The organism is Promicromonospora sp. NPDC050880, from assembly GCF_044456525.1.
In the GTDB taxonomy this organism is placed as follows: domain Bacteria; phylum Actinomycetota; class Actinomycetes; order Actinomycetales; family Cellulomonadaceae; genus Promicromonospora.
This window is the reverse complement of the sequence record NZ_JBITFV010000004.1, coordinates 57,672-171,223: the sequence shown is the minus strand read 5'-3', so window position 1 is coordinate 171,223 and position 113,552 is coordinate 57,672. Positions and strand designations below refer to the sequence as shown.

Annotated in this window: 102 protein-coding genes (2 of these 102 cut by a window edge); 68 read left to right on the top strand and 34 right to left on the bottom strand. The window is 73.5% G+C overall.

Features of this window, described 5'->3' with window-relative positions:
* Window positions 1–337: the 3' portion of a diaminopimelate epimerase gene (gene dapF / locus ACIBBF_RS09865; protein ID WP_397412901.1), read on the top strand. 629 nt of this gene lie to the left of the window's left edge; the window shows 337 of its 966 coding nt (coding positions 630–966); its start codon lies beyond the left edge, outside the window; the stop codon is at window positions 335–337.
* Window positions 338–341: 4 nt separating this feature from the next.
* Here dapF and ACIBBF_RS09860 read toward each other — a convergent pair whose 3' ends face one another.
* Complete coding sequence (locus tag ACIBBF_RS09860; protein ID WP_397412900.1) at window positions 342–941, bottom strand: class I SAM-dependent methyltransferase; 600 nt, start codon at window positions 939–941, stop codon at window positions 342–344.
* Window positions 942–1,151: 210 nt separating this feature from the next.
* On the opposite strand from ACIBBF_RS09860, the gene hflX reads away from it, so the two are divergent.
* The 8 genes from hflX to ACIBBF_RS09820 all read left to right on the top strand — a co-directional run bounded on the left by hflX (window position 1,152) and on the right by ACIBBF_RS09820 (window position 12,017).
* Window positions 1,152–2,693, top strand: a complete 1,542-nt coding sequence (gene hflX, locus ACIBBF_RS09855; protein ID WP_397412899.1) for a GTPase HflX — start codon at window positions 1,152–1,154, stop codon at window positions 2,691–2,693.
* Between the two features lie 140 nt (window positions 2,694–2,833).
* Window positions 2,834–3,865, top strand: coding sequence for a LacI family DNA-binding transcriptional regulator (locus ACIBBF_RS09850; protein ID WP_397412898.1), 1,032 nt, complete (start codon window positions 2,834–2,836; stop codon window positions 3,863–3,865).
* Between the two features lie 53 nt (window positions 3,866–3,918).
* Window positions 3,919–5,571, top strand: a complete 1,653-nt coding sequence (locus ACIBBF_RS09845) for a glycoside hydrolase family 13 protein (RefSeq protein WP_397412897.1) — start codon at window positions 3,919–3,921, stop codon at window positions 5,569–5,571.
* A gap of 71 nt (window positions 5,572–5,642) precedes the next feature.
* A complete protein-coding gene (locus tag ACIBBF_RS09840; RefSeq protein ID WP_397412896.1) occupies window positions 5,643–7,013 on the top strand; it encodes an ABC transporter substrate-binding protein in 1,371 nt (456 codons plus the stop codon).
* A gap of 16 nt (window positions 7,014–7,029) precedes the next feature.
* Window positions 7,030–8,001 (top strand): carbohydrate ABC transporter permease, encoded by a 972-nt coding sequence (locus tag ACIBBF_RS09835; protein WP_397412895.1) that lies wholly within the window; start codon window positions 7,030–7,032, stop codon window positions 7,999–8,001.
* Window position 8,002: 1 nt separating this feature from the next.
* Window positions 8,003–8,890 carry a carbohydrate ABC transporter permease gene (locus ACIBBF_RS09830; protein WP_397412894.1) on the top strand — a complete coding sequence of 296 codons (888 nt, stop codon included), beginning with the start codon at window positions 8,003–8,005 and terminating at the stop codon, window positions 8,888–8,890.
* A 22-nt stretch (window positions 8,891–8,912) separates the two neighbouring features.
* Entirely contained in the window at window positions 8,913–11,018 is a 2,106-nt protein-coding gene (locus ACIBBF_RS09825; RefSeq protein ID WP_397412893.1) for an ATP-dependent DNA helicase, read from the top strand.
* A gap of 9 nt (window positions 11,019–11,027) precedes the next feature.
* On the top strand, window positions 11,028–12,017 hold the full coding sequence (locus ACIBBF_RS09820) for an L-lactate dehydrogenase (RefSeq protein WP_397412892.1): 990 nt from the start codon (window positions 11,028–11,030) through the stop codon (window positions 12,015–12,017).
* 117 nt (window positions 12,018–12,134) lie between these two features.
* Here ACIBBF_RS09820 and lexA read toward each other — a convergent pair whose 3' ends face one another.
* Window positions 12,135–12,908: a transcriptional repressor LexA gene (gene lexA, locus ACIBBF_RS09815; protein ID WP_397412891.1), complete on the bottom strand. Its 774-nt coding sequence runs from the start codon at window positions 12,906–12,908 to the stop codon at window positions 12,135–12,137.
* A 251-nt stretch (window positions 12,909–13,159) separates the two neighbouring features.
* Between lexA and ACIBBF_RS09810 the strand changes: the two genes are divergently transcribed.
* The 3 genes from ACIBBF_RS09810 (at window position 13,160) to ACIBBF_RS09800 (ending at window position 14,519) form a co-directional block, all read left to right on the top strand.
* Entirely contained in the window at window positions 13,160–13,600 is a 441-nt protein-coding gene (locus ACIBBF_RS09810) for a LysM peptidoglycan-binding domain-containing protein (RefSeq protein WP_397412890.1), read from the top strand.
* A gap of 119 nt (window positions 13,601–13,719) precedes the next feature.
* A complete protein-coding gene (gene nrdR / locus ACIBBF_RS09805) occupies window positions 13,720–14,190 on the top strand; it encodes a transcriptional regulator NrdR (protein ID WP_397412889.1) in 471 nt (156 codons plus the stop codon).
* A gap of 116 nt (window positions 14,191–14,306) precedes the next feature.
* Window positions 14,307–14,519 carry a DUF5302 domain-containing protein gene (locus tag ACIBBF_RS09800; RefSeq protein WP_397412888.1) on the top strand — a complete coding sequence of 71 codons (213 nt, stop codon included), beginning with the start codon at window positions 14,307–14,309 and terminating at the stop codon, window positions 14,517–14,519.
* Window positions 14,520–14,615: 96 nt separating this feature from the next.
* Here the strand turns inward: ACIBBF_RS09800 and ACIBBF_RS09795 are convergent, their stop codons facing one another.
* Window positions 14,616–15,398, bottom strand: coding sequence for a hypothetical protein (locus tag ACIBBF_RS09795; RefSeq protein WP_397412887.1), 783 nt, complete (start codon window positions 15,396–15,398; stop codon window positions 14,616–14,618).
* A gap of 201 nt (window positions 15,399–15,599) precedes the next feature.
* Here ACIBBF_RS09795 and ACIBBF_RS09790 point away from each other — a divergent pair, with 201 nt between their 5' ends.
* Both ACIBBF_RS09790 and ACIBBF_RS09785 read left to right on the top strand, forming a co-directional pair.
* Entirely contained in the window at window positions 15,600–15,728 is a 129-nt protein-coding gene (locus ACIBBF_RS09790; protein ID WP_397412886.1) for a hypothetical protein, read from the top strand.
* Window positions 15,729–15,736: 8 nt separating this feature from the next.
* Window positions 15,737–16,069: an L-rhamnose mutarotase gene (locus ACIBBF_RS09785; protein WP_397412885.1), complete on the top strand. Its 333-nt coding sequence runs from the start codon at window positions 15,737–15,739 to the stop codon at window positions 16,067–16,069.
* A 118-nt stretch (window positions 16,070–16,187) separates the two neighbouring features.
* On the opposite strand, the gene ACIBBF_RS09780 is transcribed toward ACIBBF_RS09785, so the two are convergent.
* Together ACIBBF_RS09780 and ACIBBF_RS09775 are read right to left on the bottom strand one after the other, a co-directional pair.
* The gene (locus ACIBBF_RS09780) at window positions 16,188–16,847 is read right to left on the bottom strand and encodes a response regulator (protein WP_397412884.1); all 660 of its coding nucleotides are present in this window, start codon (window positions 16,845–16,847) and stop codon (window positions 16,188–16,190) included.
* Window positions 16,844–18,055, bottom strand: coding sequence for a sensor histidine kinase (locus ACIBBF_RS09775; RefSeq protein ID WP_397412883.1), 1,212 nt, complete (start codon window positions 18,053–18,055; stop codon window positions 16,844–16,846). The genes ACIBBF_RS09780 and ACIBBF_RS09775 overlap by 4 nt, the downstream gene beginning before the upstream one ends.
* Window positions 18,056–18,201: 146 nt before the next feature.
* On the opposite strand from ACIBBF_RS09775, the gene ACIBBF_RS09770 reads away from it, so the two are divergent.
* The 4 genes from ACIBBF_RS09770 to ACIBBF_RS09755 all read left to right on the top strand — a co-directional run bounded on the left by ACIBBF_RS09770 (window position 18,202) and on the right by ACIBBF_RS09755 (window position 21,841).
* Complete coding sequence (locus ACIBBF_RS09770) at window positions 18,202–19,644, top strand: hypothetical protein (RefSeq protein WP_397412882.1); 1,443 nt, start codon at window positions 18,202–18,204, stop codon at window positions 19,642–19,644.
* The gene (locus ACIBBF_RS09765; protein WP_397412881.1) at window positions 19,641–20,030 is read left to right on the top strand and encodes a FixH family protein; all 390 of its coding nucleotides are present in this window, start codon (window positions 19,641–19,643) and stop codon (window positions 20,028–20,030) included. Before ACIBBF_RS09770 ends, ACIBBF_RS09765 begins: the two co-directional genes overlap by 4 nt.
* A gap of 103 nt (window positions 20,031–20,133) precedes the next feature.
* Window positions 20,134–21,279, top strand: coding sequence for a hypothetical protein (locus ACIBBF_RS09760; RefSeq protein ID WP_397412880.1), 1,146 nt, complete (start codon window positions 20,134–20,136; stop codon window positions 21,277–21,279).
* A complete protein-coding gene (locus ACIBBF_RS09755; RefSeq protein ID WP_397412879.1) occupies window positions 21,272–21,841 on the top strand; it encodes a hypothetical protein in 570 nt (189 codons plus the stop codon). Before ACIBBF_RS09760 ends, ACIBBF_RS09755 begins: the two co-directional genes overlap by 8 nt.
* Before the next feature lie 81 nt (window positions 21,842–21,922).
* On the opposite strand, the gene ACIBBF_RS09750 is transcribed toward ACIBBF_RS09755, so the two are convergent.
* Window positions 21,923–22,489 carry a TetR/AcrR family transcriptional regulator gene (locus tag ACIBBF_RS09750; RefSeq protein ID WP_397412878.1) on the bottom strand — a complete coding sequence of 189 codons (567 nt, stop codon included), beginning with the start codon at window positions 22,487–22,489 and terminating at the stop codon, window positions 21,923–21,925.
* A 98-nt stretch (window positions 22,490–22,587) separates the two neighbouring features.
* On the opposite strand from ACIBBF_RS09750, the gene ACIBBF_RS09745 reads away from it, so the two are divergent.
* From ACIBBF_RS09745 to ACIBBF_RS09715, 7 genes are all read left to right on the top strand, one after another.
* A complete protein-coding gene (locus tag ACIBBF_RS09745) occupies window positions 22,588–23,532 on the top strand; it encodes an NmrA family NAD(P)-binding protein (RefSeq protein WP_397412877.1) in 945 nt (314 codons plus the stop codon).
* Between the two features lie 224 nt (window positions 23,533–23,756).
* Complete coding sequence (locus ACIBBF_RS09740) at window positions 23,757–25,625, top strand: carboxylesterase/lipase family protein (protein WP_397412876.1); 1,869 nt, start codon at window positions 23,757–23,759, stop codon at window positions 25,623–25,625.
* Window positions 25,626–25,727: 102 nt separating this feature from the next.
* Window positions 25,728–26,120 carry a hypothetical protein gene (locus ACIBBF_RS09735; RefSeq protein ID WP_397412875.1) on the top strand — a complete coding sequence of 131 codons (393 nt, stop codon included), beginning with the start codon at window positions 25,728–25,730 and terminating at the stop codon, window positions 26,118–26,120.
* A 154-nt stretch (window positions 26,121–26,274) separates the two neighbouring features.
* Window positions 26,275–27,201: a DUF6772 family protein gene (locus tag ACIBBF_RS09730; protein ID WP_397412874.1), complete on the top strand. Its 927-nt coding sequence runs from the start codon at window positions 26,275–26,277 to the stop codon at window positions 27,199–27,201.
* A complete protein-coding gene (locus tag ACIBBF_RS09725) occupies window positions 27,198–27,530 on the top strand; it encodes a hypothetical protein (RefSeq protein WP_397412873.1) in 333 nt (110 codons plus the stop codon). The genes ACIBBF_RS09730 and ACIBBF_RS09725 overlap by 4 nt, the downstream gene beginning before the upstream one ends.
* Window positions 27,531–27,540: 10 nt before the next feature.
* A complete protein-coding gene (locus tag ACIBBF_RS09720; protein WP_397412872.1) occupies window positions 27,541–28,842 on the top strand; it encodes an MFS transporter in 1,302 nt (433 codons plus the stop codon).
* Between the two features lie 69 nt (window positions 28,843–28,911).
* Complete coding sequence (locus ACIBBF_RS09715; RefSeq protein ID WP_397412871.1) at window positions 28,912–29,976, top strand: LacI family DNA-binding transcriptional regulator; 1,065 nt, start codon at window positions 28,912–28,914, stop codon at window positions 29,974–29,976.
* Window positions 29,977–30,001: 25 nt separating this feature from the next.
* Here the strand turns inward: ACIBBF_RS09715 and ACIBBF_RS09710 are convergent, their stop codons facing one another.
* The 7 genes from ACIBBF_RS09710 to ACIBBF_RS09680 all read right to left on the bottom strand — a co-directional run bounded on the left by ACIBBF_RS09710 (window position 30,002) and on the right by ACIBBF_RS09680 (window position 36,911).
* Window positions 30,002–31,720, bottom strand: coding sequence for a SulP family inorganic anion transporter (locus ACIBBF_RS09710; protein ID WP_397412870.1), 1,719 nt, complete (start codon window positions 31,718–31,720; stop codon window positions 30,002–30,004).
* A complete protein-coding gene (locus ACIBBF_RS09705) occupies window positions 31,717–32,202 on the bottom strand; it encodes an ArsR/SmtB family transcription factor (RefSeq protein WP_397412869.1) in 486 nt (161 codons plus the stop codon). Before ACIBBF_RS09705 ends, ACIBBF_RS09710 begins: the two co-directional genes overlap by 4 nt.
* A 77-nt stretch (window positions 32,203–32,279) precedes the next feature.
* Complete coding sequence (locus tag ACIBBF_RS09700; protein WP_397412868.1) at window positions 32,280–32,621, bottom strand: hypothetical protein; 342 nt, start codon at window positions 32,619–32,621, stop codon at window positions 32,280–32,282.
* Window positions 32,622–32,668: 47 nt separating this feature from the next.
* Complete coding sequence (locus ACIBBF_RS09695; protein ID WP_397412867.1) at window positions 32,669–33,532, bottom strand: carbohydrate ABC transporter permease; 864 nt, start codon at window positions 33,530–33,532, stop codon at window positions 32,669–32,671.
* Window positions 33,532–34,512, bottom strand: coding sequence for a carbohydrate ABC transporter permease (locus ACIBBF_RS09690; protein ID WP_397412866.1), 981 nt, complete (start codon window positions 34,510–34,512; stop codon window positions 33,532–33,534). Before ACIBBF_RS09690 ends, ACIBBF_RS09695 begins: the two co-directional genes overlap by 1 nt.
* A gap of 3 nt (window positions 34,513–34,515) precedes the next feature.
* Window positions 34,516–35,862: an ABC transporter substrate-binding protein gene (locus tag ACIBBF_RS09685; RefSeq protein WP_397412865.1), complete on the bottom strand. Its 1,347-nt coding sequence runs from the start codon at window positions 35,860–35,862 to the stop codon at window positions 34,516–34,518.
* A 53-nt stretch (window positions 35,863–35,915) separates the two neighbouring features.
* On the bottom strand, window positions 35,916–36,911 hold the full coding sequence (locus ACIBBF_RS09680; RefSeq protein ID WP_397412864.1) for a LacI family DNA-binding transcriptional regulator: 996 nt from the start codon (window positions 36,909–36,911) through the stop codon (window positions 35,916–35,918).
* Window positions 36,912–37,118: 207 nt separating this feature from the next.
* Between ACIBBF_RS09680 and ACIBBF_RS09675 the strand changes: the two genes are divergently transcribed.
* Window positions 37,119–38,099, top strand: a complete 981-nt coding sequence (locus ACIBBF_RS09675; protein WP_397412863.1) for an ADP-ribosylglycohydrolase family protein — start codon at window positions 37,119–37,121, stop codon at window positions 38,097–38,099.
* Window positions 38,096–39,103 (top strand): ADP-ribosylglycohydrolase family protein, encoded by a 1,008-nt coding sequence (locus ACIBBF_RS09670; RefSeq protein ID WP_397412862.1) that lies wholly within the window; start codon window positions 38,096–38,098, stop codon window positions 39,101–39,103. The genes ACIBBF_RS09675 and ACIBBF_RS09670 overlap by 4 nt, the downstream gene beginning before the upstream one ends.
* A 48-nt stretch (window positions 39,104–39,151) precedes the next feature.
* On the opposite strand, the gene ACIBBF_RS09665 is transcribed toward ACIBBF_RS09670, so the two are convergent.
* The 4 genes from ACIBBF_RS09665 to ACIBBF_RS09650 form a co-directional block, all read right to left on the bottom strand.
* Window positions 39,152–40,033, bottom strand: a complete 882-nt coding sequence (locus tag ACIBBF_RS09665; protein WP_397412861.1) for a universal stress protein — start codon at window positions 40,031–40,033, stop codon at window positions 39,152–39,154.
* 151 nt (window positions 40,034–40,184) lie between these two features.
* Entirely contained in the window at window positions 40,185–40,838 is a 654-nt protein-coding gene (locus ACIBBF_RS09660; RefSeq protein ID WP_397412860.1) for a response regulator, read from the bottom strand.
* 65 nt (window positions 40,839–40,903) lie between these two features.
* The gene (locus ACIBBF_RS09655) at window positions 40,904–41,467 is read right to left on the bottom strand and encodes a hypothetical protein (protein ID WP_397412859.1); all 564 of its coding nucleotides are present in this window, start codon (window positions 41,465–41,467) and stop codon (window positions 40,904–40,906) included.
* A 174-nt stretch (window positions 41,468–41,641) separates the two neighbouring features.
* Window positions 41,642–42,124 carry an Lrp/AsnC family transcriptional regulator gene (locus ACIBBF_RS09650; RefSeq protein ID WP_397412858.1) on the bottom strand — a complete coding sequence of 161 codons (483 nt, stop codon included), beginning with the start codon at window positions 42,122–42,124 and terminating at the stop codon, window positions 41,642–41,644.
* A gap of 116 nt (window positions 42,125–42,240) precedes the next feature.
* On the opposite strand from ACIBBF_RS09650, the gene pdhA reads away from it, so the two are divergent.
* From pdhA to ACIBBF_RS09630, 4 genes are all read left to right on the top strand, one after another.
* Complete coding sequence (pdhA, locus tag ACIBBF_RS09645; protein ID WP_397412857.1) at window positions 42,241–43,356, top strand: pyruvate dehydrogenase (acetyl-transferring) E1 component subunit alpha; 1,116 nt, start codon at window positions 42,241–42,243, stop codon at window positions 43,354–43,356.
* Window positions 43,353–44,351: an alpha-ketoacid dehydrogenase subunit beta gene (locus ACIBBF_RS09640; protein ID WP_397412856.1), complete on the top strand. Its 999-nt coding sequence runs from the start codon at window positions 43,353–43,355 to the stop codon at window positions 44,349–44,351. The genes pdhA and ACIBBF_RS09640 overlap by 4 nt, the downstream gene beginning before the upstream one ends.
* Window positions 44,348–45,775, top strand: coding sequence for a dihydrolipoamide acetyltransferase family protein (locus ACIBBF_RS09635; protein ID WP_397412855.1), 1,428 nt, complete (start codon window positions 44,348–44,350; stop codon window positions 45,773–45,775). The genes ACIBBF_RS09640 and ACIBBF_RS09635 overlap by 4 nt, the downstream gene beginning before the upstream one ends.
* A gap of 163 nt (window positions 45,776–45,938) precedes the next feature.
* Window positions 45,939–47,558: a DUF222 domain-containing protein gene (locus ACIBBF_RS09630; protein WP_397412854.1), complete on the top strand. Its 1,620-nt coding sequence runs from the start codon at window positions 45,939–45,941 to the stop codon at window positions 47,556–47,558.
* A 22-nt stretch (window positions 47,559–47,580) separates the two neighbouring features.
* Here ACIBBF_RS09630 and ACIBBF_RS09625 read toward each other — a convergent pair whose 3' ends face one another.
* Both ACIBBF_RS09625 and paaZ read right to left on the bottom strand, forming a co-directional pair.
* A complete protein-coding gene (locus ACIBBF_RS09625; RefSeq protein WP_397412853.1) occupies window positions 47,581–48,297 on the bottom strand; it encodes a TetR/AcrR family transcriptional regulator in 717 nt (238 codons plus the stop codon).
* A 103-nt stretch (window positions 48,298–48,400) separates the two neighbouring features.
* Complete coding sequence (gene paaZ, locus ACIBBF_RS09620) at window positions 48,401–50,461, bottom strand: phenylacetic acid degradation bifunctional protein PaaZ (RefSeq protein WP_397412852.1); 2,061 nt, start codon at window positions 50,459–50,461, stop codon at window positions 48,401–48,403.
* 140 nt (window positions 50,462–50,601) lie between these two features.
* On the opposite strand from paaZ, the gene paaA reads away from it, so the two are divergent.
* From paaA to ACIBBF_RS09580, 8 genes are all read left to right on the top strand, one after another.
* Window positions 50,602–51,609 carry a 1,2-phenylacetyl-CoA epoxidase subunit PaaA gene (paaA, locus tag ACIBBF_RS09615; protein WP_397412851.1) on the top strand — a complete coding sequence of 336 codons (1,008 nt, stop codon included), beginning with the start codon at window positions 50,602–50,604 and terminating at the stop codon, window positions 51,607–51,609.
* The gene (gene paaB / locus ACIBBF_RS09610) at window positions 51,606–51,902 is read left to right on the top strand and encodes a 1,2-phenylacetyl-CoA epoxidase subunit PaaB (RefSeq protein WP_397412850.1); all 297 of its coding nucleotides are present in this window, start codon (window positions 51,606–51,608) and stop codon (window positions 51,900–51,902) included. Before paaA ends, paaB begins: the two co-directional genes overlap by 4 nt.
* 8 nt (window positions 51,903–51,910) lie before the next feature.
* Window positions 51,911–52,846, top strand: coding sequence for a 1,2-phenylacetyl-CoA epoxidase subunit PaaC (gene paaC, locus ACIBBF_RS09605; RefSeq protein WP_397412849.1), 936 nt, complete (start codon window positions 51,911–51,913; stop codon window positions 52,844–52,846).
* A gap of 68 nt (window positions 52,847–52,914) precedes the next feature.
* Complete coding sequence (gene paaD, locus ACIBBF_RS09600; protein WP_397413055.1) at window positions 52,915–53,445, top strand: 1,2-phenylacetyl-CoA epoxidase subunit PaaD; 531 nt, start codon at window positions 52,915–52,917, stop codon at window positions 53,443–53,445.
* A gap of 1 nt (window position 53,446) precedes the next feature.
* Window positions 53,447–54,532 (top strand): 1,2-phenylacetyl-CoA epoxidase subunit PaaE, encoded by a 1,086-nt coding sequence (gene paaE, locus ACIBBF_RS09595; protein ID WP_397412848.1) that lies wholly within the window; start codon window positions 53,447–53,449, stop codon window positions 54,530–54,532.
* Window positions 54,529–55,272 carry an enoyl-CoA hydratase/isomerase family protein gene (locus ACIBBF_RS09590; RefSeq protein ID WP_397412847.1) on the top strand — a complete coding sequence of 248 codons (744 nt, stop codon included), beginning with the start codon at window positions 54,529–54,531 and terminating at the stop codon, window positions 55,270–55,272. Before paaE ends, ACIBBF_RS09590 begins: the two co-directional genes overlap by 4 nt.
* Window positions 55,269–56,138: a 3-hydroxyacyl-CoA dehydrogenase family protein gene (locus tag ACIBBF_RS09585; RefSeq protein WP_397412846.1), complete on the top strand. Its 870-nt coding sequence runs from the start codon at window positions 55,269–55,271 to the stop codon at window positions 56,136–56,138. Before ACIBBF_RS09590 ends, ACIBBF_RS09585 begins: the two co-directional genes overlap by 4 nt.
* 29 nt (window positions 56,139–56,167) lie before the next feature.
* Window positions 56,168–56,959, top strand: a complete 792-nt coding sequence (locus tag ACIBBF_RS09580; protein ID WP_397412845.1) for an enoyl-CoA hydratase/isomerase family protein — start codon at window positions 56,168–56,170, stop codon at window positions 56,957–56,959.
* Window positions 56,960–57,340: 381 nt separating this feature from the next.
* On the opposite strand, the gene ACIBBF_RS09575 is transcribed toward ACIBBF_RS09580, so the two are convergent.
* Window positions 57,341–58,375 carry an acetylxylan esterase gene (locus tag ACIBBF_RS09575; protein WP_397412844.1) on the bottom strand — a complete coding sequence of 345 codons (1,035 nt, stop codon included), beginning with the start codon at window positions 58,373–58,375 and terminating at the stop codon, window positions 57,341–57,343.
* A gap of 81 nt (window positions 58,376–58,456) precedes the next feature.
* On the opposite strand from ACIBBF_RS09575, the gene ACIBBF_RS09570 reads away from it, so the two are divergent.
* Window positions 58,457–59,248, top strand: a complete 792-nt coding sequence (locus tag ACIBBF_RS09570) for a DeoR/GlpR family DNA-binding transcription regulator (protein ID WP_397412843.1) — start codon at window positions 58,457–58,459, stop codon at window positions 59,246–59,248.
* 49 nt (window positions 59,249–59,297) lie between these two features.
* Here the strand turns inward: ACIBBF_RS09570 and ACIBBF_RS09565 are convergent, their stop codons facing one another.
* From ACIBBF_RS09565 to ACIBBF_RS09535, 7 genes are all read right to left on the bottom strand, one after another.
* Window positions 59,298–60,152, bottom strand: coding sequence for a LacI family DNA-binding transcriptional regulator (locus ACIBBF_RS09565; RefSeq protein WP_397412842.1), 855 nt, complete (start codon window positions 60,150–60,152; stop codon window positions 59,298–59,300).
* Window positions 60,153–60,241: 89 nt separating this feature from the next.
* Window positions 60,242–62,524, bottom strand: a complete 2,283-nt coding sequence (locus tag ACIBBF_RS09560) for an FAD-dependent oxidoreductase (RefSeq protein WP_397412841.1) — start codon at window positions 62,522–62,524, stop codon at window positions 60,242–60,244.
* A 92-nt stretch (window positions 62,525–62,616) separates the two neighbouring features.
* Window positions 62,617–64,476 (bottom strand): BNR-4 repeat-containing protein, encoded by a 1,860-nt coding sequence (locus tag ACIBBF_RS09555; protein ID WP_397412840.1) that lies wholly within the window; start codon window positions 64,474–64,476, stop codon window positions 62,617–62,619.
* Window positions 64,477–64,532: 56 nt separating this feature from the next.
* Window positions 64,533–65,849 (bottom strand): extracellular solute-binding protein, encoded by a 1,317-nt coding sequence (locus ACIBBF_RS09550; RefSeq protein ID WP_397412839.1) that lies wholly within the window; start codon window positions 65,847–65,849, stop codon window positions 64,533–64,535.
* A 77-nt stretch (window positions 65,850–65,926) separates the two neighbouring features.
* On the bottom strand, window positions 65,927–66,853 hold the full coding sequence (locus ACIBBF_RS09545) for a carbohydrate ABC transporter permease (RefSeq protein ID WP_397412838.1): 927 nt from the start codon (window positions 66,851–66,853) through the stop codon (window positions 65,927–65,929).
* The gene (locus ACIBBF_RS09540; protein WP_397412837.1) at window positions 66,850–67,776 is read right to left on the bottom strand and encodes a carbohydrate ABC transporter permease; all 927 of its coding nucleotides are present in this window, start codon (window positions 67,774–67,776) and stop codon (window positions 66,850–66,852) included. Before ACIBBF_RS09540 ends, ACIBBF_RS09545 begins: the two co-directional genes overlap by 4 nt.
* 215 nt (window positions 67,777–67,991) lie before the next feature.
* A complete protein-coding gene (locus ACIBBF_RS09535) occupies window positions 67,992–69,308 on the bottom strand; it encodes a cytochrome P450 (RefSeq protein WP_397412836.1) in 1,317 nt (438 codons plus the stop codon).
* Between the two features lie 170 nt (window positions 69,309–69,478).
* On the opposite strand from ACIBBF_RS09535, the gene ACIBBF_RS09530 reads away from it, so the two are divergent.
* Window positions 69,479–70,678, top strand: coding sequence for a sulfotransferase family protein (locus ACIBBF_RS09530; protein ID WP_397412835.1), 1,200 nt, complete (start codon window positions 69,479–69,481; stop codon window positions 70,676–70,678).
* Window positions 70,679–70,765: 87 nt separating this feature from the next.
* Here ACIBBF_RS09530 and serA read toward each other — a convergent pair whose 3' ends face one another.
* The gene (serA, locus tag ACIBBF_RS09525; protein ID WP_397412834.1) at window positions 70,766–72,004 is read right to left on the bottom strand and encodes a phosphoglycerate dehydrogenase; all 1,239 of its coding nucleotides are present in this window, start codon (window positions 72,002–72,004) and stop codon (window positions 70,766–70,768) included.
* 109 nt (window positions 72,005–72,113) lie between these two features.
* The gene (locus ACIBBF_RS09520) at window positions 72,114–74,396 is read right to left on the bottom strand and encodes a HelD family protein (protein ID WP_397412833.1); all 2,283 of its coding nucleotides are present in this window, start codon (window positions 74,394–74,396) and stop codon (window positions 72,114–72,116) included.
* Window positions 74,397–74,518: 122 nt separating this feature from the next.
* On the opposite strand from ACIBBF_RS09520, the gene ACIBBF_RS09515 reads away from it, so the two are divergent.
* From ACIBBF_RS09515 to ACIBBF_RS09495, 5 genes are all read left to right on the top strand, one after another.
* Entirely contained in the window at window positions 74,519–75,901 is a 1,383-nt protein-coding gene (locus ACIBBF_RS09515) for a PP2C family protein-serine/threonine phosphatase (RefSeq protein ID WP_397412832.1), read from the top strand.
* Window positions 75,898–77,547: an ATP-binding protein gene (locus ACIBBF_RS09510; RefSeq protein WP_397412831.1), complete on the top strand. Its 1,650-nt coding sequence runs from the start codon at window positions 75,898–75,900 to the stop codon at window positions 77,545–77,547. The genes ACIBBF_RS09515 and ACIBBF_RS09510 overlap by 4 nt, the downstream gene beginning before the upstream one ends.
* A 96-nt stretch (window positions 77,548–77,643) precedes the next feature.
* Window positions 77,644–78,063: a response regulator gene (locus ACIBBF_RS09505; RefSeq protein ID WP_397413054.1), complete on the top strand. Its 420-nt coding sequence runs from the start codon at window positions 77,644–77,646 to the stop codon at window positions 78,061–78,063.
* A gap of 135 nt (window positions 78,064–78,198) precedes the next feature.
* Window positions 78,199–79,128, top strand: coding sequence for a proteasome assembly chaperone family protein (locus ACIBBF_RS09500; protein ID WP_397412830.1), 930 nt, complete (start codon window positions 78,199–78,201; stop codon window positions 79,126–79,128).
* 356 nt (window positions 79,129–79,484) lie between these two features.
* The gene (locus tag ACIBBF_RS09495; RefSeq protein WP_020016705.1) at window positions 79,485–79,688 is read left to right on the top strand and encodes a cold-shock protein; all 204 of its coding nucleotides are present in this window, start codon (window positions 79,485–79,487) and stop codon (window positions 79,686–79,688) included.
* Window positions 79,689–79,825: 137 nt separating this feature from the next.
* On the opposite strand, the gene ACIBBF_RS09490 is transcribed toward ACIBBF_RS09495, so the two are convergent.
* Window positions 79,826–80,752 carry a spermidine synthase gene (locus ACIBBF_RS09490; protein WP_397412829.1) on the bottom strand — a complete coding sequence of 309 codons (927 nt, stop codon included), beginning with the start codon at window positions 80,750–80,752 and terminating at the stop codon, window positions 79,826–79,828.
* A gap of 100 nt (window positions 80,753–80,852) precedes the next feature.
* Here ACIBBF_RS09490 and ACIBBF_RS09485 point away from each other — a divergent pair, with 100 nt between their 5' ends.
* From ACIBBF_RS09485 to ACIBBF_RS09475, 3 genes are all read left to right on the top strand, one after another.
* Window positions 80,853–81,320: an SAV_6107 family HEPN domain-containing protein gene (locus tag ACIBBF_RS09485; protein WP_397412828.1), complete on the top strand. Its 468-nt coding sequence runs from the start codon at window positions 80,853–80,855 to the stop codon at window positions 81,318–81,320.
* Window positions 81,321–81,449: 129 nt separating this feature from the next.
* Window positions 81,450–82,691, top strand: a complete 1,242-nt coding sequence (dinB, locus tag ACIBBF_RS09480) for a DNA polymerase IV (protein ID WP_397412827.1) — start codon at window positions 81,450–81,452, stop codon at window positions 82,689–82,691.
* 106 nt (window positions 82,692–82,797) lie between these two features.
* Entirely contained in the window at window positions 82,798–83,226 is a 429-nt protein-coding gene (locus tag ACIBBF_RS09475) for a DUF3040 domain-containing protein (protein ID WP_397412826.1), read from the top strand.
* Between the two features lie 219 nt (window positions 83,227–83,445).
* Here ACIBBF_RS09475 and ACIBBF_RS09470 read toward each other — a convergent pair whose 3' ends face one another.
* From ACIBBF_RS09470 to ACIBBF_RS09460, 3 genes are read right to left on the bottom strand one after another with little or no spacing between them, the layout of a single operon-like run.
* Complete coding sequence (locus ACIBBF_RS09470; RefSeq protein WP_397412824.1) at window positions 83,446–85,737, bottom strand: transglutaminaseTgpA domain-containing protein; 2,292 nt, start codon at window positions 85,735–85,737, stop codon at window positions 83,446–83,448.
* Window positions 85,734–87,059: a DUF58 domain-containing protein gene (locus ACIBBF_RS09465; protein ID WP_397412822.1), complete on the bottom strand. Its 1,326-nt coding sequence runs from the start codon at window positions 87,057–87,059 to the stop codon at window positions 85,734–85,736. The genes ACIBBF_RS09470 and ACIBBF_RS09465 overlap by 4 nt, the downstream gene beginning before the upstream one ends.
* A gap of 19 nt (window positions 87,060–87,078) precedes the next feature.
* Window positions 87,079–88,128, bottom strand: a complete 1,050-nt coding sequence (locus ACIBBF_RS09460; RefSeq protein ID WP_397412820.1) for an AAA family ATPase — start codon at window positions 88,126–88,128, stop codon at window positions 87,079–87,081.
* Window positions 88,129–88,530: 402 nt separating this feature from the next.
* Between ACIBBF_RS09460 and mraZ the strand changes: the two genes are divergently transcribed.
* The 4 genes from mraZ (at window position 88,531) to ACIBBF_RS09440 (ending at window position 92,868) form a co-directional block, all read left to right on the top strand.
* Window positions 88,531–89,001: a division/cell wall cluster transcriptional repressor MraZ gene (mraZ, locus tag ACIBBF_RS09455; protein WP_142033846.1), complete on the top strand. Its 471-nt coding sequence runs from the start codon at window positions 88,531–88,533 to the stop codon at window positions 88,999–89,001.
* A 200-nt stretch (window positions 89,002–89,201) separates the two neighbouring features.
* Window positions 89,202–90,248: a 16S rRNA (cytosine(1402)-N(4))-methyltransferase RsmH gene (rsmH, locus tag ACIBBF_RS09450; protein ID WP_397412818.1), complete on the top strand. Its 1,047-nt coding sequence runs from the start codon at window positions 89,202–89,204 to the stop codon at window positions 90,246–90,248.
* Complete coding sequence (locus ACIBBF_RS09445; protein WP_397412816.1) at window positions 90,245–90,673, top strand: hypothetical protein; 429 nt, start codon at window positions 90,245–90,247, stop codon at window positions 90,671–90,673. The genes rsmH and ACIBBF_RS09445 overlap by 4 nt, the downstream gene beginning before the upstream one ends.
* A gap of 335 nt (window positions 90,674–91,008) precedes the next feature.
* The gene (locus tag ACIBBF_RS09440) at window positions 91,009–92,868 is read left to right on the top strand and encodes a peptidoglycan D,D-transpeptidase FtsI family protein (protein WP_397413053.1); all 1,860 of its coding nucleotides are present in this window, start codon (window positions 91,009–91,011) and stop codon (window positions 92,866–92,868) included.
* 47 nt (window positions 92,869–92,915) lie between these two features.
* Here the strand turns inward: ACIBBF_RS09440 and ACIBBF_RS09435 are convergent, their stop codons facing one another.
* Entirely contained in the window at window positions 92,916–93,575 is a 660-nt protein-coding gene (locus ACIBBF_RS09435; RefSeq protein ID WP_397412814.1) for a TetR/AcrR family transcriptional regulator, read from the bottom strand.
* 90 nt (window positions 93,576–93,665) lie between these two features.
* Here ACIBBF_RS09435 and ACIBBF_RS09430 point away from each other — a divergent pair, with 90 nt between their 5' ends.
* From ACIBBF_RS09430 to ftsZ, 15 genes are all read left to right on the top strand, one after another.
* Window positions 93,666–96,272 (top strand): beta-glucosidase, encoded by a 2,607-nt coding sequence (locus ACIBBF_RS09430; RefSeq protein WP_397412812.1) that lies wholly within the window; start codon window positions 93,666–93,668, stop codon window positions 96,270–96,272.
* A gap of 54 nt (window positions 96,273–96,326) precedes the next feature.
* Entirely contained in the window at window positions 96,327–98,012 is a 1,686-nt protein-coding gene (locus tag ACIBBF_RS09425; protein WP_397412810.1) for an ABC transporter substrate-binding protein, read from the top strand.
* Window positions 98,012–99,112 (top strand): ABC transporter ATP-binding protein, encoded by a 1,101-nt coding sequence (locus tag ACIBBF_RS09420; RefSeq protein ID WP_397412808.1) that lies wholly within the window; start codon window positions 98,012–98,014, stop codon window positions 99,110–99,112. The genes ACIBBF_RS09425 and ACIBBF_RS09420 overlap by 1 nt, the downstream gene beginning before the upstream one ends.
* Window positions 99,109–100,092: an ABC transporter permease gene (locus tag ACIBBF_RS09415; RefSeq protein WP_397412806.1), complete on the top strand. Its 984-nt coding sequence runs from the start codon at window positions 99,109–99,111 to the stop codon at window positions 100,090–100,092. Before ACIBBF_RS09420 ends, ACIBBF_RS09415 begins: the two co-directional genes overlap by 4 nt.
* Window positions 100,089–101,006 (top strand): ABC transporter permease, encoded by a 918-nt coding sequence (locus ACIBBF_RS09410; protein WP_397412804.1) that lies wholly within the window; start codon window positions 100,089–100,091, stop codon window positions 101,004–101,006. Before ACIBBF_RS09415 ends, ACIBBF_RS09410 begins: the two co-directional genes overlap by 4 nt.
* The gene (locus ACIBBF_RS09405; RefSeq protein ID WP_397412802.1) at window positions 101,003–102,079 is read left to right on the top strand and encodes an ABC transporter ATP-binding protein; all 1,077 of its coding nucleotides are present in this window, start codon (window positions 101,003–101,005) and stop codon (window positions 102,077–102,079) included. Before ACIBBF_RS09410 ends, ACIBBF_RS09405 begins: the two co-directional genes overlap by 4 nt.
* A gap of 246 nt (window positions 102,080–102,325) precedes the next feature.
* Window positions 102,326–103,900 (top strand): UDP-N-acetylmuramoyl-L-alanyl-D-glutamate--2,6-diaminopimelate ligase, encoded by a 1,575-nt coding sequence (locus ACIBBF_RS09400; RefSeq protein WP_397412800.1) that lies wholly within the window; start codon window positions 102,326–102,328, stop codon window positions 103,898–103,900.
* Between the two features lie 58 nt (window positions 103,901–103,958).
* Window positions 103,959–105,413, top strand: a complete 1,455-nt coding sequence (murF, locus tag ACIBBF_RS09395; RefSeq protein ID WP_397412798.1) for a UDP-N-acetylmuramoyl-tripeptide--D-alanyl-D-alanine ligase — start codon at window positions 103,959–103,961, stop codon at window positions 105,411–105,413.
* Window positions 105,410–106,492 carry a phospho-N-acetylmuramoyl-pentapeptide-transferase gene (gene mraY / locus ACIBBF_RS09390; protein ID WP_397412796.1) on the top strand — a complete coding sequence of 361 codons (1,083 nt, stop codon included), beginning with the start codon at window positions 105,410–105,412 and terminating at the stop codon, window positions 106,490–106,492. The genes murF and mraY overlap by 4 nt, the downstream gene beginning before the upstream one ends.
* A gap of 5 nt (window positions 106,493–106,497) precedes the next feature.
* A complete protein-coding gene (murD, locus tag ACIBBF_RS09385) occupies window positions 106,498–108,030 on the top strand; it encodes a UDP-N-acetylmuramoyl-L-alanine--D-glutamate ligase (RefSeq protein ID WP_397413052.1) in 1,533 nt (510 codons plus the stop codon).
* Window positions 107,996–109,228, top strand: a complete 1,233-nt coding sequence (locus ACIBBF_RS09380) for an FtsW/RodA/SpoVE family cell cycle protein (RefSeq protein ID WP_397412794.1) — start codon at window positions 107,996–107,998, stop codon at window positions 109,226–109,228. The genes murD and ACIBBF_RS09380 overlap by 35 nt, the downstream gene beginning before the upstream one ends.
* Window positions 109,229–109,322: 94 nt before the next feature.
* On the top strand, window positions 109,323–110,483 hold the full coding sequence (murG, locus tag ACIBBF_RS09375; RefSeq protein WP_397412792.1) for an undecaprenyldiphospho-muramoylpentapeptide beta-N-acetylglucosaminyltransferase: 1,161 nt from the start codon (window positions 109,323–109,325) through the stop codon (window positions 110,481–110,483).
* Entirely contained in the window at window positions 110,480–111,985 is a 1,506-nt protein-coding gene (gene murC, locus ACIBBF_RS09370) for a UDP-N-acetylmuramate--L-alanine ligase (protein ID WP_397412790.1), read from the top strand. Before murG ends, murC begins: the two co-directional genes overlap by 4 nt.
* Entirely contained in the window at window positions 111,985–113,106 is a 1,122-nt protein-coding gene (locus ACIBBF_RS09365) for a cell division protein FtsQ/DivIB (protein WP_397412788.1), read from the top strand. The genes murC and ACIBBF_RS09365 overlap by 1 nt, the downstream gene beginning before the upstream one ends.
* Before the next feature lie 325 nt (window positions 113,107–113,431).
* Window positions 113,432–113,552, top strand: the beginning of a protein-coding gene (gene ftsZ / locus ACIBBF_RS09360; RefSeq protein ID WP_397412786.1) for a cell division protein FtsZ. Its footprint extends 1,211 nt past the window's final position; only the first 121 of its 1,332 coding nucleotides appear in the window; the start codon lies at window positions 113,432–113,434; its stop codon lies off the right edge, out of view.

Below are 113,552 nucleotides of genomic sequence, written 5' to 3'. Positions count from 1 at the left end.
CCACGCGCCCGAGGTGGCGCCCGTGCCGCCGCACGGCACCAACGTCGAGCTCGTGGTGCCGCTCGGCGAGGAGGAGGGGCCGGACGGCGTCGTCGGGCGCCTGCGGATGCGGGTGCACGAGCGCGGGGTGGGCGAGACGCCGTCGTGCGGCACGGGTGCCTGCGCCGCGGCGCTCGCGGTGCGGACCTGGCAGGGCGGGTCCTCGGGTGCCGGTGCGCCCGACACGTGGATCGTCGAGGTGCCGGGCGGCGAGGTGCGGGTGCGGCTGCTGCCGGGGGGCAACGTCGAGCTCGCGGGGCCCGCCGAGCTGGTCTACTCGGGGCGGGTCTCGCTCTGACGGGTCAGCCCGTCACCCGCAGCACCCGGAATCCCTTGGACGACGCCGTCCGCTCCACCGGGAGCCCCAGCGTCTCGGTGATCCAGCGGGCCAGGGAGTCCGAGCCCAGGTTCTTCTGCACCACGAGCCACGCCGCAGCGCCCGGGCCGAGCCGGGGCAGCCAGCGCGTCATGAGCTCGTGCAGCACCTGCTTGCCCACGCGGATCGGCGGGTTGGACCAGCAGGCGGCGAACCGCACGTCGTCGGGGACGTCGTCGGGCAGGACGGCCCGCACGTTGGTCAGCCCGAGCCGGTCCGCGTTGCGCCGCACCAGGTCGAGCGCGCGCTCGTTGACGTCGACGGCCCACACCGTGGCCTCGGGTGCCTCCAGCGCCAGCGTGATCGTGATCGGGCCCCAGCCGCAGCCGAGGTCGAGCAGGTCGCCCGCGGCCGGGGGCGCGGGCACGTGGTCCAGCAGCACGGCCGTGCCCTTGTCCACGCCGCCGGGGGAGAAGACGCCGGACGCCACCTCGACCTCCAGCTCGCGCCCGGCGAGGCGGACGGTGCGGGTGCGGCGCTCGTCGTCCGAGGCGGGCTGTGCGGTGAAGTAGTGGTCGCTGGACACCGCGCAATCGTAGGCGCTCGCCGGGTGCGGCGACCGAGATGAGCCACCCGGGGATGCCCCACAGGATGGGTGGCCGGACCTCTGACCGCCCCTTGACCGGCCCTGTTCGCGCAGAGCGGTGCACGAGGCCCGGAAAGACATGGCCGCGGGACTTTCGGGCGTGGGATCCTTGTTGTACGAGTGCAAGAACCATCGAGAGTTAGGTAGTACATGACCCACACCCCGACAGAGCCCGAGCTCCCCGCAGAGGAGACGCCCGAACTCCGCGAGTCCCAGGCAGACGCCCAGGCGATCGCGAACGATGTCGTGGCACGGGTTCTCGCTCGGGCGGGGACCGCACGTGCCGACGGCGACACGGTGCACACCGTGGCCGACGGCGACCAGCTGGACCTCGAGGAGCGCACCGCGCTGCGCCGCGTGGCCGGCCTGTCGACCGAGCTCGAGGACGTCACCGAGGTCGAGTACCGGCAGCTGCGCCTGGAGAAGGTGGTGCTCGTCGGCCTGTTCTCGGGCGGCGAGCACGCGGCCCGCGACGCGGAGATCTCGCTGCGCGAGCTCGCGGCGCTGGCCGAGACGGCCGGCTCCCAGGTGCTGGACGGCCTGCTGCAGCGCCGGCAGAAGCCCGACCCCGGCACGTACCTCGGTTCCGGCAAGGCCCTGGAGCTGGCGCAGGTCGTCCTCGCGACCGGCGCGGACACCGTGATCGTCGACAGCGAGCTCGCCCCGTCCCAGCGCCGTGCGCTGGAGGACGTGGTCAAGGTCAAGGTCGTCGACCGCACCGCGCTGATCCTGGACATCTTCGCCCAGCACGCCAAGTCCCGTGAGGGCAAGGCCCAGGTCGAGCTCGCGCAGCTCGAGTACCTCCTGCCGCGCCTGCGCGGCTGGGGCGAGTCGATGTCCCGCCAGGCCGGTGGCCAGGTGGGCGGCGCGGGCGCCGGCATGGGCTCGCGTGGTCCCGGTGAGACCAAGATCGAGCTGGACCGGCGGCGCATCCGTGACCGGATGGCGAAGCTGCGGCGCGAGATCGCCGCGATGAAGCCGGCCCGCGAGACCAAGCGGCTCAGCCGGAAGCGCAACGCGATCCCCGCGGTGGCGATCGCCGGCTACACCAACGCCGGCAAGTCGTCCCTGCTGAACGCGCTGACCGGCGCGGGCGTGCTCGTCCAGAACGCGCTGTTCGCCACGCTGGACCCGACGGTGCGACGTACCCGCACGGAGGACGGCCGCGTCTACACGTTCACCGACACCGTCGGGTTCGTGCGGCACCTGCCGCACCAGCTGGTGGAGGCGTTCCGGTCCACGCTGGAGGAGGTCGGCGACGCCGACATCCTGCTGCACGTGGTCGACGCGTCCCACCCGGACCCGGAGGGGCAGATCGCGGCCGTCCGCGAGGTGCTGTCCGAGATCCCGGCGTTCGAGGACGTCCACGAGATCGTGGTGCTGAACAAGGCCGACGTCGCCGACCCGACGGTCGTCGGCCGCATCCAGCGGCGCGAGCGGCACACCGCCGTCGTCTCCGCGCACTCCGGTGAGGGCATCGCGGAACTGCGCGCGCGGATCGCGGCCGAGCTGCCGCGCCCGGGCGTGCAGGTCGACCTGGTGGTCCCGTACGACCGGGGCGACCTGGTGCACCGCGTGCACGAGCACGGCGACATCGAGCTCACCGAGCACGTCGCGGCGGGGACGCACCTGCGCGGCCGTGTGGACGAGCAGCTCGCCACGGAGCTGCGGCAGGTCGCCGTCCTGTCCTGACCCGCCCCACGTCTCGGACGCCCAGGTCACCCCCGGTGACCTGGGCGTCCGACGTCTTCGGCGACATGGTCACGCAAGTCGCTTGCGCAGTTCTGCAAGCCACGCAAGCGGTTTGCGTTGATCGCGGCTAGGATCGACGCATGTCGAGACGGTTGTCGGATGTGGCGAAGAAGGTCGGCGTGAGCGAGGCGACGGTCAGTCGCGTGCTCAACGGCAAGCCCGGGGTGTCCCAGGGCACCCGGGACGCCGTGCTCACGGCGCTGGACGTGCTGGGCTACGAGCGGCCCACCAAGCTGCGGGGGAGCCGCGGCAAGCTGGTGGGGCTGGTGCTGCCCGAGCTCGTGAACCCGATCTTCCCCGCGTTCGCCGAGGTGATCGGCGGTGCGCTGGCCCAGCAGGGGTACACCCCCGTGCTGTGCACCCGTACCGCGGGCGGCATCACGGAGGCCGAGTACATCGACCTGCTCCTGGCGCAGCAGGTCTCGGGCGTCATCTTCGCGGGCGGGTTCTACGCCGAGCGGCAGGCCGACCACGCCCACTACCGCCGCCTGGAGGAGCTCGGCCTGCCCGTGGTGCTCATCAATGCGGCCATCGAGGACCTCGCGTTCCCGAGCGTGGCGTGCGACGACCTGGTAGCCGTCGAGCAGGCGCTGGGCCACGTGGTCTCGCTGGGGCACGAGCGGATCGCGCTGCTCCTGGGCCCGGCGGACCACGTGCCGTCGGAGCGCAAGCTGGCGGCGGCCCGGCGGTTCGCGCAGCGCCACGGCCTGGAGCTGGACCCGGACCTGGTGGCCCACTCGCAGTACTCCCTGGAGAGCGGCCAGGCCGCGGCGAACCGGCTCGTGGAGCGGGGCGCCACCGCCATCGTCTGCGCGAGCGACCCGCTGGCGCTGGGTGCCATCCGGGCGGTGCGCCGCGTGGGGCTGTCCTGCCCGGCGGACGTCTCCGTGGTCGGCTTCGACGACTCCGCCCTGATGAACTCCACCGACCCCGCGCTGACCACGGTGCGGCAGCCGATCGAGCCCATGGGCCGGGCCGCCGTCGACCTGCTGGCGGCGTTGGTGGACGGCAGCGACGTACCGCGGGACGAGCTGCTCTTCGAGCCGGAGCTCGTCGTCCGGGCGTCGACGGCGGCCGCGCACGAGCGGGCGAAGTCTGTCGCAAAACGATAAACCTTCTGTCGAGTTCTTGCGCGGTCGTTGTCACGTGATTTACGGTTCACGGCATGACGACGACGTCCGGCGCGCCCGAACCGCGCGCAGCAGCAGGCGACTGGTGGCGCAGCGCCGTGATCTACCAGATCTACCCCCGCAGCTTCGCCGACGGGAACGGTGACGGCACCGGGGACCTCGCCGGTGTCCGCTCCCGGCTCGGGTACCTGCGCGACCTGGGCGTGGACGCCGTCTGGTACACGCCCTGGTACGCGTCCCCGCTGGCCGACGGCGGGTACGACGTGCGCGACTACCGGACGATCGACCCGGCCTTCGGCACGCTCCAGGACGCCGAGGCGCTGATCGCCGAGGCCCGCGAGCTGGGCATCCGGACCATCGTCGACGTGGTGCCCAACCACGTCTCCGCCGAGCACGAGTGGTTCCGTGCGGCGCTCGCGGCGGCCCCCGGCTCGCCGGAGCGGGAGAGGTTCTGGTTCCACGACGGCAAGGGACCCGGTGGGGACCAGATGCCGACCCGCTGGGTCTCGAGCTTCCAGGGCGACACCTGGACCCGCACGACCAACCCCGACGGCACGCCCGGCCAGTGGTACCTGCACCTGTTCACCCCCGAGCAGCCCGACGTGAACTGGAACCACCTCGACGTGCGGCAGGAGCACGAGGACGTGCTGCGGTTCTGGTTCGACCGCGGCGCGGCCGGCATCCGCATCGACTCGGCGGCGCTCATCGTCAAGGACCCGGCACTGCCCGAGGTGCCCGCCACGCCCGGCCCGGGGGAGCACCCGCACCTGGACCGCGACGAGATCCACGACGTCTACCGCGGCTGGCGCCGCGTCGCCGACGAGTACGCGGAGCCCCGCGTGCTGGTGGGCGAGGTGTGGCTCGCGGACCACGAGCGCTTCGCGCAGTACCTGCGCCCGGACGAGATGCACACGGCGTTCAACTTCGACTTCATGGCCCGCCCCTGGGACGCGAAGGAGCTGCGGGAGTCGATCCGGACCACCCTGGAGGCGCACGCGCCCGTCGGGGCGCCCGCCACGTGGGTGCTGTCCAACCACGATGTCACCCGGCCCGTGACCCGGTACGGCCGCGAGGACTCGTCCTTCGACTTCGCCGCCAAGCGCTTCGGCACGCCGTCCGACCTGGACCTCGGTACCCGCCGGGCCCGGGCGGCCGCGCTGCTGGTCGCCGCGCTGCCGGGCGCCCTCTACGTCTACCAGGGCGACGAGCTCGGGCTGCCCGAGGCGGACGTGCCGCGGGAGCTGATCCAGGACCCGATGCACTTCCGGTCCGAGGGCGTGGACCCGGGCCGGGACGGCTGCCGCGTACCGCTGCCGTGGACCCGCACGGGCCCCAGCCTCGGGTTCGGCCCCGACGGCGGGGCCGCGCCGTGGCTGCCCCAGCCCGGCGACTGGGCCGGCCGGTCCGTCGAGGCGCAGGCCGGCGACCCCGGCTCGATGCTCACCCTCTACCGCCGGGCGCTGCACCTGCGGCGCGACCTCCCGGCGCTGCACACCGAGCCGCTCGCCTGGCTCGACCTCGGCGACGACGTGCTCGCCTTCACGCGCGGCGCCGGCTTCGCCTGCGTCGTCAACCTCGGGGCGGATCCCGTCCCGCTGCCCGACGGCGCGACGGTGCTGCTGTCGAGCGGCCCGGTGGACGGCGTCGTCGGGCCGGACGTCGCCGTCTGGCTGCGCCCGGCGCCCTGAACCCGTCCCTTCCCCACAACCCCCTTCCCCGACGTGCCGCGTCCCCTGCGGCACCAGACCAAGGAGTGACAATGAAGTCAGCACGAAAGCGCGCGGCGTTCGCGCTCGGCGTCCTGTCCGTGGCCGGTACCCTCACGGCCTGCGGGTCGCAGTCCGAGGCCTCGGACGACCCGACGGGCCCGGTGACCATCGAGGTCTCCATCGACGCCGGCCTGGAGCAGGCGGCCATCGACGCGTTCGACGAGCGCATCGCCCAGTTCGAGGAGGCCAACCCGGACATCCAGGTGGAGACCAAGGAGTTCACCTGGTCGGGCACCACGTTCGCGGCCGAGCTCGCGGGCGGCACCCTGCCGGACGTCTTCCCGATCCCGTTCACCGACGGCCGGGCCCTCATCGAGGCGGGCCAGATCGCCGACGTCAGCGACCTGGTGGCCGAGCTGCCGTACGCGGACCAGTTCAACCCCACCATCGCCGCGGCCGGCCAGGACGCCGACGGCGGCATGTGGGCCGTGCCGATCGCCGCCTACAACCAGGGCCTGCACTACAACCGCCGGCTCTTCGAGGAGGCCGGCCTCGACCCCGACAACCCGCCCACCACGTGGGACGAGGTGCGGGAGGCCGCCAAGAAGATCGCGGACGAGACCGGCCAGGCCGGCTACGCCCACATGACGCAGAGCAACACCGGCGGCTGGATCCTCACCACCGAGACGTACGCGCTCGGCGGCCGCGTGGTCGAGGGGGAGGGCGGCGAGGCCACGGCCACCGTGGACAACGACGCCACCGTCGCGGCCCTGGAGATGCTGCGGGACATGCGCTGGGAGGACAACTCCATGGGGTCGTCGTTCCTGTACGACTGGAGCACCATCAACCAGGACTTCGCCGCCGGCAAGATCGGCATGTACGTCTCGGGCGGCGCCAACTACCCCAACCTGTTCACGCAGAACCAGATGGACCCCGAGGAGTACGGCGTCACCGTGCTGCCCCTGGAGGGCGACGATGCCGGCACGCTCGGCGGCGGCACGCTCGCCGCGGTGAGCTCCGCGGCGTCCGAGGCCGAGCAGGCCGCGGCCGTGAAGTGGATCGACTTCTACTACATCTCGAAGCTGACCGACCAGGACGCCGCCGTGGCCGAGGCCGAGGTGGCCGCCGAGACCGACCAGCCCGTCGGTGCCCCCGCCCTGCCGATCTTCGACCGCGAGACCTACGAGGAGCAGCAGAGCTGGATCAAGGACCTGGTCAACGTGCCCCTGGAGAACTTCGCGCCCATGACGGAGCAGATGTTCGACCAGCCGGTCATCCCCGAGCCCGCCGTCGCGACCCAGGAGGTCTACGCGGCGCTCGACCCGGTGGTCCAGGCGGTGCTCACCGACGAGAACGCGGACATCGACGCGCTGCTCGCCGACGCCCAGGTGCAGGTCCAGAACCTGCTCGACCGCGCCTGAGACGGCGACGACCCAGATGACCACCCTGTCCAGCCCTCTGCGGGCGACGACGGCGGACACCCCGCCGTCGTCGCCCCGGCCCGGCCGGCGCGTCCGCCGCACGCCCCGGGACTGGCTGCGCGACGGCGGCCTGAGCACCCTGGTCATCGCCCTGCCGATGATCCTCGTGTTCGGCGTCTTCTCCTGGTTCCCGATCGGCCGCGCGCTGGTCATGAGCTTCCAACAGACCAACCTCGTCACCGCGCCCGAGTTCGTGGGCCTGGAGAACTTCGTGTTCGTGCTCTCCGACCCGCTGCTGGGCAAGGCCGTGGCCAACACGCTCTGGTTCGCGCTGCTCGCGCTCGTGTTCGGCTACCCGGTGCCCCTGGCCGCCGCGGTGCTGATGAGCGAGGTCCGGCGGATGCGCGGCCTGTACTCGGCGCTGGCCTACCTGCCCGTGGTGGTGCCGCCCGTGGTGGCCGTGCTGCTGTGGAAGTTCTTCTACGACGCCTCACCCACCGGCGTGTTCAACACCGTCGCGGGCTGGTTCGGCCTCGGACCCTACCCCTGGCTGCAGGACGCCGGGACGGCCATGCCGTCGCTGGTCCTGGAGGCCACCTGGGCGGCCGCCGGAGGCACCGTCATCATCTACCTCGCCGCGCTGGTCGGCGTGCGCACCGAGCTCTACGAGGCGGCCGAGGTGGACGGCGCCGGCGTGTGGCGCAAGGTCTGGCACGTCACGCTCCCGCAGCTGCGCGGCGTCCTGTTCATCACGCTGATCCTCCAGGTGATCGGCACGTCCCAGGTGTTCCTGGAGCCGTTCCTGTTCACCGGCGGCGGCCCCAACAACGCCACCCTCACCGTCCTCATGCTGATCTACGACTACGCGTTCGGCAGCAGCCTCGGCGGCAACTACGGCGCCGCGACCGCCCTGAGCCTCATGCTCGCGGCCGTCCTGGCCGTGCTGTCGGCGGTCTACTTCCGCGTGACCCGACCCTGGAGCTCCTGAGATGGCAGTCGAGACCGAACGCGGCATCATCTCCGCCCACGACCGCCGACGGCCGAGCGTGCGGGCCACCCTCGGCGTGCTGCAGGGCGGCCTGCTGGCAGCGCTGCTGGTCGTGGGGCTCGGACCCGTCCTGTGGCTCGCCAAGGCTGCCGTCACCCCCACGCAGGACACGCTGCGCGACCCGCTCGGGCTCTTCCCGAACGGGATCGACTGGGCCAACCTCGCCACCGCGTGGACCCGGGCCGAGATCGACCACTACTTCGCCAACACGCTGATCCTGGCGGTGGGGGCCTGGTTCTTCCAGCTCCTGGTGGCCACCACGGGTGGCTACGTCCTGTCGGTGCTGCGCCCGCGCTACGGCAACGTGATCCTGGGGCTCGTCCTGGCCACCCTGTTCGTGCCGTCCGTGGTGCTGCTCGTGCCGCTGTACCTGACCATCCTCGACGTGCCGCTCCTGCACGTCAGCCTGCTCAACACGTTCTGGGCGGTCTGGCTGCCCATGGGGGCCAGCGCGTTCAACGTGCTGCTGGTCAAACGGTTCTTCGACGGCCTGCCGCGTGAGGTCTTCGAGGCCGCCCGCGTGGACGGCGCCGGGCCGTTCCGGCTGCTGTGGAGCATCGTGCTGCCGATGTCGCGGCCCATCCTCGGCGTGGTCTCGGTGTTCGCCGTCATCGCGGCGTGGAAGGACTACCTCTGGCCCCTGCTCGTGCTGCCCGACCCGGGCAACCAGCCGCTGTCCGTGCGGCTGCCCGCCATCGCGCCCTACCTGGAGCTCGACGTGTTCCTGGCGGCGCTCGCGATCTCGACGGTGCTGCCCGTCGCGCTGTTCCTGGCGTTCCAGCGGCTGTTCCTCAGCGGTGCCGGGCTGGGGGGTGCCGTGAAGGGGTGAGCCTGTGGACGAGGCGGGGTGGATGTCACCGCCCCCGCCTAGGATCGAGTGCGTGACCAGCCTTCCCGACGCACCCGCCGACAGTACCGCCACGCAGGACGTGCCCGACGTCGAGGAGCTCCTCGATCTCGCGGTCGGGGAGCTCGGCGGCGGGCGCAGAGAAGGGCAGCACCGCATGGCGGTCGCGGTCGGCGAGGCGATCGAGAAGGGCGAGCACCTGCTGGTCCAGGCGGGTACCGGAACGGGCAAGTCGCTCGGCTACCTGGTGCCCGCCGTACGGCACGCCGTGGCGGCGCAGAGCAAGGTCATCGTCTCCACGGCCACCCTCGCGCTCCAGCGGCAGGTCATCACGCGTGACCTGCCGCTCGTGGCGAAAGCGGTGGCGCCGCTGCTGCCGCGCGAGCCGCGCATCGCGCTGCTCAAGGGGTGGCACAACTACCTGTGCGTGCACAAGGTGGGCGGCGGCTACCCCGCCGACGAGCCGACGCTGTTCGACCTGCCGGGCGGGGAGGAGCATCCCCGGGCGGAGGACGCACCGGGCGGTCAGGCACCCCGTGGCCGGCGCCGGGACGACGGCGCGACGCTCGCCGACCACGTGCGGCGCCTGCACGAGTGGGCGGGCGAGACCGACACCGGCGACCGCGACGACCTCGTGCCCGGCGTGCCGGACCGGGCCTGGCGCCAGGTGTCCGTCACGGCCATGGAGTGCCTGGGCGGCAAGTGCCCCATGCTCGCCGAGTGCTTTCCCGACAAGGCGCGCGCCGCGGCCCGGGAGGCGGACGTGGTGGTCACCAACCACGCGATGCTCGGCATCGCGGCCACCGGCAGCCCGGGCGTGCTCCCGGAGCACGACGTGGTCGTGGTCGACGAGGCGCACGAGCTCACCGACCGCGTCACCTCGTCCGCCACGGTGGACCTGTCCATGGCGTCGGTCGAGAACGCGGCGCGGCTCGCCCGCCGCAACGCCGGGACCAGCACCGAGGCCCTGGACAAGGCCGCACAGGACCTCGGCACGCTCCTGGTGACGGCACCCGCCGAACGCTTCCCCCAGGGCCTGCCGGACGACCTGCGCACGGCGGTGGCCGCGGTGCGCGACGCCGCGCGCGAGGTGCTGAGCGCCCTCAAGCCGGACGCCGCGGGCGCCAAGGGCAAGGACGCCGGCCAGCCCGATCCCGGCCTGAAGATGGCGCAGGGCGCCATGCTCCAGCTGTTCGAGACGGCCGAGCGGATGGCCGCCCAGGACACGACGTCCGACGTCCTGTGGTGCTCGCGCCCGGACAACGGCTGGGGCGGCTTCGGCGACAACGTGACCCGCCTGCACGCTGCCCCGCTGCACGTGGCGGGCCTGATCCGTACCCACCTGCTGGGGGAGTCGACCGGCGTGTTCACGTCGGCCACCCTGGCCCTGGGCGGCACGTTCGACGCGGTGGCCGGCACGCTCGGGCTCAAGGGCGAGGACGCGCCGCCGTGGCACGGGTTCGACGCGGGCAGCCCGTTCGACTACCCGCGGCAGGGCATCCTGTACATCGCCCGGCACCTGCCGGCGCCGGGCCGGGAACCCACCACGGAGGCGCAGCTCGACGAGATCGCGGAGCTCATCACGGCGGCGGGGGGCCGCACGCTCGGTCTGTTCTCGTCGCGGCGCGCGGCGAACGCGGCGGCGGAGGCGATGCGGGAGCGACTCGACGTGCCGATCCTGGCGCAGGGGGACGACCAGCTCCCCACGCTGGTGCGCGAGTTCGCGCAGGACCCGGCGACGTGCCTGTTCGGCACGCTGTCCCTCTGGCAGGGCGTCGACGTGCCGGGCCCGTCGTGCCAGCTCGTGCTCATCGACCGCATCCCGTTCCCGCGCCCCGACGACCCGGTCAAGGCGGCCCGTGCCCGCGCCGTGGAGCAGGCGGGCGGCAACGGGTTCATGGCGGTCTCGGCCCAGCATGCGGCCCTGCTGCTCGCGCAGGGCGCGGGGCGCCTCGTACGGAGCACGGAGGACCGGGGCGTGGTGGCGGTGCTCGACCCGCGGCTCGCCACCGCACGCTATGCGTCGTTCCTCACCCGGTCGATGCCCGGGTTCTGGCCCACGACCGATCCGGCGCTCGTCCGCGCCGCGCTGGCCAGGCTGGACACCTAACCTAGGCGCATGGCAGCCATCTCGGACGTCCCGGCCGACCGAAGCCCCGCAGCCCGGACCACGAAGCTCGCGATCGTCGGGGCGGGGGCGGTCGGCTCCACGCTGGCCTTCGCCGCGCTCACCCGTGGCTCGGCGCGCACCATCGCGCTGCACGACGTGAACCGGGCCAAGGTCGAGGCCGAGGTGCTCGACCTGCGGCACGGGCTCATGTTCACCTCCCAGGCCCACGTGATCGGCTCGGACGACGTGGCCGTCTGCGCGGACGCGGACGTCGTGGTCGTCACGGCCGGGGCGAAGCAGAAGCCCGGGCAGACCCGGCTCGACCTCGCCGAGGGAACGATCGGCCTGATGCGCCAGATCCTGCCACCCCTGGTGGAGGTCGCGCCCGACGCGACCTACCTGATGGTCACCAACCCCGTGGACGTGGTCACGTACGCGGCGCTCCAGATCTCGGGACTGCCCCGCGAGCAGATGTTCGGCAGCGGCACCGTGCTCGACTCGTCGCGGCTGCGGGCAGGGCTCGCCGAACGCTGCGGGGTGGCGGTCGCCAACGTGCACGCGTACATCGCGGGGGAGCACGGCGACTCGGAGATCGCGCTGTGGAGCTCTGCCTCGATCGGCGGGGTACCGCTGCTGGAGTGGGAGCCCTTGGCCGGCCACCCGCCGCTGGACGCCGCGGTGCGGGCCGAGGTGCACCGCGAGGTCGTGGACTCGGCCTACCGGATCATCGCGGGCAAGGGCGCCACCAACTACGCCGTCGGCCTCGCAGCCACCCGGATCATCGAGGCGGTGCTCAAGGACGAGGGCCGGATCATGCCGGTGTCGTCCCTGCTGGACGACTACCACGGGATCGGCGACGTGTGCCTGTCGGTGCCCTCGCTCGTGGACCGCCGCGGGGTCCCGGGCACGGTGCGCGTGCCGCTGTCGGACGAGGAGCTGGTGGGCCTGCGGGCGTCCGCCGAGAGCGTGCGCGGGGTGCTGCGGCGCTTCGGGTTCTGAGCCTGGCCGCGCACCGCCGGTGATGCCGGAGCGCCCGCCCGCGACCCGGCGGCTTCGACCGCGGGGGGTCGAACCGATCGGATCGCGGACGGGCGCTCCGCGCTCCGCCGCGGGCGCCTAGAGGCTGCGCAGCACCGCGACGACGCGGCCCAGGATCTGCGCCTCGTCACCCGGGATGGGCTCGTAGGCCGGGTTCTGCGGCAGCAGGAACACGTGGCCGCCGGCCTGCTTGAACGTCTTGACCGTGGCCTCGCCGTCGATCATGGCGGCGACGATCTCGCCCTGCTCGGCCACGTTCTGCCGACGCACCACGACCCAGTCCCCGTCGCAGATCGCGGCGTCGACCATCGAGTCGCCCGCGACCTTGAGGAGGAACAGCTCACCGTCGCCCACGAGCTGGCGGGGGAGCGGGAAGACGTCCTCGACGACCTGCTCGGCGAGGATCGGGCCACCGGCCGCGATGCGGCCGACGAGCGGCACGTACGACGGCGGCGGGGTGCCGGCGTCGTCCGGCACCGAGCTGCCCCAGTGGATCTGGCCGCTGCGCCGCGGCTCGGGCCAGTGGATCTCCCCGCGCGACGGCTTGTCCACCTGCTCGGCGAGCGGCTCGACGAGCTCCATGGCACGCGGCCGGTTGGGGTCGCGGCGCAGGAAGCCCTTCTTCTCCAGCATCTGGAGCTGGTGCTTGACGCTGGACGGGCTCGCGAGGCCGACGGCCTCTCCGATCTCACGCATCGACGGCGGGTAGCCGCGCGTCTCGAAGGACTGCCGGATCGTGTCGAGCACGAGGCGCTGGCGCTCGGTGAGGCGGTCTGCCGGCGAGATCGCGTGCACGTCGGCGACCGCCTCGTCGCCCGGCGCGTCCAGCGTGGCGACGCCAGAGACTGTCATGTCGACAGGAAGTGCCGTGTCGACGGCTCTCGTGTCGCTGGTCTCGTCCCGTCCCGTCATACCCGTGCCCCTCCCGTTCCGACAAATGTTCTCCTCTGCGGGACCCACTCTAGGTCACAAAGCGGCTCGGCTCAAACGAATGTTCGAGCGTGTCTCGACACGGCCGGTGTCTCGTGCTACACAATGGTACGTGCGTTCGACGAACGCGTGTATGACGGACAGAGGTTCGACTCGCTCTTCGAGGAGGGGCCATGGGGGACGTGATCCCGTTGCGGCAGTACACACCGGCGTACACCCCGGCGTACACCGAGACCTACGCGCCGGTGCGGCCGATCGGGCCGGTCGTGGTCCGGCCCCACGCGCAGGCGCCGTCGCGCACGGTCGCGGAGCGGCTCGGCCTGGCCGGGCTGCGGATCACGCGGCGCGGCCGCGTGGTGCTCGTGCTGCTGGCCATGCTGCTCGTGGCGCCGATGGCCACCTGGGGTGCCACGGCGGTGGCCAGCTCGCCGGGTGAACCCGTCGAGGTGCGGGTGCACGCGGTCCAGCCGGGGGAGACCCTCTGGGGATATGCGCAGGAGATGGTCCGGCCGGGCGAGGACGTCCGGGACGCGGTGGCTCGGCTCCAGGAACTGAACGAGATGTCGTCCGGTAGCGTCCGGGTGGGTCAGCTCCTTCTTCTTCCCGAGGAGTGACCCGGGGACACGGTTCGCCGTCAAATGTTGCGGCGATGTTGCATGGCGGTGGTTTGCCCGCTTACGGTCGGGGCGCGACCGGAGGCCTCCGGTCCGTGGTCGACCACGCAGGAGTGAGCATGCACTGCCCGTTCTGTCGCCACGCTGACTCGCGCGTGGTGGACTCACGGACCGCCGACGACGGCCTGTCGATCAGGCGCCGGCGGCAGTGCCCGAACTGCAACCGGCGGTTCACGACGGTCGAGACCGCCAGCCTGTCGGTGGTGAAGCGGTCGGGGGCCACCGAGCCCTTCAGCCGTGACAAGGTGGCGGCGGGCGTGCGCAAGGCCTGCCAGGGCCGTCCCGTCAGCGACGACGACCTTGCGATCCTGGCCCAGCGCGTCGAGGAGACCCTGCGGAGCAACGGCAGCGCGGAGATCGACGCCTACGAGGTGGGCCTCGCCATCCTCGGGCCGCTGCGCGAGCTCGACGAGGTGGCCTACCTCCGGTTCGCGAGCGTCTACCAGTCCTTCGACTCGCTCGAGGACTTCGAGAGCGCCATCACGTCGCTGCGCGCCGAGCGCGCGGAACGGACGGCCGCGCAGGCTTGAGCCGGCTGCGCCCCGGCTCGGTGAAATGCGCTGGCACCCGGGCTGGGTGTGGTGCAGGCTGGGGCCGGACGACGGACCCGATCGAGGGACCCCCGAAACTCAAGGAGGTGATCGGTGTGACGGACGAGAAGCCCACTGCCGACCAGGCGCAGGAGCCCACGACCCCGACCGCGCCGAGCGCGGACGCGAAGGCGCGCTTCAAGGAAGCGCTCGACCGCAAGAACGCGGCCCGGCAGCGTACGTCGGCGGGTGACGTGAACACGGGCGCGGTGCACGGGTCGGAGACGACCGGTCCCGTGCAGAAGATGTTCCGGCGCAAGAGCGGCTGAGACGAGGTGGCGGGGGCCGCTGATCTGGTGAACGACCAGGTCGGCGGCCTTTGTCGTGCCGGGCAGCACCGCGCGGACGACGATGCAACGGAGATGTCACGGTGGCCGTCGCGTGGGGGCCGACGGCTGTCCACGAGTGCCGGCCGAGGTGTGGTCGGTGCTGCCGCCGGACCCAGCCGCCGACGTGCCGGGCGCACGTCGGTCGCCAGGCTCTCGCCCGGCTTCCCGGGCAGCCTCCTGCGTCGCGCCGGGAACGAAGAGTGAACCTGCGACACCCGCGGTGAGCGACGCGAAGGTGACGGCCATCAGCACCCCGGCCAGCACGTAGAGGGCAGCGACCATGGCGACCGGGCTGTGTTCGTCGATGAACGGAGACGGGGCAAGGGTCCAGAGGATGGCGACCAACCATGCGCCGGCATTCACGGGAACCCAGCGGAGTGTGCCTGGTCGTGCCAGCACCAGCCACTGCGCGGCAGGGATGGCGACGAGCAGCACGACCCCGCCGAACCCGAGAGCGATCAGCGCGACCGGTTCGCTGAGCTCGACGCCAACCGTGCTCGGCATCATCCCGAGCAACCATGCGAGCGCCGCCGCAAGTGCCGTGGCGCCGATCCATCGCCCTGCGGCAGGGCGTCGCGCGCGCATCCCGAGGTACTGCCCGGTCGCGAGGGCTGCACCCTCCAGGGCCCCACCGACCATCGCGAGAACCACCCTGCCCGCGCCGTCGATCCCGGCGACGGTGCCGAGGATCGCCAGGGATGCGGCGAGCGTGAAACCGACGCCTTCGCCCACGGAGACCGCCAGGATCCACCGGTGCCGATCGTGTCGATCCGGCCGACGTCGGTTCGCGCCGACGGCATTGCGCGAGCTGCCGTGCATGACCACCCTCCTCCTGCCCGGCACCAGGACACCAGCCGGTCGGCCCCGAGCGGCAGAGCCGATCGTCCGGCCGATCCACTGCCTTGGTCCGTCCTGTCCGGGACGAAGGTCGGGCGAGCCAGGGTCGCCCACCCTGTCCGAACGGACCGGCCTGGCCGCGAGGCTGCCGAACCTGCGCAGTCCAACCCCACGGCCGCCGGCGTGACGACGGTCGAGCTGCCCGCGCCGGCGCTCGCTACCCTCCTGTCGGTGGCACCCGTGCTGCTGATCTTCCTGTTCCCGCAACGATTCCCGGTGGCGGGCATGACCGCCGCCGGGACGAAGGAGTGACCGCCGAGATGGCTGTGGAGAGACACGGGCTCGTCGTCGACGTCGTCCCGGAGAAGCGCGACGAGTACCTGCGCCTGCACGCCGCCGTGTGGCCGCAGGTCGAGGCGACGCTCCAGGCCTGCAACGTGCACAACTACACGATCTTCGTGCTGGAGAACACGCTGTTCGCCTACTACGAGTACACCGGTGAGGACCACGAGGCGGACATGGCCCGGATCGCGCAGGACCCGGTGACCCAGGAGTGGTGGACGCACACCGACCCGTGCCAGACGCCGTTCGGCACCGGTGCGGCCCCCGGCGACCGGTGGCGGGACATGCAGGAGGTGTGGCACCTGCCATGACGCGCCACCTCGTCGGTGCCCACCTGCACCTGTGGCCCTCTGGCGGGACCTGGCGGCGCGGGGTCTCGTCGACGAGCGGGCCCTCGGCGCCTGAGCCGGGGGCGCGCCGGCCGGGAGCTCAGCCCGTCAGGCCGTGCCGGTGGGCGTAGGCGACGGCGTGCACCCGGTCGCGCAGGCCGAGCTTGGTCAGGATGCGTGAGACGTGCGTCTTGACGGTCTCCTCGCCGACGTAGAGCCGGGCAGCGATCTCCGCGTTGCTGTGCGCGGCGGCCACCAGGTGCAGCACCTCGCGCTCGCGCGGCGTCAGCCGTGCCACCTCGGGCGGCACCTGCGCCGGAGCGATGCCGGCGGCGAACCGGGCGATGAGGCGCTGGGTGACGGACGGGTCGATCAGGGCGTCCCCGCGGGAGGCGACACGGATCGCGGAGATCAGCTCCTCCGGCGGGAGGCTCTTGAGCAGGAAGCCGCTCGCGCCGGCGGTCAGCGCCCGGTACACGTACTCGTCGCTGTCATGAGTGGTCAGCACCAGCACCTTGGTGCGGTTTGCGGGGTCGGCCACGATCAGCCTCGTGGCGTCCAGCCCGTCCAGCTTCGGCATCCGGACGTCCAGCACGGCGACGTCGGGCCGGATGCGGGCGATCTCGGCGACCGCAGCCCGGCCGTCGGCGGCCTCGCCCACGCACTCCAGGTCGGGCTGGGTCTCGATGATGGCCCGCATGCCCGAGCGCAGCATGGCGTGGTCGTCGGCGAGGAACACTCGCAGGGCGGCGGCAGTCACGTCCGTCCCGCCTCCAGGCCGGCGCCGGCCCGGGGCTGCGGCCCCGGGTCCTCGGTCAGGGGGAAGACCGCCGTGGTGCGCCAGGTCGTCCCGTCGGGCCGCAGCCCGTGCTCGGCGCGGCCGCCGAACACGCCGACGCGCTGGCGGATCCCGGCCAGGCCCCGTCCGGAACCGGAGCCCGCAGGGCGGGCGTCGGCCCCCACCCGGTTGTCGGCGACGACCGCGAGCCCGGCGTCACCGTAGGTCAGGGTCACCTCGACCCCGGAGGCGTCGCCGTGCCGGAGCGCGTTCGTCAGCATCTCCTGCACCACCCGGTACAGGGCCACGTCGAGCGACTGCGGGATCTCGCGGGGCGACCCCAGGACGTGCAGCGTGGCCGGCATCCCGGCCTTGCGGACCCCGTCGAACAGCTCCTCCAGGTTGTCCAGGCCCGGCTGGCGGGCGCCGTCGGGCAGCGTGCCGTGCAGCACGTCCAGCAGGTGGCGCAGGTCGACCATCGCCGCCCTGCTCGAGGTCTCCACGGACCGCAGCCCCTCCAGCGCCGTCGGGACCGCGCCCGACGCGCCGGCCGTCGCCGCGCTCAACCGCAGACGTACCGCCCCGGCGTGCATCGAGATCGCGGACACGTGGTGCACGATCACGTCGTGCAGGTCGCGGGCGATCGCGCTGCGCTCCTCCGCGACCGCCGCCCGCACCGCCTCCTGGGCGTCCCGACGCTCGCGCTCCTCCTGCTGCTCCAGCGTGGCCAGGTAGGCACGCCGGGCCGAGGTGTAGCGGCCGACGAGCCACGGCAGCACGGCCACCTTGATCAGCTCGACGACGGACGCCGCGTCCACGGAGCTCCCGGTGAGCAGCCCCGTGGCGACGGTGCAGGAGGCCAGCGCCAGCAGCGCCCCGACGGCGGGCAGGCCACGCAGCCAGGCACCGGCCCGGTAGCCGGCGACCAGCATGCCGCCGTCGTCCCCGGGGTTCACGCCCGAGGCCATGGTCGCGACCACCCAGAACACCGAGTGCAGGGCCGCGACCCACCCCGAGTACCGGGCGGGCGTCGCGAGGGTCGCGTCCACGAGGAGCACGGCGACGATCAGCACGACGCCACCGCCGCCGCCCAGGCCGCCGTTCAGCAGCGTGTCCGCGCCGTCGACGACCATGCACAGGCCCGCGACGACCCAGGTCTGCCACTGCAGCGACTCACGTGTGGTGCGCATGGTCCTCCCTCCCCGGCAGCGATCATCCCCCATGGCGGCGCGCGTGACGTCCCCTCGTCCGGTGGCCCCGGGTCCCTCCTGCGGGGGACGAGAACTACCGGCCGGGGGGACGAACGGGCGCCCCGGTGATCCCTAGGTTCCACCTCGTGAAGAAGACCGCGAAGAAGGCTCTGCGGACGCTCGCCAGCATGCTGTCGGTGGCCCTGCCGGTGACGGTGCTCGCGACCGTCCTCGTGACGGGGACCGGTACCACCCCGGCACAGGCGGACGGCGGGAACGTCGGGTCCGACCTCCAGGTCGCCCAGTCCCTGGGCGAGCGCGACCTGACGGTGATCGTCCGGCGTGCGGCGGCCCCGCCGGCTCCGCTGCGCGTCGACGTCGTCACCCACGCGGGTTCGCCCGCGGGCGTGCTGGACCTCGCCGTGACCATCGCGGGCGAGACCCCGAGCACGGCACGGGTCGAGCTGGGCCCGGAACCCGGGGTGTACGGCGGGACGCTGCGCGTCGACCGGGCAGGGCCGTGGGAGCTGAGCATCGACGACGGTGAGCAGGTCGCCACCATCCCGTTCGTGGTCCCGGCGGTGGTCGCGCCACCGTGGGAGGACGCCGTCTACGGCGGCTTCATCGCGGCCGGCGCCCTGCTCCTGGCGGCGCTCGTGCTGGCGCTGGCCGGCCGCCCCGGTGCCGCCCTGGTCCCGGCCGGCGGCATGGTGGCGGCGCTCGCGGTCGGCGTCACCGGCGCGCTGCTCGCGCCGACGATTCCCCTGCCGCCTGCGGTGGGCACCCACCTGGACCCGACCGCTGAGAACGTCGCCGACCCGTACGCACCGGTACGTGTCACGGACTTCTCCCGCCCACCGGTGAACGTGGTGCCCGGCATCGACGGGGACGACCTGGTGCTCCACGTGACCGACGGGTCCACCGGCCGCCCCGTGGACGACCTGCTGGTGCACGACAGCGCGTTCATCCACCTCGTGCTGGTCTCGCCGTCGGGCGACCTGCGGCACGTGCACCCGGTCCGGGTCGCACCCGGGGAGTACCGCGTCAGCTACGACGACGCGGAGGCGGGGGTGCACGCGGTCGCCGCGGAGCTGGCCCGGCGCGGCGGGGGAGTACAGCTCGCCCGCGGGTCAGTCACCGTCGAGGGCGACGGGCCGGACACGGAGGCACCGGTCCGGCACCGTGGCGACGGGCGTACCGGACCGGCTGCCGGCCTCGCGCAGGACGTCGCGGCGGCCGGTGAACCGAGCACGTTCACCGCAGACTTCGGGACGGCGACGCTCCAGCCGTGGCTGGGGATGGTCGGGCACATGATCGTCGTGGGCCCGCTCGGCGACGGACCCGCCGGTACGAACCCCGCGGTCGCCGCCCCGGTCTGGGCGCACGTGCACGCGATGGTCCCGCCCACGCCCGGGTTCCCGGTCATGCCGGACGAGAGCGTGGCCGCCTACGGCCCCGAGGTCCGGTTCACCTATACCTTCCCGCAGCCCGGCCGCTACCGGGTGTGGGTCCAGGCCGAGCAGGACTACTCGGTCCTCACCGTCCCGGCGGTCGTCGACGTGCCGGCAACGAACGGAGCGCAGCGATGAGAAGAGCAGCCGTCTGGACCGCGCTGGTGGCCGTCGTGGCAGGAACCGCGCTGCTGCTGTGGCCGCACGCGCCACGGGTGGAGACCTACTCCGTGAGCACCGGCCGGCACACCGTCGAGCTGACGGTGGACGACCCCCGCACCGGGACGAACACGCTCGAGCTGACCGCAGCCCGCAGCGACGGCAGCCCCGTCACCGCCGACAGCCTCACGGTCGACCTGGTCATGCCCACCATGGGCCACGCCGCACCGCCGGTGACCGCGTCCAGCACCGGACCCGGCCGCTTCAGCGCGTCGGACGCGACCTTCTCCATGGGCGGCAGCTGGGAGATCACGGTCCGCCTGCCCGGCCAGGACAGCGCCGTCTTCTCCGTCCCCGTGCGCTGAACCCGTCCCGCCCGGGTCGCCGGGCGGGCCTGAAATCGCTCGACCAACCCCTACGACCAACCCCTACGACCAACCCCTACGACCAACGGAAAGGCTGATCACGATGGACCTGACAGCACCCTCGGCGGTGGTCCCCCGCGCGGGGAGCGTCCCCCGCGGCCTCGCCCCCGCCGGCGTCGTCCTGACCGGGACGCTGCTCTCCCTGTTCGGCGCGAGCTGGGACCTGGAGTGGCACAACGACGTCGGACCCGACACCTTCTTCACCCTGTCCCACCTGCTCATGTACGCCGGCAGCGCGGTGGCCGGCCTCGGCAGCCTGGTCGTGGTGCTGCGCACCACGGCGCGGCAGCGCGCCGGCCTGCCGATCGACCCGGTCGTCGGCGGTGGCGCGGTCGGCGTGTTCGGCAGGACGTTCTCCGCACCGGCCGGATACCTGGTCGCCGGCTGCGGCGCGGCCTCGTTCCTGCTGTACGGGCTGTGGGACCAGTGGTGGCACGGCATCTACGGGTTCGACGCCGAGATCGGCTCCCCGCCGCACGTCGGCCTCCTGCTGTCCATCAGCGTGACCCTCACCGGGGCGCTGATGATCTTCGCCTCCGCCCGCCGGCAGACCTGGGGCGTGGTGGGGACGATCCTGGCCGCGGGCGCGCTGTTCGCGTTCAGCATGATCACCGCCTACGCCACCAAGGAGCTGCCGACCGGTGCGGTCAACGCGTTCGACGTGGTCACCGCGTTCCTGGCCGTGGTGGTCGTCATGACCGGCTCGTTCGTCCTGGACCGCCGGGGCGCCGCGTTCGCCGTCACGGCGGTGGTCGCCGTCCTCCAGGCGATCCTGTGGCCGTACTCCGAGTCGGCCACCGTCTGGTACGCCCGGGTCGAGGGCCTGCCGATGCGCGACTACCTCGACCCCTCGCCCCTGCACGCGTCGATGATCCCGTTCGTGCTGCTCGCCGTCGGCGCGATCATCGAGGCCGCGCGCGGACGTGCACCGGCCTGGCTCGCCGGCCTGGTGGGCGGGGCGATCATCGGGGCCTGCGCCCCCGCGCAGAGCGCCTGGCTGGCTCACCAGCCCCTCCCCGGTCTCACCGTGGTCGCGGCGACAGCAGCGGCCGCGGCCGCGGCGGGCGCCGTCGGCGGCTTTCTGAGCCTTCGGTTCGGCACGATGCTGTCGCGCCTGGCACCCGGTGCCGGGCACCCCGTGAGCGGATCGGCGAACGGCTCCACCACCCCGGAGGTCAACCATGCGTAAGGTCACCGCGACACTGCTGAGCGCGCTCGCGATGCTGCTGGCCCTGGCCGTGCCGGCCGCGGCCTACCCGCCCGTCGACATCGTCCACACCGAGCAGGTGGAGGCCGGACCGTACGACCTCACGGTCGGCTTCAGCACCTGGCCCCTGCGTGCCATGCAGTCCCTGGACTTCTCCTTCGTGCCCGCCGGTGGCCTGCAGGGCATGTCCGGTGAGCTGACCGTGATCGACCCGGACGGTGCAGCCGAGACCGAGCCGCTCGCCCGGCACCCGCGCGACCAGGACCTGTGGGGACTGGACGTCGAGTCCCTGAACGCGCCGGGCGACTGGACCTTCCGGTTCACCGTGGACGGCCCGCAGGGGCCGGCCACCGGCGAGCTCACCGGCCTGGAGGTGCTGGAGCAGCCCGGCCCGCCGCTCGGCCTGAGCTGGTCGGTCAGCACGCTCCCGCTGCTCGGGCTCGTCGCGCTGGTCGTGGTCGCCTGGCGCCGGACCCGGCCGGGCGCACGGCAGGGGGACACCCCGGCGACGGAGGCGGCGCCCGCGAGGGACGCGCAGCCGTAGGACCGGTTCGACGGGGCCGGTGGTGCAGGACGCCGCACCACCGGCCCTCGTCCGTCGACGAGGGCCGCGGGCCGGACCACCTCAGACCCGCGGAGCGAGTCCCCGCACGGCCAGCGTGAACAACCGCCCGGCGGCCGCTTCCTGGTCGGCGCGGTGCTCCGTGGCCAGGACCACGCCCACGGCCAACGAGATCAGGTCCGCGACGTCGACCCCGGCGTCGACCGCGCCGTCGCGCACCGCTCGCTGCAGCAGGGGGCCGCCCGCGCTCTCCAGTGCCGCGGCGCAGCTGTTCTCGGTGAGCGAGCGGGGCTCGTCCTCCTCGTAGGTCAGCGCGGCCGCCAGGCCACGGGCGGACACGCAGTAGGCCACGACGTCGGCCAGCCAGTCCAGCAGGGCCTGCCCGCCGTCCTCCCGGTCGGCGAGGTCGTGCGCACGGGCCACCAGAGCCTCGACGCGCTCCCGGGAGACGGCCTCCACGAGTGCCCGGCGGGTCGGGAAGTGCCGACGCACGGTGGCCGAGCCCACGCCTGCGATGCGCGCGATCTGCTCCAGCGAGGCGCCGGCACCATGGGCCGCGACCTCCTGCTCGGCCACGGCCAGGATCCGTGCGTGGTTACGCCGCGCATCGGCGCGCCGGCGCTCGGGCATCGGGGCATCTCCTTGCTCAAGTGGCGGGGGACGCCATATCGTAGCGCCGCATAAGTGGCGGGCCCCGCCACTTACGAGCGAGCACACGAGGAGCACCCATGCCCACGACACCCCGGCCCACCGTCCCCACGCCCCAGGACGCCGCACCGGTCCTGGTCACCGGTGCCACCGGCAAGCAGGGCGGCGCGACCGCTCGCGCGCTCCTGTCCGCCGGGGTCCCGGTGCGTGCCCTGGTCCGGGACGCGACCACGGACCGGGCCAGGGCCATCCAGGCCCTGGGGGCGGAGCTGGTCACCGGCGACCTGGCCGACCGTGATTCCGTGGTCCGTGCCGCCACGGGCACCCGCGCCGTCTTCTCCGTGCAGATGCCCCCCTCCACCCCGGACGGGTTCGACTTCGCCGCTGAGGTCGCCCAGGGCACCCACCTCGTCGAGGGCGCGCTGGCCGCCGGGGTGCGGCAGTTCGTGCACACCTCCGTCGCCGGCGCGGGCGTGCACACGCAGGTTCCCGGCTGGGCGCCCGGTCGCTGGGCGGTGGAACCCTCCCTGAACGCCAAGACCGCGGTCCAGGACCGGGTGCGCTCGGCCGGTTTCGCGCACTGGACCCTGCTCAAGCCAGGCACCTTCATGGACAACTTCCGCCCCTCGGCCGCCTACATGTTCCCGCGCGGCATCGACGGCGGTCTGATCGGTGTCCTGAAGCCGGCCACCCGGCTCTCCCTGGTCGCCGTCCAGGACATCGGAGCGGCCGCAGCGGCCGCCGTCCTCGCACCTGACCGGTTCGACGGCGTGGAGCTGGAGCTGGCCAGCGACTACCTGTCCATGACGCAGATCGCCGAGACGCTCTCGCGCGTGCTGGGCACACCGCTGTCCGCCCCGGACATGACGGAGGAGGAGGCTCTCGCGGCGGGCATGCCCGCCATGGGTGCGTCGCTGGAGTGGCTGAACGTGGCCGGGCAGCCGGGCCGCCCCGAGTACGCGCGCGACCTCGGCATCCCGCTCACCAGCTTCGAGCAGTGGGCGCACGAGCACCTGCGTGGCTGACCCGGCCGTCGCTCGGGCGTGCGGCCAGGCGTCCGCGACGGCCGGCACGCTCGAGGCCCTTGACCGTGTCCCTGGCACATGGTCTGTACTGCCGCCATGATGATCGACTGGCCGGCCTTCCTGCCGGCCTCGCTGAGCATCTCCGTGATCCCCGGAGCCAACTGTCATGACCGCGCTCACCCGTGCTCACCCGCGGTCACCCTGAGGGTGACAAGGAGTGCATGGTGACGAGTACCGAACGGGCCGACGGCGGCGGACCTCTGGCGGGAGCCTCGCGGCGTTCCCCCTGGTTCTGGGTTCCCCTCGCGCTCCTGGTCGCGGCGGCGGTGGTGCTCGGCTGGTTGAACAAGACGCCGTGGTGGGGCTGGGGTCTGGTCGCGATGCTTCTGACCGCCCTGGTGCTGACCGCCGCCTGGTGGTTGCGGCGTGGCGCTCTGCTGCGAATAGGGGCCTGGTTGGTGGCGGCCGCTCTCGTGTGCGGCACGGCCGTGCTCGCGCACCCCGGGCCGCAGTACCGGGCCGCTGGTGGCGCCGAGCGCGAGGCGACGGGGCCTGTCGCGACGCGTGAGGGTCCGGTGACGGGTGTGCGCAACGACGCCGGCTCGGTCGAGATCTTCGCGGGCGTGCCGTACGCGCGACCTCCGGTCGGGGAGCTGCGGTGGCGGGCGCCGCAGCCGGCCGAGCCGCGGACGGGCGTGCTGGTCGCCGACCGGTTCCCGGCGGCGCCGGTCCAGGCCACCACGACGTTCGCCACCAGGGCGCTGGCCCAGGTCCTCGACATCCCCCTGGAGGACACGTTCCTCAACCCGTTCCCGGTCAGCGAGGACAGTCTCTACCTGAACGTCTGGCGCCCCACGCGGCCGGCCTCGGACGAGCTGCCCGTGCTCGTCTACATTCCGGGCGGAGGCTTCGCCACCGGGTCGGGCGCCCTGCCCCTGTACGACGGCGAGGCGCTGGCCTCCAGCGGTGAGGCGATCGTGATCACGATCAACTACCGCCTGGGCGTCCTCGGCTTCCTCTCGCACCCGGACCTGGCCGCCGAGTCGGGCTACGGGGCGTCGGGCAACTACGGCATCCTGGACCAGATCGCCGCCCTGGACTGGGTGCGGCAGAACATCGCGGCCTTCGGTGGTGACCCGGACCGGGTCACGGTCGCCGGGGAGTCGGCGGGCGGGGAGAGCGTGTGCATCCTCGGGGCCACACCCCTGGCCGAGGGCCTCGTCGACGGCATCATCGGCAGCAGCGGTGCGTGCATGGGCACCGAGGGCGACACCGAGGACGGCGACCAGAGCGACTCCCGGGCGGTCGCGGAGGACGCCGGTGGGCAGCTGCTCCAGGAGCTCGGCGTGGAGACGGTCGGTGAGCTGCGCGACCTGCCCGTGGACCGGGTCGTCGAGGCCGCCGCGGCCGTGGGCCCGCACTGGCGGCCGTCGGTCGACGGGCACGTGCTCGACCGCAGCCCCGCGGAGATCTATGCGGCAGGGGACCAGCTCGACGTGCCGACCATGGTGGGCAGCAACGCCGACGAGGACTCGTTGATCGGGGCCTTCCCTCCGGAGCCCATGACTCCCGGGGAGTACCGGGCGTCGGCACAGGAGGACCACGGCGAGGAGGCGGAGGTCTTCCTGGGCCTGTATCCCGGGCAGACCGAGGAGCAGGTGCTCGACTCGCTGCTGCAGGCTCAGGCCGACCGGGTCTTCACCCGCGCGATGTACCGCTGGGCGCGGCTGCAGACCCTGACGGGTCGGGCGCCCGCCTACCTGTACTTCTTCACGCACACCCCGCCGGACGAGGGCCTCCAGGAGTACGGGGCCTACCACGGCGCGGAGGTGATGTACGCCTTCGACAACCTGGGTGCGGACGGCGACGCCGACTACGGCACGGCCGACCGCGTGCTGCGCGACCAGCTCAGCGGCTACTGGCTCAACTTCGTCCGGACCGGGGATCCCAACGGGCCGGGCCTGCCCGCGTGGTCCACGGTCGGCCAGCGGCCGGAACAGGTCATGGAGATCGGCGTGCCCACCGGTATGACCGCTCGCCCACGGCCCGAGGCGGTCGACTACTGGATGCGCTACGAAGGGCCGATCGCATGACCAGCACGCACGTGCCTCCCGCCCTGAAGCCGGCCGTCTTCGAGCGGGTGGCGGTCCACTCGATCTTCGCCGCCTGCGGAGGTCGGCCTGGGCGGGACCGCCGTGCACGCCACGGTGCCGACCGCGCCCGGCGCCGACACCACCGACGACATCTGGCTCGACGGCGACGGCGACGTCTGGCGGCACGAGCCGTCGTCGATCCAGCCGGGCGACGACGAGCTGCCCCTGCCGACCTTCGACGCCACGGACGTGGACTGGGGTGGCCTCAGGGCGCTGGCCGACCGGCTGCCCGAGCAGGCGGGCTTCGAGCCGGACGGTGACCCGTCCGTCCGGGTCGTGGCCTCCACGGGCAACCGGTCCTACGAGATCCAGCTCTGGGCGGACGGCCCGTACGACGACGTCGCGGTCACCTACGGCCCCGACGGCACGGTCATCGACATGAGCGGCGGTGCCAAGGGGTCGGAGGTGGCTGCCTGGGAGACCACGCACGGCTGACCGGCCCCTGAGCCCCCTCGAACCCGGCTCCGGCCCGCCCCGGCGGTCCGGAGCCGACGCATGCCTGTTGACAGACGACGACGCACCCGCGTACAACTGATAAATCGATTGTTCACTGGCAATGTCGCCTCGAGGCGACCAGAACGGCTGGCCCATGACCTCCTTTCCCTCCGGGTTCTTCGACCCGCTCCCGCGAGTCCTCGTGGCCGACGACTTCGACCACGGCATGAGCGGGTGGCTCGACCTGCGCCCGAACTTCGTGGCCCCCGGGTTCCGCGAGCACTCCTCCGACATCGACCTGATCCACTGGGGCCCGACGATGCTCAGCTCCGCCACCTTCGCCTTCGGCGGCACGCACGGCTCCGCGAGCGGCACCTACTCCCTGAAGATCTCCAGCCGCGCCGCCGCGGCCCCGGCCGGCCGGCCCCCGGCCGCCGGGTCGATGGGCCTGGCGATCAAGCGCCTCGCCGTCCCCGGTGACGCCCGCAGGGTCCGGATCGAGGCCCTGCTCGCGTACAAGGTGGAGCAGGACCGTCCCGGCCTGGGCGTGAACGACCTGCGCGCGTTCGGCATGTTCGTGGACCTGCAGGACGACGAGCACCGCTACATGCCCGGCGTCCGCTACGTGAACGCCGTCGGGGGCGAGCCGGTGCGCCGCTGGCAGTTCTACAGCCCCACCGACGTCACCGACGAGGAGTGGAGCTACGGCGCCGACGGCTGGCACAAGGCGGGCGTCGACCCGCAGTGGTTCGGGGAGCGCGGTCCCGACGGGTCCACGGTCGCCACGACCTGGTTCGAGGACGGCGAGCAGCACCTCATCTACAACGAGTCGGACGACAAGCTGAACTGGACCCCGTTCTCGCTGACCGTCGACCTCGTGAACCGCTCCTACGAGGAGTTCCGGGTGGGCGGGCGGAGCTTCCGCTTCCCGGACGGCGCCCACCCCACCCTGGCGCCGGCGTACAACGACATCGAGGGCCTGCTCAACCCGGTGTTCTTCGTCGAGGCCGACACCGACCGGCGCGTCTCGCTGTTCCTCGACTCCGTGCTCGTCTCGGTCGAGCGGGGGGAGTCGGCGTGAAGACCTTCTACACCTCCGTGGTCGAGCTGCGGCAGCCCTTCGACCACCTGATCGAGACCCACCCGTACGAGTGCGGCTGGGCCGACGAGGCCGTCTTCTTCGTCGAGCTGCACGACCCCGAGCCGGGAACCTCCGTCGAGCTGCGCGTGCAGATCAGCCCCGACGGCATCCGCTGGGTCGACGAGGGCACCGTCCTCGCGACCACCAGCACCACGTTCGCCCGCGTCAGCCACTTCGGAGGGTTCCTCCGCCTGGCCGGGACCGCGCGGCAGGCCGACGGCGGGGCGGCGTCCGCCACCGTGTCGGTGCGCCTCGCCCTGAAAGGTTAGAAAGGAAACGATGACGTTCCGGATCAACAAGGCCACCGTCGGTGCCACCGTGGGCACCGCACTGGAGTGGTACGACTTCTCCCTCTACGGCACCGCCAGCGCGCTGGTGTTCCCCGCCGTGTTCTTCCCGTCCCAGGACCCGGTGCTCGCGACCCTCGCGTCGTTCGCCACGTTCGCGGTCGGGTTCTTCGCCCGGCCCGTCGGTGGGCTCATCATCGGCCACCTCGGCGACCGGTACGGCCGCCGCCAGATGCTCTTCCTCACCCTCGTGCTCATGGGCGTCTCCTCGACCCTGATCGGCCTGGTCCCCAGCCACGCGAGCATCGGCGTGGCCGCGCCCGTGCTGCTCGTCGTGCTCCGGGTGGTGCAGGGCTTCGGCGCGGGCGGCGAGTACGCCGGCGCGACCCTCCTGGCGGCCGAGCACTCCCACGACGGCGCCCGCGGGCTCAACGCCGCGATCCCCGGCGCGGGCAACGCCGTCGGCGCGCTGCTGGCGACCGGTGTGCTGACGCTGCTGAGCACCACGCTCTCCGAGGCCGCCTTCCTGTCCTGGGGGTGGCGGGTCGCGTTCCTGCTCAGCATCGCCGTGAGCGTCACCGGCGTCGTCATCCGGCTGCGGGTCGCCGAGAGCCCGGAGTACGTGCGCACCAAGGAGCAGGGCCACGTGCCCCGGGTGGCCCTCGGTGAGCTGTTCCGCACGGCCGGGCGCAAGATCCCGTTCGCGATGCTCGCGAGCATCGGCCCCAACGTCGCCAGCTACCTGCCCTCGGTGTACGCGCTGACCTACCTGACCGGCACGGTGGGCGCGCCCGCGTGGATCGGCCTGACCGGCATCCTGATCGGCAACCTGCTCAAGCTCGTGACCATCCCGCTCGCCGGGTGGATCTCCGACCGGGTCGGACGGCGACCCGTGTTCCTCGCCGGCGCGCTCGGTGCGGTGGTGCTCATCTACCCGTTCTTCTTCCTGCTCGACACGGGCACCCCGGTGCTCGTCTGGATCGCCCTGGTGCTGCTCTTCACGTTCTGCAACGACGCGATGCTCGCGGCTCAGTCCGGATTCATGTCGGAGCTGTTCGACGTGCGGCACCGCTACACCGGCGTCACGTTCAGCCGCGAGATCACCGGGGCCCTCGTGGGCGGCACCCTGCCGTTCGTCGCCGCGTGGCTCACGGTGGCGGCCGGGGGCGGCTCGTGGCTGGTGGCGCTGTACTGCGCCGTGCTGTGCGCGCTCGCGGCGCTCGGGATGTTCCTGCTGCCCGAGACGCGCGTCGCCGCGGGCCGGGGTGACGGCGTGCGGTCCGTGCGCGCCTGATCACACCGGACCGGCGGGGGAGCGGCGGCCGGTTGGCCGCCGCTCCGTCCCGCCCGGCACACTGGGCACATGGACACCCCGGCGCAGCGGACGACGGCAGGACCACGCAGCGGCCCCGTCCGGCTGGCCGACGTCGCCGAGGCCGCGCGGGTGTCCCGCGCGCTGGCGTCGCGCGTGCTCAACGGCGACCCCGCGGCGCGGGCCGCCCCCGAGACCAAGGCCCGCATCGTCGAGACGGCGGCCCGCCTGGGCTACGTCCCCAACGTGGCGGCGAGGAGCCTGCGCGGCAACCGCACCGGGCTCCTCGGCCTGGTGGTCCACGACCTGTCCAGCCCCATCTACCTGGAGCTGATGCGCGGGGCACGCGAGGAGGCCGCCCGCCACAGCTACTTCCTGGTGCTGGGCGACGTCGACGAGCTCCTCGCGGACGACGACGCCTACCGCATCCTCATCAGCGGACGCCGCGTCGACGGCATCGTCATGCAGGGCGGCCACGGCGAGCTCGACCGGCGGGTCGGCGACATCGCGCGGGCGCTGCCCACCGTCGTCGTCAACGCCCCGACGGACGTCGAGCACGAGGGCGCGACGCAGGTCTACCCCGACGAGATGGCCGCCACCCGCCTGCTCACCGAGCACCTCGTCGGGCTGGGCCACCGGCGCATCGGCCTGGTCTCGGGCCCCCGGCAGTCGATGACCAACCGGCTGCGCGAGGAGGGCATCGTCACGGCGCTGGCCGCGGCGGGTCTGGAGCTCCGCGAGGAGGACCGGGCCCACGGCGAGTGGTCGGCCGACGGCGGCCGCGCCGGCGTCGACGAGCTCGTGGCTCGCTGGGGCACGGCGGCCGACCGGCCGTCGGCCCTGATCGCCGGGAACTCGCTGGTGGGTATCGGCATGCTCGGCGCGCTCGCCGGGCACGGCCTGGTGGTGCCCCGCGACCTGTCGGTCGCGGCCGTGCACGACACGTGGATCAACGAGCACCTCGCCCCGTCGCTCACCGCCGTCAGCCTGCCCCTGCACGAGGTGGGTACCGTCGCGGTGCGGACCCTGCTCGCCGGGTCGCACGGCGGCCGGCACGTCCTGTCGGACCCGCCGCCCGTGCTGCACACGCGTGCGTCGACGGGGCCGCCGGGGTGACGCCGGCCGGGCGCCGTCCCGGTCGTCAGCGCCGGCCGTCGAGCTGCGGCACGTCGACGCCACGTGCCGCGCGGGCCACGTGCGACCGCGCGTGCGTGACGGCCGCCTCGAGGGTGGCGAACGCGTGGCTCTCGTGCCGGAGCCGGTCCAGCACGCCGACGCTCGCCATGAGCCGGCGGTGCCGGTCCTGCACGCCCTTGACCAGCACGGTGACGCCCCGCTGCTCCAGCGCCCCGACCAGCTCGGCGAGGGCCCGGGCGCCGGTCGCGTCGACCATGCGCAGCTGCGACAGGCGCAGGACGACGACGAGCACGTCGTCGCGCACCGAGGCGTCGGTGACCTCGCCGAGGATGCGGTCGGACGCGCCGAAGAACATCGCGCCGTCGAGCCGGAACAGGGCGATGCGCTCGTCGCCCTCGTGCGCGGCGCCGGGCAACGGCTCGCGGTGCACGGAGGAGGCGCCCGCCACGCGGCGCAGCGCGAAGAAGGCCGCGACGACCAGCCCGATCTGGACCGCCTCGATGAGGTCGAACGCCACGGTGATGACCGCGGTGACCACGAAGGTGACGGCGTCGGACCGCGTGGAGCCCAGCACCGCGCGCACGGTGCCGGCGCCGATCATCCGGAAGGCGGTCACCATGAGCACACCGGACAGGGCGGCCAGCGGGATGCGGCCCACGGGTCCTGTGGCCAGGTAGATCACCGCGAGGATCACCAGGGCGTGCACGACGGCTGCGAGCCGGGTGCGGGCCCCGGAACGCACGTTGACCGCGGTCCGGGCGATCGCGCCCGTCGCGGGCATGCCGCCGAACAGACCCGACGCGAGCGACGCCAGGCCCTGGCCGACGAGCTCCCGGTCCGGTGCGTAGACGGAGCCGCCGGGCGCCATGGAGGCCGCGACACGTGCGGACAGGAGGGACTCGATCGCGGCCAGGGCCGCGACCGCCACCGCCGCGCCCACCAGGTCCGCCGCCACCGCCAGGTCGAGGTCGGGCAGCACGGGCACCGGCAGCGTCGCGGGCAGTGCCCCGATGCGGTCGACCGGCGCCCCGGTGGCCGTGGCGAGCACGGTGGCCGCGACCACCGCGACCAGCGACGCGGGCACGGCGGGGTGCAGGCGCGGCAGCACGAGCATGACGACCGCGACCAGGCCCACCGTCCCGAGGGCCCAGAGCGTGGTCGGATCGGGGTTCAGCACGTCGAAGGAGGTTGCCGCCGCGGCGACCGACCGGGCGGCGGCGACCAGGGTGTCCTGGCCCGCGGCCGGGGTCTGCCCGACGGCCGCGGGCACCTGCTGCAGGAAGATGATCGCCGCGATGCCGAGCGTGAACCCCTCGACCACCGGCCACGGGATGTAGGTGACCACCCGACCCAGCCGCAGCACCCCGGCCAGCAGGACGACGGCACCGCCGAGCACCGTGACCAGGGCGACGGAGACGAGCCCGTGCTGCGCGACGATCGGTGCGAGGACGACGGCCATCGCGCCGGTCGGGCCCGACACCTGGAACCGCGACCCGCCGAACACCGCGGCGACCACGCCCGCGACGACGGCGGTGACCAGGCCCGCCGCGGGACCGGTGCCGGAGCTCACGCCGAACGCCAGCGCGAGCGGCAGCGCGACGACGCCGACGGTGAGGCCCGCCAGGAGGTCCGCCCCGAGGGACCGGGGGCGCAGGTCGTAGTCGTCACGGCGGGGGAGCAGGTCGCGCAGGTCCAGCCGGGCGAGCACGGCGCGGACCGTCACGGTTCCTGCGTCCCCTCGGCGGCGTCCTCGTGCCGGGCGGTCTCGCCGGCGGGTGCCGTCCGCGCGGTGGCAGTCAGGGCGGTGGCGGTCAGGGCCGCCTCCAGCACCGCGCGGGCACTCGCCCCGGGCAGCGCGGGCAGGCGGCGGGCACCGGCCAGCCGGTCGGCGTCGGCGTCCCGCCCGGCGAGGCGGTGCAGCAGGAAGGCGCGGGCGACCACGAGCAGCTCGGCGACGAGGGGTTCGGCGAGCCGGTAGTGCACGGCGTTGCCCGAGCGGCTCGACTCGACGACGCCTGCGCGCTTGAGGACCGCCAGGTGCTGGGAGAGCGCGGACGGCTCGGAGCCGGTGACGGCCTGGAGGCGGGAGACCGGTGCGGTCAGGTCCGGGTCGGCCGCGAGCACCTCGAGCACCTGGATGCGTGCCGGGTGGGCCAGGCTCTTGAAGAGCTCCGCCTTGATCGCGTAGAGGGGCTGGGTGTCCACGCCATGAATTTAGCAGTTGCTGAATCCGCGCGGCTGCGCGGAGGGGACCGGTCACCCGGCTCGCGACCGCCCTGCGGTCAGCGCCAGTCCTCGTCGATCGACAGGACGCTGAAGATGTCGCGGCTCGGCTCGCGCCGGATGGGCGGCGCGCCGTCGAGCCAGCGCCGGACCGCCGCCTGGGCGATCGTCTCGTCGGTCGTGATGCCCGTCTCGCCGAAGTGGCCGTCGACCCAGGGCGTCCAGGACCAGAGCTGGACCAGGTCGTCACCGAGGTCCTCCATCATGAGGCGGTGGCTGTCGTCGGCGACGAGCATGGCGCCGACGAACCGGTCGAAGTTGTCGACCGTGACCAGGTCGACCAGGCCGGAGTCGATCTGCTCAGCCGCGGCGGTGCGCAGGATCTCCTTGGCGGATGGCATGGGCACTCCTTGGTTCTGGTAGGTGCGTGATACCGGTGGCGGGAGCGTCATACGGCGATCCCGCGGGAGACGTAGCCGTCGATGAAGGTGCGTTGCATCATCAGGAAGAGCACGACGACGGGCAGCGCCATGAGCAGCCCTGCCGCGCTGACCAGGGACCAGTCGGTGGTGAATCCCTGCTGGAACGAGTAGAGGGACAGCGCGACCGGCTGGAGGTCGCGGTCCTGGATGAACGTCACGGCGAGCATGAACTCGTTGTAGGCCTGCAGCCCCGCCACGAGAGCCGCGGTCAGCACCGCGGGCCGGATCGTCGGCAGCACGATGCGGGCGAAGACGCCCACCTCCCCGGCGCCGTCCAGCCGCGCCGCCTCCTCGTACTCGCGGGGCATGCCCACGAGGAACGCCCGCACCAGGAGGGTGGCGAACGGGCTGTACACGGCCCAGTAGATGATGATCAGGCCGATGGGCTGGTTGTAGAGCCCCAGCATGGACCACCAGCTCACCAGGGGGACCAGGAAGAGCTGGATGGGCAGCGACGAGGACACCAGCAGCCAGAGGATCCAGGCCCCGCCGCCGGGCAGGTCCAGCCGGGTCATCGCGTAGGCCGCGGTGGTGGCGATGACCGCGACGCCGGCCGCGGTGGCGACCGCGATGACCAGGCTGTTCAGGAGCGCGCCGCCCATGTGCGCCTGCTCCCAGGCGACGGCGAAGTTGCTCCAGCTCCAGGTCTGCGGCGGTCCGAGCGGGTTGCTGTCGATCTCGCGCGAGGACTTGAGCGCGTTGGACGCCAGCACGAGCAGCGGGCCCAGCGCGTACACGCCGAGCAGGCCCAGGACGAGCCAGGTGACCGGCTGGGCAGGGCGCCGCCGGGCCGCCGGGACGCGGCCGTCGAGGGTGGGAGCGGTGTGCACTAGATGTCCCATCGCAGTCGTCGGCGCAGGGCGAGGTAGCCCAGCACGGTCGCGGCACTGATGACCGACAGCAGCATGGCGACGGCGGAGGCGTACCCGTGGCGCTGGTTCTCGAACGCCTCGCGGTACAGCACCGTGCTGAGCACGTCCGTCGACCCGGCGGGGCCGCCCTGGGTCAGGACGTAGACGTAGTCGAAGACCAGGAACGACCAGATGATCGTCATGAGGCCGAGGAAGACGAGGGTGGGGCGGATCATGGGCAGCGTGATGTGCCAGAACTCGCGCACCGGCCCGGCGCCGTCGAGCCGCACGGCCTCGTAGAGGGCCGGGTCCACGGACTGCATCGAGGCCAGGAAGATCACCAGCAGGAAGCCCCACCACTGCCAGGTGTTGACGAACGCGACCGAGCCGAGCGCGAGCGACGGGTTGCCCAGGAAGTTCACGTCGGCCAGCAGGTCGGAGACGAACGGGATGCCCAGCGTCGACAGGGCCGCACCGACGCCGCCGTCCGGGTCCAGGAGCTGGCGCCACACGGCCGCGGAGACCACCGTCGCCAGCACGTAGGGGATGAAGTACAGGACCCGGAAGAAGGCCTGGTTGCGCCGCAGCCGCGACAGCAGGAACGCGCCGACCAGGCCCATCGACATCGGGACCACGAGGAAGAAGAGGGTCCACAGGAGGTTGTGCACCAGCGCGTCACGGACGGCTCCGGAGCCGAGCATCTCGGCGTAGTTGGCCAGGCCCACGAACCCGGGGCTGCTCAGCCCGTCCCAGTCGGTGAACGAGTAGTAGACCGACGCCAGCCCCGGTCCGGTGATGACCAGGAGGTTGACGATCAGCAGCGGTGCGACGAAAACCCAGGCCAGGAGCCGGCGCTGCCGCCTGGCCCCGAGCGGCCGGCCCCGGAGGGCCGGCCGCGCACCACGACGCACCGGGTCCGCCGCCAGCGCGGTCCCGGTGGTCGCGGTCCTGGGGGTCACCGGTCAGCCTCGGCTCTGGGGGGTGAAGGGCACGAGGGTGGTACCGGCGTCGAACTCCTGGTCGAAGACGTCCTGCATGCCGGCCAGGTACTCCTGGGCCGTGCTGTCCCCGGTCACCACCTTGTCGAACTCGGTGATGAGGTAGGAGTCGGTCTTGGGCGGGAAGAAGGTCCAGGTGGCGTAGCCGACGTTCGTCGACTCGGGGATCTGGCTGTAGAGGTCCACGGTCCGCTCGTCGACCTCGTCGGGGAACTGGTCGGCGGTCATCGCCAGCGGTGGCGGGTTCTCGCCCGTGCGTGCCGTGTACTCCAGCGCCCGGTCGACGTCGCCCGCCACGTAGTCGAGGAAGGCGGCCGCGGCGTCGGGGTCGGCCGCGTCGGCGCTGACCGAGAGCTGCGTGCCGATCGCCAGCGGGAACACGCCCGGCTCGACGTCGTCGCTCAGCGACGGCAGCGGAGCCCAGGCCCACTGCGACGGGTCCTCGAACACCTCGGTCAGCGAGTTGAACGACCACGTGCCGCTCAGGTACATGGCGGTGGTGCCGTTGGCCAGCCCGGTCACGTTCGCCGTGTCGTCGGTCGTGAAGTAGGACTCCGCGCCGCCGGCGAGCCAGCCCTTGTCGATCCACTCCTGGATCAGCTCGATCGCCGCGACGAACTCCGGGTCGGTGAACGAGGCCTCACCGGTGAGCACGTCGTGGATCTTCTCGGGGCCGACGGCGGCGTTGAGGACGGCCGTGACCAGCCACTCGCTCATGCCCTGGTAGCCGGCGTTGCCGCCGCCGAGCGGCACCATCCCCGCCTCGTCGGCCTCCTGCGCGATCTGCTCGAACTCGGCCAGGGTGGTCGGCGGGGTCCAGCCGTGCTCCTCGAACACGGCCGCGTTGTAGTACAGCACCATGGAGCCGTAGCTGGCCGGGACCGACGTCACCGCGTCGTCGACCGTGCTGAGCTCGTACGCCCAGGGCAGGAACGCGTCCTGCCAGCCGTACTCCTGGGCGTACTCGTCGAGGTCGATGGTCCGGTCCGCCCGGGCGAAGTCCGAGGCGGCCGACGGGCCGTCCGCGTAGACGATGTCGGGCGCCTCGCCGGCCGCCACGGCGGTGTCGGTGAGCTTGCCGAGGGTGGTCAGCTCCTTGACCTCCATGTCGACCTGGGCGTTGCCCTCGGCGTTGAACCCGTCGACGAAGATCTCCTGGAAGGCCTCCTCCGTGCTGGGCGCGTAGAACGCGCCCCAGTAGGAGACCGTTCCGCCGGCGGCGTCACCGCCGCCGCTCACGCAGCCGGCCAGGGCGACCGAGACCGCGGCGGCGAGGCCGACGGGAACCAGTGCGTGCTTCGTGATTCTCACAGTGATGTTCTCTCTCGCGAGGAGGGATGGTGCCGGGCGGGAGGTGCGGGGCGTCAGGTCGAGTCGCGGACGACGAGGCGGTTGGACAGGGCCACGGCGCGCGTCACGTCCGTGACGTCGCCGTCGAGCCGCTCCAGCAGCAGGCGCGCGCAGGCGCGCCCGATCTCCCGGGCGGGGTTCTCGATCGTGGTCAGGGGCGGGTCGACCAGGGACGCCGCCTCGATGTCGTCGTACCCGGTCAGGGCGAGGTCCTTGGGGACCCGGAGCTTCATGGAGCGGGCCACGTCCAGGACCCCGAGCGCGATCAGGTCGTTGGCCGCCACGATCGCGTCCGGGCGGTCCGCGCGGTCTGTGCGGTCAAGGAGCGCCGTGGCGCCGTCGCGGCCGCCCTGGCGCGTGTAACGGGTGCACACCACGTCGGCGCCCAGCACCGGGAAGCCGGCCGCGCGCAGCGCCTCCTGGTATCCCTGGAGGCGCTGCCGGGTCGGGGTCACGCCCTCGTCACCGCCGAGGAAGGCGATCCGGGTGCGGCCCCGGGAGATGAGGTGCTCGGTGACCTTGCGGGCGCCCTCGACGTCGTCGGTGTGCACGTAGTCGCCGCCGCCCGGAGGGGCCTGGCCGAGGGTGACGAACGGGATGCCGGCGTCGTGCACCTCGGCCAGGCCGGCCGAGGGCAGGCCGAACGGCGCGGCGACCATCGCGTCCACGCGGCGGGTCAGGAGCCGGTGGATGGTCGTGGCCGAGCGGTCCAGGCCGCTGGCGTCGGTGATGGTCAGCAGGAGGTCGCGGGGCACGAGCACGTCCTGCATGCCGGCCGCGACCAGGGGGTAGAACGGGTTCTCCAGGGTCGGCACGATCAGCGCGACCGTCCCGGTGCGCCCGCCGCGCAGCTGCGCGGCGCCGGGGTGGGCGCGGTAGCCGAGGCGTGTGATCGCCGCCTCCACCCGGGCTCTCGTCGCCGCGGAGACCGGGCGGTTGCCGGTGACGACCTGCGAGACCGTGGACATGCTGACGCCCGCGGCCTCCGCCACCTCACGTATCCCGACCATGCCCGCTCCTCGCCCGCCTCTCGTTCTCCCGAGAACGCAAAAGGTTTTGGAGTAGCATGCTCCAGGTTCACCCTGTGAGGCAAGACACAAGCGCAAAAAGATGCGCAAACATAGCGATGCCACGCATGCTCTGCGTGCTGGTTCCACGCAAAACGTTACGTTTCCAGGCGTCGCAGCCGGGGAGCGGGAGCCGAAAGACGGAGGAGCATGAACGACGATCGTGCGCGCGGAGCGCTGCTCGGCCTGGCGATCGGCGACGCGATGGGCGCGCCGACCGAGGGCATGACCCTCACCGCGATCCGCGAGCGGTGGGGACGGGTGCGCGGCTTCGTCGACCCCGAGGCCGCCGGGACCGACGACACGGAGTACGCCGTGCTGTGCGCCCGCGGCGTGCTGCGGGCGGGGGCCGGGCTGACCTCCCGGGACGTGGCCGACACCTGGTTGGAGGCCCTGCGCGAGCAGCGCACCGGGTTCAACCGGGCGGGCTTCAGCGAGATGATCGCCCTCGCCAACCTCCACGCGGGCATGGAGCCGCCCGCCAGCGGTCAGCGCAACGCCGAGACCTGGAGCGACGGCGCCGCCATGCGGGTCGCCCCGATCGGTGTCTTCGCCGCGGGCGATCCCGCGCTCGCCGCACGCATGGCGCGGGCCGACGCCGAGGTCAGCCACTCGCGCGACGGCGTCTACTGCGCGCAGGCGATCGCCGCGGGAGTCGCCGTGGCGATGGTCGCGGACAGCGTGGACCCCGTGCTGGACGCCATGCTCGCCGCGCTGCCCGCCGACTCCTGGTCGGCCCGCACGGCCCGCCGCGCCCTGGACATCGCCGGGCGCGCCGGCACGCCGGAGCAGGCCGAGGAAGACCTGTTCGAGGCGATCCCGCTGCGGCACTACATGTGGGCCGACGTCGCGCCCGAGGCCGTCGCGCTGTGCATCGGCCTGCTGCGGGCCACTGACGGCACGCCGGCCGTCATCGAGTCCGGCGTCAACATCGGCCGCGACTCCGACACCATCGCCGCGATGGCCGGCGCGGTGGCCGGCGCCCTGCACGGGGCGAGCGCGTTCGACCCCGGGCACGTCGCCCAGGTGCGGACCGTGACCGGCCAGTGCATCCAGGCCACGGCCGGCACCGACCTCGTCGACCTCGCGGACGCGCTCGTCGCCCGCGCGACCACGGAGGAGCGAGCATGACCGACCGCCTCGACCGCGCCGTCGGCGCCGTGCACGGCCTCGCGCTGGGCGACGCCCTCGGCGCGCCTGCCGGCGAGCACCGCACCGTCCGCGACCCCTGGGTGCGGCAGATGCTGCGCAAGGGCGCCCTCGAGCTCGACGAGTCCCGCGTGCTGCGTCCCGTGGTGCCGTTCGTGCTCTCCGCGATCGGGGCGCCCGCGCTCGTGGCCACCGACGACGCCGAGACGTTCGCGGTGGCCGCCCGGGTGCTCCTGGAGGCGCCCGGCCGGGACGTGGACAGCCTCTTCGACACGTGGCGCGGCCTGCTCGACACGCCGGACACGTGGACGTCCGCCGCGCAGCGCTCGGCCCTGATCAACGCCGCCACCGGGCTGCGTCCGCCGCACACCGGCTCCGACAACCCGGCCTTCTACGACGACAGCGCCCTGCCCGGCGCGCTGGCCGTGGCGATCGCGGCGGCCGACCCCGCCGCCGCGGCGGAGCTCGCGCGCACCTACGCCACCATCACCCACGACGGCACGGGCGTGCACGCCGCCGCCGCGTACGCCCGGATCCTCGGGCACCTGCTCGACGGGGCGCCGCTGCGCACCGCCCTGGAGGCCGGCGCCGAGGACGTCGCGGCCGACGGCTGGCTGGCCGACGGCGTGCGCGACGCGCTGCGGATCGCCGACGAGGCGCGTTCGCCGTTCGCGGCCGTACCCGTCCTGGTGGCCCGGTTCGCGCCGCGCACCTACAGCCACCCCGGCACGGTCGCGGAGACGCTGCCGCTGGCCCTGGCCGTCACCGCGCTCGCCGCGGGCGACCACGAGACGGCGCTGCCGCTGGCCCTGTCGGTCACGCGGCACCAGGACAGCCTGCCCGCCTTGGTCGGCGCGCTGTGCGGGGCCGCGGGCAGCGCACCGGCCGCGGACGACGTCGACGTGCTGCAGGGGGTCACCGTGCCCGCCGTCGCCGGGCGTTCCCTGGCGGAGCTGGCGGAGGCCCTGGTCGCGAGCCGGGCGTAGCGGGGCGGGGCCCGCGTGGCGAGCGCGTCGCCACCCGGGCCCCGCCGCTCAGCGGGCGGCCGTCCCGTGCGCGTGCACCACCAGCACGGGGCAGGGCGCGGCCCGGAGCACGGCGTCCGGCACGCTGCGCAGCACGCGGCCCAGGAAGGGCTGGTGCCGCCGGCCGCCGACGACCACGAGGTCGTCGGGTGCCATGTCGTGGAGCAGCGCGTCCACGACGTCCCCGCGCCGGACGACGATCGAGCACGAGACCCGCGGGTACTTCTGCGACCAGGTGTCCACCCGGTCGGCCAGGTCGGCCTGCGCGGCCTCGTGCCACGAGGCCGCCACGGGGTCCAGGTCGAGCAGCGCCGAGCCGAGCGGGTCGGTGCCTGTCACGTGCAGCACCTCGAGCGGGCAGCCGCGGGCGTCGGCCTCGGCGAACGCGGTGCCCAGGACGTCCGGCTCGTCGTCGCGCGCCACGCCCACGCGGATCCGCCGCGGGGTGTCCGACGTCGCGCCGGCGGGCACCACGGCGACCACGCCGGGCGCCGTCGCCGCCAGCGCGGAGGACGTGGAACCCAGCAGCACCCGGTCGAACGTACCGAGCCCGCGGCGTCCCACCACGACGAGGTCGCAGGTCTCGGACCGCTCGCTCAGCACACCGGCGGCGTTGCCGGGCAGGACGACCAGCTCGACGTCCCGGTCGCCGGGGCGGTGGTCGCCGAGCCGCGCACGGGCGGTCTCGGCGGCCTGGTGGGCCTCGTCGCGGATCTCGCCGATCAGGTCGCCGATCCCCGGGTCGGGCGTGATCGGCAGGGAGTAGGTGGCCACGACGGTCAGCCGGGCGGCGTGCAGGTCGGCGGCGCGGGCCGCCCAGTCCAGGGCCGTCAGGCTCTCCTTCGACCCGTCCACCCCGACGACGACACCCCGGTACCAGGTGGTGCTCATGATCGTCCTCCTTCGCTCCTCACCAGGACACCAGCGCGCCGGTGCCGCTCGGCAGAGCCGCGCGACCCGGGACGGCGGGACGAAGGTCCTCCGTGCACGCCCGCACCCCTGACGCGCCGGAGCGTGCCAGGGGTGCCGGGGATACCGCGCCTCACGGCTGCCGGTGGTGCTCCTGCTCGAGCTGGGTAGCGAGGACGGCGGCCTGCGCCCGCCGTTCCAGGCCCAGCTTGGCGAAGATGCTGGAGACGTAGTTCTTGATCGTCTTCTCGGCGAGGAAGAGCTCGGCACCGATCTGCCGGTTGGTCAGCCCGTGCCCGATCAGGGTCAGGATGCGCCGCTCCTGCTCGGTCAGGCCGGCGAGCGGGTCCGGCTCGTGCCGGGCGTCCGTGCGGATCCGCTCCATGACCTGCGCCGCGGCGCGCGGGTCCAGCGTGGACCCGCCCGCGGCGACCGTGCGGATCGCGTCCACCAGCTCGGTACCGCGCACCTGCTTGAGCACGTACCCGGCCGCGCCGGCGAGGATCGCGTCGTAGAGCGCCTCGTCGTCGGAGAACGACGTGAGCATGAGGCAGGCCAGCGACGGCATCCGCGCCCGCAGCTCGCGGCACACGGTGACGCCGTCGCCGTCGGGCAGCCGCACGTCCAGGACCACGACGTCGGGGTCGAGCGCGGGGACGCGGGCGAGCGCCTCGCGGGCGGTCCCGGCCTCGCCGACCACGGTCAGCCCCGGCTCGGCCTCCAGGAGGTCGGCCACGCCGCGGCGCACCACCTCGTGGTCGTCGACGAGGAACACCCGAACGTCCATGCGTCCCACCGTAGCCGTGGTGCCCGTCCGGGTCACGACCGGGACGGGCACCACGGGGTGCGACGTCATCGCAGGGCGGGGAATCGCTTGACCAGCGACCGCTCGGACCACCAGCGGCCGAGGCCCGCGGTGTCGCCGGCCAGGAACGCGGCCAGCCCGATGAGCAGCACCGCGTCGAGCAGGTGGTAGTCCACGAAGGGGTTGACGTCGATCGGCAGCGACGCCATCCACATCAGCAGCATGAGCACCGCGCCGGTGCCGGCGGCGATCCGCATGCCGATGCCGAGGGCGAGAGCCAGGCCGATGCCCAGCAGCCCCAGCATGAACAGCCAGTCGACGACCGGGTTGCCGGCCATCGGGTTGAAGAAGCCGGCGAACGTCCCCTCGATGCTGCCGAGGAAGCCCTCGGTGGGGGAGCCGCCGTTGATCCAGGCCCGGTCGGTCGGGGTCGACAGGCCCCAACCGAAGAGCTTGTCGCCGAAAGCCCAGAGGAACTCGAACGCGAGCAGCAGCCGGACGCCCGCGAAGGCGTACCGGGCGACCGACTCGCCGGTGACGTGCGTGGCGGCGGCCCGCTCGCGTGCGACCGGTCCGTGCGCCGACGATGCGGGATGGCTGATGGAGCTCATGACATCCTCCTGGAGGGTGCGCCGGACCTGTTCCGGCGTCCTGGCACCACGATCCCGCCGCGGCGAGCCCGCGCGGCAGGGCCCCCTGCCCCCGGCGTGCGGGACCTTGGTCCCGAGGTGGTGATGCCCTCTGACCTGGGGTGGGGCCCTGCCCGCGGCGTGCGGGGTGCCGGGTCAGCCCGCCGGGGCGGCCGGCGCCGGGCCGGCCGGGACGGGCTCCTCGAACACCAGCAGCGTGTGGGTGTTCAGGATGCCGTCCATGCCCTGGATCTGGTCGAGGATCAGGTGCCGCAGGTCGGCGTTGTCGCGGGCGCGCACGAGCAGGATGAGGTCGAACTCGCCGCCGACCAGTCCGATGTGCTCGATGCCGCGCAGGGCCCGCAGCCCCTCGCGGACCGAGCGCCACTCGGCCTGCTTGAGGTTGACCGTCACGTACGCCGAGGTGCCCAGCCCGGACAGCACGGGGTCGATGTCCGCGCGGTACCCGCGGATCACCCCGGTGGTCTCCAGCCGCTGCACCCGGGCATAGGCGTTGGCGCGCGAGATGTGCAGGCGCTCGGCCAGCGCGCGCATCGACATACGGCCGTCCTGGCGCAGCTCGTCCACGATGCGCCGGTCGACGTCGTCGAGGCCCGTTGCCACTTGTCTCGTGGTCACGCTCCACGTCCTTCCTGTGCTGGACGTTTGGATCGCATTACCGGCTGGACGCCGGACACTCTCTCGGATCTCCGCCGTTGGTAGATTCCAGATAGAGGCTTGACCAGTATATCTACATGACGAGTGACGTAGATCGCATGCTGCCGTCGACGGTGCCGGTCATGCTCATCGGCCCGGACGGCCGGCCGACGTCGGCCGGGCCGCTGCCGCCCGCCGAGGACCTGCTGCGCGGGTACGCGAGCATGGTCACCGCCCGCCGCTTCAACGAGCAGGCCTCGGCGCTCGTGCGCCAGGGGCGGCTGGCCGTCTACCCCTCCTCCTTCGGGCAGGAGGCCTGCCAGGTCGCCGCGGCCCAGGTGCTCACCGACGTCGACTGGCTCTTCCCCACCTACCGGGACACCGCGGCCGTCGCCGTCCGCGGCGTCGACCCCGTCGAGGCGCTGGTGCTGCTCAAGGGGGACTGGCACTCGGGGTACGACCCGTACGAGCGCCGCGTCGCCCCGCTCACGACGCCCCTGGCCACCCAGCTCCCGCACGCCGTGGGCGTGGCGCACGCCGCGCGGCTGCGCGGGGAGCCGACGGTCGTCCTGGCGCTGTGCGGCGACGGCGCGACCAGCGAGGGCGACTTCCACGAGGCGCTGAACTTCGCCGCGGTGTTCCGCGCCCCGGTCGTCTTCCTGGTGCAGAACAACCGGTACGCGATCTCGGTGCCGCTGTCCCGGCAGACGGCCGCGCCGTCGCTCGCGCACAAGGGCGTGGGCTACGGCGTGCCGGGCGAGCAGGTGGACGGCAACGACCTGGCCGCCCTCCTGGACGTGTTGTCCGGTGCGGTCGCGCGGGCGCGCTCCGGCGGCGGCCCGCAGCTCGTCGAGGCGCACACCTACCGCATGCAGGCCCACACCAACGCCGACGACGCGACGCGCTACCGCAGCGACGACGAGGTCGCCCGCTGGGTGGCCAGGGACCCGCTCACGAGGCTGGAGACCTACCTGCGTGCCCAGGGCGTGCTGGACGACGGTCGCGCCGCCGGGATCGCCGCGGACGCCGAGGAGGTCGCCCGCCGCACGCGGGACGGGATCAACCAGGACGTCGAGCCCGACCCCGAGGACCTGTTCCGGCACGTCTACTCCCGGCCCACCCCGCAGCTCGTCGAGCAGCTCGCGATGGTCCGGGACGAGCTGGCGCGCGACGAGGCCGCCGGCACCCCGGACCGGCAGGAGGCAGCCCGATGACCACCACGACCGTGGCGCCCGGGACGCTCAGCACGGCGCAGGCGATCAACCGTGCCCTGCACGACGCCCTGGCCGAGGACCCGTCGGTGCTCGTGCTCGGCGAGGACGTCGGCCCGCTCGGCGGCGTCTTCCGCGTGACCGACGGGCTCACCGCCGCGTTCGGCGAGGACCGGTGCTTCGACACCCCGCTGGCCGAGGCGGGGATCGCGGGGTTCGCCGTCGGCCTCGCGATGAACGGCATGCGCCCCGTGATCGAGATGCAGTTCGACGCGTTCGCCTACCCGGCCTTCGAGCAGGTCGTCAGCCACATCGCGAAGATGCGGAACCGGACCCGGGGCCGGGTCGAGCTGCCGCTCGTGATGCGGGTCCCGTACGCGGGCGGCATCGGCGGCGTCGAGCACCACTGCGACTCCTCGGAGGCCTACTACGCGCACACGCCGGGGCTGCACGTGGTCGCGCCGTCGACCCCGGGCGACGCCTACGCCCTGCTGCGCGAGGCGATCGCCTCGCCCGACCCGGTGGTCTTCCTCGAACCGAAGAAGCTCTACTGGACCAAGGGCGAGGTGGGCGGGGAGCAGGTGCCGGGCATCGGCACGGCGGTGGTGCGGCGCGCAGGCACGGACGCCACGCTCATCGCCTACGGACCCTCGGTACCCGTCGCGCTCGCGGCCGCCGAGGCGGCCGCGCGGGACGGCCGCAGCCTCCAGGTCGTCGACCTGCGCTCCCTCGTGCCGTACGACGACGCGACCGTGTGCGCCGCCGTGGAGTCGACCGGGCGTGCGGTCGTCGTCGCCGAGGCCGCCGGGTTCGCCGGGTTCGCCGCCGAGGTGGCCGCCCGGGTGAGCGAGCGCTGCTTCCACTCGCTGGCCGCGCCGGTGCGCCGCGTCACCGGTCTGGACATCCCGTTCCCGCCGCCGAGGCTGGAGCACCTCCAGCTCCCGTCGGTCGACCGGGTCCTGGACGCCGTGGACGACCTCCAGTGGGAGGACGCATGACCACCGCCGCGACGGAGCAGACGTTCCTCCTGCCCGACCTCGGCGAGGGCCTGACCGAGGCGTCGGTGGTGCAGTGGCTCGTGGCCGAGGGCGACGACGTCGCCGTCGACCAGCCCGTGGCCGAGGTCGAGACCGCGAAGTCCGTGGTCGAGGTGCCCAGCCCGTACGCCGGCCGGGTGGGCCGGCTGTACGCCGCGGAGGGCGAGACCGTGGACGTGGGGCGGCCGCTGATCACGATCGTGGCGGGCGGCGGGTCCGGGGCCCGGGCAGGGGCGGTCGGCGAGCGGGAGGGGGAGGCGTACCGCGAGGAGGAGCGGGCCGGGTCCGGCAACGTGCTCATCGGGTACGGCACCTCGGCCCCCGCCGGGCCGGGGCGGCGGCGCCGTCCGCGTGGTGCTGCGCCGTCCGTCGCCGAGCGCCCCGTGAAGGTGATCTCGCCGATCGTCCGGCGCCTCGCCCGGGAGGCCGGCCTGGACCTGAGGAGCGTCCGGCCCACGGGGGCGGGCGGTGTGGTCACCCGGTCCGACGTGCGCACCGCGGTCGCCGGTGCGCATCCGGCGCCTGCCGTGGCCTCGGGTGTGGCCGCGGGCGCGACCACGGGCAGTGCGGTCGTGGTGGGTGCGGGTGTGGCCTCGGGTGTGGTCGGTGTCGGTGTCGGTGCGGGTGCGGATGTGGATGCGAGTGGGGGCACGGGTCTGGTCGGTGCGAGTGCGAGCGCGGGTGCGGGCACGCGTGGCGCGCGGCGGGTCCCGCTCAGCGGGTTCCAGAAGGCGGCGTCGGCGGTGCTGTCGCGCAGCCGGGCGGAGATCCCGGAGGCGACCGTCTGGGTCGACGTCGACGCCACCGAGCTCTGCGGGCTGCGCGAGGCTGCCCGCACGCCCGACGACCCGGGGCCGGGGCTGCTCGCCTACCTCGCGCGGTTCGTCGTCGCCGGGCTCCAGGAGTACCCCGTGCTCAACGCGCGGCTCGACGTCGAACGCGCCGAGCTGGTGGTCCCGGACACGGTCAACCTCGGTATCGCCGTCCAGAGTGAGCACGGGCTCGTGGCCCCGGCGGTGCTCGGTGCCGACCGGATGACGACCGCCGGGCTGGATGCGGCCGTCCGCGACCTGGTGGAACGTGCCCGCGCGGGGCGGGCGACGGCCGAGGAGCTGACGGCCGGCACGTTCACGCTGAACAACTACGGGAGTCTCGGCGTCGACGGCAGCGCGGCGATCATCAACCACCCCCAGGCGGCGATCCTCGGCTTCGGGCGGGTCATGGACCGGCCGTGGGTGGTCGACGGGCAGGTCGTGCCGCGCAAGATCACCCAGATGTCCTTCGTCTTCGACCACCGCGTGTGCGACGGCGCGACGGCGGCGGGCTTCATGCGATCCGTCGCCGGGGCGATCGAGAACCCGGTGCCGGCGATCGTGCGGCTCTGAGAGCGGGCCCGGCGGCGTCTCCGACGGTACGAGGGAGGTTGTCCACAGATCTTCTGGTGCCCGAGCGGATCGTACGAACGTTCCATAGGATGGCACGTGTAGGAAGGCGTACAGGCGGAACTGTGGGGTGGGGTGAGGGTCCATGGGGCAGGCGGCGAACGGCATGGCTTCTGGTGACCTGCCGCCGGTGCGGTCGATCGAGGAGGCGCTGACCCGGATCGAGGCGGTGGTGGATGACCTGGCCGAGCTGGTCGGCCCGGGCCACCTGGACGGGTGGAACGCTCCGGGGGTCGCCCGGCTGGTGGAGGCGCACGCCCGGATCCGTCGCGCGGCGGGCCGCCTGGACGGTGTGCGGTACACCCTGTTGCCGCGGATCGAGGACGAGGGGTCGTGGCGCTCAGGCGGGACGGCCCGGACGTTCACGTCCTGGTTGCGGGTGCGGGAGGGGGTCTCCGCGTCCACGGCGGGCAAGGACATGACGATGGCGCGCCGGCTGGCGACCGCGCTGCCCGCGACGCGCGAGCGGCTGGTCGCCGGGGCCCTGGGGGCCGACCATGCCCGGGTGATGGCCGAGGTCGCACCGACGAGCGAGTCCCGCACGGACGCGCTCGGCTGGCTGGTCGACACCCGGACCGGCCGGACCACGACACCCGAGCAGTTCGTGCAGACGGTGCCCGTGGACTTTCCTGACCCGGCCCAGGACCCGGACGGGACCCGGACCCGTGACCTGGTCACGGCGGTGCTGGAGCGCGCGGTCGCGGAGGGGACGCTGGTGACCGGCGAGGGGCTGGTGCTCCGGGAGGCAGCAGCGCTCAACGCTGACCAGTTCCGGGTCGTGGCGCGCCGGTTCGCCACGGTGACGGACCCGGATGCCGACGACGCCGATGACGACAAGGCGGCGCAGGGCGAGTTCCTGGACCTGTCCAAGACCTTCGGCGGGTACCACGTGGCGGGGTTCCTGACGGACGAGCACGGCCTGCTCGTCTCGACCGTGGTGAACGCGATGATCGGGGCGCCCGCCGCGGAGGACTCGCGTACGCCCTCGCAGCGGCGTGCGCAGGGGCTGGCGGACGCGGCTCGGCTCGTGCTGGACGCCGACCAGGCGTCGCCCGGGGCCGCGATCCCACCGCACCTGAACGTCACGGTCTCCTGGACCGAGCTGCTCACCCAGGTCGGCCGGACCCGTGACGGGCTGTGCCTGACCTGCGGGCAGGGCATCCCCGCGCGCGGAAGCCGAGCAGGCACGACGTCGACCGTGCCCGGGCTGCTGTCGGCGGGCGGTGCGGTGTTCGCCGAGACCGGCGGTCGTGCGCCACGGGCGCTGTTGCGGCGGCTGGCCTGCGACAGCGCGATCACCAGGATCGTGTTCGGGCCGGACGGGGCGGTGCTGGACGTCGGGCGTGCCCGGCGCACCGTGACCGGGCAGATGCGGCGCGCCGTCATCGCCAGGGACCGGCACTGCGTGTATCCGGGATGCGATCAACCGCCGTCGCGGTGCGAGGTCCACCATGCGGTGCGGCACTGGGCAGACGGCGGCGACACCGCCGTGGCCAACAGCGCGTTGCTGTGCTGGTTCCACCATCAGCTCGTCGACGCGCGCGGCATCACGATGCACTGGACGGGCAGACCCGCTGCGGATGCCGGAGCAGGAGGCCTGGTCGAGACCGGATGGGACTTCGTCGACGCCCGCGGGCACCACATCCGTCTGCCCGAGGCGTTCGAAGCCTTCCGACCACCGCGGGCCGACTCGACTGCCGACCCGCCGACCGCGGAAGCCGCGTGATCGACGGGTGACGGCGGGTCGGTCACGGAAGCCTGCTCGATGTGTCGCTGCTCGATGTGTCGCTGCGTGGTGTGTCGCTGCGTGGTGTGGTGTCGGGCGGTGCCTCGTCGTGCGGGCGCGGCCCGAGGCCGTCGAAGAGCACGCTGGAGACCGTGGCGGCGAGGGTGCTCGCGGGCAGCGGACCGTCGGGGCGGTACCAGTCGACGAGGGAGTTGACCGTGCCGAAGACGAGCCGGCTGATCACCTCGGGTTCGACGTCGGCGCGCAGGTCGCCCTCGGCGGCGGCCTGCCGGACGAGCGCGGCGAGGCGCTCGTCGATGTGCCGGCGCCGCGCGATCGCCGACCGCTCCAGGTCGCTGTTGCCCCGCACGCGCAGCAGCAGCGTCACGGCGGGCAGGTGGTCGGCGAGGATGCGGACGGCCGCCTCGACGGTGGCCCGCAGGCGCACGGAGCTGCGTTCGCCGTCGGTCGCGGTCGCCGCCGCCTCGACGGCGGCGGCGAGCTCCTCCAGCGCCTCGTCCAGGGCCGCCGCGAGGAGCGCCTCCTTGCTCGCGTAGTGGTGGTACACGGCCGACTTGGTGACGCCGAGCTCGGCGGCCAGGTCGCTGATCGAGGTGGCGTCGTACCCGCGCTGGTTGAAGAGCTCGATCGCCGTGCGCAGCACCGTCGCCCGGTCGTGGCCCGGGCGTCCTCGCGGGCGGCGGGCGGGGGCGTCCGTCGGCGTGGCGTCCGTCGTCATCGGGTCATCGTCCCAGACGGAGCGGATCGTCGGCCCGGCGGTCCCCGTCCCCGCCACGCCCACGTGGGGAGGTGCGGCGGGGACGGCCGGGCGAGCGGTCCGATCAGGCGCCGGTCGTGTTCTTGCCCGTCGTGTCCTGGGCGCTCTTCGCGACGAGCGTCAGCACGTCGTACGCCGCGACCTGCTCGCCGTCCTGGTTGGTCACGTCGGCCTCCCAGCGCACCTCGCCGTAGTCGGCCGACGTGCGGGGGGTGATCTGCTTGACCGTGAGGGCCACCCGGATGGTGTCGCCCACGTGCACCGGCGTGAGGAAGCGCAGGTTGTCGACGCCGAAGTTGGCCAGCACCGGCCCCGGGGCCGGGTCCACGAAGAGGCCCGCGGCCAGCGACACCACGAGGTAGCCGTGCGCCACGATGCCGCCGAAGAACGGGTTCGCGGCGGCGGCCGCAGGGTCGGTGTGCGCGTAGAAGGTGTCGCCCGTGAACTCCGCGAAGTGGTCGATGTCGTCCTGCGTGACCGTCCGGGTCGCCGTCTCGATCGTGTCGCCGACGCGCAGCTCGGCCAGCGACTTGCGGAACGGGTGCACGCTGCCGACCACCCGCCGGGAGCCGGTGGTCCAGCGTCCGGTGACTGCGGTGAGCATGTCGGGGGAGCCCTGCACGGCCGTGCGCTGCATGTGGTGCAGCACGCCGCGCACCCCGCCCAGCTCCTCGCCGCCGCCGGCGCGTCCGGGGCCGCCGTGCACGAGCATCGGCAGCGGGCTGCCGTGGCCGGTCGACTCGGCGGCGTCGTCCCGGTCGAGGAGCAGCAGCCGGCCGTGCCAGGGCGCGAGCCCGCGGGTCACCTCCCGGGCCACCTGCGGGTCGTGCGTGACCAGCGACGCCACCAGGCTGCCCCGGCCGCGCGCGGCGAGGGCCACCGCCTCGTCCACCGAGCCGTAGGTGAGCACCGTGGCCACCGGGCCGAAGGGCTCCACCTCGTGGGGCTCGGCCGCGCCCGGCCGGGCGCGCAGCAGGACGGGGGAGAGGAACGCGCCGCGCTCGGCGTCGGCGCCCACCACCTCGACGTGGTCGGGGTCGCCGTGCACGATGTCGGCGGAGGTGCGCAGCGCCTCGATCGCCTTGCGCACCTCCTCGCGCTGCCGGATGCTGGCCAGGGCGCCCATCCGGACGCCGTCGTCGGCCGGGTTGCCGACCGTGATCCGGGCCAGGCGGGCGCTGATCGCGCCGATCACGGCGTCCGCCATCGCCTCCGGGACCAGGACGCGCCGGATCGCCGTGCACTTCTGGCCCGCCTTGACGGTCATCTCGGTGACGACGCCCTTGACGAACAGGTCGAGCTCCGGGTCCTCCGGGTGCACGTCCGGCCCCAGGATCGAGCAGTTCAGCGAGTCCGCCTCGACACCGAGACGGACCCCGCGGTGCAGCACCGACGGGTGCGAACGCAGGATCTCGGCGGTGTGCGCCGAGCCGGTGAAGGCCACCGAGTCCTGCTCGCCGAGCTCGTCCAGCAGCGTGCCGGCGCTGCCGCAGACGAGCTGGAGGCTGCCCTCGGGCAGGATCCCGGAGGCGATGATCTGCCGCACCACCGCCGCGGTGAGGTACGCCGTCTGGCTGCCCGGCTTGACGATGCCGGGCAGGCCCGCGAGGAACGCGGGCGCGAGCTTCTCGAGCATGCCCCAGACGGGAAAGTTGAAGGCGTTGATCTGCACCGCGACCCCGGGTCGCGAGGTGTACAGGTGCTGGCCCACGAAGGTGCCGCCCTTGCCGAGGGGTTCGAGGGCGCCGTCCAGCACGACGGTGTCGTCCGGGAGCTCCCGCTTGCCCTTGCTCGCGTAGCTGAACAGGGTGCCGATGCCGCCGTCGATGTCGACCGCGGAGTCGCGCCGGGTGGCGCCCGTGCGCAGCGACAGGGCGTAGAACTCGTCCTTGGCCCCGCCCAGGTGCAGCGCGAGCTCCTTGAGCAGGGTCGCCCGCTCGTGGAACGTGAGCCGGGCGACGGCCGGGCCGCCCACCTCACGGGCGTGCGCGACCACGGCGGCGAAGTCGATCCCGCGGCTCGACACCCGCGTGATCTCCTTGCCGGTCACCGCGTCGAGGACGGGTTCGCCGTCGTCCGTGCCGGCCTGCCAGCGCCCCGCGACGTAGCTCTCCAGTGTGCTCACTCTGCGCTCCTTTGCGATCGGTGTGCCCAGGCCGTTGTGCAACCCCTCGTGGCTGTGCCAATCTATTACAGAACGTTCGGTCAGTAAATAGGTTCAGAAGCGCGTCCAGCAGACGGGCGACGTCGCCCACGGAGGTGGTCATGCCGGCAGACACCGAGCCCGATGCCCTGCCCGACGCCCTGCCCGACGCCCTGCCCGAGACCCTGCTCGAAGCGCGGTTCGAGGCCACGATCGCCCGCAAGGACCGCATCGAGCCACGCGACTGGATGCCCGAGGCCTACCGCAGGACCCTGGTGCGCCAGGTCGCGCAGCACGCCCACTCCGAGATCATCGGCATGCAGCCGGAGGGGGCCTGGATCGGCCGCGCGCCGTCGCTGCGGCGCAAGGCGATCCTGCTCGCCAAGGTCCAGGACGAGGCGGGCCACGGCCTCTACCTCTACTCGGCCGCGGAGACCCTCGGCGTCTCGCGCCAGGAGCTCACCGAGATGCTGATCAGCGGCCGGCAGAAGTACTCCTCGATCTTCAACTACCCCACGCTGTCGTACGCCGACACGGGCACCATCGGCTGGCTGGTCGACGGCGCCGCCATCTGCAACCAGGTGCCCCTGTGCCGCACCTCCTACGGGCCGTACGGCCGGGCCATGATCCGCATCTGCAAGGAGGAGTCCTTCCACCAGCGGCAGGGCTACGAGCTGCTGGCGACGATGATGCGCGGCACCGACGAGCAGCGGGCGATGGTCCAGGAGTCCGTGGACCGGTTCTGGTGGCCGTCGCTGATGATGTTCGGCCCGCCGGACGACGCGTCGCCCAACACGGCGCGCTCCATGGCCTGGGGGGTCAAGACGCACACCAACGACGAGCTGCGCCAGCGGTTCGTCGACATGACCGTGCCCCAGGCCGACGCGCTGGGCGTCACCCTGCCCGACCCGGAGCTCGCCTGGAACGAGGAGCGCGGGTCCTACGACTTCGGGCAGCCCGACTGGGACGAGCTCTGGGCCGTCGTCGCGGGGAACGGCCCCTGCAACGCGCAGCGCGTGGCGCACCGCGCGCAGGCCTGGGACGACGGCGCCTGGGTCCGCGAGGCGGCGCTCGCGTTCGCGCGCCGCGGGGACCACGGCGACCACGAGGGTGACGAGGAGGCGGCATGACCGGCCAGGTCAGCGGCGAGTGGCCGCTCTACGAGGTGTTCGTCCGCGGCAAGCGCGGCCTCAACCACGTGCACGTCGGGTCGCTGCACGCCCCCGACGACCAGATGGCCGTGCGGCACGCCCGTGACGTCTACACGCGGCGCAACGAGGGCGTCAGCATCTGGGTGGTCCGGTCGTCCGCGATCACGGCCTCCAGCCCGGACGAGAAGGACCCGCTCTTCGCGCCCAGCGGGGACAAGGTCTACCGGCACCCCACGTTCTACGACATCCCCGCCGACGTCCCGCACATGTAGGAGGCACCATGCCCGACGTCCGCACCCATGAGCCCGGCGAGCACGACAACGCCTACGCGGGCCTGCTCGTCAACGACGACCGCTGGGCCTTCGGGACCGACTTCGAGGACCCGCTGGCCGGCGTCGAGGCCACCGTGCCCGACGGCGTGGACCCCGCCGCGCTGGCGGCCTACTGCCTGATGCTCGGCGACGACGCGCTCGTGCTCTCCCAGCGGCTCGCCGAGTGGTGCAGCCGCGCCCCCGACCTGGAGGAGGACATCGCGCTGTCGAACATCGCCCTCGACCTGCTCGGTCAGGCGCGGCTGCTGCTCGCCCGGGCGGCCGCCGCCGACCCCGCGCAGGTGCCCGCCCTGCCGGACGGCTCACCCGTGCCCGACGAGGACCGGCTCGCCTTCTTCCGCGACGGCCTCCGGTTCCGCAACGTGCGCCTCGCGGAGGTGCCGAACGGCGACTTCGGCCATACCGTCGCCCGGATCCTGCTGTTCTCGGCCTGGCGGCTGGCCCTGTTCGAGGAGCTGTGCCGCAGCCGGGACGCCGTGCTCGCCGCCGTGGCCGCCAAGGGCGTCAAGGAGCTGACCTACCACCGCGACTTCGCCGCCCGCTGGTTCGTGACGCTGGCCCGCGGCACCGCCGAGTCCCGCCGCCGGCTGCTCGCCGGGCTCGACGCGCTCTGGCCGTACCGTGCCGAGCTGTTCGCGACGCACGACGTCGAGCGCACGGTCGCGCGGGCCGGCGTCGGCGTCGACCCGGCAGGCCTCACCGCGCACGTCGACGCGGTGCTCGGCCAGGTGCTGGCCGCCAGCGGCGTCGGCCGGCCCGACGTGCCCGCGCTCGCGGGCGTGCTCGGTCGGACGGGCCGCGACGGGCGGCACACCGAGGCGCTCAGCCGGATGCTCGCCGAGATGCAGTCGGTCGCCCGCGCGCACCCCGGAGGCCGGTGGTGACCGCCGCACCCGCGCGGCAGCGGCCGGCCGCCCCGCACCCGCCGGGGACCCCGCCGGTGGACCAGCCGGTGCACGGTCCGGCGCACAATCCGGCAGACCCCGGCGCGCTGACCCGCGCCCGCGTGGTCGCCGCCGCCGTCGTCGACCCGGAGCTGCCGATGCTCACCCTGCACGACCTCGGCGTCCTGCGGGACGTCGCGCTCGGCGACGACGGCGCCGTCGTCGCCGCGATCACCCCCACCTACTCGGGCTGCCCCGCCATGGCGACCATGCGTGACGACCTCCTGCACGAGCTGCACGCCGCGGGATTCGCCGACGCGCGGGTACGCGTCGTCCTCGAACCCGCCTGGACCACCGACTGGATCACCCCGGCCGGCCGGGCGGCCCTCGCGGACGCCGGGATCTCCCCGCCGGGCCGCGCACCCCGGCACGCCGGGCCGGTGCCGCTGCGCCTGGGCCCGCCGCGCCGCGCGGTGCGCTGCCCGCGCTGCGGGGCGGACGACGTCGAGGTCACCTCCGAGTTCGGCGCCACGGCGTGCCGGGCCCTGTACCGCTGCCGGTCGTGCCTGGAGCCGTTCGACCACGTGAAGGAGATCTGACGTGACCGCCACCCTGAGCCGCGCCGCCGCCGGGCGCACGGCCTTCCACACGCTCACCGTGCGCGATGTCGAACGGCTCACCGACGACGCGGCCGCGGTGACGTTCGACCTGCCCGCCGGCCTGCGGCACGTGTTCGACTTCGCGGCCGGCCAGTCCCTGACGCTGCGCCGGGTGGTCGACGGCGTCGAGCACCGCCGCACCTACTCGATCTGCGCGCCCGTCGGCAGCCCGCCGCGGATCGGCGTCCGCGAGGTGCCCGACGGGCTGTTCTCGGCCTGGCTCGTGCACGACGTGCGGCCCGGCGACCGGGTGGAGGTGCAGGCGCCGAGCGGCAGGTTCCGGGCCGACCCGGCCGCGGGCGGGCGGCACCTGTGCATCGCGGCGGGCTCGGGTATCACGCCGGTGCTCTCGATCGCGGCCACGCTGCTGCGCAACCCGGACGCCCGCGTGACCCTGCTCTACGGCAACCGCACGACCGCCTCGGTGATGTTCGCCGAGGAGCTGGCGGACCTCAAGGACGCCCACCACGACCGGCTCGACCTGGTCCACGTGCTGTCCCGGGAGCCGCGGGACGTCGACCTGTTCTCGGGCAGGCTCGACGCCGACCGGCTGCGTGCCCTGCTCACCCTCGTGGTGCCGGTCGGCGACGTGGACCACGTGTGGCTCTGCGGGCCGCTCGGCATGCAGGACGGGGCCCGGGCGGTGCTGGCCGAGCTCGGCGTCCCGGCCGACCGGGTGCACGTCGAGCTGTTCTGGGTCGACGAGCCGCCGCCGCAGCTACGGCACGCCGACCGCGTGGCCGACGGCGCCACGAGCCAGGTGACCGTGGTGCTCGACGGCCGGTCCACGACCAGCGCGATGCCGCGGGACACCCGGCTCCTCGACGCCGCGCAGGAGGTCCGTGCCGACCTGCCGTTCGCGTGCAAGGGCGGGGTCTGCGGCACCTGCCGGGCGCGCGTGCGCGAGGGCGAGGTGGACATGGTGCGCAACTACGCGCTGGAGAAGTCCGAGGTGGCCGCCGGGTTCGTGCTCACCTGCCAGTCGTTCCCGGTGAGCGACGAGGTCGTCGTGGACTTCGACGCATGAACGCGCCCCTGCTGGTCGAGGAGCACGACGACCGGGTGGTGCTGCGCCTGAACCGGCCCGAGGTCCGCAACGCCATCGACCGCGCCACGGTCGAGGCCCTGCACGCCGCCTGCGCCCTGCTGGAGGCCACGCCGCGGGTGGCGCTCGTGGTGGGCTCCGGCGGCACCTTCGCCGCGGGCGCCGACATCGCGGAGCTGCGCGAACGACGCCGGGAGGATGCCCTGGCGGGGATCAACTCCGGGGTCTTCGAGCGGGTCCGCCGGCTGCCGATGCCCGTGGTCGCCCTCGTCGACGGGTACGCCCTCGGCGGCGGCGCGGAGCTCGCCTACGCGTGCGACTTCCGGATCGGCACCCCGGCGACCAGGATCGGCAACCCCGAGCCGGGCCTCGGCATCCTCGCCGCCGCCGGGGCCGCCTGGCGGCTCGCGGAGCTCGTCGGGGAGCCGCTCGCCAAGGAGGTGCTGCTGGCGGGGCGCGTGCTCGACGCGCAGGAGGCCCTCGCCGTCCGGCTCCTCAACGAGGTGGTGGACGCCGACGACCTGGAACCGGCCGGGCACCGGCTCGCCGACCGGATCACCGCGCAGGCACCGCTCGCCGTGCGGCTGACCAAGTCCGTGCTGGACGCGCCCCGCGCCGCCCACCCCCTGATCGACGACATCGCCCAGGCGGTGCTGTTCGAGACCCAGGACAAGGCGGACCGGATGACGGCGTTCCTCGACCGGCGCAAGGGGCGGCCATGACCGGGGTCCCGGAGGGAGCGGCGCCGCAGTCGGCCTCGGTGGTGGCCGTCCCGGACGCCGTCGGCGTGTACGGCGGCGGGCGCATGGGCGGCGGCATCGCCCATGCGTTCGCGGTGGCGGGCGCCACCGTGACCGTCGTCGAGAGCGACGACGCCGCGGCGCGGTCGGCGCGCGAGCGCATCGAGCGGAGCCTCGCCCGGGCGGTCGCCGAGGGCGCGACGGTCGCGGGCGGGTTCGGCGTCGTGGTGGACGACGCCGCACTGGCCGGCTGCGCGCTGGTGGTCGAGGCCGTGCCCGAGGTGGCCGGCCTCAAGCGCGACGTGCTGGCGCGGGCGGCCGCGGCGGCCCCCGGCGCGGCCTTCGCCACCAACACGAGCTCGCTGTCGATCGACGCCCTGGCCGACGCTCTGCCGGACCCCTCCCGCCTGGTGGGCCTGCACTTCTTCAACCCCGTCCCGGTCAGCTCCCTGGTCGAGGTGGTGGTCGGACGGCGCACCGCGCCCGGCCTCGTCGCCCGCGCCCGGGACTGGGTCGCGGGCCTGGGCCGGACGGCGATCACCGTCCAGGACTCACCGGGCTTCGCGAGCAGCCGGCTCGGGGTGGCGCTCGCCCTGGAGGCGATGCGCATGCTGGAGGAGGGCGTGGCCGACGCCGCCGACATCGACACCGCGATGACCCTGGGCTACCGGCACCCGGTGGGTCCGCTGCGCACCACCGACCTCGTGGGGCTCGACGTGCGGCTGCACATCGCCGAGCACCTCGAACGCGAGCTGGGGCCCCGGTTCGCGGCGCCCCGGGTGCTCCGTGACAAGGTCGCCGCGGGGGAGCTGGGCCGCAAGACCGGGCAGGGGTTCTACCCGTGGTGACACCCGGCACCGATCGTGAAGGAGGAACGATGAGCGACGCTCCCGTCGTCGTCGACCGCGTGGACGCGGTGGCGACGATCACGCTGGACGACCCCGCGCACCGCAACGCCCTGACCGTCGCGGCCAAGGAGGCCCTGCGCGCCGCCGTCGCGGACGTCGCCGCCGACGACGCGGTGCGCGCCGTCGTGCTCGCCGGGACCACGCGGGCGTTCTGCCTGGGCCAGGACCTGGGCGAGCATGCCGCCGCCCTGGCGGGCGGGGCGGAGGCGGCCTTCTCCACGGTCCGCGAGCACTACTCGCCCGTCGTGCGCGACCTGCTGACCATGCCCAAGCCGGTGCTGGCCGCCGTGGCCGGAACCTGCGTGGGGGCCGGGCTGGGCCTCGCGCTCGCGTGCGACCACCGGGTCTTCGCGACCGGCGTGCGGCTGGCGACCGCGTTCACGGGGATCGGGCTGACCTTCGACACCGGCCTGTCGGTCACGCTGCCGCGCGCCGTCGGGGACGCCCGGGCCAAGGAGCTCGTCCTGTTCGGCCGCACGTTCACCGCCGAGGAGGCCGTCGCCTGGGGTATCGCCGGCGAGATCGTCGAGCCGGACGAGGTGCTGCCCCGGGCCACCGCGCTGGCCCGGCAGCTCGCCGAAGGACCGACCACGGCGTTCGCGCAGACCAAGCGCCTGCTCGCCCGGGCCCCGGGGCTGAGCCTGGACGACGCCCTCGCGGCCGAGGCGGCAGCCCAGACCCGGTGCGGCGCCACGTCCGACCACACGGGTGCGGTCGCATCGTTCCTGACCCGCGAGCCCCCCACCTTCACGGGCCGCTGACCCTCTCGCGGCGCCTGCCACCCTCCCGACCTGGCCGAACGTAGGGTTGGGCGGCCCATGGGCCCTCATCGACCGACGATCCCTACGTTCGCCGCCGGCCCTGTGGGTGGCGGGCCGGCGCCGGTCATCGCCGGGCCGCAGCCGGGCCGGCGTCGCGGAGTGTTGAGTGCGGGAGTAGGTGCGTTCTGAGCGCTCGGAGTGCTACCAGGTCCGCGTTCGCCGCCGGCGGCTGGGTGGGGCCGATGGGTGGGGCCCGTCGGTGGGGCCCGTCGGCGAGGCCGGTGGGTGAGGCCCGTGGGTGAGGCCGATGGGTGAGGCCGGTGGGTGAGGCCCGTCGGTGAGGCCCGTAGGTGAGGTCGGTGGGTGGGGCTGGTGGGTCCGTCAGGTCGGGAGGGTGCGGGCGATGTGGGCGCGGGTCGCGGCGAACGCCGCCGCCTGCTCCCGGGACTGGCCGGGGTACTCGGCATGGCCCGCCGCGTGGATCGCCAGCTCGAGGTCCGCCCCCGCCGCCCGGCCGACCCCGTTCGCCACCGCGAACTGTCCCGGCGGCGGCACGTGCGTGTCCCACGCCGCGCACTCGACGCGGGTGGGCACGCGCAGGTGCGTGGCGGCCACCGACGCGTCGTGGAACGCCAGCACCTCGCGTGCCTCCGGGTGGTCCGCGACGTGGTGGCGCACGGCCTCGCCGCTGCCCGTGCACGGCATCGTCAGGCGCAGGTCGTGCTGGCCGAACGTCGGCACCTCGAGCGTGGCGCCCACGAACCGGTCGTCCCACGGCACGGCCAGCGCTCCGATGCCGCCGCCGAAGCTCGTGCCGACGAAGTACAGCGGCAGGTTGCCCAGGGTCGCGTCTCGCCGGGCCAGCAGGTCCAGCAGGGCGGTCCCCGCGTGCCAGAGGTCCACGGCGGACCGCCCGACGGCGTATGTCTCCACCGCCTCGATGCCGTGCAGCACGTGCCGCGAGCTGGTGTCGGGCGCCCCGACACCGGCGTTCAGAGCACCGAGCCCGCGCGCGACGGGGAAGATGACGGCGGCGTCGTGCGGCACCCGTTCGAAGGTCGGGGCGTCCCGCCCGCCGTACCCGTGGCTGTGCACCACGCCCACGCGGGGTCGTCCGTCCACCGGCACCGCGACCCAGGCCCGCAGGCGCAGCCCGCCGTCGGCGGTGTACGTCACCACGGAGACGTCGTGCGTGGGCCGGCGAGCCCCACCCGCCGCCTCGACCACCACGTCGGACGGCACCTCCCGCGCCCGGGCGTACCAGGACCGCCACAGCTCCGCGAACCCGTCCGGCTCGGCGGCTGGCACCACGGCGAGCAGCGCGTCGCGGTCGTACCCGTAGGTGCCGTCGAGGGGGCTGCCCGGGAACCATCGGTCGTAGGGGCTCGGCAGGTCCGGGGGTGCGGCAGGGGTCACGTCGGGTTTCCTTCGGCGGGTACGGCGGTGGCCGACGGCGCGGCTCGTGTCACACTGAGCCGGTCGTCGAAAGGGGTAGGTGTGCTGGTCGCTGAGCGCAGGGCGCGGATCGTCGACGAGGTGGCCCGCCGGGGCGCCGCGAGCATCGCGGAGCTCGCCGACGAGCTCGGCGTGAGCGCGATGACGGTCCGCCGCGACATCGAGGTGCTCGCGGACCACGGGAAGCTGGACCGGGTGCGGGGCGGTGCCACGGCGCGGCCGGACGAGACGGTGCGCCAGGACCGCGGGTTCGTGGCCCGCGTGCACCAGCAGGTCGCCCAGAAGCGGGCGATCGCGCGGCACGCGGCAGCCCTGGTGGAGCCGGGTATGGCGGTCGGCCTCTCCGGCGGCACGACGGCGTGGGTGCTCGCACAGGAGCTCCGCGACGTCGCGGAGCTGACCGTGGTGACCAACTCGCTGCCGGTCGCCGAGGTGTTCCGGCGTCCTGACCGGTCCGACGAGCCGTACACGCAGTCCGTGGTGCTGACCGGCGGCGTCCGGACGCCGTCCGACTCCCTGGTGGGCCCGGTGGCCGTGCGGTCGCTGGAGCACCTGCACCTGGACATCGCGTTCCTCGGCGCGCACGGCATCGACCTGCACGCCGGCCTGACCACGCCGAACCTCCTGGAGGCCGAGACCGACCGCGCGCTGCTCGCGGCGGGTGCCGCCGCCGTCGTGCTGGCCGACCACTCCAAGTGGGGCGTCGTGGGGCTGACCACCGTGGTGGACCTGCGCGACGTGCGCCACCTCGTGGTCGACGACGGGCTGGACGAGGCGGCCCGCGCGACGCTCGCCGAGCAGGTGGGCGAGCTCCAGGTCGTGCCGGTGGACTGAGCCCGGGCGTGCCCGGGAGGCCGGCCGTGCGGCACGGCCCGCCGGGGCCTCACCGGGCTGTGCTGGCCCGGGGCACCACCCGCGCCCCGACCACCACGTGCTCCACGGGCAGGTTGCCGCCGGGCGGGGTGGCGATCTGCCGTTCGAGCTCGCTCAGCGCGCGCTCGACCAGCGCCTCCTTGTCGGGGGCGACCGACGTCAGGGCGGGCACCGTGAACCGCGCGCCGCGCACGTCGTCGATGCCGACCACGGCCACGTCGCCGGGCACCGACCGCCCGCCGGCCTCCAGCGCGACCAGCGCGCCGAAGGCCACGGAGTCGTTCGCGCAGACCAGGCCGTCGAACGCGACCCCCCGGCGCAGCAGGTCGGCGACCGCCCGCAGGCCCTCGTCCGGCGTGAACGCGTCGAGCTGCGCCACCAGGTCCGGGTCCTGCACCAGCCCCAGGGCCGCGACGGCGTCCCGGTAGCCCGTGTACCGCCGGTCGGCGGCGTCGGACGGGCGCGCGTCCCGGGTGCCCACGTACGCGACCCGGGCGCAGCCGACCTGGGCCAGGTGCTCGGCCGCGGCGTAGGACGCCGCACGGTTGTCGATGGTGACGTGCGTGAACGGGCTGACCAGGATGTGCTCGCCCAGCAGCACGAGAGGGCCGGGCGTGGCGCGGCGGGTCAGGTCGGCCACCGACAGCGCGCGGGGGATGTGGATCAGCCCGTCCGTCGCCGGCAGGCCGATGCCGTTGGCGACGTTGACCTCGCGCTCGTGGTCGCCGGCGGTCTGCTGGATGAGCACCGACAGGCCGCGCTGGTCCGCGCGCCGCACCAGCAGCGCCGTCAGCTCGGCGAAGTACGGCTCCTCCAGGTCCGGCACGGCGAGCGCCACGATCCCGGTGCGCTCTTTCCTGTGCACGACCGACAGCGTAGTGGTGCCCGCCCGGGGGCGGGGGACCGGCGACACCGCGGGCGCGGTGCGCAGGGCACGGTCGTTCCCGGTCGGCATCACCGCTCCTGGACCCGGAACGCGACCACGCGGGCCTGCTCGGCACCGTTGGTGGCGCCCACCACGAGGCGGGCGGAGCGGACGGCGCCGAGGTCGTCCGGCAGGGGGTGCACGCGCAGCCGCTGCCGGTTGCCGGTCACGGCCGCGACGGTGACCCAGTCCGGCCCGTCGTGCGGCAGCACCTCGACGCGGTAGTCCTTCACCAGCGTGGGCAGGATCTCGTGGGGGGTGCGGTGGTGGTGCAGCGTGTTGAGCTCGACGTCCAGGTCGTCGTCGAGCACGACCCGCACCTCGCCCGGGGTCACGGGCTCGTCCCAGTCCAGGCGCAGCCACTCCTCGCGGCCGGGGGACAGGGGCGCCGAGGCCCACATGTTCGGCCCGCCGTGGTTGCGGTGGTAGCCCGACGTCGCCCGCTCGGGCGCGAGCGCGTGCGTCTCGGGGGCGGTCCGGAAGACGACGGACCGGCCGCGCAGCGGCTTGGTGGGCCACTGCACGAGCAGCTCGTCGGTGCTGATCTGCACGTTCTGGTCGTCGCTGTCGACGCGGTGCACCAGGGTGAGCACCCCGGGCGGCAGCGTGGCCGTGGTGTGCACGGCGAGGTCGGGGTTGGCGCGGAGCACCACCACGGCGTTCTGCGGCACCTCCGGGGCGAACGGCACGTGGGCCGTGACCCAGCGGTGGTCACCGGCGGGCACGACGACGTCGGTCGCCGACTCCAGGTGCGCGGGCACCACGTTCTGCTTCTTGCCGGTGGAGTACACCTCCACCCGGAGCGTCGTGTCGTTCCGGGCCGAGACGAGCAGGTCCACGCTGTCCAGGCGCGGGTGCACGGGCAGCGCGATGCCCAGGTCGACGTCGAGGTCGTGCACGTCGAAGTCGTCGTACGGGTCGCCGGTCGTGGCGGCCACCGGGGCGGCGACGGTCGTGGTGGTGCTCGACGCCGTCACGCGGGCGCGCCGGGCCAGGTCCCGCTCGTCGGCGTTCGCGACGCCGACCAGGGGAGCGTCCCAGGCCAGCAGCGTCTGGCGCAGCTCGTCCAGGTGGTCGGTGTACACGCCGCGCGGCGTGGTGCCGTGCTCGACGCACAGGGCCGCCGCGGTGCCCGCGGCCTGGCCCATGGCGCCGCAGGTGGCCATGACGCGCGCCGCGCCGAACGCGATGTGCGTGGCCGAGACGTCACGGCCCGCGAACAGCATGTTCTCCACGTTCACGGAGTACAGGGACCGGTAGGGGATCTCGAAGACGCCGTCGGAGAAGCGCTGCAGGGCCCCGGCCCCGGTGGCGTACATGCCCTGCGCGGGGTGCAGGTCGATGGACCAGCCGCCGAACGCGACGCCGTCGGCGAACTCGGTCTGGCCCACGATGTCGCCCTGGTGCAGAGTGTAGTCGCCCACGAACCGGCGGTACTCGCGCTTGCCGGGCACGTTGCCGATCCACTCGAGGGTGAGGTTGTCGGCGTCGAACGTCCCGGAGTTCTTGATGTGGTCCCAGATGCCGAGGATGACGCCGCGCAGCTCGTCGCGGATCCGCTCGTTGTCGTCGACCGTGTCGAGCTCGCCGCCCCACTCGATCCACCAGTAGTGCGCGCCGGAGTCGCCGCTGCGGATGATGCGGTGCTCGGGGATGGGGGTGCCCGAGATGTCGATGGCGCTCTCCGGCGCCACGTACTTCACCGGGTGCCCCAGGTCCTTCGTGTAGAACAGCAGCGTCGAGCCGAGGAACTCGCGCACCGCCTCCGGCGGCGCCCACTCCTCGCCGAACTCGGCATGGCTCTCCTTGCCGAGCCGGTACCGGGCCCCGGCGAGATGGCCCACGAGCCCGTCGCCGGTGCAGTCCAGGAAGACCGGCGCGGTGAAGGTCGTCAGGATCTCCGACGCCATGGTCCAGCCCGTCACCGACTCGATGCGCCGGGCGTCGTCCGGCCCCGTGGCGCGCACCTCGCGGACGTCGGTGTTCAGGAACAGCCGGATGTTCTGCTCGCGACGCACGGTGTCCAGCACGACGTCGTCCCAGTAGACCGGGTTCCCCTCGGGGTTGCGGTACTGGTTCTCGACGTACATCTCGCCGATGATCCCGGTCTCCCGGGCCCATCGCTGGTTGCCGTGCGCGGTCGCCCCGCACACCCACACCCGCACCTCGGACGACGAGTTGCCGCCGAGCACCGGCCGGTTGTTGATCAGCACGACCTGCCGGCCCATCCGGGCGGCCGCGACGGCGGCACAGACGCCGGCGAGGCCCCCTCCGACGACGACGATGTCGGCTTCTACCGTCTGGGTGCGCATGTTCTCCTTGTTTCCTCAGTGCTGGGCCAAGAGTGCTGGCCAAGAGTGCTGGTGGGTGTGCGGGGCGGGGTGGGGCAGGCGTGGGGCAGGGACTAGCCGTCGACGGCCAGGGCCTCGACCTCGTAGACCCGCGCGACGTCGGTGGCCGACGCCGACGGGTCGGTGACCAGCAGCCGCACCTGGTCGGCCGTGGCAGCGGGGAACGTGAGGGTGACCGTGCCCTGCGTGCTGCCGCTGACCTGGCCCACCGGAACCCAGCCGTCGGCCGTGTGCAGCTCGACGGCGAAGGCGCGCAGCACGTCGGCCGTACCGGTGGCCTTGCTGTAGCCGCTGCGCACGCGGACCGTGTCGACGGCCGTGGGCGTGCCCCAGTCGGCGGTCAGCACCGGCTGGGTGTCCTCCAGGGCGGAGATCCAGCGGCTGGCGTCGGTGCAGGACCCGTCCACCGCGAGCTCGCCGCCGGTGTCGGCACGCAGCGTCGAGGACACGGTCACGTCCGCGCCCCGGGCCACGTTGACCCGGGTGGCCTCCCCGCGCAGGTCCGCCACGACGTCGGCGGCGGTGCCGCCCTCGGGCGTGCCGGCCGTGCGGGGCAGCGCGGCGTGGAACAGCAGCCCGGCGCCGGGGACCGTCAGGTACATCGTGTCCGTGCCGGTCGGCCCGGTGACGGCGCTCAGCCGCTGGGCACCCGTCTGCGGCTCGCCGACCGTACCGAACCGCCAGGTGCTCTCGCCCCGCACCTGCTCGGCGCGCACGACGGCGCTGCGCTGGCCCGTCACGCAGGAGGTGGTCTCCACCACCGCGTACACCCGCGTGGTGGCGCCCGCCGACGTCGTCTCGATGGCCGCCGACGTCTCGACGCCCGGCCCGAGCCCGGCCAGGTCGAGCACGGTCTCGCGCTGCCAGGCGGCGCCGTCCCAGCGGGCGTACCGGACGTCGTAGCCGTCGAACGCGGTGACGCCCTCGGTGCGGAACCGGTAGGCGATGCCGTCCAGCTCGTCACCGTGCACGGCGAGCTTCGCGGTCTGCAGGGCCGGCCAGTACGAGCCGATGTCCTCGCCCGCGGTGTACGGCTGGTAGATCACGGCGCCCGGCGTCGACGGCGTGATCGGGGTGGCGAGAGCGGCGCCCGTGACGTCGCGGAACGAGCCGTCGGCCGGGTCGTACACGGCGTACGAGCCCAGGTGCCGTGACGGGTCGGCGGGCCAGGGCCCCCACTCCCACAGCACGTGCACGCGGCCGTCCGTGCCCACCTTGAGGTCGTCCGGGTAGAACGAGTGGCCCTGCGCGTCGGCGACCACCGCGACGCGCGACCACGTGCCGGCCGAGGTGTCGAAGCGGTACAGGTTGCCCGTCCGGGCCTGCCGCTGGTCCGCACCCGCCCGGGCCATGACGTAGACGTCGCCGTCCGCGCCGCGGGCGGTCACCGGGTAGGTGATGGCGAGGTCCTGGTCCGGCATCTGCGCCGAGACGTCCACCAGCGAGGTGACGTCGCCCGGCGTCGTGGTGCGGAAGTAGTTCCACTGCTCGTGGTGCATGGAGACGAACGCGTGCACGTGTCCGTCGCCGTCCACCACGATCGAGGGCTGGTTGTGGCCGTTGTCGTCCGCGAACGTGGCGCAGCTGCCGTCGGCCGTCCGTAGGCAGCCGTCGGTCCAGTCGCCGTCCGCGCCGCGCGCGGCCACGTGCACCTCGTGCGTGGCGGCCGTGGGACCGGGCGCGTTGTAGGCGACGTAGGTGACGCCGCCGACCACGTCGAGCGGCTTCCACCAGCCCGCCTGGTTGGACGAGTCGACGGTGAAGGGCAGCTGGTCGACCTGCGCCGCGTGCCGGGCCGCGGCCGCCGGGGCGGGCGCGGCGGCGGCCGGCACGGGCAGGGCGGCGCCGAGGGTCACGGCCGCCGCGAGGGCGGCCGTGACGGCACGGGGACCGGGGTGGTGCTGTCGTCGCATGGTTCCTCCTTGAACCGTGGGGATGACTGCGGGAACGAACACGTGTCGCGGCGCCGTCAGCCGACGAGCTTCTGAGCGGCCTCGCCGGCCTTCGCCATCGCGGCCTTCGGCTCCGCGCTGCCCACCAGCACCGCCTGGACCTGCTCGGCGATGACCGTCTCGATCTGGGCGTACTGCGGGTAGACCCAGAACGGGTTGGTGGTGGCGGTGGCGGTGATCCGCTCGGCGAACTGCGCGCCGAACGCGTCGTCCGCCACCTCCGGCAGCGCCAGTGCCGACTCGGTGGCCGGCGGCAGACCGCGTGCCGCGAAGTACTGCTTCGCGACCTCGACGTCCGACGTCATCCACTTCGCGAAGTCGGCTGCGGTCTCCGCGCCGTCCCCCTGGACGACGGCGACGGCGCCGCCCCAGACCAGCGCGCGCGGGGTGTCGCCCGCGGCGAGCACGGGACGCGACCAGGCCGTGAGCTTGTCCGCGAGCTTCTTGTCGGGCGACTCGGTGACCACCGCGTCCCGGCCGACGATCGCGTCGTCGTAGATCGCGGCGCGGCCCTGGGCGAACAGCGACCGCGCGTCGAACCGGTCGACGTCGGGCGCGATGAGGCCCTGGTCGTAGAGCGACTTGTACCAGGTGACGGCCTCGACGCTCGCGTCGTCGCCGATCGTCACCGTGTCGCCGTCCAGCAGCGGGCTGCCGAACGTCTCCATCCAGATCAGCACGTCCTTGAGCTGTGCCGCCTTCGTGGACGCCGCGTAGGGGACCACGCCGCCGCCGAGCTTCTTCAGGTCCTTGAGCGCGGTCTCGAACTCGTCGATCGTCGCGGGCGCGTCGCCGATCCCGGCCTGCTCCAGCAGGCCGGAGTTGGCGACGAGACCGATCGCGCCGATGTTCCACGGCAGCCCGTACTGCACGCCGTCGAACTGCGACGCCGTGAGCCCCGCCTGCGTGTAGTCGGCGCCCTGGGCGAGCGGGCCCAGGTCCTGCAGCTTGCCGAGCGCGGCCAGCGAGCCGAGCCACGCGACGTCCACGTGCACGGCGCCGGTCACCTGGCCGCCCTTGACCTGCAGCGTGAGCTGGCTGATGTACTCGTTGTACGGGTAGGAGACCTCGCGGACCGTGACGTCGTTCGTCTCGGAGTACTGGCCCAGCAGCTCGCGGATCGCCGGGGCCGCCGTCTCCTCGGTCAGCGACCAGGAGGCGAAGCTGAAGTCGGTCTTCGCCCCGGCGGCCGCGGTGCTCGCGGCCTGGGGCGCGGCGGGGCCGGCCTCGGGCACGCAGGCGGCCAGCGTGAGTGTTCCGGCGCCGAGGCCGAGCAGCTGCAGCAGGCGGCGGCGGGACAGGGTGGTGGTGTCGAGGGCGGGGTGAGCGGGCATGGGAATCCTCCACGATGAGGGGTCGGGCATACGGGGACTACGGGCCGGGACTCCGGCGGTGGTGCCGCCGGGCGCCGTCAGCCCTTGACTGCGCCGGCGGTGAGGCCGCCGACCAGGTACTTCTGCAGGGCGATGAAGGCGATGGCCACCGGCAGCGAGACCACCAGGGACGCGGCCATGAGCTCGGGCCAGGCGGTGGACGCCTCGCCCACGAACGTGTTCACGAGGCCCGGCGGCAGGGTCTGCTTCTCGGGGCCGGCGAGCGTGAGGGCGAAGACGAAGTCGTTCCAGCCGCGCACGAAGGCGAACAGCCCGGCGGCGATGAGGCCCGGGGCCGACAGCGGCAGCACGATCGAGTGGATGATCCGCAGCCGCGAGGCACCGTCGACGCGTGCGGCCTCGACGAGCTCGTCGGGGATGGTGTCGAAGAACCCCTTGAGCATCCACACGCACAGCGGCAGCGTGAACGTGGTGAAGCTCAGCACCAGCGCGGTGTAGGTGTTGAGCAGGCCGTACGCGCTGAACAGCGAGTAGAGCGTCACCAGCAGCAGCGCCTGGGGGAACATCTGCGAGGCGAGCACGAAGTACATGAGCGACCGGCGCCCGCGGTAGCGGAACTTGGAGAACGAGTAGCCCATGTACGCCGAGACCAGCACCGAGAGCACGGCGGTGAGCACCGACACCAGCAGGCTGTTGCGCAGGTAGACGAACAGCTGCTCGTTGCCGGCCAGCGCGGCGAAGGCGTCGAGCGTCGGCGCCGCGGGGAACAGCCGGGGCGGGTAGGCGAAGACCTGGTCGCGCGGGGTGAGCGCGGTGGCGAGCAGCCAGTACACCGGCAGCAGGGCGAACCCGCCGAAGACCACCACGGTGGACCACGCGGCGATGCGCACACCGCGCCGCTCGGAACGCAGGGGGCTGCGCCGCACCGGGCGGGGCGGGGGCGTGGTGGCGTCCTGGCCGGCCGGCGCAGGGGCGGGGGTGCGGGTCGGCGTCAGCGCGCTCACTTCGCCTCTCCCTTCTCCGAGAAGCGGATGTACACGACGACGAGGCCCATCAGCAGGACCATCCAGAGCAGCCCGAGCGCGCCGGCGTGCCCGAGGTCGAACCCGTGGAAGGCGGTCTCGTAGACGGCGGTCGCGAACGTCTGCGTGGCGCCGGCGGGCCCGCCGCCGGTGAGCACGTAGATGATGTCGAAGTGCTGGAAGTTCCAGATGAGCTCCAGCAGCAGCACCAGGCCGACGATGCCCTTGACCTGGGGCAGCGTGATCGAGAAGAAGCGGCGCACGGTGCCGGCGCCGTCCATCTCCGCGGCCTCGTGCAGCTCGCGCGGCACCGTCTGCAGGCCGGCCAGCAGCATGACCATCATCCAGGGGAAGGACTGCCAGGTCTTGGCCACCACCACGGCCGTCATCGCGGTACCGGGCTGGGCGAGCCAGGGCACGGCGCCGTCGATGAGGCCGACCGCCTCCAGGACCGCGTTCAGCACGCCGTAGTTGGCGTTGAAGATCCACATCCACAGGAACGACACGACGACGCCGGGCACCAGCCAGGGGATGAGCATGAGGCCGCGCAGCACCTTGGCGCCGCGGATGCGGGTGTTCAGGGCCAGCGCCAGCGCGAAGCCGATGACGAACGGGAAGACCGTCGTGCCGATCGTGAAGACCAGGGTCTGCCACAGCAGGCGGGGGAAGTCGCCGGTCAGGACGTCGACGATGTTCGCCAGGCCGACGAACGTGCGGCCGGGGACGACCAGGCTCTGCTCGAAGAACGCCGTCACCAGTGCCGCGACGAGCGGGTACAGCACCACGCCGAGCAGCAGGGCGCCGCCGGGCAGGAGCAGGAGCAGGGCGAACTGGCCGTCGCTGAGCCGCCGTGGTGGCGAATGTGAAGTAGTGTTCTGAAGAGTTTCAAACTGTGAAGCTGACATCGCTGATGTTCCTCGTCGTCGAGGGCGGACTGCCGGGTGCGAGCGCAACAATGGCCGACCCTGTGCGGTTCTGTCAATCGACGCATCGGATTTCACCGAGGCGTGAGCCACGAAAGATCACAAGTAGTAACAGAAGCGATCACAGAATCATGGCGCGGAACAACCACGACAGGCGGCTCTCAGCCGGCAGATGTCCTGGTCAGCGTCGTGCGGAGTCAGCGACCGAGCGGGGAGCCCACCGGGTCGTCGTCCTCGGCGTCGGCGCCCCAGCTCCCGTACGGGGGCTGCTGGCGCGGGGAGGGGAACGTCACGGGCAGGCGCGCCGGGAAGCGCATCCACGGGCTGGTGGCCCACTCGACCCGGTCGGGGTCGCCGACCAGCGTCAGCTGCAGGCGCTGCAGCAACTCTGCCACGGCGATGCGGGCGACGACCCGGCCCAGGCGCGGGGCGGGGCAGCGGTGCGCGCCCGCACCGAACGACAGGTAGGCCCGGTTGCCCACGGTCTCCCACGGGTCGTCGGACTGCACCAGCGGGTCGTGGTTGGCCGCGTGCACGGCCACGACCACCGGGTCGCCGCGCTCGATGAGCTTGCCGTCGACCACCACGTCGCGCACCGCGAACCGGGGCATGAGGTTCGGGTTGGTCGTCGAGCGCCACAGCACCTCGTCGAGGGCGTCGTCGATGTGCAGCCGGCCTCCCGAGACCCGGTGGGAGAAGCGCGGGTCGCTCAGGATCAGCACCAGGGTCTGTGCCACCCAGGCCATGAGCGACTCCGTCGCCGCCGCCGTGATGGCCGTCAGCGTCTGCGCGCGCTCGAGGTCGTTCTCGAAGTTCTCGTGCACCGACAGCACGCCGGCGATGTCCCGCGTGCCGCGCTCGCGGCTGTACGCGATGTGCCCCGTGACGATCTCGCGCAGCTCGTCGGTCAGCGCGCGGGCATCGGCTCCGGCCTCGAAGATCGCCCGGGTGATCTCCTGCAGCCGCTGCGCCTGACCCGGTTCCAGGCCGTCCAGCTCGGACAGCACCAGGAACGGGACGACGGCGGCGTACTCGGCCACCAGGTCGGCGCGGCCGCGGTCCTCGAACCGGTCGATGAGCATGCCGCACAGCCGGCGGGTGATGGCGCCGGCCCGGGCCTCGTCGACCTGCTCCAGCGCGTCGTCCACGGGTGGGCGCAGCCGGGCGTGCTTGGCGCCGTCGGCGTCCGCGAGGGTGGGCTTCGGCGCCTGGGCGAGCACCAGGTGCAGGCCCGACCCCGGCCCGAGCAGGCCCTTGCCGTGACCGTTCCAGATCGACGGGTCCTTGATGAAGGTGTGGTCGTCGCGCAGCATCCCGACCGCCGCCGCGTGCCCCAGCACCAGCCAGCCCGGCACGCCGGGCTCCAGGTCGATCGGGGCGATCGACCCCCAGCGCTCACGGAGCCGCTCGTACACCGCGTTCGCGTCGGGCGACGACGTCGTCGCCACGAGCGGGGTGCGTTCGGCGACGTCGCTCAGCCGCACGGGCCGCGGTACCGATGATGCTGGGGTCACGGTTCTCCTCTCGGCGGCGGCCGCGCCCGCCGCATGTGACGCCGGGTACGAGCCTCCGCTCGGGATGCTAACGGACGATCGCTCCGCGGTGACCGACGGGCCAGGTCACGATCCGGAACGACCCTCCTGGCGGCTTGTCGGCACCGGGCGGTATGGGCAGGATGAGCGCCATGCCCCAGGCCACACCCCTGCTCAGACTGCTCAACCTGCTGCTCACCCCCGGGATGCGCACCCGCAAGGACCCCGACGCCGTCTTCGACGGCATCCTGGCCGAGGTGCAGCGCGGACGCGTCCCGCTGACCGAGGCCGACCTCGTGGCCGTCGACGGCCTGCGCCTGCTGCTGGCCGACCACGCGGCCAACCCCGACCTCAGCGGCCTCGGCTGGATGAGCACCCAGGACCAGATCCGGGACCGGCTCCGCAACCGTGCGGTGGTCCGCGACGCCCAGGCGCAGCGCCCCGAGGTGCTCCAGGAGCCGGTGACGGCGCCCGTGTTCGTCGTGGGCCTGCCACGCACCGGCACCACGCTCACGTACAACCTGATCGCCCGGCACCCCGGCAACCGGGGCCCGAAGCTGTGGGAGATGACCAACCTGGGCCTCCCGCTGCCCGAGGCCGAGCGCGCGAAGGTGATCGAGAAGACCCGCAAGCGGTTCGCGACCGTCGGCAAGGTCAGTCCCGCCTGGGCGCACCTGCACCCCCTGGTCGCCGAGAGCGAGGAGGAGGACTTCATGCTGCGCGCGCACACCGAGATGTACGCGACGTGGGGTCCCGCGCCCCAGTACCTGGAGTGGGTGGCGCAGGCCGACCTGACCGAGGACTACCGGTTCCTGCGGGACGCCCTGCAGGTCGTCGCCGCCGGCGAGGCGCCGGACCGGTGGGTGCTCAAGCACCCGATGAACCTGTGGCGCATGCCCGAGATCCTCCGCGCCTTCCCGGACGCGCGGTTCGTGTGGACCCACCGCGCGCCCGGCGCCGCCGTCGCCTCCGGCTGCTCGATGGCCGAGGCGACCCACACGATGTACGTCAAGCCCGGCCGCATCGACCTGGAGCGCATCGGCCAGGAGTGGCTGGACATCTCCGCCGGTGGCGTGGAACGGGCGCTGGCGCTGCGCGAGCAGCTCCCGTCGGACACGGTGATCGACGTCGTGTACGACGACCTGGTGGCCCGGCCCGAGGCCGTGCTGCGCGGGGTGTTCGACCGGCTGGACCTGCCGTGGACGCCGGCCGACGCCGCCAACCTCGCCGCCGCGACCGACCGGACGGGCCACCGCCCGCACGCGTACACCCTGGACCGCTACGGCCTGACCGAGTCGCAGGTGGCCGAGGCGTTCGCGGCGTACGACATCCCGACCGCCTCTCGCCCCTGAACCTCGTTGAGTGCGGGATGTTCGCCCTTCTTCGTGTGCCAGAAGGGCGAACATCCCGCACTCGACGGGCAGGCAGGGTGGGTTGGATCAGCGGGCCGCCGGGCCCGGCGGGAACTCCGGCCGGTCGAACGCGTCGCGGATGCGCAGGCGGATGGTCGTGTCCAGGGCCTGGAGCTTCTTGGAGGCGCCGCGCTCGGTCACGTCCGAGATGTCGGTGACCACGTAGCCGATGTCGCCGCGCGTGGCGAGCATCTGGCCCTCGATGTTCGCGCCGTGGTCGGCGAAGATCTGGTTCACCGTGGCCAGCACGCCCGGCACGTTGCGGTGCAGCAGCTTGATGCGGCCCACGCCCGTGTGCTCGAGCTGGAGGTTGGGCAGGTTGACGCTGAGCATCGTCGAGCCGGTGGTCACGTAGTCGCTGAGCTTCTTGGCGACGAACTGCCCGATCGCCTCCTGCGCCTCCTCGGTGGAACCGCCCACGTGCGGCGTGAGGATCACGTTCGGCAGCCCGCGCAGCACCGACTCGAACGAGTCGCCGCGCTTCTTGGGCTCGGTCGGGAAGACGTCCACCGCGGCGCCGGACAGGTGCCCGGAGGTGATGTGCTCGGCCAGCGAGTCGACGTCCACCACGAACCCGCGGCACAGGTTGAGGAAGATCGCGCCCTGCTTCATGCGCGCGAACTGCTTGGCACCGAACAGCCCCGCGTTGCCGGACCGCCCGTCCACGTGCAGCGTCACGACGTCGGCGGCCTCCAGGAGCTCGTCGAGCGTCTCGGCGCGGCGCGCGTTGCCGAGCGCCAGCTTCTCCGCCGTGTCGTAGAAGATCACCGACATGCCGAGGTTCTCGGCGAGCACGGAGAGCTGCGAGCCGATGTTGCCGTAGCCGACGATGCCCAGGGTGCGGCCGCGCACCTCGTGCGAACCCTCGGCGGACTTGTCCCAGACGCCGTCGTGCAGCGCGCGGTCGCGCTCCGTCATGCGGCGCGTCAGCGAGATGATCTCGGCGATCGCCAGCTCCACCACCGACCGGGTGTTGGAGAACGGCGCGTTGAACACGGCGACGCCGCGGTTGGCGGCCGCCGTGAGGTTGATCTGGTTGGTGCCGATGCTGAAGGCGCCCACACCGACGAGGTCGGTCGCCTCCGTCAGCACCCGCGCGGTCACCTCGGTCTTGGACCGGATGCCGAGGAGCTGGACGCCGTCGAGCGCGGAGATCAGCTCGTCCTCGTCCAGGGCTCCCTTGCGGTAGTCGACCTCGTAACCGGCCGACTCGAGGATCGGCACGGAGGTCGGGTGGACGTTCTCGAGGAGGAGGGCTCGCTGCACGGACCCATGGTGCGCCAGGGGGGCCGGATGCACCAAGCGGACCCCGCCGACGTCCCGCCTGCTGGGACGAGGACGGGGCGGCGGGCGGGCGGTCGCCCACCCGCCGCCGTCAGAACCCCTCGGGCAGCGCCCGGGCGTGCACCACGACCAGGCGCTGGGTGGGCCGCGTCATCGCCACGTAGAGGTCGCTCGTCCCGCCCGGGCCCTCCGCGATCGCCGCGGGCTCCACCAGCACCACGGCGTCGAACTCCAGGCCCTTCGTCTCGCGCGGCGTCAGCACCGTGACCTGGGCGTCCTCCGGCCGCTGCGCGGCCAGCCGGGCCGCCTCCTGCGCGCCGACGACGGCGGGCAGCGCCTCGGCCAGCGCACCCGCCAGCCGTGCCACGCCGTCCGACGGCACGACGACGGCGACGCGGCCGGCGTCGGGCCCCACGAACTCCTTGGCGAGGCGGACGGCCTCGGCGACCACCGCGTCGTCGTCCGGCAGCGCGCCGGGGCCCACGGGCGTGCGCACGGTCGTGAGCGAACCCTCGACGTCGCGCGCCGCGCGCAGGTCGGAGACGGGCAGGCTCGCGGCGCGCGCCACCCGCTGTGCGGTGTCGGCGACGGTCGCCGGCGTGCGGTAGGACACGGTGAGCTCGGCCAGCCGCCACCCGTCGCGCAGCAGCGGCGTGAGCATCCGGTCCCAGCTCCGCGCGCCCGCGGCGGACGAGGTCTGCGCCACGTCGCCCACGACGGTCATCGACCGGGTCGGCACCCGGCGCACCAGCGCGCGCCAGGCCATGGGGGAGAGCTCCTGGGCCTCGTCGACCACCACGTGCCCGTACGTCCAGCTGCGGTCCGCGGCGGCGCGCTCGGCCGTCGTGAGCGACGGCCCGCCCGCCGCGAACCGGGCCGCGAGCGTCTCGGCGTCCACCAGGCCCGCGTAGTCCCCGAGCATGGACCGGGTGGCGTCCAGGGACTGCTGCGCGTACCGGCGGGCCTGCTCGTCGGCGGCGTCCCGCGCGCGGGCCTCCGCCCGCGCCACGGAGTCGTCCTCGCCCAGCAGCTCGTACGCCTCGTCGAGGATCGGCACGTCGGACTCGGTCCACGGCGCGCCCGGCTCGCGCAGCAGCAGGCGCCGCTCGCGGGCGGTCAGCTCGGGCGCGGCCTCGGCCAGCCGGTGCGGCTTGGCGTACAGGTCGGTGACCAGCTTCTCCGGCGAGATCGGCAGCCAGGCGATGTTCAGCGCCACGCGGACGGCGCGGTCCGAGCGCAGGTCCTCCAGCACGGCCGCCCGGTCCTCGCCGGCGATCGGGTCGCCCGAGAAGTCGCGGTACTGGTCGGCCAGGCGCTCCAGCATGTCGCGCACGAACGTGGCGCGCGCCAGGTTGTGCGGCTTGTGCGTGCGGCGCGCCTTGGCGATGGCGTCGCTGACGTCGCGGGGCCGGATCACGAAGTCGTGCCCCTCGACCCGGACGGCGACCTCCTGCTGCGGCACGCGCTCGCGGGCGCGCACCGCCCGCCGGATCACCTTGCGCCACAGGAGCAGGCCCTTGAGCCGGGCCACCTGCCCCTCGTCGACGGCGGTCGCCCGGATGCCGGGGATCAGGTCGCCGATCGTCGTGGACACCACGCCGGTCTCGCCCAGCGACGGCAGCACCTGGTCGATGTAGCGCAGGAACGCGCTGGACGGGCCCACCACCAGCACGCCCGACCGCTCCAGCAGGCGCCGGTGGGCGTACAGGAGGTAGGCGGCGCGGTGCAGCGCCACCGCCGTCTTGCCGGTGCCCGGCCCGCCCTGCACCACCAGGGCGCCGGTCAGGTCGGACCGGATGATGCGGTCCTGCTCCGCCTGGATGGTCGCGACGATGTCCGTCATGCGGCCCGTGCGGCCCTGGGCCATGGCCGCCAGCAGGGCGCCCTCGCCGGACAGCGCGTCGGCGTCGATCTCGGCGTCGAGGTCCAGCACCTCGTCCTCCAGGCCCGTCACCGACCGGCCCTTGGTCACCAGGTGCCGTCGCCGGCGCACGTCGCCCGGGTGCAGCGCGGTGGCCCGGTAGAACGCCTCCGCGGCCGGCGCGCGCCAGTCGGTGAGCATCGAGCGGTGCTCGGCGTCGGTCAGGCCGATGCGCCCCACGTACCGGGTCACCGCGCCGTCCTCGGACCCCTCCACGAGGTCGAGGCGCCCGAACACCAGACGGTCCTCGACGGCGTCGAGCTGGGCCGCGCGGTCCTCGTAGAGCGTGGCGAAGGCGTCGCGCTCGCTGCGGTTCTGGTGCGTGCCGACCGCACCGGCCAGCCGGACGTCCCGCAGACGGTCTGCGGTGGTGCCGCGCAGGGTGTCCAGCCGGGCGTACATCGTGTCGACGACCTCTTGCTCGTGGGCGAGCTCGCCCGCGATTCCCGTCACGCCCTACCTCCGTGCCTCACCAGCGAAAATGCGTCGGTCGCGATCAACCGGCCAACCATTATCGCGCACCGCTCGGCGGCCCGCGCTGACACGGCGTCATCTCGCTGGATAGGATCGCCGCCATGGCACTGGGCGGGGTGGGATCTGCGGGGCCCACGAGGGGCTCCGCCTCCCCGGCGCGCCTGTCCCGGATCGACGGTCCCATCTCCGTCCTCCTGGTGGAGGACGACGACGCGGACGCGTTCCTCGTGGCCGAGCTGCTGGCCGACGCCGACGTCGAGGCCGACCTGCGCGCGGACCTGCACCGCGCCCGCTCGATCGACGAGGCCCTGAACATCCTGTCCATGGTCGCGGTGGACTGCCTGCTGCTCGACCTGGGCCTGCCCGACGGCGACGGGCTGGATGCCCTCCGGCGCGTCATCGAGGGCATCGAGGTGCTGCCGGAGCAGCCGGCCGTCGTGGTGCTGACGGGCAACACCGCGCACGACCTGGGCGCGGCAGCGGTCGCCAACGGGGCCGACGACTACCTGGTCAAGGCCGACGTCGACGGCGACGCGCTGGCCCGCTGCCTGCGGTACGCGACGCTGCGGCGCCGGTCGGCCGCGCAGCAGATCGCGCTGTTCCGCAGCGAGGTGCGCGCGGCGGAGACCACGCGGCTGGAGCGTGCGCTGCTGCCCAAGGAGCTGGTCACCGACGAGCGGGTCTCCGTCATGGTGGGGTACCTGCCCGGCGGCAACGGTCTGCTCGGGGGCGACTTCTTCGACACGGTCGAGCGCCCGGACGGCACGCTCGTGACGGTGATCGGCGACGTCGCCGGCCACGGCCCGGACGAGGCGGCGCTCGGCGCCGCGATGCGGACCGCGTGGCGCACCCTCGTGCTCGCGGACACCGCGCCCCCCGACGTGCTGCCGCTGCTGGAGCGGGTGCTGCTGGCGGAGCGCGGCCGGCCCGAGGTGTTCGTGACCATCTGCCAGATGGTGATCTCGCCGGACCGCCGGCGCATGGACGTCTATCTCGCCGGGCACCCGCCGCCCCTGCTCGTGGTGCCCCGGGTGGCCGACGGCGCGGCCGTGCTCGTCTCCCACCGGTGCGAGGAGCTGCCGGCGGCCCAGCGCGGCCGCGCCCTGGGCATCCCCGTGGACGGCGGCTGGGTGCCGCACACCGTCGAGCTCCCCGAGGTGTGGACGGCGGTGCTGTACACGGACGGCCTCGTCGAGGCGGCGGTCGGCGCCGACCCGAAGGGCACCCCGGTGCTCCCGCCCAGCGCGCAGGGGCGGATGCCGCGCCTGGGGGCGCACGGGCTGCGCTCCGTCGTGGAGCGGGAGATGGACAAGGGTACGGACGAGGTCGTGACCCGCGTGCTGCGCCGGGTGCGCGAGCTGCACGGCGGCCCGCTCGTCGACGACGCGGCGCTGCTCTTCGTCGGCTGGGCCGGCGCGGGCGCCACGGAGCCCGGCGAGCGCACCTCGACGCTCGCCGACTCGGTGGAGTGGTCGCGCGCATGACCCTGGTGCCCGACGAGCACCGGTTCACCGGTGTGTCCATGCGCCGCCGGCTCGCCCGGCTCCTGGGGGCGGTGGCGGCCATGCTCATGATCGCGCTCGCGGTGGCCGTGCTCGCCCTGGTCCAGTCCCGCGGCCTGGACGCCCGCGCGGACGGCCCCTACTACCGGGCCCTGGTCGACGGCGAGCGCGCGTCGCTCGCGCTGGCGGACGCCGACGCGTCGTTGCGCGCCTACCGGGCCACCTGCGACGACGCCGCGCTCGAACCGTGGACCCGGGCGGTCGGGGCGAGCGGCCGCATCATGCTCCTGGCCGACGTCGAGCGGCGCGAGCTGGCGGGCGACGCCGAGGTGATCCGTGCCTACGAGGAGGCCGCGCGCCGCACGGACCAGTGGTTCACGCAGTACGCCGAGCCGGTGGTCGCGGCCGTCGCGGCGGCGCCGGCCGGGCAGGTGGACTGCCGGATGGAGCTGATCGGCACGGCGCCGCCGTCGGCCGAGGGCGAGGCGCTCTACGAGAGCGCCCGGACCGCCCTCGTCCACTACCTGGCCGAGCTGGGCGCGCAGCGCGACGCGATCGTGGCCACCCGGGCGGTCTGGGAGCACCTGCTGCTGGGTGCGGTGGCGACCCTCGTGCTCGTCGTGGTGCTCATGGGCACGATGATGTGGCTCGCCCTGGAGGGCTGGGTGATCCGGCCCCTGACGGAGCTGACCGCGGCCGTGCGCGTGGTGAGCAGCGGCGGGATCCGGCGGGAGATCCGGCCCGCCGGCACGGGCGAGGTGGCTCTGCTCGCCATGCACGTGGAGACCATGCGCCGCGACCTGGTGCACCAGGTGGAGGAGATCCGGCTCTCGCACCAGGAGGTCGAGAACGCGCACACCCTGCTCAGCGAGAAGACGCGCGAGCTGGAGCGGTCCAACCGCGACCTGGAGCAGTTCGCGTACGTGGCCTCGCACGACCTGCAGGAGCCGCTGCGCAAGGTGGCGAGCTTCACCCAGCTTCTGCAGAAGCGGTACGGCGGCGCGCTCGACGAGCGTGCCGACCAGTACATCGAGTTCGCCGTCGACGGCGCCAAGCGCATGCAGGGGCTCATCAAGGACCTGCTGAGCTTCTCCCGGGTGGGTCGCACCGGCGTGCCGCGCGAGGACGTGGACCTGGAGGGCGTGCTGGTGGCCGCGCTGGCCGAGCTCTCCGACCGGATCGCGGAGACGGGTGCCGAGATCGACCACGACCCGATGCCGGAGGTGCACGGCGAGCGGGCCCTGCTCCAGCAGCTCTTCGTGAACCTGGTCGGCAACTCGCTGAAGTTCCGCGACCCGCACCGCCCGCCCGTCGTGCGGATCGAGGTGCGCAGCATGCGTGCGCACTGGGAGATCTCGGTGGTGGACAACGGCATCGGCATCGACGCGCAGCACGCGGAGAAGGTGTTCGTCATCTTCCAGCGGCTGCACTCGCGCGAGCAGTACGCGGGCAGCGGCATCGGCCTGTCGCTCGTGAAGCGGATCGTGGAGTACCACAAGGGCCGCATCTGGATCGAGCCGGCGGCCGGCGGCGGCACCATCGTGCGGTTCACGCTGGCCCGCCGGCAGGGCCAGCCCGGCCCGGGGCGCCTTTCGACCGAACGGGCGCAGTCGACTACGCTCGGCTGAGACGGCCTGATCAGGGCCGACGGCGGGCCGCGACGACGGTGCCCGGCGCTGCCGAGACAGAAGAAGACAGGTACGTGCGTGAGCGGCAACAAGGTGATGGAGATCCTCCTCGTGGAGGATGATCCGGGCGACGTCCTCATGACCCGGGAAGCGTTCGAGGACCACCGCGTCCCGAACAACGTCTCGGTGGTCGGCGACGGCGTGAGCGCGCTCGAGTTCCTCCGCAAGCAGGGACCGTACGCCCAGGCCCCGACGCCGGACCTGGTGCTGCTCGACCTCAACCTGCCGAAGATGGACGGCATGGAGGTGCTCGCGGTCGCGAAGGGCGACCCGATGCTGCGGCACATCCCCGTGGTGGTGCTGACCACGTCGGACGCGCAGGAGGACGTGGTGGGCTCGTACTCGCTGCACGCCAACGCGTACGTGACCAAGCCCGTCGACTTCGAGCAGTTCATCGCCGCGGTCCGGCAGATCGACGACTTCTTCGTCTCCGTCGTGCGGCTGCCCGGCCGATAAGGTTCCCGGCGACGCCGAGGGCGTAACGGGAAGAGAGCGGACGCTCCCGGCGTTGGACGTAGACGGGCACCTGGTCGTACCTGAACCGGCCGTACCTGGTGCCCGCCGAACACTCCGACGAGCGAGGGAGCGCACGTGCTTGACCCCCAGGGCATCTACGACGTCGACGAGGCAGCGGTCGGGCGCACGCTGGGTCGCAGCGTGCCCGGCAGCACCGACGGGCCAGTCCTCCTGCACGCCGTCCGCGGGTTCGTGGACGCGGGCAGCGCGGGCGACATCGCCGTCGAGCACCTCATCGACGAGTTCCGTGTCGAGCGCCTGGTGACGTTCGACGTCGACCAGCTGCTCGACTACCGCTCCAAGCGAGCGACCATGATCTTCGACTCCGACCGCTGGGCGGACTACCAGGCGCCCTACCTGGCGATCGACCACCTGACCGACGCGGAGGGCACGGGCTTCCTGCTGCTGCACGGTGCGGAGCCCGACCTGCAGTGGGAGCGCGTCGTCGCGGCGGTGATCCAGCTCGTCGAGCGGTTCGGCGTGAGCCTCGTGGTAGGCATCCAGGGCATCCCCATGGGGCTGCCGCACACCCGCCCGCTGTCGCTGACCGCGCACGCCACGCGCCCCGCGCTGGTGGCCGACTACACGTCGTGGTTCGGCAGCGTGAAGGTGCCGGGCTCGCTGGCCGCGCTGCTGGAGTACCGGCTGGGCGAGGCCGGCCGCGACGCGCTGGGCTTCACGGTCCACGTGCCGCACTACCTCGCGCAGTCGCAGTACCCGCCGGCGACGGTGGTCGCGCTCCAGCACACGGAGCGGGCCACAGGCCTCGACCTGGCGATCCCGGCGCTGGAGGAAGCCGCGACCGACGCGAAGATCGAGGTCGAGAAGCAGGTCGCCGAGTCGGCCGAGGTCGCGGCCGTGGTCAAGGCGCTGGAGGAGCAGTACGACGCGTTCGCCCGGTCGGTGGGCCGTCCGAGCCTGCTCGCCGAGACGACGCCCATCCCCAGCGCGGACGAGCTGGGGGCGGAGTTCGAGCGATTCCTCGCTCAGCAGAACGGCGACTGAGCCGGAGGCGCAGCGCAGGGTGCGGGCCGAGGGACGAGGCACCCGCCCGGAGCGGAACCGCAGGCTCAGGCGCCAGAGAGTAGGGACTGAGCCGCAGCGCAACCGCAGGCCGAGCCGCCGGAAGCGGGGGCTGGGCCCGCGGGACCGGGCGCGTGGGGCGGACCGGTGTGTCATAGCTGCGGCAGAAATGTGCGTGTTCCGTGGCACATTTGAGTGGTCCGTGCCACACTGGCGCACGTTGCAGTGACGTACCAAGGCCACGTCCGCCGTGTCGTGAGCAAGTCGGGAAAGCATTGCGGCGCGGGGGCGGGCAACGGGCCCGCCGTCGGATCCCGGACGGAAGGTCGAAGGACAGCATGGCGCAGGGTTCTGTGAAGTGGTTCAACGCGGAGAAGGGGTACGGGTTCATCGCCCAGGACGGCGGCGGCGCCGACGTCTTCGTGCACTACTCCGCGATCCAGTCCAACGGTTACCGGTCGCTCGAGGAGGCCCAGCGGGTCGAGTTCGAGATCACGCAGGGCCCCAAGGGTCCGCAGGCGGAAGCTGTCGTTCCGCTCTGAGGTAGCTGACGAGAAGGGCCGTGCTCCGTGTGGGGCACGGCCCTTCTTCACGTCCGGGCTGCACGTCCGGCCGACCGCCCGATGGCGGCTGTTCGGCTGGTGCGCCCGTGCGGGCCGTCCGTGTGCGTACCGGCCGCTCAGCCGGTGGCAGGCGTGTCCAGGGGAGCCGCGGTGCCCGCGAAGGCGGCGGCGTCCTCGCCCGCCAGGAGGGTCGCCGGGACGGCCAGGGAGCGCAGGGCGCGGGCCAGGCGGGGGTCGTGCAGGTCCGGGGTGGCCGGGCCGTCCTTTGAGTCGTCGCGCGCGGTGTCCTCGGGTATTGCGCGCACGGCGGCGAGGACCAGGTTGCCGTACCGGCGGCCCTTGAGGATCGCGGGCTCGGCGACGGCGGCGAGCCGGCCCTGCGCCGCGGCACCGGGGCCGAAGGCCGCGGCGAGGCTCGCCACCTCGCGCCGGGCGGTGGTCAGCGGCGGCCGGTCCGCGCAGTTGAGGAGCAGCATCCCGCCCGGCCGGAGCACGCGGTGCGCCTGCGCGGCGAAGCCCGTGCCCACGAGGTGCGCGGGTGTGCGGTCGCCCGCGAAGACGTCCCGGACCACCACGTCGTAGGACGCGTCGTGCGCCGAGGCGAGGGCGACCCCGGCGTCCTCGGCGCGCAGCCGCAGCAGGGGCGAGCGGGGCAGCGCGAACCACTCGCGGACGAGCTCCAGGAGGCGGGCGTCGAGGTCGACGCCGAGCTGGCGGGAACCGGGTCGCTCGTGCTCCACGTGCCGGGCGAAGGCGCTCCCGGCCGCCCCGAGGTGCAGCACACGGAGCGGTCCGGGCGGCAGGAGCGCCACGAACGCGGCCATCTGCTGCATGTACTCGAAGTCGAGAAAACCGGGGTCGGCGAGGTCGAGGCTGGAGCTCGGCACGCCGTTGACGTGCAGCGTCACGCGCTGAGGGAAGTCCGGGTCGCGCACCACCTCGGCCGTGCCGGTGCTGATCGGCACCTCCCCGTCGGGCAGCTCGCCGGGGAGTGTCAGTGGTGCGGAGGAGGATGGGCGGCGTCGGGTGGAGCGGCGGGCCATGAGGACAGTGTCTCCCGGGTCGGCGGGTCGCTTGACAGGATAGAACGTATGTTCGATAGTGTCGTTCAAGGGGTTCGATCGGAGGTTCGAGATGGGCACCATGCACTCTCAGGGCGCGCGCAACGTGGTCTCCGCGCGGATGCTCGCGCCGCGTGCGGTCCCGCCGGGGGTCAGCGCGCTGCTGCGCAAGGCGGACGCGGAGCTGGCCGAGGCCGCGCGCTCGACCGACCCGGGGGACCGGTTCGTGCACGCGCACCTCTCGGCGATCCGCTCGGCCGCCGCGGTGGTCGCGCTGCGCGGCCGCCCGTCGGCGCGTTCCGGCGCCCGCACGGTCTGGGACATGCTCGCGCACGCCGAGCCGGAGCTCGCGGCGTGGTCCGGGTACTTCGCGTCCGGGGCGCCCCTGCGCGCTGCGGTCGACGCCGGCCGGCCCGAACGGGTGGCGCCTGCGCGCGCCGACGAGCTGCTCGCGTGCGCGGAGGACTTCCGGGACGAGGTGGCGATGCTCGTGGACCCGGACGCGGGGTTCTCGACGCAGCGCCTGACCCTGGTGCCCGAGGCGTCGTGACGCGCCCCGCGTTCCGGCGCCGGGGCGTCCCGTGCCGGGACGTGCGGCAGTGAGTACGTTCAGCAGTGGGTGCTCGGCAAGGGGTACCAGGAACCGAGCGCCGGGTGACGGCAAGGACGGAGCACGTCGGTGAGCAAGGGGCCGCGTTCGGCGGCGGCGAGACGCGACTGGGGGTCGGACGAGTCCGGCTGCTCGGTGCTGCACCTGGACATGGATGCGTTCTTCGCGTCCTGCGAGCTGGCACGGCGGCCCGAGCTGCGGGGCCTGCCGGTCATCGTCGGCGGGCAGGAGCGGGGCGTGGTCCTGGCCGCGACGTACGAGGCGCGGGCGTTCGGCGTGCGCTCCGCGATGCCGATGACCAGGGCGCGCCTGCTGTGCCCGCAGGCCACGATCGTGCAGCCCGACCACGCCCTGTACCGCGACGTGTCGAGGTCGGTCATGGGGATGCTCCAGGAGGTCACGCCCCTGGTCGAGCAGATCAGCGTGGACGAGGCCTTCCTGGATGTCAGCGGCGCCCGGCGGCGGCTGGGTGCGCCCACGGTGATCGGGGCCGAGCTGCGCCGCCGGATCCAGGCCGAGCACGGCGTCACGGCCTCGGTCGGCATCGCGCGGAACAAGTTCGTGGCGAAGCTGGCCTCGACGCACGCCAAGCCCGACGGTCTGATGCTCGTGCCCGCGGAGGCCACCGTCGACTTCCTGCACACGCTGCCGGTCGGTGCCCTGTGGGGCGTGGGGGAGAAGACGGAGAAGGCCCTGGCGGCCTGGGGCGTCACCACGGTGCGGGAGCTCGCGCACACCGACCTGCCGAGCCTGCAGGCCGCCGTGGGGCGGGTCAGCGGGGCGCACCTGTACGACCTCGCGTGGGGCCGGGACCCGCGCCCCGTGGTGCCCGAGCAGCGCGAGCACAGCATCGGCGCCGAGACGACGTTCGGCACGGACCAGGACGACGCCGCGGCGGTCAGTCGGCGCGTGCTGGAGCTGTCCGACAGGGTCGCGGCCCGGCTGCGCCACCAGGGCGTGCTGGCGCGCACGGTGTCGGTGAAGGTTCGGTCCAGCGACTTCGCGACGTTCAGCCGATCGCGAACGCTGGACGGTCCCACGGACGTCGCCCGGGAGATCTACCTCGTCGCGCGCGAGCTCGTCGCCGGGGTGGACCTCGGTGGGCTTCCGGTCCGGCTCGTGGGCGTCCGGGGCGAGAACTTGTTGCGGCGTGACGGTTCCGCGCGCCAGCCGACGCTGGAGGAAGCGGTCGATCCGCGCTCCGGAGCACAGCGTGACGCGGAGGTCGCGCTCGACGCGGTGCGGGAGAAGTTCGGGCGAACGGCGATTGACCTGGGTGTACATCACAAGAACAGCACGCATCGATACTGATCTGCCCCTATAGTCGCTGGTATGCCCGGGATGTCGACTACCAACGACGGCCGGGTCGTCCTATCCTGGAAGGGACACTGTTCCTTTGCGAGATCCGGGGGTCTCGATGCCTCTGTCCGAGTACGAGCAGCGGGTGCTGGAGCAGATGGAGCGTGCTCTGACGTCAGACGACCCGCGGCTGGCGAACACGCTCCAGTCCACGGGCCGCGGTAACGCGCTGCGTTATGTGCTGTCCGGGGCCGGCGTCGTCGTCGGCCTGCTCCTTCTGGTCGTCGGTGCGGCGACGTCGCGGACCTGGCTCGGGGCCATCGGCTTCGTGCTGATGTTCGCGGGTGTGGTCTTCGCGTTCCTCGGACCGCGCAAGAAGCCGCAGGAGGGCCCGGTCGGTGTCGTCGGCGAAGACGGCACGGTCCAGCCGCCACCGGGGAGGGCCGGTCGGCCCCGTAAGCGGCAGGGCGGGGGCGGGCGTTCCGGCGGCTTCCTCGCCCGTCTGGAGGAGCGCTGGGAGAACCGGCGCAACGAGGGCGGCCGCTAGGCGGCCGTCGCCGGCGGTCCCGTGGGACCGCCGGTACACGATCCGCGACGGTACGACCGGCGTCGCGGAGACACCACAGGAGCCGGGCCCCTCGGGGCCCGGCTCCTGTCGTGTGCCCGTGCTCCCGTCCCGGCGGTGCGTCTCCAGGGCGCCCCGGTCCGGGGGAGCCCCGGGGCGCCATGGGCGTCCCCCCGGCCCGGAGACGCCCCCGGAGGACCGTCAGCGGGCCGGGGTGAGCACCTCCGCCAGGGCCGCCGTGAGGGCCGTGGTCAGCTCCTCCAGCTCCGCCGCGGTCGGCGGGGTGGAGTGGCGGGCGTAGCGTTCCTGCTCGGTGGCGTCGGCCAGGGCGGTGAGCCGCTCGGTGACGTCGTCGGGCAGAGGGGTGCCCGTGCGCGCGCGCACCTCGTCCGCGATGAACGCCGGCGCCTGGCGCAGGGTGACGGACGGGCCGAGCCGTACGTCCTGCTCGGCGAGCAGGGCCAGGACGCGGGACCAGGCGAGCTCCGGGTCGAGCACCTCCGGCTCGGTGCGCCGGCGCAGCAGCAGCCACGCGGCGCCGCCGAGCACGCCGAGGGCGAGCACACCGGCCACCACCCAGGTCCAGCCGGGCAGCGTCCGGTCGGACACGTCGTCGCCCGCCGAGGTGCCGGCCGTGGCGGCGGGGTCCGACTCCTCGGCAGCCTGGGTCGGCTGCTGCGACGGCACCTCGGGGGCCCGGCTGGCCGACGGCGCGGTGCTGGGCAGGCTGCCGGCGTCCGGGTTCGCGTACGCGGGCAGCGGGCCGGTCTGCACCTGCGGCGTCGGCTCGAAGCGCACCCAGCCCACGGACGGGAAGTAGATCTCCGGCCAGGCGTGCGAGTCCTGGCCGGTGACCCGGTACCCGCCCTGGCCGTCGGGCCGCCCGGGCAGCCAGCCGACACCGATCCGCGCCGGGATGTCGAGCGTGCGCGCCATGATCATCATCGACAGGGCGTACTGCGTGCAGTAGCCCTCCTTGTCCTGCAGGAAGTCCCAGACGGTGTCGGACGATCCCCGGTAGTCGGCGTCCGGGTCGTAGACGAAGCCCGCCCCCGAGCGCAGGTGGTTCTGCAGTGCGACCACGGCGTCGAAGCGGGTGGGCGCGTCGCCGGCGATCTGCTCCGCGTACCGGGCGATGTCCGCGCGGTGCTCGGTGTCCGGCACCTCGGTGTAGCCCGCGGAGCGCGGGTCCCCGGACGTCGGGACGGACCGCAGCAGGTCCGGGGTGAGCTGCCGGTCGACGATGTCGACGCGGTAGGCGGAGCCGGGCTGGGTGCCCTCGGAACCCCGCACCTCGTCGCGGATCGCGTCGTAGGCCCAGTCGCCGTCGGCGTCGACCGACCGGGGTTCGAGCGGCAGCGGCAGCTCGACGCCGGTGAGCTGCCCGATCTCGATGGCGATCCGGCGGCTCTCACCGCTCGCACCCTCGCCGGGCGGGGCGAGCAGGGTCGACCGGTCGAACTCCGCCAGGCCGCCCGTCGGCGCGTTCCGGTGGGTCTGCACGCCGTCGAACGCCGTGAGCGTCATGACCCGCAGAGGGCCGACCGAGGTGTCCTCGGGCACCGTGTACCGCAGGACGGTGCTGTCGGAGCGTGCGCTCAGGGGCTGGCGCATGTCGAGCTCGGAGGACAGCTCGACCGTGTCGGACGGCGTGGAGATGAGCTGGCTCCAGGAGCCCGCCAGGGCGGGCAGGGAGGCCGTGCCCGTCGCGACGCCGAGCGATGCGGCGGCGACTGCCGCGGCGGTCGCCGCCGTGATCCACGACCGGAACCGCTGCGCGCGCCGCACGGCTGCCGAGTCGGAGCCGGCGTGCCGGCCCGGCGTGACGCCCGTCGGGTCGACCGTCAGGAGCAGGAGCATCGCGGTGACGCTGACCGCGAAGACGCCCCACGGCACCTCGCCGATGAGCGTGAGGGGCGGCGTCCACAGGAGCAGCAGCGGGATGCCGGCGAAGCCCGGCATCCGGGCACCAGCGAGCGAGTCGACCACGAGCAGCACCAGGAGCGTGCCGCCCACGGCGACCATGCTGATGGCCTCGTCCGGGCCGACCGGTGCGACCTGCGTGCTCATCGTCTCGGTGGCCTGGCGGAACCGTTCGAGGACCCGGTCCAGGGCGTCCGGGCCCACGAACGGCTCGAACCGCTGGCCCGGCCCGCCGTAGCGGGCCAGGAGGAACCAGAACGCGACGACGGCGCCCGCCGCCGTCGCGACGAACGAGGCGCTGCCCGACGCGCGGTCGGCGGCCCGGTCGGCGCTCGGCCCCTGGCCGGCGGCGCGGCGGACCGCCGCGCGGTCCACGGCGTTGCGGATCAGGAAGTACCGCACGAGGGCGCTGGTCGCCGACACGAGGACGACGCCGGTCGTGCCGACGGTGAGCCACGGCCCGGGGTCGATGACGAGGGTCAGCGCGTGCATGGACGCGATGACGGCGATCGCGACGAGCACGGTGGAGGCGACGGTACGGACCAGGGGTCCGCGGTGGGCCGGGATCACAGGGCACGCTCCGCGAGCAGGGCCCAGGCACGCTCCGGGTCGGTGCGGGACTGGGTGGTGCTGACGTGCCAGCCCGAGGTGCGCAGCTCGGCGGAGGTCTCGTCCAGCTCGTGCTGGAACCCCGCTCCCCGGGGCTCCACCAGGAGCGCCCAGCAGGTGCCCTCGGCGCCGAGGGCGGCGAGGCTGTGCCGGGCCTCGGGGTCGTGCGGGCCGAGCACCGCGATGACGATCTCCCCGGCGGTACGCGCCAGCCGGAGTGCCCGGGCGGTGGTGCCGGTCGCGTGGTGGCCCTCGGCACTGCCGCGGTGCCCGCGGATGTCGACACAGGCGTCCAGCAGGGCCGCCCGGCTCGCCCGGGTGCTCGCGAACCGCGCGCTCTCCAGCGTCGGGGCCACGGACGTGGTGACCAGGCGGGTCGGGTGCCCGGCGTCGAGGAAGGACGTGGCGATCGAGGCCGCGAGCTCCACGGCCCACTCGCCGTCGTCGGTGGCCACGGCACGGCGCGAGCCGCCGGCCTCCTGCCAGTGGGGCAGCAGCGAACGGTCGAGCAGGACGGTGACCGGCCGCACGCCGGCACTCTCGTCGGCCCGGACCATGAGCTGACCGCGCCGGGCTGCGCTCGCCCAGTGCACGCGGCGCGGGTCGTCGCCGGCGACGTACTCGCGCAGCACGGAGTCGTCCGTCGACTGCAGGCGCGCGCCCGTGGCCGAGTGGTCGACGTCGCCCACCGAGCGGGTGCGCACGGCCAGCTCGACGGTGCGCGGCCACACCGGGACGTGGGTGGCGCTGCCCAGGGGCTGGGTGGCGCGGACCAGTCCGAAGACGTCCGTGCGGGTGGTCAGGAGCGGGCCGAGCGACCAGCGTCCGCGCCGGGTCGGGGTGAGCGAGTAGTGCACCGAGATCCGGTCGGCCCGCGCCGAGACGCGGGCACGGATGCCCTGGTGCCCGGCGAGCTCGTGCGCCGCCTGCTCGGAGAGCCGCAGCCGGGACAGGCGCTCGTACGCGGCGCCGCTGGCCTGGTGGGCGGCGACCAGCAGGCTGACGTCCGCCGTCCGGTCCCGGACCACGGGGTTGGGGGTCACGACCCGGGTCACGCGCAGCGCGCCGCGCCCGGACTCCAGCCGCTGGGTACCGATGGCCACCCCGGCCACCCCGACGGCGAGCAGCGCCGCCGCCCCCAGCCCGACGAGGTCGGGCAGAGCGAGCACCAGCCCGAGCGGGACCAGGCCGGCGCCCAGGGCGGTGGCCCCGATGCCGCGGGGAGTCAGCCGGACCCGGCTGATCCGGACGAGCGTGTCACGCCACGCCGTGCGAGAGGTCATGCGATCGCCGCCCGGCCGCTCAGAACTGACGCCGGTCGGCAGGCTCGAGGGCCGGGACCGGGGTGCGCTGCACGATCTCGTCCACGACGGACTCCGGCGTCACCCCGCCGAGCCGGGCCTCGGTGGTGAGGATGAGGCGGTGGGCCAGCACGGGGCGGGCGAGGCGCTGGACGTCGTCGGGCAGCACGTGGTCGCGGCCGGCCATCGCGGCGATCGCCTTCGCCGCCCGCAGGAGCTGGAGCGAGGCGCGCGGCGAGGCGCCCAGGCGCAGGCCCGGGTGCTCACGTGTCGCGCCGACCAGGCCCACCACGTAGCGCTTGACCGACGGCGACGCGTACAGGGACCGCACGAGCTGCGCGAAGCGCACCATCGACTGGCCGTCGGTGACGGCCTGGAGGTGCGCCAGCGGCGTGGTGGCCTCCTGTCGGTCGAGCATCAGGATCTCGGCCGCGGGGTCGGGGTAGCCGACGGTGATGCGGGCCATGAAGCGGTCGCGCTGCGCCTCGGGCAGGGGGTAGGTGCCCTCCATCTCGACCGGGTTCTGCGTGGCGACCACGAGGAACGGCCGGGGGAGCTGGTGGGTGGTGCCGTCGACGGTGGTCTGGCCCTCCTCCATGCACTCCAGCAGGGCCGACTGGGTCTTGGGCGAGGCGCGGTTGATCTCGTCGCCGATGACGATGTTGCTGAACACCGGGCCGGGCCGGAACTCGAACTCGTGGCTGCCGGTGCGGAAGATGTTGACGCCCGTGAGGTCGCTGGGGAGCAGGTCGGGCGTGAACTGGATGCGGCCCACGTGGCAGTCGATGCTGCGGGCGATCGCCTTGGCGAGCGTGGTCTTGCCGACGCCGGGCACGTCCTCGACGAGGAGGTGGCCCTCGGCCAGGAGGACGGCGAGCGTGATGTCGGCCAGCCCGGGCCGGCCCGTCACGACCGACTCGACGGCTCCGCGGACGCGGGCCATGGTTTCGACCAGCTCGTCCAGCGCGCCCGGTCCGGGCGCTGCCTGGGTGCCTGGCCCGCCGCCGAACTGTGGTTCCGCGAGGCCGGGCGTGGCGGGTTCCGTGTGCACAGGGAGAGACCTCCATCGGGCCGGGTAGTCAGGCCGTGTCTGGCGCGCGAGCGCGCTGTCTGGGGACGCGGGCGGCTGACGTTCGCCCGGCTGGTCCAGCGTAGTAGAGATGTAAAGCACTCTGTTGTCTGCGTCACGCGGTCTTCACAGTTCCTGGAACGGGTTCTGGCCCGGTGTCGCAGCGTCGTTGCCAGGGCCGGGGAGGCCCGGGGGAGTGCGGCTCCCGGCCGGGGGACTCCGACATTCCACGCCACGCCGGACATCAATTTCCTCCACTTGCTCTTTACCTCTTTGACCTGCGCATTGAGGGCTGGTGGGTAGTTCTCCCCACGGTTTTTCCGAGTGTGGTGGTGGAAAGTGGAGTAGCGTGGAGCATGCGGGAGCGAAAGGAGGTGCTGGCCCATGACTGCGATGGCCGAAGGTTTCGCGGGTCTGGGTCTGCTCCTCGGGACGTACACCCCGAAGCTGGACGAGAAGGGCCGACTGATCCTTCCCGCCAAGTTCCGGGGGCGTCTGTCCAGCGGTCTGGTCATGACCAAAGGGCAGGAGCGGTGCCTCTTTCTTCTCCCGATGGACGAGTTCCAGCAGATCTACACCCAGATCCGGCAGGCGCCGGTGACGAGCAAGGCTGCACGGGACTACACGCGAAACTTCCTGGCGGGAGCGAGCGACGAAGTACCGGACAAGCAGGGCCGGGTCTCCATCCCGACACACCTGCGCGAGTACGCCGGCCTGGACCGCGAGGTGGTCGTGATCGGGGTCGGCACCCGCGTGGAGGTGTGGGACGCGCAGGCCTGGGCCACCTACCAGGAGCAGACCGAACCCGACTACATCGACCAGGCCGAGGAGATCTTTCCCGGGCTGAGCTTCTAGACAGGCTTCCAGACAGGCGTGCAGGGCGAGGCGGACGGCCGTACGGCCAGGCCTCCTCCCGCAGGATCCGGCGCACTTCCCCGCCGCCGGAACCGTGCGGAGGGAGACCCGGCCGGACGGCCCGGCCGGACCCGGCGGCCGTAGGACAGGACGTACGGCAGGACACCACGCAGCAGGGCCGAGCAGGAGAGGAGGCACCGATGAACGCGACCGACGACCGTCCCGGACCCGTCGGCGGCGACGCCGCCGACCGCCACCTCCCGGTGCTGCTCCAGCGCTGCGTCGACCTGCTCGCCCCCGCGCTCACCGAGCCCGGCTCGGTCCTCGTGGACTGCACGCTCGGCATGGGCGGCCACACGGAGGCCGTGCTCGACCAGGTCCCGACCGCGCGCGTCATCGGCATCGACCGCGACCCGCAGGCCCTCGCGCTCGCGGGTGCCCGGCTGGCCCGGTTCGGCGACCGGTTCACGCCGGTGCACGCGGTGTACGACGAGATCACCGAGGTGGTCGACGAGCACGCCGGCGGCGCCGTCCAGGGCGTGCTCATGGACCTCGGGGTGTCCTCGTTGCAGCTCGACGAGACCGAACGCGGCTTCGCCTACGCCCAGGACGCCCCGCTCGACATGCGCATGGACCCCACCCGGGGCCTGACGGCGGCGGACGTGCTCAACACCTACGACGAGCGCGACCTGGCACGGATCCTGCGCGAGTACGGCGAGGAGCGGTTCGCGGGCAAGATCGCCCGGGCCGTCGTCCGACGCCGGGCCGAGCGGGAGTGGGACCGCAGCGGTGAGCTCGTGGACCTGCTGCGGGCCACGATCCCGGCCGCGACCCGCAAGACCGGCGGTCACCCGGCCAAGCGCACCTTCCAGGCGCTGCGGATCGAGGTGAACGGCGAGCTCGAGGTGCTGGAACGCGCCGTGCCCGCCGCGATCGAGGCGCTCGCCGTGGACGGCCGGATCGTCGTCGAGTCGTACCAGTCGCTGGAGGACAGGATCGTCAAGCGCGCCATCGCGCGGGGCACCACGTCCTCCGCACCGTCAGGGCTGCCCGTCGAACCCGAGACGCACAAGCCCTATCTCGAGGCGCTCACCCGGGGCGCGGAGGAGGCCGACGCGCGGGAGCTGGAGCGCAACCCGCGCTCCGCGTCCGTGCGCCTGCGCGCCGCACGGCGCCTGCGCCCCACGCCCGAGCACCTGATGGACCGCACCACCCAGCACCACACCGCGAAGGAGGACCGCCGATGAGCGCCGTGAACGCTACGACGGCCCGCGCCGCCCGTCCCGTCGAGCAGCCCCGCACCCGCCGGGCCCCGCTGACCGCGATCTCCGGGGGTGCCGCACAGCGCGGCCGCCGCCTGGACATCGTCCGGGCCCCGTTGCACGCCAAGAGCCGCGTGCCGTTCTTCGTGCTGTGCGCCACCCTGATGATCGTGTCGCTGGTGGCGGTGCTCGTGCTGAACACCACCCTCGCGCGGGGTTCGTACGAGATGGCGCAGCTCCAGAGCGACGTCGCGCAGACCGCACAAGACGTGCAGGGCCTCCAGGAGGACCTGCGGGCCGCCGAGACCGGCCTGCCCGACAAGGCCCGCAGCCTGGGGATGGTCCCGGCCGAGAACCCCACCATGGTCAGTATCCGTACCGGCAAGGTGGTGAAGGGCGCGAACCAGTGACGCGGCCGACGTCGGACCCGGGCCGGCAGCGCACCCCGACGGGGCGCGCTGCCGGCTCCCGTTCCGCGCAGCCGCGTGCGGGTCAGCCGCGTGCGGGTCAGCCGCGTGCGGGTCAGCCGCGTGCGGGTCAGCCGCGTGCGGGTCAGCCGCGTGCGGGTCAGCCGCGGACCGCGCAGCCGCGCGGGCAGGGCGCGCCCCGCCAGGGCGCGGCGTCGCCGCGCACGCCGGCCAAGAACCAGCCACGCACGACTCAGCCCCGCAAGCCCGAGCCCCGCAAGCCCGAGCCCCGCAAGCCCGAGCCCCGCAAGGCCCAGCCCCGTGCGACCAGCACACGGCTGGGCTTTCAGGCGCCCGGCGGCACCAGGCCGACCACCAAGGCGCCCGCCACCCAGACCCGCCCCGCCCGCTCCCGGGTGGCCCGCCCGCTGCCGCCGAGCCCGGGGCGACCGGAGCTGCGGCAACGCTGGTTGGTGGGCATCGCCGCGGTGGTGGTGCTCGTGTTCCTGGTGCGGCTGGTCCACGTGCAGATCATCGAGGGGCCGAGCCTCGCGGCGGACGCCGAGCAGCGCCGGACGGCGACGGCCGTCACGCCTGCCCACCGTGGCGACATCACGGACGCGAACGGCGTCGTGCTCGCGACGTCGGTGGACCGGTACACGGTGATCGGCGACCCCAAGGCGATCAAGGACTTCCGTGGTTCCGGCCGCCCGACCGTGGACGGCAAGGAGGTGGAGGACGGCGCCCTGGGCATCGCCCAGCTCCTGGCGCCGATCCTCGACGTGCCCAAGAACGAGCTCGCGGCCCGGCTGGTGGGTGAGTCTCGGTACGAGGTGCTGGCCAAGAACGTGGTGCCCGAGGTGCAGCGCGCGATCGCCGACCTGGGGATCCGGGCCTACGTGCGGACCGACCTGACCTCCCGGCGCACCTACCCGTCGGGCACGGTGGCGGGGTCGCTCGTGGGTTTCGTGAACGACGAGCAGGTCGGTCAGGGTGGTATCGAGGCGGCGTACGACGACCTCCTGGCCGGCACCGCCGGATCGGACACGTACGAGCGCAGCCTCGACGGCCTGCGCATCCCGACGGCGGGCCAGGAGTCGGTCCCGGCGGTTCCGGGCGACGACGTCCAGCTCTCCCTGGTGCACGACATCCAGTGGAAGGCGCAGGACGCCGTCGACGAGGCGCAGCGCGCCACGGGCGCGGAGTACGGCATCGCGATCGTGCAGGACGTGCGCACGGGCGAGCTCGTCGCGCTCGCCGACTCGGGCTCCGTGAACCCGAACGACCGCTCGACGGCCGCGGTCGCCCAGGGCTCGCGCGCCGTGAAGGACGTCTTCGACCCGGGCTCCACCGGCAAGGTGATCACCATGGCGGCGGCGCTGGAGGCGGGTCACTGGACGCCGGACAGCCAGTTCGTGGTGCCGTACAGCTTCACGACGCCCAACGGCCAGACCTTCCACGACTCGCACCAGCACCCCACACAGCGGCTCACGCTCACGGGCGTGCTGGCGCAGTCGTCGAACACCGGCACCGTGCAGGTCGGTGAGAAGATCCCGCTGCAGGAGCGGCAGGACTACCTGGAGAAGTTCGGCTTCGGGCAGCCGACCGGCCTGGGCCTGCCGGGCGAGTCGGTGGGCCTCATGCCGCCCGACGACGTCGCGGACTGGGACGGCCGCACGCAGTACACCGTGCTGTTCGGCCAGGGCCTGTCCGTGAACGCGATGCAGGCCACCAGCGTGTTCTCGACGGTGGCCAACGGCGGCGTCCGGATGACGCCGACGCTCTTCGAGGGGTCGACCAGCCCCGACGGCACCACGACGCCGGCCGAGCGCGCGCCGGGGGAGCGGGTCATCTCCGAGGAGACCGCCGACACGCTCCTGCAGATGATGGAGACCGTCACGGAGGAGGGCGGTACGGGCGTGAACGCGGCCGTGCCGGGGTACCGCGTCGCGGGCAAGACGGGTACGGCCCAGATGCCCGCGGGGAACGGCTGGACCTACATGGCCTCGTTCATCGGCGTGGCCCCGGCCGACGACCCGCGGTACACGGTCGCCGTGTTCCTCAAGAGCCCGCACAGCTCGATCTTCGGCGGTGACGTCGCGGCCCCGGTGTTCAGCGACATCATGGGGTTCACGCTGCAGAAGATGGACGTGCCGCCGAGCACCACGCAGGGCAAGCGGCTCAAGACCGAGTGGTGACGACCGGGTGGTACGGCTGAGTGGTGACGACCGGGCGGTGACGCCGGTCAGGCGCCCGTGATCCGCACGGGGCCGCCCAGCGTGGCCGTGAGGATCGACTCGATGGCGAAGCCGGTGGCGGACGCGAGGTCCACGGCCTCCGGGTCGAGCAGCCACTGGAGCTGAAGGCCGTCCATGACGGCGATCACCGCGGCGGCGGCGCGCTCGGGCTCACCCTCGGGCAGGGTCACGGAGCGCTCGTCCGCCACGGCGCGGACGGCCTGCGCGATCTCGCCGCGCAGCACCGTGAACCGCTCCGCGACCCAGGTGGAGGCGGGGTGCCCGTCGGTCACCGACTCCCCGGTGAGCACCGCGTACGCCTGCACGATGCCGCGCCGGTCGGCGTTCAGGCGCGCGGTGGTCACCAGGTGCCGGAACAGGTCCATGCCGCCGGGGATGTGCTTGCCCTCCAGGTGCTGCACGTCCACGCGGTCGCGGTACTCCAGCACCGCCCACAGCAGCTTGTCCTTGCTGCCGAAGTGGTGCAGCACGCCGGCGTGGGTGATCCCGACCTGGGCGGCGACGTCGCCGAGGGAACCCTGGTGATAGCCCTTCGAGCCGAACACCCGCGTGGCCGCGGCGAGGATCTCCTCGCGGCGGTGGGCCCGGTTCGGTCGCTTGCCCTGTGCCGCAGCCTGTCCGGCAGCCTGCTCCGTCGCATCTGACATGCCCTCACGATACGGGGTGAACGGGCTTACTAACCAGTAAGTAAGTGTGATTGAATGCGGGCAGCCGTCCACCGCCGAACGGAGTCGCACGTGTCATCGCAGGCTGCAACCGCGCAAGCCGTCGCCCCCGAGCCCGAGCTGCTCGACCTCCTCCAGGAGCTGTCCGCCGAGGAGAAGGTGGCGCTCGTCGTGGGCGCGTCCATGTGGGCGACGACGGCGGTGCCCCGCCTCGGGCTCGAGCCCGTGGTGATGTCCGACGGCCCCGTGGGCGTGCGCGGACCGGACGGCGGCACCTCGGCGATGTTTCCCGCGCCGTCGGCGCTCGCGGCCACGTGGGACCTCGGCCTGGCCGCGCGGGCGGGGACGCTGTTCGCCGCCGAGGCGCGCCGGCACGGCGTCGACGTCGTGCTCGCCCCGCAGGTCAACCTGCAGCGCACCCCCGTGGGCGGCCGGCACTTCGAGTGCTACTCCGAGGACCCGCACCTGACGGCCGAGATCGCGGTGGCCCTCGTCGGCGCCGCGCAGGCACATGGCGTCGGCATGTGCGTCAAGCACTATGTGGCCAACGACTCCGAGACCGAGCGCACCCGCTACCTGGCGCGCCTCGACGAGCGGACGCTGCGCGAGGTCTACCTGGCACCGTTCGAGCGGCTCGTGCGGGACGTCAACCCGTGGTCGGTGATGGGCGCCTACAACGGCGCCGACACGCAGGGCGTCGCGGCGCCGCTCCTGGAGCACCGCCCGCTCGTGGTCGACCTCCTCAAGGAGGAGTGGGGCTACGACGGCCTGTTCGTCAGCGACTGGGTGGCCACGCAGTCCGTGGCGCCCGCGGTGCGCGGCGGCCTGGACCTGCAGATGCCCGGGCCCGACGGCGCCTGGGGCGACGGCCTGCTGGACGCCGTCCGCTCCGGCGAGGTGGCCGAGTCCGAGCTCGACGACAAGGTGCTGCGCCTGCTGCGCCTGGCCCGGCGCACGGGGCGGCTCACGCTTCCCGACCCGGGGGCCACGCCGCACGCGACCATCGTGGCCGCCGTCGCCCAGGGGGCAGGCCTCGCCGCGCAGGGTCCGGGGCACGGTGCGCCGGAGGGTGCGCCCGCGGCGTCGGCGGTGCTGCTGCGCGAGCTCGCGGCCCGCTCCGTCGTGGTGCTCAAGGACGACGCCGGCCTGGTGCCGCTGGTGCAGGACGCGGCCCGGCCGCTGCGCGTCGCGCTGCTGGGCCCTGCGGCCGTCGAGCCGTTCTTCCAGGGCGGCGGCTCGTCGTTCGTGCGCCCCGACCGGCTCACCTACCCCGCCGACGAGCTGCGCGCCGCGCTGCCGTCCGGCTCGCAGGTGACGTTGCTGGCCGGCGCGCGTGCCCTGCGCAACCCGCCGGAGCTCGACATCGACCGCTGCACGGACCCGGTCACCGGCGAACCCGGCCTGCGCGTGACGCTCCTGGCCGCCGACGGCAGCGTCCTGACGGAGCACACCACCACGACGTGGACCGGCTGGCTCCAGGACGTGCGGCCCGACGCCGACGCCGTCCGCCTGCGCGCCACCGTGCGGCTCGACGAGCCCGGTGGGCACGAGCTCGGCGTGGGCACCGTCGGCATCCACCGGGTGCTGGTGGACGGGGCCGAGGTCGCAGCCGGCGCCACCCGGGTGGACGAGGACGTCGTGCTCTCCTCCGGGCACAACCACCCGATCGCGACGCTCGCGCCGGCGGGCGGCGCCGCCGACCTCGACGCGACCCTCCAGGTGGTGCACGCCGTGGGCTACGGGCACTTCGTCCGCGCCGCGCTGGTGCACCGGCTGCCCGGCCCCTCGGCCGAGGACGACCTCGCCGCCGCCGTCGAGGCCGCTGCGGCGGCCGACGTCGCCGTCGTGCTGGTCGGTACCACCGCCGAGGTCGAGTCCGAGGGCTACGACCGGCCCGACCTGGACCTGCCGGGGAACCAGGACGAGCTCGTGCGCCGCGTGGCGGCCGTCAACCCGCGCACCGTCGTGGTGGTCAACGCGGGCGCGCCCGTGCTGCTCCCGTGGCTGGCCGACGTGCCCACCGTGCTGTGGGGCTGGCTCCCGGGCCAGGAGGCCGGCACCGCGCTCGCCGACGTCCTGACCGGCCTCACCGAGCCGTCCGGCCGCCTGCCGTGGACGCTGCCCGCCCGCCACGAGGACGTCCCCGTGCCGCACGCCCGGCCCGTGGCCGGCGTCGTCGAGTACGCCGAGGGCACCGACGTGGGCTACCGGGCCTGGGAGCGCCGGCTGGACGCCGGGCCGGACGCCCCCGCCCCGGCCGCGCCCTTCGGGCACGGCCTCGGCTGGACCACCTGGGAGTACGAGGACGCCGTGCTCGCCCGGGGCGAGACCCACGACGCCCCGGCGACCCTCACCGTCTACGCGACGGTCCGGAACACGGGCCGGCGCGCGGGCCGCGAGGTGGTCCAGGTGTACGTCGAGGCGCCCGACGGCGGTCCCCGCCGCCCCGTGCGCTGGCTCGGCGGCTTCGCGGTCGCCGACGTCCCGGCCATGAGCAGCGTCACCGTGCCCGTCCCGGTCTCGCCCCGCGCGCTGCAGGTGTGGGACCCGCAGGCCCGGGGCTGGACCACGCCGCCGGGCACCTACCGGCTGCGCACCGGCAGGTCCGTGGCCGACCTGCGCCTGACCAACGACCTGACCGTCCGGCCCGGGGACGCCCCCGGAACCGGAGCCCAGTAACGACAACCACCCATCCGTCCCGCGCACTGCGGGAGGAGTGCAAGGAGGCACACCGTGAGTTTTCGCGTGAGGAATCGCAGGCCCGTCGCAGCGGCGGCAGCCGCGGCGGCCATCGCGCTGCTGGTCACCGCCTGCGGCGGCGGTGGCGGCGGCGGTACCACCACCGCGGGCGGCGGGGGACAGACCCTGACCGTCGGCATGCCGAACGGCGTCCAGACCGAGAACCACAGCCCGTTCGCCACCGGCTCGTCGGCGCTCTCGCTCGGCTACGCGTTCACGATCTACGAGCCGCTGATGATGCGTAACCAGGCCCGCCCCTCCGAGGAGCCGGAGCCCTGGCTCGCGCAGAGCGTGGAGTGGAACGAGGACTTCACGCAGGCCGTCATCACGCCCCGCGAGGGCGTCACCTGGTCGGACGGCGAGGAGTTCACCGCCGAGGACGTCGCGTTCTCCATCCAGCTGCGCAAGGACTTCGAGGCGCTCAACGCCGCGGCCCTGCCCTACGACACGATCGAGACCGACGGCAGCACCGTCACCGTCACGTTCACCGCCGGGCAGTTCGTCAACCAGTCCAAGCTGTACGACCTCGTGATGGTGCCCGAGCACATCTGGGCCGACGTCGAGGACCCGACCACCGACACCAACCTGGACCCGGTGGGCACCGGCCCGTACACGCTGGAGTCCTGGACGCCGCAGGCCGCCACCGTCGTGGCCCGCGACGACTACTGGGGCGGCGAGCCGGCCGTCCCCGAGATCCGGTACTCGTCGTACAACGACAACAACGCCCTGACCACCGCCCTGACCACCGGTGAGGCGCAGTGGGGCTGGACGTTCATCGCCGACTTCGAGAACGTCTACATCGCCCAGGACCCGGAGCACTACCACCAGTACGCCGCCGGTGGCCTCGGCATCGACGTGCTCTACCTGAACAACGAGACCAAGCCGTTCGACGACAAGGCGTTCCGGCAGGCCCTCAACATGGTGATCGACCGCCAGGAGCTCGTCGACGTCGCCACCTCGGGCGTCAACCCCGCCCTGACCAGCGTCACCGGCCTGCCGCTGCCCGCCGGCGAGGAGTTCCTCTCCGACGAGTACGCCGGCCAGGAGTACGCCGTCGACGTCGAGGGCGCCCGCGCCCTCCTCGAGGACGCCGGCTACACCTGGGAGGGCGAGCAGCTCGTGGACCCCGACGGCGAGGACGTCACCTTCGAGCTCGTCAACCCGGCCGGCTGGAACGACTACCTGACCGCGCTGGACCTCATCAAGAACTCGGCGGCCGAGCTCGGTGCCACCGCCACCGTCAACCCCGTCAACCAGGACGGCTGGTTCGCCGACGTCATCCCCGGCGGCGACTTCCAGGCCACCCTGCACTGGACCGACGGCGGCGCCACCCCCTGGGACATGTACTCCGACATCATGGACGGCGCCCACTACGAGAAGCTCGGCGACCCGGCCACCTGGAACTTCGGCCGCTTCCAGAACGACGAGGCCACCGAGGCGCTCGCTGCCTACGCCGCGGCCCCCGACGACGCCACGCGCGCCGAGGCACTCGCCACCATCCAGAAGGTGTTCGTCGAGGAGGTGCCGGGCATCGCGATCTGGACCCGCCCGGCCACCGCGCAGTACTCGACGCAGAACTACGTGGGCTGGCCCTCCGAGGAGGACCCCTACAACCAGCCCCAGCCCACGGGGGTGCAGGCCGCCCAGATCCTGATGAACCTCGAGCCTGCGGACGGCTGATGAGCGAGAGCACACCGGTGCTGGCCGCGCACGGCCTCACCAAGCACTTCCGGGCGGGCGGACGTCGCGTCAGCGGCCGTTCGCCCGCCCGGGCGATCCACGCCGTGGACGGCGTGGACCTCGAGCTCCACCGCGGCCAGGTCCTGGCCGTGGTGGGGGAGTCGGGGTCCGGCAAGTCCACGGTCGCCCGCCTCCTGGCCGGGCTGATCCCCATCACCGCCGGTCGCGTGCTGCTGGAGGGCACCGACGTCCGGCTGCGGGGGCGGCGGGCCTTTCGCGCGTACGTGCGACGCGTGCAGATGATCTTCCAGGACCCGTTCGCCTCCCTGAACCCGGTGCACCCCGTGCGCTACACGCTCACCCGCGCGCTGCGGCTGCACCGCAGCCAGTCCACGGGCGGGCGTCTCCGGGGCGTCGAGCTGGAGGCGGCCCTGACCGAGCTGCTGGAGCGCGTGCACCTCACGCCCGCGGCGCGGTACGTCGACAAGTTCCCGCACGAGCTGTCCGGCGGGCAGCGGCAGCGCATCGCCATCGCGCGGGCGCTGGCCGCGGAGCCCGAGGTGCTGCTCGCCGACGAGCCCGTCTCGATGCTGGACGTCTCCATCCGGCTCGGCATCCTCAACCTGCTGGCCGACCTGCGCGACCGGCTCGGCATCGCCGTCCTGTACATCACGCACGACATCGCCTCGGCGCGCTACTTCGCCGACCGCACCACCGTGCTGTATGCGGGGCGGGTCATGGAGACCGGCGACAGCGAGTCGGTCACCCAGGAGCCGCTGCACCCCTACACGCGGCTCCTCATCGCCTCGGCGCCCGACCCCGACGATCTCGCCGGGACCGGCGCCGCCGCCGTGCGCGAGCAGGGCACGGGCGGCGAGCCGCCCAGCCTCGTGGACCCGCCGCCCGGCTGCCGGTTCGCTCCGCGCTGCCCGTACGCGACCGACCTGTGCCGCACCGAGACACCCGAGCTGATCGAGGTCGCCCCCGGGCGGTCCGCCGCGTGCTGGGGGTACTCCGAGCGCGAGGGACGGCCCGACGTCGGGCCCGCCGTCGGCCACGCTGCCGGCAACCTGGCCGGGGACGGGGAGGCGGCCGCATGAGGTTCCTGCTGCGCCGCGTCGCCTTCTACGCGCTGACCGCGTGGGCCGCGATCACCATCAACTTCTTCATCCCGCGCATGCTGCCGGGTGACCCCGTCACGGCCCTGCTGGGCCGCATGCAGGGCCGGATCGACAGCAACGCCGAGCACTCGCTCCGGGTCCTGTTCGGGCTCGACCAGGACACCAGCCTGTGGCAGCAGTACGTCGACTACTGGGGCCTGCTGCTGCGCGGCGACCTGGGGCTGTCCTTCACGCACTTCCCGACCCCGGTGTCCGAGATCGTGAACCAGTCGCTGCCGTGGACCGTGGGCCTGGTCGGGGTCGCGACGATCATCGCGTTCGTCATCGGCTCGCTCATCGGCACGTTCCTCGGCTGGCGCCGCGGCACCTGGGCCGACGGGCTGCTGCCCGTGGCCACGTTCTTCCAGGCCGTGCCGTACTTCTGGCTGGGCCTGATCACGATCGCCGTGCTGTCGGTCAACCTGGGCTGGTTCCCGTCCAGCGGCAGCTACGACCGCGGGCTGGTGCCCGCGTTCACCGGCGAGTTCATCGGCTCGGTCGTCTACTACGGGTTCCTGCCCGCGCTGACCGTCGTGCTGTCCTCCGTGGCGGGCTGGGTGCTCGGCATGCGCAACATGATGGTGACCGTCTCGTCGGAGGACTACGTCACCGTCGCGCACGCCAAGGGCCTGGCCGAGCGGCAGGTCATGCTCGGCTACGCCGCCCGCAACGCCGTGCTGCCGCAGGTCTCCAGCTTCGCGCTGTCCCTCGGCTTCGTCGTGGGCGGCACGCTCATCATGGAGATGGTCTTCTCCTACCAGGGCATCGGCTACACGCTCTACCAGGCCGTCTCCACCCACGACTACCCGCTGATGCAGGGCTGCTTCCTGGTCATCACCCTGTCCGTCCTCGTGGCGAACATGGTGGCCGACCTCGCCTACACCCTGCTCGACCCCCGCACCCGGACGGAGGACCGATGAGGAACCAGCTGCTGTTCCTGCGCAACGGCAAGGTCGTCACCGGCCTGGCCATCCTCGGGTTCTTCACGCTGCTGGCCCTGCTGGGCCCGTGGATCAGCCCGTACGACCCCAACCAGGTCAGCGACGCGCTGCTCAGCCCGCCGTCCGCCACGCACTGGCTCGGCACCGACCACACCGGCCGCGACATCCTGTCGCAGATCATCGTGGGCGCTCGCGGCGTGCTCGTCGTCGGCCTGGTGGCCGGCGTGAGCGCCACCGTCGTGGGCGTGCTCGTGGGCGTGACCGCCGGGTTCGTCGGCGGTGTGGGCGACGAGTCGCTGTCCGCGCTGTCGAACATGTTCCTGGTCATCCCGCAGCTGCCGCTGATCATCCTGATCGCCGCGCAGCTCCCGTCCGCGGGCGGGCTCACCGTCGCGCTGGTCATCGGGGCGACCGGCTGGGCGTGGGGCGCCCGGGTCATGCGCGCCCAGACGCTGTCCCTGCGCAAGCGGGACTTCGTCGAGGCGGCCCGGGCCAACGGGGAGCGCACCTGGCGCCTCGTCCTGGCCGAGGTGCTGCCCAACCTGACCGCCGTGATCGCCTCCGGTTTCGTGGGCACCGTGACGTTCGCGGTGCTGTCCCAGGTCACCCTGTCGTTCATCGGCATCACGCCGGTGAGCGAGTGGAACTGGGGCACCATCCTGTTCTGGGCGCAGAACAACCTGGCGCTGCAGCGCGGCGCCTGGTGGTGGTTCGTGCCGGCCGGGGCGTGCATCGCGCTGCTCGGCATGGCCCTGACCCTGGTCAACTTCGGTATCGACGAGATCGTCAACCCCCGCCTGCGGTCCACCGGCCTGCACGCGCGCTCGCTGCGCCGCCGGGGCATCCGGCCGCGCGTGGGGTTCACCCCGGTGGTGCGGGAGGCACGGACATGAGCACCCAGACAGGTACGACGCCGGCGGCCGCCGCGCCCGTGGCGCCGTCCGAGCCGGTCCTGGAGGTCCGCGACCTCAGCGTCGACTACGGGTTCGGCGGCGACCCCACCCACGTGCTGCGCGAGGTCTCCCTCACGCTGCACCGCGGCGAGGTGCTGGGCCTGGCGGGCGAGTCGGGCTGCGGCAAGTCGACCCTCGCGTACGCGGCCACGCGGCTGCTGCCGCCACCCGGCCTCATCACGGGTGGCGAGGTGTGGCTCACGAACCGCGACGGCGAGCGCGCGGACCTGCTGGCCCTGTCCGACGCCGAGCTGCGCGCCGCCCGCTGGCGCGACATCGCCATCGTGTTCCAGGGCGCCATGAGCTCGCTGAACCCGGTGTTCCGCATCGAGAAGCAGATCGTCGACGGCATCCTCGCGCACCGGCCCCGGCTGCGACGCGAGGAGGCCCGGGAGCGGGCCGCGGAGCTGCTGCGCCTGGTCGGCATCTCCGCCGACCGGCTGCGGTCCTACCCGCACCAGCTCTCCGGCGGCATGCGGCAGCGCGTCATGATCGCCATGGCGCTCGCCCTGGAACCCCAGGTGCTGATCATGGACGAGCCCACCACGGCCCTCGACGTGGTCATGCAGCGCCAGATCCTGGAACAGGTGATGGAGCTGCGCGAGCGGCTCGGCTTCTCCGTGGTGCTCATCACGCACGACGTGTCCCTGCTCGTGGAGGTGGCCGACCGGATCGCCGTCATGTACGCGGGCGAGATCGTGGAGACCGCGGCCGCGCGGGACGTGTACACCCGCCCCCGGCACCCGTACTCGGCGGGTCTGCTGGGCTCGTTCCCGCCCCTGCACGGGCCGCGCCGCGAGCTGACCGGCATCCCGGGCGCCCCGCCGGACCTGTCGCGGCGCGAGCCCGGGTGCCCGTTCGCCCCGCGCTGCCCGCACGCCATGGACGTGTGCCGCACCGAACTGCCTGTGCTGGGCCGCACGGCACAGGGCGAGGACGGCCGTCTGGTGGCCTGCCACCTGCACACGTCCGCGCAGGAGGGCACGGTCCTGCCGCCGCTGCTGGCGCGGTGACCTCCGTCTCGCCGCGAGACCGGGACGGGCCCGCGCGCGGGTAGGCCGCGGGGAAAGTGCTGGTGCCGAGAGTGTGTTGCTGTGCGTCGACAACGTCTACGCACAGCAACACCTCTGCGCGGGAGACCTTCGCGCGGCCACCGCCCCGCCCTGCACGACCCACGTGACCCGGACCATCACACAACCACCACCCGGCCCCGGCATCGCGGACGAGACCCCGGCCCTGGAAGCGGTAGGTTCTTCTCCGTGACATCCCCGTTCGACCGGATCCGCCCGGCCGCCACGACAGCGCGCCAGGTCGCGGACCTCGCCGTCGCCTTCGGCCTCACCATCGCCCCAGGTCAACCCACAGATGCCGCGGTGACCTGCGTGGCCTCGGACAACCGGGTGGTCAGGCCGGGAGACCTGTTCGTGGCGCTCCCCGGGGCCCGCGCGCACGGTGCCCAGTTCGCCGCCGACGCCGTCGCCCGGGGCGCGGCCGCGATCCTCACCGACGCGCGCGGGGCGGAGCAGGCAGCAGACCTCGGCGTCCCGGTCGTCGTCGCGGACGACCCCCGCGCGATCCTCGGCCAGGTCGCCGCCTGGGTGCTCGGCAACCCCGCCGAGCACCTGATGACCTTCGGCGTCACGGGCACCAACGGCAAGACCACCACCACCTACCAGCTCGACCACCTGCTGCGGGCACTGGGCTGGACGGGCGGCCTCATCGGCACCGTCGAGACCCGCTCCGGCGACCGCGTCATCCCGAGCACCCTCACCACTCCCGAGGCCGCCGACCTGCAGGCCCTGCTCGCCGCCATGCGCGAGGACCACGTGCGCACGCTCGCCATGGAGGTCTCGTCCCACGCCCTGGCCCAGCACCGCGTCGACGGCGTCGTGTTCGGCGTCGCCGGGTTCACCAACCTGACCCAGGACCACCTCGACTTCCACGGCGACTTCGAGACGTACTTCGCCGCCAAGGCCGAGCTGTTCACCCCGGCCCACGCGCGCCGCGGCGTCGTCACCGTCGACGACACCTGGGGCGAGCGCATGGCCGCCGAGGCACGGATCCCCGTCGCCACCCTGACCACCCTGCCGGGCAAGGCGGCCGACTGGACGGTCACCGACGTCGCGCCGTCCGGCACCGGCTCCGCCTTCACCCTGACCCACCGCGACGGCCGCACCCTGCGCACCTCGACCTCCCTGCCCGGCGGGTACAACGTCGCCAACGCGGCGCTCGCCGTCGCGATGGTGCTGGAGGGCGGCTCGGACGTCCGCGACGTCGCCGAGGCGCTCGCCGCCGCCGACGGCCTGAGTGCCACGGTGCCGGGCCGCATGGAGGTGCTCGCCACCGCGCCGCGCGTCGTCGTCGACTTCGCGCACAACACGGAGGCCCTGGAGCTCGCCCTGGCCGCCCTGCGCCCGACGACGGCGGGCCGGCTCGCCGTCGTCTTCGGCGCCACGGGCGACCGCGACCCCGGCAAGCGGCCGTTCATGGGCGCGGCGGCGGTGCGCGGGGCCGACGTCGTCTACGTGACGGACGACGACCCGCACGACGAGGACCCCGCGAAGGTCCGGGCCGAGGTGCTCGCGGGCGCGCGCCCGCACGGCGCGCCGGGCGGGGACGCCGCGGCGGCGGACCCGGCCTCGCGTACCGTGGAGGTCCACGAGGTCGCCCCGCGCGCGGACGCCGTCCGTGCGGCGATCCTCGCGGCCGGCGTGGACGACACGGTGCTGGTCGCGGGTCGCGGGCACGAGACGATCCAGGAGATCGCCGGCGTGGACCACGTGCTCGACGACCGCGTCGAGGCGCGCGCGGCGCTGGCGGCCAGGAACCCGTAGCACCGCGGTACATGTGTGACCCCAGCAGGACCCCCAGGCACGAGAGGACGACACAGGCATGATCGAGCTGACTGCGGCGCAGGTCGCCGCAGCCACCGGCGGGAGGCTGAACGCCGACCCGGACGTGACGGTCACGGGGGCGGTGATCATCGACTCGCGCGCCGCGGGACCCGGTGCGCTCTTCGTGGCGCTGCCGGGCGAGCGGGTGGACGGGCACGACTTCGCGGCCGCCGCGGTGGCCGCGGGCGCCGTCCTGGTGCTGGCCTCCCGCGCGCTGGACGGCGTGCCGACCGTCGTGGTGGACGACCCCCGGGCCGCCCTCGGCGACCTCGCGCGGCACGTCCTGGCGACCGTCCGGGAGACGGCCGCCGACCTGCGCGTGGTGGCCGTGACCGGTTCGGTCGGCAAGACCACCACCAAGGACCTGCTGGGCCAGCTCCTGACCCCCGAGGCGGGCGACGCACCCGACGCGATCATCGTGCCCTCCGGCTCCTTCAACAACGAGATCGGCCTGCCGCTCACCGTCCTGCGGGTCACCCCCGCCACGCGGTACCTGGTGCTGGAGATGGGCGCCGACGGCGTGGGCAACATCGCCTACCTCACGGGCATCGCGCCGCCCGACGTCGGCATCGTGCTCCGGGTCGGCGTCGCGCACATCGGCCCCTTCGGCGGCGTCGAGGCCATCGCGAAGACCAAGGGCGAGATGGTCGAGGGCGTCGTCGAGGGCGGCACCGTCGTGCTCAACGCCGACGACCAGCGCGTCGCGGCCATGGCCGACCGGGCCGCACCCGGCACCGTGCTGCGGACGTTCGGCACCATCCCGTCCGCCGACGTCCGCGCCGAGGACGTCACCGTCGACGAGGCGGGCCGGGCCCGCTTCACGCTCCGCGTCGCGGGCGGTGGCGACGTCGGCGAGCAGCACGCCCAGGTCGCCCTGAGCCTCGTGGGCCCGCACCACGTGACCAACGCGCTCGCGGCGGCGACGGTCGCCCTGCGCCTCGGCGTGGCGATCGGCGACGTGGCGGAGCGGCTCTCGGCGGCCACGCCCCGCAGCCCGCACCGCATGGCGGTCACCGAGCGGCCCGACGGCGTCACCGTCGTCGACGACGCCTACAACGCCAACCCCGACTCGATGAAGGCCGGCCTGCGCACGCTCGCGGTGCTCGCGGGCCGCACCCGCCGCTCCGTGGCGGTCCTGGGGGAGATGCGTGAGCTCGGTGACGGCGCGCGCGCCGCCCACGACGAGATCGGCCGCCTCGTGGTACGGCTGAACATCAAGCAGCTCGTCGTCGTCGGCCAGGGTGCGTACCACATCCACGAGGGCGCCATGCAGGAGGGGTCCTGGGGGTCGGAGTCGGTCTTCGTGCCCGACCTGGACGCCGCCAAGGCCCTGCTGGACGAGCTGCTGGAGCCCGGCGACGTCGTGCTCGTGAAGTCGTCGCTCGGCTCCGGGCTCTGGGAGCTCGGCGACCACCTGTCGATGGTCAACACCGCTAAGGACAACAACAAGTGATCGCGATCCTGGTCAGCGCCGCGGTGGCGCTGCTCGTGGCCCTGCTGGGCACACCGGTCTTCATCCGGTTCCTGGTCCACAAGAACTACGGCCAGTTCGTGCGCGAGGACGGTCCCACGGGCCACTTCACCAAGCGCGGTACGCCGACCATGGGCGGCGTCGTCATGATCGGGGCCACCCTGATCGGCGTCGCGGCCTCGATGCTCGTGTCGCAGCGCCTGCCGAGCGTCTCGGCGCTGCTGGCGCTGTACCTCATGGCGGGCCTGGGCCTGGTCGGGTTCCTCGACGACTTCACCAAGATCCGCAAGCAGCGCTCGCTCGGCCTGACGGCGCGCGCCAAGCTGATCGGCCAGGGCGTGGTCGGCATCTCGTTCGCGGTGCTCGCGCTGCAGTTCCCCAACGAGAACTCGCGCACCCCGGCGTCCACCAAGATCTCGTTCCTGCGCGACACCGAGTTCGACCTCGCGTTCGCGGGGGCCACCGTGGGACTGATCCTGTTCGTGATCTGGGCCAACCTGCTGGTCTCCGCGTGGTCCAACGCGGTGAACCTCACCGACGGCCTGGACGGGCTGGCCACCGGCGTCTCGATCATCACGTTCGGCGCCTACGTGCTGGTCGGCATCTGGCAGCTCAACCAGTCGTGCCAGTACCTGGCCACGGCCGGGCCACGCTGCTACGAGGTGCGCGACCCGCAGGACCTCGCCATCGTCGCCGCCGCCGTCACGGGCGCGTGCGTCGGCTTCCTGTGGTGGAACGCCAACCCCGCCAAGATCTTCATGGGTGACACGGGCTCGCTCGCCCTGGGCGGCGCGCTGGCCGGCCTGTCGATCCTGAGCCGCACCGAGCTGCTGGCCGTGCTGCTCGGCGGCATGTTCGTGCTCATCGTCTCGTCCGTGGTGATCCAGGTCAGCTTCTTCAAGATGACCGGCCGGCGCGTGTTCAAGATGGCGCCGCTCCAGCACCACTTCGAGCTCTCCGGCTGGGGAGAGGTCACCATCGTGATCCGGTTCTGGCTCATCGCCGGCCTGCTCGCCGGCCTGGGCATGGGCATCTTCTACGCCGAGTGGGTCGCGTCGTGACCGAGGTGCCCGGCACGGCCCCGCAGGCGCGGCCGGACCAGGACACCTACGGCGTGGTCGAGCCGCGCGTCCCGCTCGCCGAGGCCCGCGTGGTCCTCGCCGGCCTGGGCGTCACCGGCCGCGCGCTGCGCGGGGTGCTGGAGTCCCGGGTCGCCTCCCTGGTCACCGTGGACGACCGCGCGTCCGACGCCGACCACGGGGCGCTCGACGCCGACGCCGCCGCCGCGGTGCTGGCCGCCGCCGACCTGCTGGTCGCCTCCCCGGGCTTCCCGCCCCACCACCCCGTGGTCGCCGCGGCGCTGGCGGCGGGCGTGCCCGTGTGGAGCGAGGTCGAGCTCGCGTGGCGCCTGCGCGTCCACCGTCTGGGCACCGACCAGCCGGCGCCGTGGCTGGGCGTCACGGGATCCAACGGCAAGACCACCACCGTCGAGATGCTCGCCGCGATCCTGCGGGCCGCGGGCCTGCGCACCGCCGCCGTCGGGAACGTGGGCCGGTCCCTCGTCGAGGCCGCCCTGGACCCCGCGCTCGACGTGCTCGCCGTGGAGCTGTCCAGCTTCCAGCTCCACTTCACGCACACGATGTCGCTGCAGGCGGGCGCCGTGCTCAACGTCGCCGCCGACCACCTGGACTGGCACGGCTCGCTCGACGCGTACGCTCGGGACAAGGGGCGGATCTACGAGCGGGCGCAGGTGGCCTGCGTCTACAACGTGGCCGACCCGCGCACCGAGGAGCTGGTGCGCGAGGCCGACGTGGTCGAGGGCGCCCGCGCCGTGGGCTTCGCGGTCGGCAGCCCGAGCCCCGGCGACCTCGGCCTGGTCGACGACGTGCTCGTGGACCGCGCCTTCCACGCCGCCGCCGACGACCCGGACCGGCGCCGGAGCGCCGCCGAGCTCGGCACCCTGGCCGACCTCGCCCAGCTCGGTGACCAGGCCGGCGTCGTGCCCACGCACGTCGTGGCGGACGCGCTGGCCGCGGCCGCGCTGGCCCGTGCGCACGGCGTGCCTGCCGCGGCCGTCCGGGACGGCCTGCGATCCTTCGGCCCGAGCGAGCACCGCATCCAGCGCATCGCCCAGGCCGACGGCGTCACGTACGTCAACGACTCGAAGGCCACCAACGCGCACTCCGCCGCAGCCTCGCTCGCGGGCTTCGCCCACGGCACCGTGGTGTGGATCGCGGGCGGCCTGGCCAAGGGCGCCACGTTCGACGAGCTCGTGTCCTCGCGCGCGGACCGCATGCGGGCCGCCGTCGTGATCGGCGCGGACCCCGCCCCGCTGGCCGACACGCTGGCCCGACACGCGCCGAAGGTCCCGGTCGTCGTGATAGATCCCGGTGACACTGAGAGCGTGATGCGCCGGGCGGTGGCCGCCGCACGGGACCTGGCACGGCCGGGCGACACCGTGCTGCTGGCCCCGGCGGGCGCCTCGCAGGACCAGTTCGTCTCGTACGCCCACCGCGGTCAGGAGTTCGCCCGGGTGGTGCGGGAGCTCACAGGAGGGACCACCGATGGCCACGACGGGAACGAGCCGCCGCGCTCCTGAGCGTTCGTGGCTGGGCCAGTGGAACTCCAACGTCTCCAGCTACTACCTGCTGGTGGGCGCCACGGGCCTGCTGACCGTGATCGGCCTGATCATGGTGCTGTCCAGCTCCACCGTGACCTCCATCGCCGAGGGCGACTCGCCCTACGCCGCCTTCCTGGTGCAGGCGCAGTACGCGCTGATGGGCCTGCCCGTGCTGCTGGTCGCCGCCCACCTGCCGGTGCGCTGGTACAAGCGGCTGGCGGCCCCGGCGCTCCTGGTCGCCCTCGGGCTCCTCGTCGCGGTGATCTTCCTCGGCTCCATCCGCAACGGCCAGCAGAACTGGCTGGTGCTCGGACCGCTGTCCTTCCAGCCCTCGGAGCTGGCCAAGCTGGCGCTCGCCGTCTGGCTGGGCACCGTGCTCGGCCGCAAGCAGGCGCTCCTGGGGAGCTGGTCGCACGCGATCATGCCCGCCGTCCCCGGCGCCGTGACGGTCATGGGCCTGGTGCTCGCCGGCGGCGACCTGGGCACGGCCCTCGTGATGGGTCTCCTGGTGGCGGGCGCGTTCCTCGTGGCCGGCGTGCCCTGGTCCCTGCTGGGGCTCGGCAGCGCGATCGCGGCGTTCGTGGTCGGGTACGTCTTCATCCTGCAGCAGGGCTCCGGGGACCGGCTGGAGCGCATCATCGCGACCTACGGCGCCGAGTGCGACGAGGCCTCGGAGTGCTACCAGTCCCTGCACGGCCTGTTCGGGCTGGGCACCGGCGGCCTGTGGGGCGTGGGCCTGGGTGGCAGCCGCGAGAAGTGGAGCTACCTGCCCGAGGCGCACAACGACTTCATCTTCGCCGTGATCGGGGAGGAGCTGGGGCTGTTCGGCACGGTGCTGGTGCTGGCCCTGTTCGCGGTGCTCGGGCTCGCGATGAGCCGGGTGATCCGGCGGCACACCGACCCGTTCGTCAAGGTGGCCACGGCCGCGGTGGCGTGCTGGATCGTGGGTCAGGCGTTCGTGAACATCGGCGTGGTGATCGGCCTGCTGCCGGTGATCGGCGTGCCGCTGCCGCTGGTGTCGGCCGGCGGTTCGGCCCTGATCACCACGATGGCCGCCCTGGGCATGGTGATCTCGTTCGCCCGGACGGAGCCGGGGGCTGCCAAGGCGCTCGCGGCACGCGGTAGCGTCGTCCGCAAGTCACTGGCTGTGCTGGGCGGCGCGGTCCGGAGACGGTAGAAATGTGCACGGTGGCTTGTTCCGTGGCGAGATTCTGCCCGGCGGCCGCCGCCGAACCGCCCGGACGGTACGTCCGGGCGACGACGAGAAGGTGATGATGAGCTCAGCAGTGGTGTCGGTGGTACTCGCCGGCGGCGGTACCGCAGGACACGTGAACCCCCTGCTCGCGGTGGCCGACGAGGTGCGGCGCCGGGAGCCCGGCGCGCGCGTGCTCGCGCTCGGGACCACGACCGGCCTGGAGGCCGACCTCGTGCCCGCGCGTGGTTACGAGCTGCGGCCGATCCCGCGCGTGCCCATGCCCCGCCGCCCCAGCGCGGACCTGCTGCGGCTGCCGGGCCGGCTGGCCTCTGCGGTGCGGGCGGCCGAGGACGCGATCGACGAGATCGGCGCCCAGGCCGTCATCGGGTTCGGCGGGTACGTCGCCACCCCGGCCTATCTCGCCGCGCGGCGCAAGGACGTGCCGATCGTGATCCACGAGCAGAACGCCCGGCCGGGCCTGGCCAACAAGCTCGGTGCGCGGTGGGCGGCCCGCGTCGGCCTCACCTTCCCCGGTACGCCGCTGCGTGGCGGCGTCCTGACGGGCCTGCCGCTGCGTCAGGCCATCGCGGCCCTCGTGCAGGAGCGCGAGGCCGACGCCGCGGGCGTGCGCACCCGGGCGGCCGCCGAGCTGGGCCTCGACCCGGCGCTGCCCACCCTCGTCGTCACCGGGGGCTCGTCGGGCGCGCTGAACGTGAACCGCGCCGTCTCGGGGGCCGCGGCCGAGGTGCTGGCCACCGGCGCGCAGGTGCTGCACCTCACCGGCCGCGGCAAGGCCGACGAGGTGCGCGAGACGCTGGCGGCCGCCGGCATCGGGCCCGAGCGCTACCAGGTCCGCGAGTACCTCGAGCAGATGGAGCTCGCCTACGCCGTGGCCGACCTGGTGGTCTGCCGCTCGGGCGCAGGCTCCGTGGCCGAGCACGCCGCGCTCGGCATCCCCGCCGTCTACGTGCCGCTGCCCATCGGCAACGGCGAGCAGCGGCTCAACGCGCTCCCGCTGGTGGAGGCGGGCGGCGGCGTACTGGTGGACGACGCGGACCTGACGCCCACCTGGGTGTCCCGGAACGTTCCCACGCTGCTCGCGGACCGCGAGCGGCTCGGTGTCATGGCCAAGGCCGCCCGGTCGGCCGGCACCACCGACGGCGCCGCTCGTGTCGTCGATCTCGTCGAGCAAGCCGTACGGTCAGCAGGTACCGACACCACGGAGGTCAGGTCATGAGCACCACGGTCACGGATCAGACGACGGATCAGGTCGCCCGGCTCGGACGCGTCCACATGATCGGCATCGGCGGGGCGGGCATGTCCGTCGTGGCCCGCCTGCTCGCCGGGCGCGGGGTGCCCGTGCAGGGCTCCGACGCCGCCGAGTCGGACACGCTGGAGGCCCTGCGCGCCGAGGGCGTCCAGGTCTGGGTGGGCCACGACCCGGCGCACCTGGCGGGCGTCGACTCCGTGGTGATCTCCAGCGCCGTGCACGAGGACAACCCGGAGCTCGCCGCGGCCCGCGCCCGGCGGCTGAACGTGCTGCACCGCTCCCAGGCCCTGGCGGCCCTCATGGAGGGTTCGCGCGGCGTGGCCGTGGCCGGCGCGCACGGCAAGACGACGACGTCGGCCATGATCGCCACCATCCTGCGCGAGGTGGGGCTGGACCCCTCGTACGCCATCGGCAGCACCGTGCGTACCGCGGACGGCGCGACGCCGGGCGGTCACCTGGGTTCCTCCGACGTGCTCGTGGCCGAGGCCGACGAGTCGGACGGCTCGTTCCTGAACTACACGCCCACCATCGCGGTGGTGACCAACGTCGAGGCCGACCACCTGGACCACTACGGCACCCCGGAGGCGTTCAACGGCGCGTTCATCCGGTTCGCGCGCCGCCTGGTCCCCGAGGGCTGGCTCATCGCCTGCGCCGACGACGAGGGTTCGCTCTCGGTGGGCGCCACCATCTGCGCCACGGGCGGGCACGTCATCACGTACGGCACGAACGCCACGGCCCGCGTCCGCGTCACGGACATCTCGACCACGTCCGAGGGCACGACGGCGGTGCTGCGCGGCGACGTGCTCGGCACCAACGAGCAGGTGGCCGACGGCGCGGGCGTGTCGGGCGACGTGCCCGGCATCCCCATGCGGCTGTCGGTGCCCGGCAAGCACAACGTGCTCAACGCGACCGCCGCCGTGATCGCCGCGGTGAAGCTGGGCGTGGATCCGGCCCGCGCCGTCGCGGGCGTCGAGGCGTTCGCCGGCACCGGCCGGCGCTTCGAGGAGAAGGGCACGGCCGACGGCGTGCGCGTCATCGACGACTACGCCCACCACCCCACGGAGATCCGGGCGGTCCTGACGGCGGCCCGCGAGATCGCCGACGGCGGTCGCGTACTGGTCCTGTTCCAGCCGCACCTGTACTCCCGCACCCGGATCTTCGCCGAGAGCTTCGCCCACGAGCTGGCCGCGGCCGACGAGGTGGTGGTCACGGACATCTACGGGGCCCGCGAGGAGCGCGACCCGTCGGTGACGCCGGGCACGATCGTGGACCTCATGACCGAGCACGGCTCCGCCTACGCGGTGCCGGACCGCCTCGACGCCGCGCACGCCGTCGCCGACCTCGCCCGACCGGGCGACGTGGTGCTCACGGTCGGCGCCGGTGACGTGACCCAGCTCGGCCCCGCCGTCCTGGCCCGGCTGAACGGCCGGGTGGCCACGGGTTCGGCCACGGGGCTGGGCGAGGACTGATGCGACCGCCCGCGCGCCCTCGCGCGTCGGGCACGGCACGGCCGCGCCCGGGAGCCGAGGCCTCGGCAGCACAGGGCCCGGCGGCCCGGGTCGCGGCGGCCCGGGGCCCGGCAGGCACGGGTCCCGCGGAACGGGGCACGGACGAGGAGCACCCGGCGGAGCGCGGTCCCGAGCCGCGCCGGGCCGGCAGGGGTCGGGCGGACGAGCGCCGCCCGTCCCCGGAGCTCCCGGCGCAGGAGGCACCCGGGCGGGCCGCCGGGTCGCGACGTGGCGCTGCGGGCACCCTCCGGTTCCCGGGCCGGCCCGGGAACGATCTGGCCGAGGAGCCGGCGGACGGCGCGGTCCGGCCCGCCGCCTTCCCGGGCGGGCGGGACGACGTGGTCTCCGACCGGCTCGCCGACCGCCTCGCCGAACGCACGGCGATGGCCCGGCACCGGTTCCTGCGGCGGCTCGGGTGGAGCATCGCGTCGGTCGCGGCGCTGGCCGGGCTGGTGTGGGCCGCCTTCTTCTCGCCGCTGCTCGCTCTCGACCCGGAGCAGGTGCGGGTGACGGGCCAGGGCACCACGATCGACGTCGGGCAGGTGCGCGACGCCGTGACCGGGCGGGCGGGCGTACCGCTGCCGCGGATCGACACGGTGGGCCTGCGCGAGGAGATCCTCGCGATGAACGCCGTCAAGAACGTGCAGATCGAGCGGGTCTGGCCGGACGGGCTGGCGGTGACCCTCACGTCCCGCGAGCCGGTGGCGGCCGTGCCCCAGCAGGGTGGCCTCCACGCCCTGATGGACGCCGAGGGTGTGCAGGTGGCGACGGTGAAGGAGGTCCCGGACGGGCTGCCGTCCATCGCCGTCTCCCTGTCGGATGGCGAGGCCGGCCACCGGGCCATGGACGCCGCCCTGGCGGTCCTCGGTGCCCTGCCACCGAAGCTGGCCGCGGACATCAGCACGGTGAGCGCCGCGACGCAGGACGACGTGCGGACCACGCTGTCCGACGGCCGGGTGATCCGGTGGGGGAGCGGCGACCAGGTCGAGCTCAAGATCCGGGTGGCGCAGGCGCTGCTGCGCGCCGAGCCGTCGGCGACCACGATCGACGTGTCGTCCCCGGCGCTGCCGGTCACGAACTGACCGCGCGGCGCCCGACTGATCGCGACAGATCCCGACCGATCCCGACAGATCGCGTTCCGATCCCGTCCGATCCCGTCCGATCCAGATCGTCGCAGGTCGGAGCGGTGCCGTCGCGGGCCGCGTCGTCGGCAGCAGAAATGACACGCATGTGATTTGCTGCGTGCATCGGTGCGCGACACGCGCGACGATGTCTTCGACACACCTCGACGGCACACCTACCGTCGAACTCAGCAGCAACCTGACATAACTCTAACCCTCTACCTCAACCTGAGACTTTGGGAGGGACGAGAGTCGGGACTCGGGACCCGAATCGAAAGGCGACGACGTGGCAACTCCGCAGAACTACCTGGCAGTGATCAAGGTGGTCGGCATCGGCGGCGGTGGTGTGAACGCCGTCAACCGCATGATCGAGGTCGGCCTCAAGGGCGTCGAGTTCATCGCGATCA

What these genes read in the sequence shown, in the direction of transcription:
- hflX (WP_397412899.1), top strand. Translation starts at nt 1,152, where the DNA reads ATGACCCACACCCCGACAGAGCCCGAGCTCCCCGCAGAGGAGACGCCC.
- ACIBBF_RS09850 (WP_397412898.1), top strand. Translation starts at nt 2,834, where the DNA reads ATGTCGAGACGGTTGTCGGATGTGGCGAAGAAGGTCGGCGTGAGCGAG.
- ACIBBF_RS09845 (WP_397412897.1), top strand. Translation starts at nt 3,919, where the DNA reads ATGACGACGACGTCCGGCGCGCCCGAACCGCGCGCAGCAGCAGGCGAC.
- ACIBBF_RS09840 (WP_397412896.1), top strand. Translation starts at nt 5,643, where the DNA reads ATGAAGTCAGCACGAAAGCGCGCGGCGTTCGCGCTCGGCGTCCTGTCC.
- ACIBBF_RS09835 (WP_397412895.1), top strand. Translation starts at nt 7,030, where the DNA reads ATGACCACCCTGTCCAGCCCTCTGCGGGCGACGACGGCGGACACCCCG.
- ACIBBF_RS09830 (WP_397412894.1), top strand. Translation starts at nt 8,003, where the DNA reads ATGGCAGTCGAGACCGAACGCGGCATCATCTCCGCCCACGACCGCCGA.
- ACIBBF_RS09825 (WP_397412893.1), top strand. Translation starts at nt 8,913, where the DNA reads ATGTCACCGCCCCCGCCTAGGATCGAGTGCGTGACCAGCCTTCCCGAC.
- ACIBBF_RS09820 (WP_397412892.1), top strand. Translation starts at nt 11,028, where the DNA reads ATGGCAGCCATCTCGGACGTCCCGGCCGACCGAAGCCCCGCAGCCCGG.
- lexA (WP_397412891.1), bottom strand. Translation starts at nt 12,908, where the DNA reads ATGACAGTCTCTGGCGTCGCCACGCTGGACGCGCCGGGCGACGAGGCG.
- ACIBBF_RS09810 (WP_397412890.1), top strand. Translation starts at nt 13,160, where the DNA reads ATGGGGGACGTGATCCCGTTGCGGCAGTACACACCGGCGTACACCCCG.
- nrdR (WP_397412889.1), top strand. Translation starts at nt 13,720, where the DNA reads ATGCACTGCCCGTTCTGTCGCCACGCTGACTCGCGCGTGGTGGACTCA.
- ACIBBF_RS09795 (WP_397412887.1), bottom strand. Translation starts at nt 15,398, where the DNA reads ATGCACGGCAGCTCGCGCAATGCCGTCGGCGCGAACCGACGTCGGCCG.
- ACIBBF_RS09785 (WP_397412885.1), top strand. Translation starts at nt 15,737, where the DNA reads ATGGCTGTGGAGAGACACGGGCTCGTCGTCGACGTCGTCCCGGAGAAG.
- ACIBBF_RS09775 (WP_397412883.1), bottom strand. Translation starts at nt 18,055, where the DNA reads ATGCGCACCACACGTGAGTCGCTGCAGTGGCAGACCTGGGTCGTCGCG.
- ACIBBF_RS09765 (WP_397412881.1), top strand. Translation starts at nt 19,641, where the DNA reads ATGAGAAGAGCAGCCGTCTGGACCGCGCTGGTGGCCGTCGTGGCAGGA.
- ACIBBF_RS09760 (WP_397412880.1), top strand. Translation starts at nt 20,134, where the DNA reads ATGGACCTGACAGCACCCTCGGCGGTGGTCCCCCGCGCGGGGAGCGTC.
- ACIBBF_RS09755 (WP_397412879.1), top strand. Translation starts at nt 21,272, where the DNA reads ATGCGTAAGGTCACCGCGACACTGCTGAGCGCGCTCGCGATGCTGCTG.
- ACIBBF_RS09750 (WP_397412878.1), bottom strand. Translation starts at nt 22,489, where the DNA reads ATGCCCGAGCGCCGGCGCGCCGATGCGCGGCGTAACCACGCACGGATC.
- ACIBBF_RS09745 (WP_397412877.1), top strand. Translation starts at nt 22,588, where the DNA reads ATGCCCACGACACCCCGGCCCACCGTCCCCACGCCCCAGGACGCCGCA.
- ACIBBF_RS09730 (WP_397412874.1), top strand. Translation starts at nt 26,275, where the DNA reads ATGACCTCCTTTCCCTCCGGGTTCTTCGACCCGCTCCCGCGAGTCCTC.
- ACIBBF_RS09720 (WP_397412872.1), top strand. Translation starts at nt 27,541, where the DNA reads ATGACGTTCCGGATCAACAAGGCCACCGTCGGTGCCACCGTGGGCACC.
- ACIBBF_RS09715 (WP_397412871.1), top strand. Translation starts at nt 28,912, where the DNA reads ATGGACACCCCGGCGCAGCGGACGACGGCAGGACCACGCAGCGGCCCC.
- ACIBBF_RS09700 (WP_397412868.1), bottom strand. Translation starts at nt 32,621, where the DNA reads ATGCCATCCGCCAAGGAGATCCTGCGCACCGCCGCGGCTGAGCAGATC.
- ACIBBF_RS09680 (WP_397412864.1), bottom strand. Translation starts at nt 36,911, where the DNA reads ATGGTCGGGATACGTGAGGTGGCGGAGGCCGCGGGCGTCAGCATGTCC.
- ACIBBF_RS09675 (WP_397412863.1), top strand. Translation starts at nt 37,119, where the DNA reads ATGAACGACGATCGTGCGCGCGGAGCGCTGCTCGGCCTGGCGATCGGC.
- ACIBBF_RS09670 (WP_397412862.1), top strand. Translation starts at nt 38,096, where the DNA reads ATGACCGACCGCCTCGACCGCGCCGTCGGCGCCGTGCACGGCCTCGCG.
- ACIBBF_RS09665 (WP_397412861.1), bottom strand. Translation starts at nt 40,033, where the DNA reads ATGAGCACCACCTGGTACCGGGGTGTCGTCGTCGGGGTGGACGGGTCG.
- ACIBBF_RS09660 (WP_397412860.1), bottom strand. Translation starts at nt 40,838, where the DNA reads ATGGACGTTCGGGTGTTCCTCGTCGACGACCACGAGGTGGTGCGCCGC.
- ACIBBF_RS09655 (WP_397412859.1), bottom strand. Translation starts at nt 41,467, where the DNA reads ATGAGCTCCATCAGCCATCCCGCATCGTCGGCGCACGGACCGGTCGCA.
- pdhA (WP_397412857.1), top strand. Translation starts at nt 42,241, where the DNA reads ATGACGAGTGACGTAGATCGCATGCTGCCGTCGACGGTGCCGGTCATG.
- ACIBBF_RS09640 (WP_397412856.1), top strand. Translation starts at nt 43,353, where the DNA reads ATGACCACCACGACCGTGGCGCCCGGGACGCTCAGCACGGCGCAGGCG.
- ACIBBF_RS09635 (WP_397412855.1), top strand. Translation starts at nt 44,348, where the DNA reads ATGACCACCGCCGCGACGGAGCAGACGTTCCTCCTGCCCGACCTCGGC.
- ACIBBF_RS09630 (WP_397412854.1), top strand. Translation starts at nt 45,939, where the DNA reads ATGGCTTCTGGTGACCTGCCGCCGGTGCGGTCGATCGAGGAGGCGCTG.
- ACIBBF_RS09625 (WP_397412853.1), bottom strand. Translation starts at nt 48,297, where the DNA reads ATGACGACGGACGCCACGCCGACGGACGCCCCCGCCCGCCGCCCGCGA.
- paaA (WP_397412851.1), top strand. Translation starts at nt 50,602, where the DNA reads ATGCCGGCAGACACCGAGCCCGATGCCCTGCCCGACGCCCTGCCCGAC.
- paaB (WP_397412850.1), top strand. Translation starts at nt 51,606, where the DNA reads ATGACCGGCCAGGTCAGCGGCGAGTGGCCGCTCTACGAGGTGTTCGTC.
- paaC (WP_397412849.1), top strand. Translation starts at nt 51,911, where the DNA reads ATGCCCGACGTCCGCACCCATGAGCCCGGCGAGCACGACAACGCCTAC.
- ACIBBF_RS09590 (WP_397412847.1), top strand. Translation starts at nt 54,529, where the DNA reads ATGAACGCGCCCCTGCTGGTCGAGGAGCACGACGACCGGGTGGTGCTG.
- ACIBBF_RS09585 (WP_397412846.1), top strand. Translation starts at nt 55,269, where the DNA reads ATGACCGGGGTCCCGGAGGGAGCGGCGCCGCAGTCGGCCTCGGTGGTG.
- ACIBBF_RS09580 (WP_397412845.1), top strand. Translation starts at nt 56,168, where the DNA reads ATGAGCGACGCTCCCGTCGTCGTCGACCGCGTGGACGCGGTGGCGACG.
- ACIBBF_RS09560 (WP_397412841.1), bottom strand. Translation starts at nt 62,524, where the DNA reads ATGCGCACCCAGACGGTAGAAGCCGACATCGTCGTCGTCGGAGGGGGC.
- ACIBBF_RS09555 (WP_397412840.1), bottom strand. Translation starts at nt 64,476, where the DNA reads ATGCGACGACAGCACCACCCCGGTCCCCGTGCCGTCACGGCCGCCCTC.
- ACIBBF_RS09550 (WP_397412839.1), bottom strand. Translation starts at nt 65,849, where the DNA reads ATGCCCGCTCACCCCGCCCTCGACACCACCACCCTGTCCCGCCGCCGC.
- ACIBBF_RS09540 (WP_397412837.1), bottom strand. Translation starts at nt 67,776, where the DNA reads ATGTCAGCTTCACAGTTTGAAACTCTTCAGAACACTACTTCACATTCG.
- ACIBBF_RS09530 (WP_397412835.1), top strand. Translation starts at nt 69,479, where the DNA reads ATGCCCCAGGCCACACCCCTGCTCAGACTGCTCAACCTGCTGCTCACC.
- ACIBBF_RS09515 (WP_397412832.1), top strand. Translation starts at nt 74,519, where the DNA reads ATGGCACTGGGCGGGGTGGGATCTGCGGGGCCCACGAGGGGCTCCGCC.
- ACIBBF_RS09510 (WP_397412831.1), top strand. Translation starts at nt 75,898, where the DNA reads ATGACCCTGGTGCCCGACGAGCACCGGTTCACCGGTGTGTCCATGCGC.
- ACIBBF_RS09505 (WP_397413054.1), top strand. Translation starts at nt 77,644, where the DNA reads ATGGAGATCCTCCTCGTGGAGGATGATCCGGGCGACGTCCTCATGACC.
- ACIBBF_RS09495 (WP_020016705.1), top strand. Translation starts at nt 79,485, where the DNA reads ATGGCGCAGGGTTCTGTGAAGTGGTTCAACGCGGAGAAGGGGTACGGG.
- ACIBBF_RS09490 (WP_397412829.1), bottom strand. Translation starts at nt 80,752, where the DNA reads ATGGCCCGCCGCTCCACCCGACGCCGCCCATCCTCCTCCGCACCACTG.
- ACIBBF_RS09485 (WP_397412828.1), top strand. Translation starts at nt 80,853, where the DNA reads ATGCACTCTCAGGGCGCGCGCAACGTGGTCTCCGCGCGGATGCTCGCG.
- ACIBBF_RS09475 (WP_397412826.1), top strand. Translation starts at nt 82,798, where the DNA reads ATGCCTCTGTCCGAGTACGAGCAGCGGGTGCTGGAGCAGATGGAGCGT.
- ACIBBF_RS09465 (WP_397412822.1), bottom strand. Translation starts at nt 87,059, where the DNA reads ATGACCTCTCGCACGGCGTGGCGTGACACGCTCGTCCGGATCAGCCGG.
- mraZ (WP_142033846.1), top strand. Translation starts at nt 88,531, where the DNA reads ATGACTGCGATGGCCGAAGGTTTCGCGGGTCTGGGTCTGCTCCTCGGG.
- rsmH (WP_397412818.1), top strand. Translation starts at nt 89,202, where the DNA reads ATGAACGCGACCGACGACCGTCCCGGACCCGTCGGCGGCGACGCCGCC.
- ACIBBF_RS09445 (WP_397412816.1), top strand. Translation starts at nt 90,245, where the DNA reads ATGAGCGCCGTGAACGCTACGACGGCCCGCGCCGCCCGTCCCGTCGAG.
- ACIBBF_RS09435 (WP_397412814.1), bottom strand. Translation starts at nt 93,575, where the DNA reads ATGTCAGATGCGACGGAGCAGGCTGCCGGACAGGCTGCGGCACAGGGC.
- ACIBBF_RS09420 (WP_397412808.1), top strand. Translation starts at nt 98,012, where the DNA reads ATGAGCGAGAGCACACCGGTGCTGGCCGCGCACGGCCTCACCAAGCAC.
- ACIBBF_RS09415 (WP_397412806.1), top strand. Translation starts at nt 99,109, where the DNA reads ATGAGGTTCCTGCTGCGCCGCGTCGCCTTCTACGCGCTGACCGCGTGG.
- ACIBBF_RS09410 (WP_397412804.1), top strand. Translation starts at nt 100,089, where the DNA reads ATGAGGAACCAGCTGCTGTTCCTGCGCAACGGCAAGGTCGTCACCGGC.
- ACIBBF_RS09405 (WP_397412802.1), top strand. Translation starts at nt 101,003, where the DNA reads ATGAGCACCCAGACAGGTACGACGCCGGCGGCCGCCGCGCCCGTGGCG.
- murF (WP_397412798.1), top strand. Translation starts at nt 103,959, where the DNA reads ATGATCGAGCTGACTGCGGCGCAGGTCGCCGCAGCCACCGGCGGGAGG.
- ACIBBF_RS09380 (WP_397412794.1), top strand. Translation starts at nt 107,996, where the DNA reads ATGGCCACGACGGGAACGAGCCGCCGCGCTCCTGAGCGTTCGTGGCTG.
- murG (WP_397412792.1), top strand. Translation starts at nt 109,323, where the DNA reads ATGATGAGCTCAGCAGTGGTGTCGGTGGTACTCGCCGGCGGCGGTACC.
- murC (WP_397412790.1), top strand. Translation starts at nt 110,480, where the DNA reads ATGAGCACCACGGTCACGGATCAGACGACGGATCAGGTCGCCCGGCTC.
- ACIBBF_RS09365 (WP_397412788.1), top strand. Translation starts at nt 111,985, where the DNA reads ATGCGACCGCCCGCGCGCCCTCGCGCGTCGGGCACGGCACGGCCGCGC.